At 51.1% G+C, this 115,343-nt stretch carries 105 protein-coding genes, 2 pseudogenes and 3 riboswitches (2 of these 110 only partly in view); of the genes and pseudogenes, 59 read left to right on the top strand and 48 right to left on the bottom strand.

All coding sequences use genetic code 11. The annotated features are described in order from the left end of the window. The 5 genes in view from urtA to urtE are tightly spaced (at most 43 nt apart) and all read left to right on the top strand, a layout consistent with a single transcriptional unit that may run on beyond the window. Positions 1 to 1,092 carry the 3' portion of an urea ABC transporter substrate-binding protein gene (gene urtA / locus HV229_RS12725; protein WP_016156478.1) on the top strand. 180 nt of this gene lie to the left of the window's left edge, so 1,092 of the gene's 1,272 nt are visible here — the last part of the coding sequence; the start codon falls outside the window, past its left edge; the stop codon is at positions 1,090 to 1,092. Between the two features lie 43 nt (positions 1,093 to 1,135). Next, positions 1,136 to 2,710: an urea ABC transporter permease subunit UrtB gene (gene urtB / locus HV229_RS12720; RefSeq protein WP_181545608.1), complete on the top strand. Its 1,575-nt coding sequence runs from the start codon at positions 1,136 to 1,138 to the stop codon at positions 2,708 to 2,710. After that, positions 2,710 to 3,783: an urea ABC transporter permease subunit UrtC gene (gene urtC / locus HV229_RS12715; protein ID WP_181545607.1), complete on the top strand. Its 1,074-nt coding sequence runs from the start codon at positions 2,710 to 2,712 to the stop codon at positions 3,781 to 3,783. The genes urtB and urtC overlap by 1 nt, the downstream gene beginning before the upstream one ends. Further along, positions 3,783 to 4,580, top strand: coding sequence for an urea ABC transporter ATP-binding protein UrtD (urtD, locus tag HV229_RS12710; protein ID WP_016153067.1), 798 nt, complete (start codon positions 3,783 to 3,785; stop codon positions 4,578 to 4,580). The genes urtC and urtD overlap by 1 nt, the downstream gene beginning before the upstream one ends. Before the next feature lie 9 nt (positions 4,581 to 4,589). Next, a complete protein-coding gene (urtE, locus tag HV229_RS12705; RefSeq protein ID WP_181545606.1) occupies positions 4,590 to 5,288 on the top strand; it encodes an urea ABC transporter ATP-binding subunit UrtE in 699 nt (232 codons plus the stop codon). Positions 5,289 to 5,328: 40 nt separating this feature from the next. On the opposite strand, the gene ydeE is transcribed toward urtE, so the two are convergent. Beyond that, positions 5,329 to 6,516: an efflux MFS transporter YdeE gene (ydeE, locus tag HV229_RS12700; protein WP_047359042.1), complete on the bottom strand. Its 1,188-nt coding sequence runs from the start codon at positions 6,514 to 6,516 to the stop codon at positions 5,329 to 5,331. A 198-nt stretch (positions 6,517 to 6,714) separates the two neighbouring features. Here ydeE and eamA point away from each other — a divergent pair, with 198 nt between their 5' ends. Next, on the top strand, positions 6,715 to 7,614 hold the full coding sequence (gene eamA / locus HV229_RS12695; protein WP_181545605.1) for an O-acetylserine/cysteine exporter: 900 nt from the start codon (positions 6,715 to 6,717) through the stop codon (positions 7,612 to 7,614). Positions 7,615 to 7,645: 31 nt separating this feature from the next. On the opposite strand, the gene marB is transcribed toward eamA, so the two are convergent. From marB to marR, 3 genes are read right to left on the bottom strand one after another with little or no spacing between them, the layout of a single operon-like run. Continuing rightward, on the bottom strand, positions 7,646 to 7,864 hold the full coding sequence (gene marB / locus HV229_RS12690) for a multiple antibiotic resistance protein MarB (RefSeq protein ID WP_016153071.1): 219 nt from the start codon (positions 7,862 to 7,864) through the stop codon (positions 7,646 to 7,648). A 30-nt stretch (positions 7,865 to 7,894) separates the two neighbouring features. Continuing rightward, positions 7,895 to 8,278, bottom strand: a complete 384-nt coding sequence (gene marA, locus HV229_RS12685; protein ID WP_003032424.1) for an MDR efflux pump AcrAB transcriptional activator MarA — start codon at positions 8,276 to 8,278, stop codon at positions 7,895 to 7,897. Positions 8,279 to 8,296: 18 nt separating this feature from the next. After that, on the bottom strand, positions 8,297 to 8,731 hold the full coding sequence (gene marR / locus HV229_RS12680) for a multiple antibiotic resistance transcriptional regulator MarR (protein ID WP_016156485.1): 435 nt from the start codon (positions 8,729 to 8,731) through the stop codon (positions 8,297 to 8,299). A 257-nt stretch (positions 8,732 to 8,988) separates the two neighbouring features. Here marR and HV229_RS12675 point away from each other — a divergent pair, with 257 nt between their 5' ends. Next, entirely contained in the window at positions 8,989 to 9,654 is a 666-nt protein-coding gene (locus tag HV229_RS12675; RefSeq protein ID WP_016153073.1) for a MarC family NAAT transporter, read from the top strand. 35 nt (positions 9,655 to 9,689) lie between these two features. Here HV229_RS12675 and HV229_RS12670 read toward each other — a convergent pair whose 3' ends face one another. Continuing rightward, positions 9,690 to 10,886, bottom strand: a complete 1,197-nt coding sequence (locus tag HV229_RS12670; RefSeq protein ID WP_019076778.1) for a sugar transporter — start codon at positions 10,884 to 10,886, stop codon at positions 9,690 to 9,692. A gap of 221 nt (positions 10,887 to 11,107) precedes the next feature. Next, positions 11,108 to 11,983, bottom strand: coding sequence for a LysR family transcriptional regulator (locus HV229_RS12665; RefSeq protein ID WP_016153075.1), 876 nt, complete (start codon positions 11,981 to 11,983; stop codon positions 11,108 to 11,110). A 102-nt stretch (positions 11,984 to 12,085) separates the two neighbouring features. Between HV229_RS12665 and sad the strand changes: the two genes are divergently transcribed. The 6 genes from sad to HV229_RS12635 all read left to right on the top strand — a co-directional run bounded on the left by sad (position 12,086) and on the right by HV229_RS12635 (position 18,225). Next, complete coding sequence (gene sad, locus HV229_RS12660; protein ID WP_181545604.1) at positions 12,086 to 13,474, top strand: succinate-semialdehyde dehydrogenase; 1,389 nt, start codon at positions 12,086 to 12,088, stop codon at positions 13,472 to 13,474. Between the two features lie 175 nt (positions 13,475 to 13,649). After that, complete coding sequence (gene glsB, locus HV229_RS12655; RefSeq protein ID WP_016153077.1) at positions 13,650 to 14,576, top strand: glutaminase B; 927 nt, start codon at positions 13,650 to 13,652, stop codon at positions 14,574 to 14,576. After that, positions 14,576 to 14,935, top strand: a complete 360-nt coding sequence (locus HV229_RS12650) for a DUF4186 domain-containing protein (protein ID WP_181545603.1) — start codon at positions 14,576 to 14,578, stop codon at positions 14,933 to 14,935. Before glsB ends, HV229_RS12650 begins: the two co-directional genes overlap by 1 nt. 81 nt (positions 14,936 to 15,016) lie before the next feature. Next, positions 15,017 to 15,544 (top strand): GNAT family N-acetyltransferase, encoded by a 528-nt coding sequence (locus HV229_RS12645; RefSeq protein WP_181545602.1) that lies wholly within the window; start codon positions 15,017 to 15,019, stop codon positions 15,542 to 15,544. Between the two features lie 106 nt (positions 15,545 to 15,650). Continuing rightward, a complete protein-coding gene (locus tag HV229_RS12640) occupies positions 15,651 to 17,102 on the top strand; it encodes a tagaturonate reductase (protein ID WP_181545601.1) in 1,452 nt (483 codons plus the stop codon). 208 nt (positions 17,103 to 17,310) lie between these two features. Further along, complete coding sequence (locus HV229_RS12635; protein ID WP_046276379.1) at positions 17,311 to 18,225, top strand: bestrophin family protein; 915 nt, start codon at positions 17,311 to 17,313, stop codon at positions 18,223 to 18,225. On the opposite strand, the gene HV229_RS12630 is transcribed toward HV229_RS12635, so the two are convergent. The 10 genes from HV229_RS12630 to HV229_RS12585 form a co-directional block, all read right to left on the bottom strand. Beyond that, on the bottom strand, positions 18,222 to 18,599 hold the full coding sequence (locus HV229_RS12630) for a GFA family protein (protein WP_115190592.1): 378 nt from the start codon (positions 18,597 to 18,599) through the stop codon (positions 18,222 to 18,224). The two genes, HV229_RS12635 and HV229_RS12630, sit on opposite strands and share 4 nt — an antisense overlap. A 131-nt stretch (positions 18,600 to 18,730) precedes the next feature. Beyond that, positions 18,731 to 19,489 (bottom strand): trans-aconitate 2-methyltransferase, encoded by a 759-nt coding sequence (gene tam / locus HV229_RS12625; RefSeq protein ID WP_016157955.1) that lies wholly within the window; start codon positions 19,487 to 19,489, stop codon positions 18,731 to 18,733. Positions 19,490 to 19,978: 489 nt separating this feature from the next. Next, the gene (locus HV229_RS12620) at positions 19,979 to 20,911 is read right to left on the bottom strand and encodes a hypothetical protein (protein WP_047359281.1); all 933 of its coding nucleotides are present in this window, start codon (positions 20,909 to 20,911) and stop codon (positions 19,979 to 19,981) included. A 782-nt stretch (positions 20,912 to 21,693) separates the two neighbouring features. Beyond that, positions 21,694 to 22,053 carry a hypothetical protein gene (locus HV229_RS12615; protein WP_045269654.1) on the bottom strand — a complete coding sequence of 120 codons (360 nt, stop codon included), beginning with the start codon at positions 22,051 to 22,053 and terminating at the stop codon, positions 21,694 to 21,696. Positions 22,054 to 22,069: 16 nt separating this feature from the next. Continuing rightward, positions 22,070 to 22,405, bottom strand: coding sequence for a hypothetical protein (locus tag HV229_RS12610; protein WP_071701183.1), 336 nt, complete (start codon positions 22,403 to 22,405; stop codon positions 22,070 to 22,072). After that, a complete protein-coding gene (locus HV229_RS12605; RefSeq protein WP_045269655.1) occupies positions 22,402 to 22,806 on the bottom strand; it encodes a hypothetical protein in 405 nt (134 codons plus the stop codon). Before HV229_RS12605 ends, HV229_RS12610 begins: the two co-directional genes overlap by 4 nt. Positions 22,807 to 23,140: 334 nt before the next feature. Further along, positions 23,141 to 24,073: a hypothetical protein gene (locus tag HV229_RS12600; protein WP_047359281.1), complete on the bottom strand. Its 933-nt coding sequence runs from the start codon at positions 24,071 to 24,073 to the stop codon at positions 23,141 to 23,143. A 782-nt stretch (positions 24,074 to 24,855) separates the two neighbouring features. After that, positions 24,856 to 25,215 carry a hypothetical protein gene (locus tag HV229_RS12595; protein ID WP_045269654.1) on the bottom strand — a complete coding sequence of 120 codons (360 nt, stop codon included), beginning with the start codon at positions 25,213 to 25,215 and terminating at the stop codon, positions 24,856 to 24,858. A 16-nt stretch (positions 25,216 to 25,231) separates the two neighbouring features. After that, the gene (locus tag HV229_RS12590) at positions 25,232 to 25,567 is read right to left on the bottom strand and encodes a hypothetical protein (protein WP_071701183.1); all 336 of its coding nucleotides are present in this window, start codon (positions 25,565 to 25,567) and stop codon (positions 25,232 to 25,234) included. Further along, a complete protein-coding gene (locus tag HV229_RS12585) occupies positions 25,564 to 25,968 on the bottom strand; it encodes a hypothetical protein (protein ID WP_045269655.1) in 405 nt (134 codons plus the stop codon). Before HV229_RS12585 ends, HV229_RS12590 begins: the two co-directional genes overlap by 4 nt. A 323-nt stretch (positions 25,969 to 26,291) precedes the next feature. Here HV229_RS12585 and HV229_RS12580 point away from each other — a divergent pair, with 323 nt between their 5' ends. The 7 genes and pseudogenes from HV229_RS12580 to HV229_RS12550 all read left to right on the top strand — a co-directional run. Continuing rightward, positions 26,292 to 27,692: a site-specific integrase gene (locus HV229_RS12580; RefSeq protein WP_023223900.1), complete on the top strand. Its 1,401-nt coding sequence runs from the start codon at positions 26,292 to 26,294 to the stop codon at positions 27,690 to 27,692. After that, positions 27,676 to 29,226 carry a site-specific integrase gene (locus HV229_RS12575; RefSeq protein WP_049186888.1) on the top strand — a complete coding sequence of 517 codons (1,551 nt, stop codon included), beginning with the start codon at positions 27,676 to 27,678 and terminating at the stop codon, positions 29,224 to 29,226. The genes HV229_RS12580 and HV229_RS12575 overlap by 17 nt, the downstream gene beginning before the upstream one ends. After that, the gene (locus tag HV229_RS12570; protein ID WP_023223901.1) at positions 29,223 to 31,586 is read left to right on the top strand and encodes a hypothetical protein; all 2,364 of its coding nucleotides are present in this window, start codon (positions 29,223 to 29,225) and stop codon (positions 31,584 to 31,586) included. Before HV229_RS12575 ends, HV229_RS12570 begins: the two co-directional genes overlap by 4 nt. After that, the gene (locus HV229_RS12565) at positions 31,586 to 32,020 is read left to right on the top strand and encodes a hypothetical protein (RefSeq protein ID WP_077259080.1); all 435 of its coding nucleotides are present in this window, start codon (positions 31,586 to 31,588) and stop codon (positions 32,018 to 32,020) included. The genes HV229_RS12570 and HV229_RS12565 overlap by 1 nt, the downstream gene beginning before the upstream one ends. A gap of 241 nt (positions 32,021 to 32,261) precedes the next feature. Continuing rightward, complete coding sequence (locus HV229_RS12560) at positions 32,262 to 33,989, top strand: ATP-binding protein (protein WP_049186886.1); 1,728 nt, start codon at positions 32,262 to 32,264, stop codon at positions 33,987 to 33,989. Further along, positions 33,986 to 35,401 (top strand): UvrD-helicase domain-containing protein, encoded by a 1,416-nt coding sequence (locus HV229_RS12555; protein ID WP_008786698.1) that lies wholly within the window; start codon positions 33,986 to 33,988, stop codon positions 35,399 to 35,401. Before HV229_RS12560 ends, HV229_RS12555 begins: the two co-directional genes overlap by 4 nt. A gap of 49 nt (positions 35,402 to 35,450) precedes the next feature. After that, positions 35,451 to 35,606, top strand: a pseudogene (locus HV229_RS12550) (IS3 family transposase); the annotation flags it as partial. A 1-nt stretch (position 35,607) separates the two neighbouring features. Here HV229_RS12550 and HV229_RS12545 read toward each other — a convergent pair. The 5 genes from HV229_RS12545 to HV229_RS12525 all read right to left on the bottom strand — a co-directional run bounded on the left by HV229_RS12545 (position 35,608) and on the right by HV229_RS12525 (position 40,402). Next, positions 35,608 to 36,015, bottom strand: a complete 408-nt coding sequence (locus HV229_RS12545) for a hypothetical protein (RefSeq protein ID WP_023223703.1) — start codon at positions 36,013 to 36,015, stop codon at positions 35,608 to 35,610. A 573-nt stretch (positions 36,016 to 36,588) separates the two neighbouring features. After that, on the bottom strand, positions 36,589 to 37,368 hold the full coding sequence (locus HV229_RS12540; RefSeq protein WP_023223702.1) for an HAD-IIB family hydrolase: 780 nt from the start codon (positions 37,366 to 37,368) through the stop codon (positions 36,589 to 36,591). Between the two features lie 337 nt (positions 37,369 to 37,705). Further along, a complete protein-coding gene (locus tag HV229_RS12535; RefSeq protein WP_023223701.1) occupies positions 37,706 to 38,095 on the bottom strand; it encodes a DUF190 domain-containing protein in 390 nt (129 codons plus the stop codon). Beyond that, entirely contained in the window at positions 38,092 to 39,465 is a 1,374-nt protein-coding gene (locus HV229_RS12530; protein ID WP_049186885.1) for a voltage-gated chloride channel family protein, read from the bottom strand. The genes HV229_RS12535 and HV229_RS12530 overlap by 4 nt, the downstream gene beginning before the upstream one ends. Before the next feature lie 76 nt (positions 39,466 to 39,541). Further along, positions 39,542 to 39,611: riboswitch (Fluoride riboswitch) on the bottom strand. 212 nt (positions 39,612 to 39,823) lie between these two features. Further along, the gene (locus HV229_RS12525; protein WP_023223699.1) at positions 39,824 to 40,402 is read right to left on the bottom strand and encodes a phosphatase PAP2 family protein; all 579 of its coding nucleotides are present in this window, start codon (positions 40,400 to 40,402) and stop codon (positions 39,824 to 39,826) included. A gap of 215 nt (positions 40,403 to 40,617) precedes the next feature. Continuing rightward, positions 40,618 to 40,694: riboswitch (Fluoride riboswitch) on the top strand. A 42-nt stretch (positions 40,695 to 40,736) separates the two neighbouring features. On the opposite strand from HV229_RS12525, the gene HV229_RS12520 reads away from it, so the two are divergent. The 3 genes from HV229_RS12520 to eno are packed head-to-tail and all read left to right on the top strand — an operon-like array spanning position 40,737 to position 43,433. Beyond that, entirely contained in the window at positions 40,737 to 41,699 is a 963-nt protein-coding gene (locus HV229_RS12520) for a DHHA2 domain-containing protein (protein ID WP_049186882.1), read from the top strand. 3 nt (positions 41,700 to 41,702) lie between these two features. Continuing rightward, a complete protein-coding gene (locus HV229_RS12515; RefSeq protein ID WP_023223697.1) occupies positions 41,703 to 42,131 on the top strand; it encodes a universal stress protein in 429 nt (142 codons plus the stop codon). 15 nt (positions 42,132 to 42,146) lie between these two features. Next, entirely contained in the window at positions 42,147 to 43,433 is a 1,287-nt protein-coding gene (gene eno, locus HV229_RS12510; protein WP_049186879.1) for a phosphopyruvate hydratase, read from the top strand. A gap of 75 nt (positions 43,434 to 43,508) precedes the next feature. Here eno and HV229_RS12505 read toward each other — a convergent pair whose 3' ends face one another. Continuing rightward, a complete protein-coding gene (locus HV229_RS12505) occupies positions 43,509 to 43,646 on the bottom strand; it encodes a hypothetical protein (RefSeq protein ID WP_155404063.1) in 138 nt (45 codons plus the stop codon). A 67-nt stretch (positions 43,647 to 43,713) separates the two neighbouring features. Between HV229_RS12505 and HV229_RS12500 the strand changes: the two genes are divergently transcribed. From HV229_RS12500 to HV229_RS12490, 3 genes are all read left to right on the top strand, one after another. After that, a complete protein-coding gene (locus HV229_RS12500) occupies positions 43,714 to 44,400 on the top strand; it encodes a 2,3-diphosphoglycerate-dependent phosphoglycerate mutase (RefSeq protein ID WP_023223732.1) in 687 nt (228 codons plus the stop codon). 34 nt (positions 44,401 to 44,434) lie between these two features. Then, positions 44,435 to 44,809 (top strand): fluoride efflux transporter CrcB, encoded by a 375-nt coding sequence (gene crcB / locus HV229_RS12495; RefSeq protein WP_020078849.1) that lies wholly within the window; start codon positions 44,435 to 44,437, stop codon positions 44,807 to 44,809. Positions 44,810 to 44,919: 110 nt separating this feature from the next. Beyond that, positions 44,920 to 47,256 (top strand): HAD-IC family P-type ATPase, encoded by a 2,337-nt coding sequence (locus tag HV229_RS12490; protein WP_049186877.1) that lies wholly within the window; start codon positions 44,920 to 44,922, stop codon positions 47,254 to 47,256. Between the two features lie 64 nt (positions 47,257 to 47,320). On the opposite strand, the gene HV229_RS12485 is transcribed toward HV229_RS12490, so the two are convergent. From HV229_RS12485 to HV229_RS12465, 5 genes are all read right to left on the bottom strand, one after another. Then, positions 47,321 to 48,841, bottom strand: coding sequence for a DNA mismatch repair protein MutS (locus HV229_RS12485; RefSeq protein WP_049186876.1), 1,521 nt, complete (start codon positions 48,839 to 48,841; stop codon positions 47,321 to 47,323). Continuing rightward, positions 48,838 to 50,460, bottom strand: a complete 1,623-nt coding sequence (locus tag HV229_RS12480) for a DNA mismatch repair protein MutS (protein ID WP_249417796.1) — start codon at positions 50,458 to 50,460, stop codon at positions 48,838 to 48,840. Before HV229_RS12480 ends, HV229_RS12485 begins: the two co-directional genes overlap by 4 nt. 152 nt (positions 50,461 to 50,612) lie before the next feature. Then, positions 50,613 to 51,032, bottom strand: a complete 420-nt coding sequence (locus HV229_RS12475; RefSeq protein ID WP_023223686.1) for a universal stress protein — start codon at positions 51,030 to 51,032, stop codon at positions 50,613 to 50,615. A gap of 51 nt (positions 51,033 to 51,083) precedes the next feature. Beyond that, a complete protein-coding gene (locus HV229_RS12470; RefSeq protein ID WP_049186873.1) occupies positions 51,084 to 52,283 on the bottom strand; it encodes a cation:proton antiporter in 1,200 nt (399 codons plus the stop codon). A gap of 124 nt (positions 52,284 to 52,407) precedes the next feature. After that, positions 52,408 to 52,468: riboswitch (Fluoride riboswitch) on the bottom strand. Between the two features lie 711 nt (positions 52,469 to 53,179). Continuing rightward, complete coding sequence (locus tag HV229_RS12465; protein ID WP_046276377.1) at positions 53,180 to 53,896, bottom strand: YebC/PmpR family DNA-binding transcriptional regulator; 717 nt, start codon at positions 53,894 to 53,896, stop codon at positions 53,180 to 53,182. 455 nt (positions 53,897 to 54,351) lie between these two features. Between HV229_RS12465 and HV229_RS12460 the strand changes: the two genes are divergently transcribed. After that, entirely contained in the window at positions 54,352 to 54,639 is a 288-nt protein-coding gene (locus tag HV229_RS12460) for a VF530 family protein (protein ID WP_016153085.1), read from the top strand. A gap of 12 nt (positions 54,640 to 54,651) precedes the next feature. Then, positions 54,652 to 56,019, top strand: coding sequence for a glycoside hydrolase family 10 protein (locus tag HV229_RS12455; RefSeq protein WP_181547679.1), 1,368 nt, complete (start codon positions 54,652 to 54,654; stop codon positions 56,017 to 56,019). A gap of 65 nt (positions 56,020 to 56,084) precedes the next feature. On the opposite strand, the gene HV229_RS12450 is transcribed toward HV229_RS12455, so the two are convergent. After that, entirely contained in the window at positions 56,085 to 58,028 is a 1,944-nt protein-coding gene (locus tag HV229_RS12450; RefSeq protein WP_016153087.1) for a methyl-accepting chemotaxis protein, read from the bottom strand. Positions 58,029 to 58,183: 155 nt separating this feature from the next. Next, positions 58,184 to 58,513, bottom strand: a complete 330-nt coding sequence (gene hdeB / locus HV229_RS12445) for an acid-activated periplasmic chaperone HdeB (protein WP_003019999.1) — start codon at positions 58,511 to 58,513, stop codon at positions 58,184 to 58,186. A 400-nt stretch (positions 58,514 to 58,913) separates the two neighbouring features. Here hdeB and HV229_RS12440 point away from each other — a divergent pair, with 400 nt between their 5' ends. The 7 genes from HV229_RS12440 to HV229_RS12410 are packed head-to-tail and all read left to right on the top strand — an operon-like array spanning position 58,914 to position 65,831. Continuing rightward, positions 58,914 to 59,780, top strand: coding sequence for a MurR/RpiR family transcriptional regulator (locus HV229_RS12440; RefSeq protein WP_047417453.1), 867 nt, complete (start codon positions 58,914 to 58,916; stop codon positions 59,778 to 59,780). A gap of 14 nt (positions 59,781 to 59,794) precedes the next feature. Then, positions 59,795 to 60,382, top strand: coding sequence for a D-alanyl-D-alanine dipeptidase (gene ddpX, locus HV229_RS12435; RefSeq protein WP_016156534.1), 588 nt, complete (start codon positions 59,795 to 59,797; stop codon positions 60,380 to 60,382). A gap of 15 nt (positions 60,383 to 60,397) precedes the next feature. Continuing rightward, entirely contained in the window at positions 60,398 to 61,960 is a 1,563-nt protein-coding gene (locus HV229_RS12430) for an ABC transporter substrate-binding protein (RefSeq protein ID WP_181547677.1), read from the top strand. A 44-nt stretch (positions 61,961 to 62,004) separates the two neighbouring features. Further along, on the top strand, positions 62,005 to 63,027 hold the full coding sequence (locus HV229_RS12425) for an ABC transporter permease (RefSeq protein WP_016153091.1): 1,023 nt from the start codon (positions 62,005 to 62,007) through the stop codon (positions 63,025 to 63,027). After that, the gene (ddpC, locus tag HV229_RS12420; protein WP_016156536.1) at positions 63,024 to 63,920 is read left to right on the top strand and encodes a D,D-dipeptide ABC transporter permease; all 897 of its coding nucleotides are present in this window, start codon (positions 63,024 to 63,026) and stop codon (positions 63,918 to 63,920) included. The genes HV229_RS12425 and ddpC overlap by 4 nt, the downstream gene beginning before the upstream one ends. Next, positions 63,917 to 64,903, top strand: a complete 987-nt coding sequence (locus HV229_RS12415; protein ID WP_075848212.1) for an ABC transporter ATP-binding protein — start codon at positions 63,917 to 63,919, stop codon at positions 64,901 to 64,903. The genes ddpC and HV229_RS12415 overlap by 4 nt, the downstream gene beginning before the upstream one ends. Next, on the top strand, positions 64,896 to 65,831 hold the full coding sequence (locus tag HV229_RS12410; RefSeq protein WP_047359106.1) for an ABC transporter ATP-binding protein: 936 nt from the start codon (positions 64,896 to 64,898) through the stop codon (positions 65,829 to 65,831). The genes HV229_RS12415 and HV229_RS12410 overlap by 8 nt, the downstream gene beginning before the upstream one ends. Before the next feature lie 28 nt (positions 65,832 to 65,859). Here the strand turns inward: HV229_RS12410 and HV229_RS12405 are convergent, their stop codons facing one another. Further along, positions 65,860 to 66,750, bottom strand: coding sequence for a LysR family transcriptional regulator (locus HV229_RS12405; protein WP_016153095.1), 891 nt, complete (start codon positions 66,748 to 66,750; stop codon positions 65,860 to 65,862). Positions 66,751 to 66,892: 142 nt separating this feature from the next. On the opposite strand from HV229_RS12405, the gene HV229_RS12400 reads away from it, so the two are divergent. The 6 genes from HV229_RS12400 to HV229_RS12375 are packed head-to-tail and all read left to right on the top strand — an operon-like array spanning position 66,893 to position 72,609. Next, entirely contained in the window at positions 66,893 to 67,600 is a 708-nt protein-coding gene (locus HV229_RS12400; protein WP_016153096.1) for a CoA transferase subunit A, read from the top strand. Between the two features lie 2 nt (positions 67,601 to 67,602). Next, on the top strand, positions 67,603 to 68,259 hold the full coding sequence (locus tag HV229_RS12395) for a CoA transferase subunit B (protein WP_080858776.1): 657 nt from the start codon (positions 67,603 to 67,605) through the stop codon (positions 68,257 to 68,259). Positions 68,260 to 68,269: 10 nt separating this feature from the next. Then, a complete protein-coding gene (locus HV229_RS12390; RefSeq protein WP_047417444.1) occupies positions 68,270 to 69,475 on the top strand; it encodes an acetyl-CoA C-acetyltransferase in 1,206 nt (401 codons plus the stop codon). Next, positions 69,465 to 70,388, top strand: coding sequence for a 3-hydroxyacyl-CoA dehydrogenase family protein (locus HV229_RS12385; protein ID WP_016153099.1), 924 nt, complete (start codon positions 69,465 to 69,467; stop codon positions 70,386 to 70,388). Before HV229_RS12390 ends, HV229_RS12385 begins: the two co-directional genes overlap by 11 nt. 44 nt (positions 70,389 to 70,432) lie before the next feature. Next, positions 70,433 to 71,827 (top strand): GntP family permease, encoded by a 1,395-nt coding sequence (locus tag HV229_RS12380; RefSeq protein ID WP_196615732.1) that lies wholly within the window; start codon positions 70,433 to 70,435, stop codon positions 71,825 to 71,827. 11 nt (positions 71,828 to 71,838) lie between these two features. Next, positions 71,839 to 72,609 (top strand): 3-hydroxybutyrate dehydrogenase, encoded by a 771-nt coding sequence (locus HV229_RS12375; RefSeq protein WP_049271553.1) that lies wholly within the window; start codon positions 71,839 to 71,841, stop codon positions 72,607 to 72,609. Positions 72,610 to 72,656: 47 nt separating this feature from the next. On the opposite strand, the gene HV229_RS12370 is transcribed toward HV229_RS12375, so the two are convergent. Beyond that, a complete protein-coding gene (locus HV229_RS12370) occupies positions 72,657 to 73,088 on the bottom strand; it encodes an OsmC family protein (protein WP_019076792.1) in 432 nt (143 codons plus the stop codon). Between the two features lie 227 nt (positions 73,089 to 73,315). Here HV229_RS12370 and sra point away from each other — a divergent pair, with 227 nt between their 5' ends. The 3 genes from sra (at position 73,316) to HV229_RS12355 (ending at position 77,358) form a co-directional block, all read left to right on the top strand. After that, positions 73,316 to 73,456 (top strand): stationary-phase-induced ribosome-associated protein, encoded by a 141-nt coding sequence (gene sra / locus HV229_RS12365; protein WP_006684530.1) that lies wholly within the window; start codon positions 73,316 to 73,318, stop codon positions 73,454 to 73,456. 179 nt (positions 73,457 to 73,635) lie between these two features. After that, complete coding sequence (gene maeA, locus HV229_RS12360; protein ID WP_016153104.1) at positions 73,636 to 75,333, top strand: malate dehydrogenase; 1,698 nt, start codon at positions 73,636 to 73,638, stop codon at positions 75,331 to 75,333. Between the two features lie 309 nt (positions 75,334 to 75,642). Beyond that, the gene (locus HV229_RS12355; protein ID WP_080858778.1) at positions 75,643 to 77,358 is read left to right on the top strand and encodes an ABC-F family ATP-binding cassette domain-containing protein; all 1,716 of its coding nucleotides are present in this window, start codon (positions 75,643 to 75,645) and stop codon (positions 77,356 to 77,358) included. Positions 77,359 to 77,429: 71 nt separating this feature from the next. On the opposite strand, the gene HV229_RS12350 is transcribed toward HV229_RS12355, so the two are convergent. The 4 genes from HV229_RS12350 to fdnG form a co-directional block, all read right to left on the bottom strand. Beyond that, positions 77,430 to 78,029 (bottom strand): inorganic diphosphatase, encoded by a 600-nt coding sequence (locus tag HV229_RS12350; protein ID WP_046276368.1) that lies wholly within the window; start codon positions 78,027 to 78,029, stop codon positions 77,430 to 77,432. 129 nt (positions 78,030 to 78,158) lie between these two features. Next, entirely contained in the window at positions 78,159 to 78,815 is a 657-nt protein-coding gene (gene fdnI, locus HV229_RS12345) for a formate dehydrogenase-N subunit gamma (protein ID WP_016153106.1), read from the bottom strand. Then, on the bottom strand, positions 78,808 to 79,692 hold the full coding sequence (gene fdnH / locus HV229_RS12340) for a formate dehydrogenase N subunit beta (protein ID WP_181547675.1): 885 nt from the start codon (positions 79,690 to 79,692) through the stop codon (positions 78,808 to 78,810). The genes fdnI and fdnH overlap by 8 nt, the downstream gene beginning before the upstream one ends. 13 nt (positions 79,693 to 79,705) lie before the next feature. After that, positions 79,706 to 82,753, bottom strand: a complete 3,048-nt coding sequence (gene fdnG / locus HV229_RS12335; RefSeq protein ID WP_094169740.1) for a formate dehydrogenase-N subunit alpha — start codon at positions 82,751 to 82,753, stop codon at positions 79,706 to 79,708. A gap of 287 nt (positions 82,754 to 83,040) precedes the next feature. On the opposite strand from fdnG, the gene yddG reads away from it, so the two are divergent. From yddG to HV229_RS12320, 3 genes are all read left to right on the top strand, one after another. After that, positions 83,041 to 83,922 (top strand): aromatic amino acid efflux DMT transporter YddG, encoded by an 882-nt coding sequence (gene yddG / locus HV229_RS12330; protein ID WP_016156546.1) that lies wholly within the window; start codon positions 83,041 to 83,043, stop codon positions 83,920 to 83,922. A 459-nt stretch (positions 83,923 to 84,381) separates the two neighbouring features. Beyond that, entirely contained in the window at positions 84,382 to 85,461 is a 1,080-nt protein-coding gene (gene ompD, locus HV229_RS12325; protein WP_046276367.1) for a porin OmpD, read from the top strand. Between the two features lie 143 nt (positions 85,462 to 85,604). Beyond that, on the top strand, positions 85,605 to 85,985 hold the full coding sequence (locus HV229_RS12320; RefSeq protein WP_087121860.1) for a GFA family protein: 381 nt from the start codon (positions 85,605 to 85,607) through the stop codon (positions 85,983 to 85,985). Here HV229_RS12320 and HV229_RS12315 read toward each other — a convergent pair whose 3' ends face one another. After that, positions 85,986 to 87,473 carry an MFS transporter gene (locus HV229_RS12315; RefSeq protein ID WP_181547673.1) on the bottom strand — a complete coding sequence of 496 codons (1,488 nt, stop codon included), beginning with the start codon at positions 87,471 to 87,473 and terminating at the stop codon, positions 85,986 to 85,988. Positions 87,474 to 87,590: 117 nt separating this feature from the next. Here HV229_RS12315 and HV229_RS12310 point away from each other — a divergent pair, with 117 nt between their 5' ends. From HV229_RS12310 to HV229_RS12280, 7 genes are all read left to right on the top strand, one after another. After that, complete coding sequence (locus tag HV229_RS12310) at positions 87,591 to 88,169, top strand: TetR family transcriptional regulator (protein ID WP_016153113.1); 579 nt, start codon at positions 87,591 to 87,593, stop codon at positions 88,167 to 88,169. 212 nt (positions 88,170 to 88,381) lie between these two features. Beyond that, positions 88,382 to 89,767: a NarK family nitrate/nitrite MFS transporter gene (locus HV229_RS12305; protein WP_047358146.1), complete on the top strand. Its 1,386-nt coding sequence runs from the start codon at positions 88,382 to 88,384 to the stop codon at positions 89,765 to 89,767. A gap of 113 nt (positions 89,768 to 89,880) precedes the next feature. Further along, positions 89,881 to 93,621: a nitrate reductase subunit alpha gene (locus HV229_RS12300; protein WP_181547671.1), complete on the top strand. Its 3,741-nt coding sequence runs from the start codon at positions 89,881 to 89,883 to the stop codon at positions 93,619 to 93,621. After that, positions 93,618 to 95,162 (top strand): nitrate reductase subunit beta, encoded by a 1,545-nt coding sequence (gene narH, locus HV229_RS12295; RefSeq protein ID WP_019076801.1) that lies wholly within the window; start codon positions 93,618 to 93,620, stop codon positions 95,160 to 95,162. Before HV229_RS12300 ends, narH begins: the two co-directional genes overlap by 4 nt. Then, positions 95,162 to 95,857 (top strand): nitrate reductase molybdenum cofactor assembly chaperone, encoded by a 696-nt coding sequence (gene narW, locus HV229_RS12290; protein ID WP_016153117.1) that lies wholly within the window; start codon positions 95,162 to 95,164, stop codon positions 95,855 to 95,857. The genes narH and narW overlap by 1 nt, the downstream gene beginning before the upstream one ends. Beyond that, a complete protein-coding gene (gene narI / locus HV229_RS12285; RefSeq protein ID WP_003833047.1) occupies positions 95,854 to 96,534 on the top strand; it encodes a respiratory nitrate reductase subunit gamma in 681 nt (226 codons plus the stop codon). Before narW ends, narI begins: the two co-directional genes overlap by 4 nt. A 135-nt stretch (positions 96,535 to 96,669) precedes the next feature. Next, positions 96,670 to 97,563, top strand: coding sequence for a PhzF family isomerase (locus HV229_RS12280; RefSeq protein WP_181547670.1), 894 nt, complete (start codon positions 96,670 to 96,672; stop codon positions 97,561 to 97,563). A gap of 57 nt (positions 97,564 to 97,620) precedes the next feature. On the opposite strand, the gene nhoA is transcribed toward HV229_RS12280, so the two are convergent. Continuing rightward, positions 97,621 to 98,466 (bottom strand): N-hydroxyarylamine O-acetyltransferase, encoded by an 846-nt coding sequence (nhoA, locus tag HV229_RS12275; RefSeq protein WP_016156552.1) that lies wholly within the window; start codon positions 98,464 to 98,466, stop codon positions 97,621 to 97,623. 157 nt (positions 98,467 to 98,623) lie between these two features. Here nhoA and HV229_RS12270 point away from each other — a divergent pair, with 157 nt between their 5' ends. Next, complete coding sequence (locus HV229_RS12270) at positions 98,624 to 99,196, top strand: flavin reductase family protein (protein WP_053389788.1); 573 nt, start codon at positions 98,624 to 98,626, stop codon at positions 99,194 to 99,196. Between the two features lie 39 nt (positions 99,197 to 99,235). On the opposite strand, the gene pptA is transcribed toward HV229_RS12270, so the two are convergent. Together pptA and HV229_RS12260 are read right to left on the bottom strand one after the other, a co-directional pair. Beyond that, positions 99,236 to 99,463: a tautomerase PptA gene (gene pptA / locus HV229_RS12265; protein WP_080858784.1), complete on the bottom strand. Its 228-nt coding sequence runs from the start codon at positions 99,461 to 99,463 to the stop codon at positions 99,236 to 99,238. Between the two features lie 34 nt (positions 99,464 to 99,497). After that, a complete protein-coding gene (locus tag HV229_RS12260; protein WP_181547668.1) occupies positions 99,498 to 100,502 on the bottom strand; it encodes a LacI family DNA-binding transcriptional regulator in 1,005 nt (334 codons plus the stop codon). Between the two features lie 319 nt (positions 100,503 to 100,821). On the opposite strand from HV229_RS12260, the gene HV229_RS12255 reads away from it, so the two are divergent. Both HV229_RS12255 and HV229_RS12250 read left to right on the top strand, forming a co-directional pair. After that, positions 100,822 to 102,018 (top strand): L-talarate/galactarate dehydratase, encoded by a 1,197-nt coding sequence (locus HV229_RS12255; RefSeq protein ID WP_181547666.1) that lies wholly within the window; start codon positions 100,822 to 100,824, stop codon positions 102,016 to 102,018. A 73-nt stretch (positions 102,019 to 102,091) separates the two neighbouring features. Continuing rightward, positions 102,092 to 103,402: an MFS transporter gene (locus HV229_RS12250; RefSeq protein WP_016156557.1), complete on the top strand. Its 1,311-nt coding sequence runs from the start codon at positions 102,092 to 102,094 to the stop codon at positions 103,400 to 103,402. 67 nt (positions 103,403 to 103,469) lie between these two features. On the opposite strand, the gene HV229_RS12245 is transcribed toward HV229_RS12250, so the two are convergent. From HV229_RS12245 to HV229_RS12210, 7 genes and pseudogenes are all read right to left on the bottom strand, one after another. Continuing rightward, positions 103,470 to 104,087 (bottom strand): glutathione S-transferase family protein, encoded by a 618-nt coding sequence (locus HV229_RS12245; RefSeq protein ID WP_016153128.1) that lies wholly within the window; start codon positions 104,085 to 104,087, stop codon positions 103,470 to 103,472. Between the two features lie 83 nt (positions 104,088 to 104,170). Continuing rightward, complete coding sequence (locus tag HV229_RS12240) at positions 104,171 to 104,944, bottom strand: amino acid ABC transporter ATP-binding protein (RefSeq protein ID WP_181547664.1); 774 nt, start codon at positions 104,942 to 104,944, stop codon at positions 104,171 to 104,173. Continuing rightward, complete coding sequence (locus tag HV229_RS12235; protein WP_181547662.1) at positions 104,928 to 105,854, bottom strand: amino acid ABC transporter permease; 927 nt, start codon at positions 105,852 to 105,854, stop codon at positions 104,928 to 104,930. Before HV229_RS12235 ends, HV229_RS12240 begins: the two co-directional genes overlap by 17 nt. Before the next feature lie 9 nt (positions 105,855 to 105,863). Further along, positions 105,864 to 106,373, bottom strand: a complete 510-nt coding sequence (locus tag HV229_RS12230) for a GNAT family N-acetyltransferase (protein ID WP_016153131.1) — start codon at positions 106,371 to 106,373, stop codon at positions 105,864 to 105,866. A 10-nt stretch (positions 106,374 to 106,383) separates the two neighbouring features. Further along, positions 106,384 to 108,642, bottom strand: a pseudogene (locus HV229_RS26300) (NtaA/DmoA family FMN-dependent monooxygenase). 25 nt (positions 108,643 to 108,667) lie between these two features. After that, on the bottom strand, positions 108,668 to 109,789 hold the full coding sequence (locus tag HV229_RS12215; protein ID WP_181547660.1) for an amidohydrolase: 1,122 nt from the start codon (positions 109,787 to 109,789) through the stop codon (positions 108,668 to 108,670). After that, positions 109,789 to 110,787 carry an MsnO8 family LLM class oxidoreductase gene (locus HV229_RS12210; protein ID WP_181547658.1) on the bottom strand — a complete coding sequence of 333 codons (999 nt, stop codon included), beginning with the start codon at positions 110,785 to 110,787 and terminating at the stop codon, positions 109,789 to 109,791. The genes HV229_RS12215 and HV229_RS12210 overlap by 1 nt, the downstream gene beginning before the upstream one ends. Before the next feature lie 516 nt (positions 110,788 to 111,303). Here HV229_RS12210 and HV229_RS12205 point away from each other — a divergent pair. Continuing rightward, positions 111,304 to 112,845, top strand: a complete 1,542-nt coding sequence (locus HV229_RS12205; RefSeq protein ID WP_181547656.1) for a PAS domain-containing methyl-accepting chemotaxis protein — start codon at positions 111,304 to 111,306, stop codon at positions 112,843 to 112,845. Between the two features lie 280 nt (positions 112,846 to 113,125). After that, complete coding sequence (gene ansP, locus HV229_RS12200; RefSeq protein ID WP_003833088.1) at positions 113,126 to 114,568, top strand: L-asparagine permease; 1,443 nt, start codon at positions 113,126 to 113,128, stop codon at positions 114,566 to 114,568. Between the two features lie 41 nt (positions 114,569 to 114,609). On the opposite strand, the gene HV229_RS12195 is transcribed toward ansP, so the two are convergent. Further along, positions 114,610 to 114,831 (bottom strand): YgdI/YgdR family lipoprotein, encoded by a 222-nt coding sequence (locus tag HV229_RS12195; protein WP_003020157.1) that lies wholly within the window; start codon positions 114,829 to 114,831, stop codon positions 114,610 to 114,612. Between the two features lie 136 nt (positions 114,832 to 114,967). Further along, positions 114,968 to 115,343, bottom strand: the 3' end of a protein-coding gene (locus tag HV229_RS12190) for a YncE family protein (RefSeq protein WP_181547653.1). Its footprint extends 686 nt past the window's final position; the window shows 376 of its 1,062 coding nt (coding positions 687-1,062); its start codon lies off the right edge, out of view; it ends in the stop codon at positions 114,968 to 114,970.

Here is a 115,343-nt window from a genome sequence, read left to right as displayed (position 1 = left end):
ATCAATGCGCAGGGCGGTGTATTGGGCAAAAAGCTGGAACCGGTGGTGGTTGACCCAGCCTCGAACTGGCCGTTATTTGCTGAAAAAGCACGTCAGTTACTGAGCCAGGACAAGGTAGCGGCGGTTTTCGGCTGCTGGACATCGGTTTCGCGTAAATCGGTTTTACCGGTATTTGAAGAATTGAACGGTCTGCTGTTTTACCCGGTGCAATATGAAGGTGAGGAGATGTCGCCTAACGTCTTCTATACCGGCGCTGCGCCTAATCAGCAGGCGATCCCGGCGGTTGAGTATCTGATGAGTGAGGACGGCGGCAGCGCTAAGCGCTTCTACCTGCTGGGTACGGACTATGTCTATCCGCGTACGACTAACAAAATTTTACGCGCCTTTTTGCATTCGAAAGGCGTGGCCGATAAAGACATCGAAGAGGTGTATACCCCATTCGGACACAGCGATTACCAGACCATTGTTGCCAGTATTAAAAAATTCGCCGCAGGGGGAAAAACGGCGGTGGTATCGACCATCAACGGGGATTCTAACGTTCCATTCTATAAAGAGTTAGCGAACCAGGGCCTGAAAGCCACGGATGTACCGGTGGTGGCATTCTCTGTGGGTGAGGAGGAGTTGCGCGGTATCGATACTAAACCGCTGGTGGGCAACCTGGCTGCGTGGAACTACTTTGAGTCCGTAGATAATGCGGCCAACAAGAAGTTCGTCGCGGATTACCGGGCGTATGCCAAAGCGCATAAGTTACCGAATGCTGATTCGGTGGTGACCAACGACCCTATGGAAGCCACTTATGTTGGCCTGCATATGTGGGCGCAGGCAGTAGAAAAAGCCGGAACTACCGATGTGGATAAAGTCCGGGCGGCTATGGCAGGACAATCATTCGCAGCACCATCAGGATTTACCCTGACCATGGATGCGACCAACCATCACCTGCATAAACCCGTCATGATTGGCGAGATTGAAGGCAACGGCCAGTTTAACGTGGTGTGGCAAACCGAAGCGCCGGTTCGCGCCCAGCCGTGGAGTCCGTATATCGCCGGTAATGATAAAAAATCTGAACAGCCCGTTAAAACCGCCAGCAACTGATCTTACGCCCTCCTGCGGGAGGGCAACGCTTTGGAGAATGCTCATGAAAGCCATGCGCTTTATTCGTGGTGTGTTGTTGCTGACGTGGCTTTTGCCGTGGATAGCGCAGGCCGCAGATGCCGATACCTTCACCGCCGCCAACCGGACTCAGCAGGCCGCCTTGCTAGAACAATGGTCGGTAAAACCCGATGTTCAACGCTTGCCGGTGCTCAAAGCGCTGGGTGATGAGAACCTGCTGACAGATAACGCGAAAAACGCGTTCATCATGAACGGCTCGCACGTACAACCGCTAGGAACGGCGGCAGGCCCTAACGGGGAGCTAAAAAAAATCCGCCTGACTAACCGCCTGCGTAATCTGGTTGCCGGAACCTTGGCCGTCCACCAGCTCTTAAGTGACAGTGTCACGCAAAGGGGCGGGGCAGCGCGTACATTACAGCGTGAGGCCCAGCCGGGGATGCTGCCGTTTTTGCAGCAACGACTGGCCCAGGAGCCCGATGCTGACGTGAAATCCTTACTGGCTATTGCACTGGCAAACCTGCAACTGACCAGCACCTCGTCTGAGATCAGACGTCAGGCAATCGAACTGCTAGGGGCGTCGAACGATCCTGAAACCCAGGCGCGCCTGCAGCCATTCACCCATGCTGAACATGAACCTGATGCCCGCGTTCGTGCTGCCGCTGACGAAAGCCTGAATGCCATCGCGCATCGCATGAAGGTTGGCGATCTTCTTGGACAGGCATTTATGGGATTGTCGCTGGGCTCCATTTTGCTGCTGGCGGCATTGGGTCTGGCGATAACCTACGGCTTACTTGGCGTGATTAATATGGCGCATGGTGAGATGTTAATGCTCGGCGCTTACGGTACCTGGATGGTGCAACAGCTGATGGGCCAGTTTTTCCCGCAATGGTTGGCCTGGTATCCGGTTATTGCACTTCCGGTCGCCTTTTTGCTTACCGCTGGGGTTGGAATGCTACTCGAGCGCGGAGTGATCCGCCATTTATACGGGCGTCCGCTCGAAACCCTGCTGGCAACGTGGGGGATCAGTCTGATGCTTATCCAGTTAGTGCGTATGTCCTTCGGCGCGCAAAACCTTGAAGTCGCTAATCCGGAATGGCTTTCCGGGGGCATTCAGGTTTATGCCAATCTGATTTTGCCGTGGAACCGAATTGTGGTGTTTGGCTTTGCCATTCTGGTGCTGTTCTTCACCTGGCTGTTGTTGAATAAAACCCGTCTCGGACTGCGCGTACGTGCGGTGACGCAAAATCGCAATATGGCGGCCTGCTGCGGCGTACCTACCGGACGTGTGGATATGCTGGCCTTTGGTCTTGGTTCAGGGATTGCCGGACTGGGGGGCGTCGCGCTCTCGCAGTTAGGCAACGTTGGACCGGAGCTGGGGCAAAGCTACATTATCGATTCGTTTCTGGTGGTGGTGCTGGGCGGCGTGGGACAACTCGCGGGGAGTGTAGCCGCTGCGTTTGGGCTTGGGATCTTCAACAAAATTCTTGAGCCTCAGGTGGGAGCGGTTCTCGGTAAGATTATGATTCTGGTGCTGATTATTTTGTTTATTCAGAAACGTCCTCAGGGGCTGTTCGCGTTGAAAGGGAGGGTTATTGACTGATGACGATGCCAATGACATTAACGCTGGCGCGTAAAGCGCCGCGCGCGACACGCATCCTGGGGCTGGGTTTACTGCTGACGCTGATTATTTTGCCGTTTCTGGCGCTGTTACCTGCGGATCATCCGCTGGCCATATCGGTGTGGACATTGACTCTGGCCGGGAAAATTCTCTGCTATGCCATTGTGGCTGTGGCGCTGGATCTGGTGTGGGGCTATGCGGGAATGCTCTCGCTGGGCCACGGTATTTTCTTTGCGCTGGGGGGATATGCGATGGGAATGTACCTGATGCGCCAGGCTTCCGGCGAAGGATTACCGGCCTTTATGTCGTTTCTGTCGTGGACCGAGCTGCCCTGGTTTTGGTGGGGAACGCAACATTTTATCTGGGCGATGTTGCTGGTTGTGCTGGTGCCGGGCCTGCTGGCGCTGGTATTTGGCTGGTTTGCCTTCCGTTCAAAAATCAAAGGGGTCTATTTCTCCATCATGACTCAGGCCCTGACTTTCGCCGGAATGTTACTGTTTTTCCGCAACGAAACCGGTTTTGGGGGAAATAACGGTTTTACCGGTTTTACCACCATTCTGGGATTTCCGGTGACCGCGACCTCAACCCGTATCGCACTGTTTCTGGCGACGGTCATGCTGCTGGTGCTGGCAATATGGCTGGGACTGGCGCTGGCCCGCAGTAAGTTTGGTCGAATTCTCACTGCCGTGCGCGACGCCGAGAACCGACTGATGTTCTGTGGTTACGATCCGAAAGGTTTCAAGCTGCTGGTGTGGACGCTTTCCGCCGTGCTGTGCGGCCTGGCGGGGGCGTTGTATGTTCCGCAGGTGGGAATCATTAACCCCAGCGAAATGTCGCCGACCAACTCGATAGAAGCGGCGATTTGGGTTGCCCTCGGCGGGCGTGGAACCCTGATTGGCCCGGTATTTGGCGCCGTACTGGTGAACGGCACTAAAAGCCTGTTTACCGTCATTATGCCGGAATACTGGCAGCTGTTTCTTGGCCTGATCTTTATTGGCGTTACGCTGTTTTTACCTCGTGGCGTGATGGGTCTGTTTCGCAAGGGAGACAAATAATGCAGCCAGATGAAGGGCTTTTTACTCGCCAGATGCCAGGCGATCGGTTTCGCAACCAAACGGACCCGGTGCTCCAGTTGGAAAAAATTAACGTTAACTTCGATGGTTTCCAGGCGTTAACGGATCTCACGCTCAATATTGGCGTTGGGGAGCTGCGTTGCATCATTGGTCCCAACGGTGCCGGAAAAACGACGCTAATGGATGTTATTACCGGCAAAACCAGGCCGCAAAGTGGTCGGGCGATATACGATCAGTCGACCGATTTAACAACGCTGGACCCCATCGCCATTGCACGTCAGGGTATTGGGCGGAAGTTTCAGAAACCCACGGTATTTGAAGCGTTAACGGTGGAGGAGAATCTGGAGCTGGCGCTGAAAAGCGATAAATCTGTCTGGGGCTCTTTACGGGCGCGCCTCACCGGCGAACAACGGGATCGTATAGATGAAATACTGGCGCTGTTGCGGCTGGGCAACGAGCGGGCCCGCCGCGCCGGGCTGCTTTCTCACGGGCAAAAACAGTTTCTCGAAATTGGCATGCTGTTAGTACAGGAGCCGCATTTACTGCTGCTGGATGAACCCGCGGCGGGCATGACGGATGCGGAGACGGAATACACTGCGGAACTGTTTCGTAAGCTTGCCGGGAAGCACTCGCTGATGGTTGTTGAGCACGATATGGGATTTGTCGAAACCATTGCCGATCGCGTCACGGTCTTACACCAGGGACGCGTTCTGGCTCAGGGAAGTCTGCGCGAAGTGCAGGCCAACGAGCAGGTTATTGAAGTTTATCTCGGGCGTTAAGGAGCACAGATGTTGCAGGTGAAAGAACTGAATCAATATTATGGTGGCAGCCATATTCTGCGAAGTGTGAACGTTGAGGCGCGTATCGGCGAGGTGACATGTCTGCTGGGGCGTAATGGCGTGGGTAAAACGACGCTTCTGAAGTGCCTGATGGGGCTTATTCCTGCCCGCAGTGGGAGTGTGTTCTGGCAGGAGAAAAATGTCACTCACTGGAAGCCGCATCAGCGGGTCAGGGCCGGTGTGTCGTATGTACCACAGGGTCGCGATATTTTCCCGCGTCTGACGGTAGAAGAGAACCTGCTGCTCGGCCTTTCCCGTTTTTCAGCACAGGAGGCCAGACGTGTGCCGGATGATATCTATGCGCTCTTTCCGGTTCTACAGGAGATGAAACATCGGCGGGGCGGAGATTTGTCCGGCGGGCAACAGCAGCAACTGGCGATTGGACGAGCGCTGGCCAGTCGCCCGCAGTTGTTGATCCTCGATGAGCCCACGGAGGGGATCCAGCCGTCAGTGATTAAAGAAATTGGGCAGGTGATTTCTCAACTGGCGCACCGGGGTGACATGGCCATTTTGCTGGTGGAGCAGTTCTATGATTTTGCGCAGCAACTGGCCGACAAATACTTACTCATGTCGCGAGGCAGCATTATTCAAAGCGGTGACGGTAAAAATATGGAATCCGAAGGCGTTCGAGGGCTGGTCGCCATTTGAGATTCGCGACAGAGCGGCTTTGGCTCTGTCGCGATCATCATTAGCAGACCGCCGTCTGGCCCCAGGGTTTGGCGCGCATACCTTTTATCATTAGCGCCCAGGCAAGAACGATCGCCACCATCAGCGCCACAAACAGCGACCACGGCGGCAATGTGGTTAAAATGACGCCGCTGACTAATGGGTTTACCGCTGCGCCCAACCAGCCTAACGACTGGGCGGAAAAATAGCTGGCTTTCATTCCTGCAGGCGCGATGTTGTCGATGAGCATGTATTCACCCGGTGCGTAAATGACTTCGCCGATAGTGAAAAAGGCTGCAGAAATGCCCCATAACACCAGGTTGTTGCCGGAGAAGGTAAAGCCAACCAGACCGACCACAAAGAACAGCGTGCCCACAGTCATTAGCGGGCGGATATTCGTGGCGGTGAGCCTGCGCCCGAGGGCATATTGCAGTGATACCACAATGGCGGCGTTAACAGGCAGGACGACTGCTACCACTTTCTCGGCAAAATCGCCGTCTGCAACCACCATAACGTATTGCGAAATACAGGACGCAAAGGCACCACCAACGAATGACGCCAAAAATGCTGACAGCGTAAACCAGAATAATGCTCTGTCGCGCAGCAGTACCGAGGGGGACCAAACTGCGGCGTTCAAACCTTCTGATGCTGCTGGTGAACGTTTTACCCAGGTCTGGATAAACACCAGAGGGAGTGCTGAACATGCAGCAGCGAGCCAGAACGGCAGGTTAATGCTTTGCATCACCAGTAGCGTGCCCAGCGGTGGGCCTACGGTCCAGCCGATGTTCAGCACGGTATAGTTAAGCGAGAAAATTTTAGTCTTGTTGGTCGCCGAGAGATTATCGGCAAACCAGGCTTTCAGCACCGTGGCGAAGACGGAGTAGGCGCAGTTGATCAGGGCAAAGAGCAAAACCACTACCACTACGTTATGCACCAGTGGAATAGCAATAAAGCCAGAGGCAAAGCCGCAGATAGCCAGCAGCATATAGCGTTTTTTATCAAACTTGTCGGCCAGAATACCAAAGCCAAGGCTGAACACGACGCCAATGGTCAGTGCGACCGTCATCGCATAACCGATCAGGTCGACGCTCAGATTGTACTGTCGGCTGAGGTAGATCGTCATAAAGGGCAGCGTGGCGCCACGCCCAATCGTTAATAACAATGATGACGCGAGTAACGCGAGAGTGGACCTTCTCAGAGAGATATTCATTTTCCTGCCCGACAATGCATGTTGTTATGTTTTTTTTAGATATTAGAAACAAATAGCATGCTAAAAGTGTGATGTACACTCAATAAGTTGTCCGAAAATGCCCTGTGTGGCCTACCTGAATTAATGATCTGTTACGGCACAACGATTTCCGTTACTTTAATTTGTTTACAAAAATTTAATATTCGCAGGGGCGGTGGTATGTCGCGTAAAGACGGGTTATTAGCGTTACTGGTCGTTGTGGTTTGGGGGCTGAACTTTGTCGTCATCAAAGTGGGGCTACACAATATGCCACCCTTAATGCTGGCTGGGTTGCGTTTTTTACTGGTGGCATTTCCGGCGATTTTCTTCGTTGCCCGGCCGAAAATTCCGCTTTCACTGCTGCTCGGCTATGGGCTGACCATCAGTTTTGGGCAGTTCGCGTTTCTCTTTAGCGCCATCAAATTCGGTATGCCTGCCGGGTTAGCTTCTCTGGTATTACAGGCTCAGGCGTTTTTCACCATCATTCTGGGGGCATTCGCCTTTGGTGAACGTCTGCAAGGTAAACAACGGGTAGGGATTGCGCTGGCCATATTTGGCGTGCTGGTGCTGATTGAGGCCAGTCTGAACGGACAGCATGTTGGCATGCTCGGTTTTATGCTGACGCTGGCGGCGGCGCTAAGCTGGGCCAGCGGTAATATCTTTAATAAAAAAATCATGCAGCATACGTCACGCCCGGCGGTGATGTCGTTGGTGGTATGGAGTGCGTTGATTCCTGTTGTCCCATTCTTCCTCGCCTCAATACTTCTCTATGGCCCAACGCAAATTATCCAAAGTCTGGTGACGATAGATATGACCACCATTCTGTCACTGGTTTATCTGGCGTTTGTGGCGACCATTGTGGGTTATGGCATCTGGGGATCTTTACTCGGCCGTTATGAAACCTGGCGTGTCGCGCCGTTGTCGCTGTTGGTGCCGGTTGTTGGGCTGGCGAGCGCGGCCGTGCTGCTGGATGAAACGCTTACCGGATTACAACTGCTCGGTGCGCTGCTGATCATGGCTGGATTGTACATCAATGTGTTTGGCTTTCGGTTGCGTAAGACTGCACAGGCGAGAGGGTAAAAAAAAGCCCCGCAGTGACGGGGCAAAAAAATTACAGGTTGCGCATATTGTAATAAGGCACACCTAATTCGTCGGATTTGTCGCTGCCTGCACCCATATGATTAAAATCGAACGGGGACCGATCGTGCGCAGGCGGCATAATCATCGCGTCACGACTGTTTTGTGTGGCAGGCTGCGCGGTCTGTTCCGCCATGCTCTGGCCCGAAACAACATACAGCAGGGCCAGCATCGCATAAGACAGAAGTTTCATGATTTCCTCGGTTACGTCGTTAACTGGCGATTAGCAATTACATTGATTGAGTGGCAGCAAATAGCGTGATTCGCCGTGCATATTCGTCATACGGTATTTATGCGGCGGAACATCAAAATAGTTTTTGAATGTCCGGGTCAGCGTTTGCTGGGACTCAAAACCGTAACGCTCCGCCAGATAAAGGATCGGCTCGTTACTCTCTTTTAATTTTTGCGCTATTTCAGTCATTTTACGGCTACGGATGTATTGACCCAATGAATGACCGGTTTCTTTTTTAAACATCCGTTGCAGGTGCCATTTTGAGTAACCTGAACGCTCTGACACCTTTTCCAGCGAGAGCGGCGATTCAAGGTTATTTTCGATCCAGTCCAAAATGCTATGAATAGTGATTGTGTCAGTATTGCGTCTGGACATCGTCATACCTCTTTCTGTTTACGGCAGGATTTTCTTAAGCAAATGCTCAAGCGTGGTCACTTCATCCGCCGTTAAGTTTTTTGTTAGTTCCTGGTGCAGGTCTTGCCCTACTAATTGATGACACTGCTCGCAAATTGCCGCGCCATGCTCGGTGAGTTTCACCAGCACGCCTCGCTTGTCATGTGGATTCGGAAGCCTTTCTATCCAGCCTTTACAGGCCAGCCTGTCCAGCATCCGCGTCAGGGCGCCGAGATCGACAGACAGCACTTTTTTCAATTCGACAGGGGTAATACACACCGCGCAACGGATGGAGCAGAGCACCTTGAACTGAGATGCCGTGATATCCAGCGGTGACAGATAGTCGTTTAGCAAACGATCTTTTTTCTGATTAACCATGTAGATCAAACGACCCAGTGGGATGATTTCGTTGAACAGATCACTGGTGCTTTTCACAATGGTTGCCCTGGCAAGTAGTTAGTCACGGCTGATATTATTGCTTAGGCAAATATAAGTCAAATGAATGGGTCAGCAAATGCCACGTTTTGCTAAATCATCAGACTCAATTTCTGGCGAGTGGAATTTTAACGGTTTGAAAATTATGGTTTATACGTGCGGATGAAAAATGAATCCTTACACCGCGAAAATGGCTTATCTCCCGGATTTCACCGTATACTTGCCGTTGACGATTAACGCACAGGAAAGATGACATTATGATGGACTTGTTTAAAGCAATAGGACTGGGGCTGGTAGTCCTGTTACCGTTGGCAAACCCGTTAACCACCGTGGCGTTGTTCCTCGGCCTTGCCGGCAACATGAACAGCGCAGAGCGTAACCGTCAGTCACTCATGGCGTCCGTTTACGTGTTTGCCATCATGATGGTGGCGTATTATGCCGGACAACTGGTGATGAATACCTTCGGGATTTCGATTCCCGGGTTACGTATCGCGGGTGGGTTAATCGTTGCGTTTATCGGCTTTCGAATGTTGTTTCCACAGCAGAAGGCACATGACTCTCCGGAAGCGAGAAGCAAATCAGAAGAACTGGAAGATGAACCGACTGCGAATATTGCATTTGTTCCGCTGGCCATGCCAAGCACCGCGGGTCCGGGTACGATTGCAATGATCATCAGCTCGGCGTCCACCGTGCGTCATGGGGCTGAGTTTCCGGACTGGGTGATAATGGTCGCACCGCCGATTATTTTTGCCGTGGTCGGGGTTATCCTGTGGGGCTGTTTGCGCAGTTCAGGCGGAATTATGCGCCTGGTCGGCAAAGGCGGTATTGAGGCGATCTCCCGTCTGATGGGCTTCCTGCTGGTATGTATGGGCGTGCAGTTTATTATTAACGGCGTGCTGGAAATCATTAAAACTTACGCTTAAAACAACGTGCCCGGTAGACAATACCGGGCACGCTTTTATGAATGCTGAGGCTGCTCTTCCAGTGATACTGGCCATTTACGGAAGATAATCACCGACCATATGAACGCCACAACCGCAGGTACTGCACCTACGTAACCAATCGTAGACATTGACCAGTGCAGACTCACCTGATTTCCCACCAGCGCGCCAGCGCCTATCCCAATATTAAAGATACCTGAGAAAAGGGCCATTGCGACGTCGGTGGCATCCGGGGCCAGCGCCAGCACTTTCACCTGCATACCCAGGCCTATCAACATAATGGCGATGCCCCAGAATATACTCAGGACGGCCAGATGCATTTCGCTGTCCGCTGCGGGCAGTAACAGCACCAGACACACCGTCAACAGGGCAATGGCGCTACTAATCAATACGGAAGCATGTTGGTTACCCAGCTTGCCAAAAATGACGCTACCGACAATCCCCGCGCCACCCAGAACCAGCAGCAGCACGGTGGCAAAGTTTGCGCTCAGCCCGGCGACGGTCTGTACAAACGGTTCGATATAGCTGTAGGCCGTGTAATGCGCGGTGACCACAATCACCGTCAGCAGATACAGGCTCATCAATGCCGGACGGCGGAATAAAACCGGCAGGCTTTTTAATGAACCGGAATGCTCACTGGGTAATTTTGGCAGGAGCTTAATCAAGCAAAGTAGGGTGACTAACGCCCCCATACCGATGGCGAAGAAGGTAGTACGCCAGCCAAAATACTGGCCAACGATGCGCCCGATAGGCAGGCCCAGCACCATCGCCAGCGCGGTGCCGGTCGCAATCAGGCTGAGAGCCTGCGCGCGTTTCCCGGCTGGAGCCAGGCGAATCGCCAGCGATGCGGTGATCGACCAGAAAATAGCGTGGGCAAAAGCAATACCGATACGACTGATCACCAGCACGGTAAAATTCCATGCCAGGAAAGAGAGAACGTGGCTGGCGATAAAAACGACAAACAGGCAGATCAGAAGTTTGCGGCGTTCTACCTGGCTGGTAAGCAGCATGAAAGGCAGCGACATCAGGGCGACAACCCAGGCGTAGATCGTCAGCATGATCCCGACCTGAGCGGTCTGCATATTAAAACTTTGTGCGATGTCGGACAACAAACCGACAGGGACAAACTCGGTGGTATTGAAAATAAAACCGGCAATGGCAAGCGTAACTACCCGAAGCCACGCGACCTTGCGGGAAACAGTGTCTGTTGTCATATCAATTAGGTGGATTAGCTGCGAAAAGGTAAGGCCACGATCTTAAAACTTTTGCTGGCTAAAATACAATCATTTCGTGATGCAGATCCCATTTCATTGACTGGGTGGCAAAATTGACTGCTGAACATTTCGCGTAATTTTAACTGTTTCATTATTAATGAAATTCCGGGCGTGAGAATTCACCCGGAACGCTATTTATGGCGTTGTTTGAGAATCGCGAATTATTCCGTGCTTTTCGACAACTGAGGGTTCAATACCTCAATAAACGCTTCCAGTTGCCTCGTCATTGCCCCTCTGCGCCAGACCAGCCACGTATTCAGCCAACGCCAGTTTTCGCTTAGCGGCCAGGCGTGGACCTGATGGTGTCCTGGCATGCTCTCCAGCATCGAACGCGGGATCAGCGCGATACCCGCACCGGCAATGACGCAAGCCAGCATGCCGTGATACGACTCCATTTCATGAATGGTGCCGGGCATTGCGCGATCGGCATGAAACCAGCTTTCAAAATGGCGACGATAGGAACAGTTGGCGCGAAAGGCGTAAATGCTGCAACCGTTAACGTCGCTGGCCCGCTGGATAGGGGGATGACCGTGCGGAGTGACTATCATCATCTCTTCACGGTAGACCGGCATTCCTTCAAGACCTGGATGAGTAATTGGGCCGTCGACAAAGGCGGCGTTCAGCGTCCCGTCGAGCACGCCGTCCAGCATCGTGCCTGAAGGACCTGTCGCCAGCGCAAACTGAATTTTGGGGTAACGCTGATTATATTCAGCCAGCGTGGCGGGGATCCGCACAGCGGCAGTACTTTCGAGCGAGCCAAGAGAGAACAACCCCTGCGGTTCATCGCCGGCGACGACCATTCTCGCCTCGTCAACCAGGGCGAGGATCCGCTGGCTGTAGCGTAAAAAATTGTGCCCGGACGGGGAAAGCCGCAAACGCTGATTTTCACGAATAAACAGATCGACGCCAAGGTCGGCTTCAAGCTGGCGAATACGAGTGGTGAGATTGGATGGCACGCGATGCACCTTCGCGGCGGCCTGCGTAATACTGCCTGTCTCCGCGACGGCGTTGAACATTTCCAGTTGCGTCAGATCCATAATATTCTCTGTTCGTGAATGGTGTGGTTAATATTATTCATTTTTCAGAAAGAGTAAATATGCGCATGATATGACCATACCCTGCGATAAAGAGAGGCACTTATGACTATCACAGCAGCAACACATGCGATTTCCGTTAACCCTACCAACGGTGAAAGGTTGGCGGCAATGCCGTGGGCCAGTACTGAAGAGATTGCACATGCGCTGAGCCTTGCCGCAAATGGCTACAGTGAATGGAAACACACTGCCGTTGAGCACCGTGCGCAAACGCTGCGTCATATCGGGCAGGCTCTGCGTCATCGCGCCGAAGAGATGGCGCAGTGTATCTCACGTGAAATGGGGAAACCCATCAAGCAGGCGCGTGGTGAAGTTGCCAAATCAGCCGCATTGTGTGACTGGTACGCCGAACATGGACCGGCGATGCTCAACCCGGAACCTACGCTGGTGGAGAACAACCAGGCGGTGATTGAGTATCGCCCCGTTGGAACTATTCTGGCGATCATGCCGTGGAACTTCCCGCTCTGGCAGGTACTTCGCGGCGCCATTCCAATTCTGCTGGCCGGAAATGGCTATCTGTTAAAGCATGCGCCAAACGTAACCGGCTGTGCTGCGATTATCGCGCAGGTTTTTGCTGATGCGGGCGTTCCCGCGGGTGTTTATGGTTGGGTGAATGCCGATAACGCCGGGGTAAGTCAGATGATCAATGACCCGCGTATCGCGGCGGTAACGGTGACGGGCAGCGTTCGAGCCGGTGCGGCGATTGGTGCTCAGGCGGGTGCGGCGCTGAAAAAATGCGTGCTTGAACTGGGGGGTTCCGATCCGTTTATTGTCCTTAATGATGCTGACCTCGATCTGGCCGTTAAAGCGGCGGTCGCCGGTCGTTATCAGAATACCGGGCAGGTTTGTGCGGCAGCAAAGCGCTTTATTATCGAAGAAGGAATTGCGGCAGAATTTACGGCTCGTTTTGTGACGGCCGCGAGCGCGCTCAAAATGGGCGACCCGCTGAACGAAGAAAACGATCTGGGTCCGATGGCAAGATTTGATCTGCGCGATGAGCTGCATCAGCAGGTCGAAGCCTCCCTTGCCGAAGGCGCGCGGTTACTTCTCGGCGGGGAAAAAATCGCGGGTCAGGGCAATTACTATGCCGTGACGGTTCTGGGTGATGTCACCCCGGAGATGACGGCTTTTCGTCAGGAGCTGTTTGGCCCGGTTGCAGCGATTACCGTTGCAAAGAATGCGGAACATGCCTTAGCGCTGGCTAATGACAGTGATTTCGGCTTATCAGCCACGGTGTTCACCGCGGATGAAGCTCTGGCGCAGAAGATGGCGTCACGCCTGGAGTGTGGGGGCGTATTTATCAATGGTTACAGCGCCAGCGATGCCCGCGTTGCTTTTGGCGGCGTGAAGAAAAGTGGTTTTGGCCGCGAGCTTTCACACTTTGGTCTGCATGAGTTTTGTAATGTACAGACCGTCTGGAAAAACCGCCTCTGATGGTGTGGGTGCCTCCGACGGGGGCACCGGCCTTAATTCTGCAATGTTTCTGTCTACGGCATGAATCTCACCCGCTCATGCAGACCGTGGCCAGATTCCGCCTTCCGGCCTGACGCTGCGTATTCAGCTCTGTTATACTCGCAGGCCTTTCATACCTGCGAGCAAGGAGCATGTTGTGGCCAGGGCCATGGACAATTCAATTTTAGAGACCATTGTGCAGCAGGTTCGTCCGCTGATTGGTCAGGGTAAAGTCGCTGATTACATTCCTGCCTTAGCTTCTGTCGACGGTTCAAAACTGGGTATTGCTATTTGCACCGTCGATGGACAGCACTATCAGGCGGGGGATGCGCAAGAGCGCTTTTCAATTCAGTCAATTTCAAAGGTGCTCAGTCTGGTCGTGGCGATGCGTCACTATCAGGAAGATGAGATCTGGCAACGCGTCGGCAAGGATCCTTCCGGTCATCCTTTTAACTCCCTGGTGCAGCTGGAAATGGAGCAAGGGATCCCACGCAATCCCTTTATCAACGCCGGGGCGCTGGTGGTTTGCGATATGCTGCAAGGACGTCTGAGCGCACCGCGTCAACGGATGCTGGAAGTGGTACGGGCGCTAAGCGGCGTTTCGGATATCGCCTATGATGCGACGGTGGCGCGTTCTGAGTTTGAGCACTCGGCGCGTAACGCGGCTATTGCCTGGCTAATGAAGTCCTTTGGCAATTTTCACCATGACGTGACCACCGTTTTGCAAAATTACTTTCACTACTGCGCACTGAAAATGAGCTGTGTGGAGCTGGCGCGCACGTTCGTCTTTCTGGCAAATCAGGGACATGCTTTTCATCTTGCTGAGCCCGTGGTTACGCCCATGCAGGCCCGGCAGATCAACGCGCTGATGGCGACCAGTGGCATGTATCAGAACGCAGGGGAATTTGCCTGGCGAGTGGGCTTACCGGCGAAATCTGGTGTGGGGGGCGGTATCGTGGCTATCGTGCCTCACGAGATGGCGATTGCCGTCTGGAGCCCGGAACTGGATGCGGCGGGAAATTCGCTGGCGGGTATCGCCGTGCTGGAGCAATTAACGCAACAACTGGGGCGCTCGGTTTACTGATGAACACGCTCGATCCTCTTTTTGCCCGGCTGGCGAAATCAACGTTTCGCTCGCGGTTTCGCCTTGGTCAGAAAGAAAGGCAGTATTGTCTGGATAAAGGCGCGCCGGTTATCGAACAACACGCCACGGATTTTATTGCCAAACGGCTGGCGCCCGCGTTTCCTGCCAATGACGGTAAGCAGACGCCCATGCGCGGGCATCCGGTATTTATCGCTCAACATTCCACGGCGACCTGTTGTCGGGGATGTCTGGCGAAATGGCATGATATCCCTCAGGGTGTGGCGTTAAACGATGAACAGCAGCGTTACGTTGTCACGGTTATCTATCACTGGCTAGTGATCCAGATGAACAAGCCATAGATAACATAATCCTATGATATGACTCCTTGTGTTGTGCAATTGTTAAAAGCAGTATGAAGGGGTCATTCTAAGGAGAAAAAAATGGCTTCCTGTAAACCCTGCTTTGTGCTGAGCGCGGCCCAGATTCTGTCGAGAATCGATGATTTCAGCGACATCCTTGAAACATGCGTCAATGATGGCGCCTCTGTCAGCTTTATGCTCCCTTTTAGTGGTGATAAATCACGGCCTTTCTGGATAAGTGTCGCGCAAAGCGTTGACCGTGGAGAAAGGATTGTTCTGGGTACGCAGAACGCACAGGGGGTGCTGGTCGGTACCGTCCAGCTCATTATCGCTCAACCCGAAAACCAACCTCATCGTGCTGATGTCGCCAAGCTGCTGGTTCACCCCTCAGCGCGGCGCGGTGGTGTTGCCCGGACGTTGATGAACGAACTCGAAAACTGCGCGCGTCAGGAAGGGAAAACGCTACTGGTGCTTGATACAGCGACGGGCAGTAACGCTGAGTTGTTCTACCACAATTGTGGATGGCAACAAGTAGGGGTGATACCGGACTATGCAAAAATGCCTGACGGGAAGCTGACCGCGACCACACTTTTCTACAAAACTCTCTAATTTGTCGCCGGGGATTGATCAAAACAGGGTTTCAATGTATTAAAGTTTGCTAACCTATTGGACCAATTCAATCAGGTTGTATGACTAATTAAAAAGGGAACCCATTGTGCAAACACTAAATCGTCGCGATTTCCCCGGTGCTCAGTATCCTGAACGCATTATTCAGTTTGGTGAAGGAAACTTCCTGCGCGCCTTTGTTGACTGGCAGGTCGATTTGCTGAACGAACATACCGATCTGAACGCGGGTGTAGTCATTGTTCGTCCTATCGAAAGTACCTTCCCGCCATCGCTGAGTACGCAGGATGGTCTCTATACCACCATCATTCGTGGTTTGAATGAGAAGGGCGAGGCCGTAAGCGATGCCCGTTTGATCCGTTCGGTTAACCGCGAAATCAGCGTCTATAGCGAATACGATGAGTTCCTGAGGTTAGCGCATAATCCAGATATGCGTTTTGTGTTCTCCAACACGACTGAAGCGGGCATCAGCTACCACGCGGGCGATAAGTTTGAGGATGCACCGGCGGTGAGTTATCCGGCTAAACTGACCCGACTGTTGTTCGAACGCTTCAGCCATTTTAACGGCGCGTCGGATAAAGGCTGGATTATCATTCCTTGCGAACTGATTGATTACAATGGTGATGCGCTGCGTGAACTGGTCCTGCGCTATGCTCAGGAGTGGGCGCTGCCGGAGGCATTTATTCAGTGGCTGGATCAGGCCAACGCATTTTGCTCCACACTGGTGGACCGCATTGTTACCGGTTATCCGCGTGACGAAGTGGAGAAACTGGAAGCTGAGTTGGGCTATCACGATGCCTTCCTCGACACTGCAGAACACTTCTATCTGTTCGTTATTCAGGGACCGAAGTCATTAGCTGCAGAACTGCGTCTGGATAAATATCCGCTCAATGTCCTGATTGTTGATGACATCAAACCGTACAAAGAACGGAAAGTGGCGATTCTCAACGGCGCACACACCGCACTGGTTCCCGTTGCCTGGCAGGCAGGGCTGGACACCGTGGGTGAGGCGATGAATGACGCAGAGATTTGCGCCTTCGTTGAAAAAGCGATTTATGAAGAGATCATTCCGGTACTGGATTTACCCCGCGATGAGCTGGCGTCTTTCGCCAGCGCGGTGACCGGTCGATTCTGCAATCCGTACATCAAGCATCAGTTGCTGTCGATTGCCCTGAACGGCATGACTAAATTCCGTACCCGTATTTTGCCGCAGCTGCTGGCAGGGCAACAGGCCAGCGGTAAACTGCCGGCGCGCCTGACGTTTGCGCTTGCCGCGCTGATTGCTTTCTATCGTGGAGAGCGTAACGGTGAGGCTTATCCGGTCCAGGATGATGCGCACTGGGTGGCACGTTTTCAACAGCTGTGGTCCCAGTATCATGACCGCCAGATAAGCACCGAAGAGTTAGTCAAATCGGTACTGGGCGTTAAAGAACACTGGGAACAGGATCTGACTCAGGTTTCCGGACTCGTGGAGCAGGTTTCTGCCGATCTGGATACCATTCTGGCCAAAGGCATGCGTGAAGCCGTTAAGCCATTGTGCTAAGAATACAACCCGGCTCAGGCCGGGTTTTTTATAGAACATTCTTTAGTTACAACATACAATTGTTTATTAATAACTACACCGTTCTGTAACTCCGGTGCGCGGTGGTTCTGGCAGAGCAAAAGTTGTTTAGTTAATGTTGCGATTAACTTGCAACATTGATCATGATCGCGTCTAATGTGATGGATTTCACATTTTCCCGAAGAAAACCATGATCGTTCGCCCCCAACAACACTGGCTACGCCTGATATTCGTCTGGCATGGGTCAGTATTATCCAAAATCTTTTCACGACTGCTGCTGAACTTCCTGCTCTCCATCGCCGTTATTATCATGCTTCCGTGGTATACGATGCTGGGAATCAAATTCACCCTGGCGCCATTCAGCATTCTCGGCGTGGCGATTGCAATCTTTTTAGGTTTTCGCAATAACGCCTGTTATTCCCGTTACGTTGAGGCCCGACACCTGTGGGGGCAGTTGATGATTGCTTCCCGATCGCTACTGCGTGAGGTAAAAACCACCTTACCGGACGACGCCGAATTAGGGGAGTTTGTTCGTCTGCAAATCGCGTTTGCCCACTGTTTACGCATGACTTTACGTCGAAAGCCGCAGGCAGAGCCGTTGGCGAAGTACCTCAGCGAGAAAGATCTGCAGACGGTATTTGCCTCACAATCTCCAGCAAACCGCATTTTGTTGTTGATGGGAGAGTGGTTGGCCGTGCGCAGGCGTAATGGTCAACTGTCAGACATATTATTTCATAGTTTAAACAATAGGTTAAACGATATGTCTGCGGTACTGGCTGGTTGTGAGCGGATTGCGAATACCCCGGTCCCGTTTGCTTATACTTTGATCCTTCATCGCACGGTATACCTGTTTTGTATCATGCTGCCATTCGCGTTAGTGGTGGATCTGCACTACATGACACCGTTTATCTCGGTGCTTATTTCCTATACTTTTATCTCGCTCGACACGCTTGCAGAAGAGCTTGAAGATCCGTTTGGCACAGAGAACAATGACCTGCCGCTGGATGCGATTTGCAATGCGATCGAAATCGATTTGCTGCAGATGAACGATGAAACAAATGTGCCAGCAAAACACATGCCTGATAAGCATTACCAACTAACTTAGTTACGTTCGTTTTGCCACCAGTCTGGCTGCATATCGGAAAACGAATGAAACTCTGGCGCCAGGTCTTCATCGTTAGGATCATCAAAAGCCCCGGCTAAAAGTGCAATTACCGGGGCGTCATCAATAGCGCCCACGGAACTGCCGCATTGAGGGCAAAAGGCTCGACAACTCGTTTCTGACGAGCGCCAGGTTGTCGGTTTTCCGGCTTTTCCCGTCCATTCTACATTTTCTGCATCAAACTCAATCCAGACGACGGTCGGTGCGCCCGTATGTTTCCGGCATATATCGCAGGAGCAGGTATGGGAATTATTAGGACTGCTGGCCGTGAAGCGGATCGAACCACAAAGACACCCACCAATATAGACTTTAGACATAACAACTCCCGTCAGAAACACGTGGCAAGACACTAGCAGATGCCTCGCATTGTCACTAGATCCTTATGTTAAAAAGGCGAGGGCGCTCATAGGCGATCCTCTATTCCTGTGATCTATCTGATGATAAATGCTTAATTATTGCGGCGCGCAACAATAAACAATCGGGGAAATGCCAGTAAAATTTTGCCATTTTCCTGCAGTGGATATTGCTCCTGAAGTAGTTCGTGGTAGCGCGCCAGATACTGACGTTGCTCGCTTTCTCTCAAATCCTGTAACCAGGGGCGCAGGCCTGTAGAACTTACCCAGTCGATAATTGCTTGATGAGAATCCATAATGTGATAATACGTGGTGCGCCAGATATCCACCTCACAGCCAGTTTCGGTCAAAATATCATAGTAGGCATGTACGCCAGGCAGTGGCGCACGGCCCCGGTCCGGGAAACCCTGTTCATAAGCCACTTCGCGCATCAGAACATGCGTGGGTTCCAGCCAGTTATCCGGCATTTGTACGGCCAGAACGCCGTTGCGACCCAGCAGCGATACCAGGTTCGGCAATAGTTCATAGTGATCGGGTACCCATTGTAAAGACGCATTTGCGTAAAGCAGATCCACAGGATGCTCGGGCTGGAACTGACTGATATCCGCTTCAATAAAATGGCATTGCGGTAATGCGTTGCGCGCTTCATTCAGCATGGCGGGTGAGGAATCAACCCCGGTTATTACAGCCGAAGGCCAGCGCTGATGCAGTAATGCCGTGCTGTTTCCCGGACCACAGCCAAGATCAACAACTGAACGAACACTCTCTAACGCCACTCTGTTGAGTAATTCCGCTGCGGGTCTTGAACGTTCAGTTTCATATTGCAGATAAAGCGAAGGGTTCCAGTCAGCCATGAATGAATCTCCAGTATGAGAGAAAAAGGCAGAAAGGGCCGCATAAGTCCTTGCCGGTGAGCCATTTCATTTAGAAGATTATATGATAATGAAGGATAAGGGCAGAAATATGCCAGGAAGACAGATTGGCATGTCTGTGGTTTGCCTGCGTGAAATACAGTTATCGATTTTGATGTTCAGTGAGTGATGCGGCACAGGTCGAAAATGGTTAGCGCTGGTAACGGCATTTGAAAAGATGTTTGGCCATCATTATTGAGCAGAACAAGGATTACCATAAAGCTTCAGATTCTACCTTACTCAACATCAGTGCGCATAATGTATTGAACATGTTAAATGGCTGCATGAAGTGCAGACATTTAGCCTTCAGCGATGAACTTTCAGACAGTTAATATCGTCTCTGATGCAGCAACATCACTGAAACTCAGATTTTACAGATTGCCCTGATGTTTATTTGTTAAGTATATAGTGCAGCTATTTATAGCATTATCATCATTTTACAGCAATGCAGTTAATGAAGGGATTCCTGATTTCCCACTGAAGCCTGAGCCAGTTCAGGTAGGATACATAAATCTGTGTATCACCCTCCGTCATGTAACTGTTTCGCTGAATCTTTCTGGTCAGGGGATAGAATGCCACCGTACCATAGGGTGTTTCTGAGATAATGATTTTAGTATTCCCGTTATATGCAATTTCATAAACAATATTGTTTTTCTTAAGTTCATCCTCCGTATCCATAACTATTTCATTTCGTATTTTATTCACTTCGTGATAATGCTGGCTCAGTATCTTCATTGCTGAGCGTCGTAATGCTGCTTCCTTTGCATTCTCCATTGTACTGATGAAAGAAACTGTGTCCGGGGAATAGAAACGACGATGTGAAAAATCTTTATCCAACTCATATTCTCCGGGGTTATTTTTCCAGCGGGCATAGCCATTAAGTTTTGGAAGGTCATCGCAGAAATGCTGGAAGTTATGCCATCTTTCGCAAACCGTCACTCCCTTATATCCTTTAAAATATTGTTTCCCTTTAACTGTCATGTAGCACCTTGCCAACATATTATGCCAGAGAATGAACGCTCTTGTTCTCTGATGGCTTCGGGTGTTTTCAATTGTGGAATGCTTTCCATTTCCAATATATCCCACATCATAATAACGGGGCTTCATCAACAGTGTTATTCGTTCATCTTCTGAGGACGGGAACGCGTCATCTGAGACTGCACCTGATTTAATATGCGTACCGTAGGCCTCTTTGATTATGCCGCTGTCTTTAAATTGCACAACATAATATCCGCGTCTTGATTTATCTTCGGAGCGACCAAGAACAGAGCATTCACCATTATGCTTCGTGGTAAATACAGCACCGGGAAATAACGTGTTATGGTTGTAGTTCTGGTGGTATCTCTTGTTTCGAAAAAGCGTCATTTAATATTTCCTGAGTAAAGAATTGGAGGGAGAAAAAGAATCGGGTCGGGTCCTGTTTTTCCCCTTTAACTTCTGTCAGGCCAGCACTCCGGGTGGAGGTCAGGAATTAAATTTAAGAATCCATTCAAAAAAATAAAATTTAAAATAATACAGACAATGCAATGTGACAGGTATCGTGTCGTTCTGTCAGCAGTAATCTGAGGTTGTCACAAAGCAGGCTCAGCACCCTGCCTTATCATGCACTGGTGCGCTCAGAATGCGCTACAGGCACTGTAAATACGGGTCAGGGCAGGGTGTGCAGAGTCTGTCTGATGGCAGGATTCCGGCATATGCACCACTGTTCATTTATACAGTTAAATGAAATTAGTGCAGATTGTGACCGGAGGTTGCACTGGCGTGATTGTGGGCTGTTTCAGGGCTGAAGTATGGCTTTGCACCGACTGCATTCCCCTGATGGCCTGTAGCGCGTTATATGCTTCTGGTTATGCTGATGTGCTGTGCCGGAATCACCCGATAGGGTGGTAAAATAAAAATAAATATAATCAATTTACAGATTCAAATATCCATGCTACCATCGCCAAATCGCCAACCGGGGTTAAACCCTTATTATGATATATTTATTCTTAATCGGTTTTCTGTACTTACTCTGAACCTCTCAATATTATCCCAATATTAAGCCCTCCGCAGGAGAGCCATACGGCTTGAGTTAACAAAGAATCAGAATAAAAAAATAAGAATCTCCACCAAAATGAAGACCCTTACATGTCAGCATCAGAGAAATATCAGCAATCTACTTTATCAAAGTCTATCCTGAAATCATCTTTCATGGCATCGGCATTATTCATTTGCTTTCCATTTCTTAATAACTGAAGCTCTTTGAGTATTTCCTTCTGAATGTCCGCCTGAGTAAACAGAACTGTTTTTAGCTCATAGGATGTAATGCTTTTGATTATCCATGCAGCACAGACAACGGTGATAATGATTTTTGCCGTATCAAAGCTGATGAAAGCATACCCCTGAAGTATCGAATACCATGACGGGTTGTCAGTTCCAATAAAATAGAGCCAAATCAGTATGGTTATTGTAAGATTGATAGCGAGCGTTAATTTTGAAAGATGTTTTGTCAAAAATGAACTGTTCATTTTTTTGTATTCCTTTTTAGTTTTGTTTTCCAGTGTTGCATCCGGCGCGATATGCCTGAGTAACTTCAATATGCTCGGCTCGTTCCATTCCTCGTAAGTTTTCCGTCTGTTTATTAAATTTCTTTATTTTCTTCTCACAGGCGGAATTGCGATGCTGTATTGCGTCCCTGGCTCCGGTTATACATGCGCCATAAATAACATCCGGGTTGGCAATTCTGGAAAAATTTGCGTAAGAATCACATGTAGCAGTCACTCTCATCTGCATCTGTGATTGCGTAATCGCCAGTGACTGATTTGCAAATAACAAACCGGCGATTGATATCAATAAGGGAAGGGTGGTTGAATTTTTCATTCAGCACCTCCCTGTAAAATACAATCAATTCCCATTGCATCAGTACCCCAAAGCTTGATATCCGGTTCACCACCTGATGCACCCTGAGTGCTCATATCCAGAGCAAGGATATAGAAACTGTTTTCATCAACATCAAACTCGTAGTTAACAAGTGGAGCGCCACTGGTCTGATACACCGATTGCTGAATATCCTGAATACGTTTTTGTGAGATGAGCTTGCCGTGATGCAGTAACTTTATGACGCCAGCGTCTTTCATGTAGCTCATGAATCCACTACTGGCACTACCGGTAACGTGTCGCTCAATGCTCCAGCCATCATGACAAACAATATTGTCTGCCATTGCAGTAACCGGAATGGTCATACTGGCGGCAAAGGTAAGGATTGGTATCAATCGTTTCATTCGAATCAGGTCCTAAGAAAATTATCAGGACGCCCGGTAATCTCAGTGAAGGCCGCAAGACATTTCAATCGTTATGCGCAGCAGAGAGCACATACAACACAGCAGACCAAGGATGACCATAAAGCTTCAGATTCTACCTTACTCAACATCAGTGCGCATAATGTATTGAACATGTTAAATGGCTGCATGAAGTGCAGACATTTAGCCTTCAGCGATGAACTTTCAGACAGTTAATATCGTCTCTGATGCAGCAACATCACTGAAACTCAGATTTTACAGATTGCCCTGATGTTTATTTGTTAAGTATATAGTGCAGCTATTTATAGCATTATCATCATTTTACAGCAATGCAGTTAATGAAGGGATTCCTGATTTCCCACTGAAGCCTGAGCCAGTTCAGGTAGGATACATAAATCTGTGTATCACCCTCCGTCATGTAACTGTTTCGCTGAATCTTTCTGGTCAGGGGATAGAATGCCACCGTACCATAGGGTGTTTCTGAGATAATGATTTTAGTATTCCCGTTATATGCAATTTCATAAACAATATTGTTTTTCTTAAGTTCATCCTCCGTATCCATAACTATTTCATTTCGTATTTTATTCACTTCGTGATAATGCTGGCTCAGTATCTTCATTGCTGAGCGTCGTAATGCTGCTTCCTTTGCATTCTCCATTGTACTGATGAAAGAAACTGTGTCCGGGGAATAGAAACGACGATGTGAAAAATCTTTATCCAACTCATATTCTCCGGGGTTATTTTTCCAGCGGGCATAGCCATTAAGTTTTGGAAGGTCATCGCAGAAATGCTGGAAGTTATGCCATCTTTCGCAAACCGTCACTCCCTTATATCCTTTAAAATATTGTTTCCCTTTAACTGTCATGTAGCACCTTGCCAACATATTATGCCAGAGAATGAACGCTCTTGTTCTCTGATGGCTTCGGGTGTTTTCAATTGTGGAATGCTTTCCATTTCCAATATATCCCACATCATAATAACGGGGCTTCATCAACAGTGTTATTCGTTCATCTTCTGAGGACGGGAACGCGTCATCTGAGACTGCACCTGATTTAATATGCGTACCGTAGGCCTCTTTGATTATGCCGCTGTCTTTAAATTGCACAACATAATATCCGCGTCTTGATTTATCTTCGGAGCGACCAAGAACAGAGCATTCACCATTATGCTTCGTGGTAAATACAGCACCGGGAAATAACGTGTTATGGTTGTAGTTCTGGTGGTATCTCTTGTTTCGAAAAAGCGTCATTTAATATTTCCTGAGTAAAGAATTGGAGGGAGAAAAAGAATCGGGTCGGGTCCTGTTTTTCCCCTTTAACTTCTGTCAGGCCAGCACTCCGGGTGGAGGTCAGGAATTAAATTTAAGAATCCATTCAAAAAAATAAAATTTAAAATAATACAGACAATGCAATGTGACAGGTATCGTGTCGTTCTGTCAGCAGTAATCTGAGGTTGTCACAAAGCAGGCTCAGCACCCTGCCTTATCATGCACTGGTGCGCTCAGAATGCGCTACAGGCACTGTAAATACGGGTCAGGGCAGGGTGTGCAGAGTCTGTCTGATGGCAGGATTCCGGCATATGCACCACTGTTCATTTATACAGTTAAATGAAATTAGTGCAGATTGTGACCGGAGGTTGCACTGGCGTGATTGTGGGCTGTTTCAGGGCTGAAGTATGGCTTTGCACCGACTGCATTCCCCTGATGGCCTGTAGCGCGTTATATGCTTCTGGTTATGCTGATGTGCTGTGCCGGAATCACCCGATAGGGTGGTAAAATAAAAATAAATATAATCAATTTACAGATTCAAATATCCATGCTACCATCGCCAAATCGCCAACCGGGGTTAAACCCTTATTATGATATATTTATTCTTAATCGGTTTTCTGTACTTACTCTGAACCTCTCAATATTATCCCAATATTAAGCCCTCCGCAGGAGAGCCATACGGCTTGAGTTAACAAAGAATCAGAATAAAAAAATAAGAATCTCCACCAAAATGAAGACCCTTACATGTCAGCATCAGAGAAATATCAGCAATCTACTTTATCAAAGTCTATCCTGAAATCATCTTTCATGGCATCGGCATTATTCATTTGCTTTCCATTTCTTAATAACTGAAGCTCTTTGAGTATTTCCTTCTGAATGTCCGCCTGAGTAAACAGAACTGTTTTTAGCTCATAGGATGTAATGCTTTTGATTATCCATGCAGCACAGACAACGGTGATAATGATTTTTGCCGTATCAAAGCTGATGAAAGCATACCCCTGAAGTATCGAATACCATGACGGGTTGTCAGTTCCAATAAAATAGAGCCAAATCAGTATGGTTATTGTAAGATTGATAGCGAGCGTTAATTTTGAAAGATGTTTTGTCAAAAATGAACTGTTCATTTTTTTGTATTCCTTTTTAGTTTTGTTTTCCAGTGTTGCATCCGGCGCGATATGCCTGAGTAACTTCAATATGCTCGGCTCGTTCCATTCCTCGTAAGTTTTCCGTCTGTTTATTAAATTTCTTTATTTTCTTCTCACAGGCGGAATTGCGATGCTGTATTGCGTCCCTGGCTCCGGTTATACATGCGCCATAAATAACATCCGGGTTGGCAATTCTGGAAAAATTTGCGTAAGAATCACATGTAGCAGTCACTCTCATCTGCATCTGTGATTGCGTAATCGCCAGTGACTGATTTGCAAATAACAAACCGGCGATTGATATCAATAAGGGAAGGGTGGTTGAATTTTTCATTCAGCACCTCCCTGTAAAATACAATCAATTCCCATTGCATCAGTACCCCAAAGCTTGATATCCGGTTCACCACCTGATGCACCCTGAGTGCTCATATCCAGAGCAAGGATATAGAAACTGTTTTCATCAACATCAAACTCGTAGTTAACAAGTGGAGCGCCACTGGTCTGATACACCGATTGCTGAATATCCTGAATACGTTTTTGTGAGATGAGCTTGCCGTGATGCAGTAACTTTATGACGCCAGCGTCTTTCATGTAGCTCATGAATCCACTACTGGCACTACCGGTAACGTGTCGCTCAATGCTCCAGCCATCATGACAAACAATATTGTCTGCCATTGCAGTAACCGGAATGGTCATACTGGCGGCAAAGGTAAGGATTGGTATCAATCGTTTCATTCGAATCAGGTCCTAAGAAAATTATCAGGACGCCCGGTAATCTCAGTGAAGGCCGCAAGACATTTCAATCGTTATGCGCAGCAGAGAGCACATACAACACAGCAGACCAAGGATGACCATAAAGCTTCAGATTCTACCTTACTCAACATCAGTGCGCATAATGTATATTATGTTAAATTTAGTCCGTCGTTCATTTAGTTCATAACCACCCGCAGACCACGATCAATCATACACTTACCTGTCCCTCCATCTTCTTCTTGCAGGACGTTATGTGTGTTGGTTACTTTGTTCATACACATACTGTTTATGAGGATAAGTGCCGCGTGTTCACACTCACACAACTCAATCTCAACCAACGGCAGCGTTTGTGGGCACTGATGGATACTCACACGCGCCAGCCGCTGTTATATCCATTAGTGTATCTTATAGACCATCTTGCTTTTCGTTCATCAGCCACGCAATCCGCTTCACTTCAAGCGCTCAAGTTTTTCTATGATTTCTGGCACCAGAAACATGGCGTGACGTTTTGCTTCAGTTTCTACTCCTCGAACCACAATCCAATGATCGCCATTGATGAACTGACAGCCTTTTTTCATTTTCTGGAAAATGGACATTCAGTTGTAACAGTGTTAACCATCAGGTCTACTACGCAGGCCACGCCCCAACGTCGTACAAACATCAGGCATGTACATGCGGTTATTCGATTTATCAGATATTTGATTAACACGTATATCTCGCCGAGATATATAGATGGCTCTCCTAAAGAGCTCACACGACTTGCCACGCAGTTAACAGGACGGTTATCGATACATAAAGCAGAATTCCGCACTCTTACCCATTCTCGTCAGATGAACAATGGCATGACCCATAAACGCTTTCGAAGTCTGACTGCCGAGATGATCATGGCTTTTTACCAAATCATTACACCCGGTTCAATTTCAAAGAAAAACCCATTTAATCCCTTCCCCGCTGGTGAAATCCAGCTACGTAATTTTCTGATTTGTCGATTGCTTTTAAATTATGGATTGCGTGTCAGTGAATTACTGCTTTTGGAGTGTCATTCGATTAAACCCAATCTCCGAGGGGATCGGTTCAGCCTGATTGTGACCACAGTAGATGACGACGTACCAGATCAGCGAAAAAGATTGCCTTCATTAAAGAATGTCTATGCAAACCGGGTGCTGGCATTAGATAAACTGGACTATCATTTTCTGAATCTATATATCCATAAAATCCGCCATCGCGCCTCACATAGTTTTCTGTTCACTTCCACCCAGAAACAACATCCTCCACTGTCATACCATGCAGTTTATGACATCTTTACCCGGATTGATGGCATTATGAGTGTGCAGTACCCTGAATATAAATCAGATGGATATTTTGATGCCATTGAAAGCATTTCGCCTCATATAACGCGGCATACCTGGGCTTATTTGACACTTCAACGCATTTATCGTGAAAAACTTAAAAAAATTAAGGCCGACTCACACCTTACGGCCATGGATTTTTCTATCGTTGGATTGATGGATGAAGCCAAGGATGAATTACGACTGCTTGGCGGCTGGAGTCACAATAGCCATATGCCTGATGTTTATGCCAAAAGATTTCTATCACAGCAGGCTAATACGGCCAATCTTCACCGAATCGCGATGGATAACGAGGCTCTGAGAGCAACCTTTTCTCATGTATGCGACGAATGGAGTGCATATGAGTCGAATCAATAAACAGTTAAATGAGTCGAACAGTACCATTTACACATCTGTATTTGTTGAAAGTATTTCAAAAGTTAATATACCAGCTGGTATTTATCTCAAGTCAGCAGATTATTTCGATGATAAGTATATTAATTCAACAAATGACAGTTGGGTATTCGATTATTCAGGCAGTCGATGCTATGCCCACTTTCGTCAGGATAAAATCAGCAACCAATTAATCAAATATATTTGCTTCCGTTATGCATCTGCCAAGTGTCCAGCCCAGGTTCCTGGTGTACTCCATGCCTGGTCTTTGGCAACTGATCATTGCATAACCCAATCTGCTTTCTCGTTTACGGTGTTGAAAGATTACCTTGAAACTCAGGAAATTGAACCTCGATATTTCTACTACATCATTTTCGGCCTAAAAATCCTCTGTGCCGAAGCATTCCCCGGTTTCACCCTAGACGATTACGAAGACCTCGAATTTATCCCTCGCCCGCATTCCCACGACTGGGACATCTATCAGGAAATCGACCAGGTTCTGGATCCGCTCGAAAAAAACATGATCAGTAAAGGCTTGTTTGAAATGGCTACGTCGATTCGGCATGGCAAAAACTACAGTCTGGACACCATGAGAGATGCAGCAATTCTGGGACTGACTTATGTCACCGGGGCCCGCCCGGCACAACTGGCCAAGCTGGCGGCAAAAGATTTGCGCATTGATACCCGAAACTCCGAAACCGGGTTAATACGCTATAGCTTACTTCTACCCTACGCCAAACAGCGGCGCGTAACGACTGAACGTCTTTTTTTGGCGATTCCAGCGGAAATTGGTGCGTTAATTAGGCACTATATCGAGCAAGCGCAACTAAAACCTGATGGTAAGCTATTTGAATTTAGTCACTCTGCACCGTTTTATGTATCCAGGGCGATTAACAAGGCCATTCTCAGTTTCAGTCCGCCAGATTATCAGGCTGCCGTAGCGCGTGGCGAAGCGGCTCTTCCAACCATTACGCCAACCGACTTGCGCCACAACGTGGGCCATTCATTGGCTATGCAAGGGTGCAGCGCCGAGGAAATTGCGCATATTCTGGGGCATACTTCACTTACTGTTGCCAAGCATTACATTCTTGCGACGCCTGCGCTGGCATTGATTCGAGCCAAAGCATTGGGTACCAATCCGGTATGGCAAAACATGGTCGCTATGATGTTGACTGGAGAGCTGGTACCTTCAAAAGAATGGCAAGGTCGACGCGTGGTTGGCATGGTTGGTGATCGACTTCACTACGAGATTGGTGGTTGTGCAAGAGCCGATGAAGAATGCCCTTTCTGTGAAGTCCGTTGCTGTTATGGTTGTTTATATTACCGCCCTTTCCTCGATGGCCACCACCAGGACGTATTAGATAGCATCTCTAAAGAAGTCGATGAGCTGATAGCTGTTTCTGATAGCATCGGTAATGCTCACAATCCACTGATTTCTATCCACGAAACAACGCAGATCGAAGTCAAGTCAGTTATAGCCCGTTGTCATTTGCATCACGTCAGAGGTTGCGAGCAATGATAAAAAATATCGAGAACTTTGACACTTTTATTACGGAACAAAAAGCCTGGTTTGAAGATAATCTCGCAGCAGATTTTGCTGAGTCATGGGATAGTCGTGTCTGGGTATGCGGGAGAAAAGGTTCCGGCTGGTTACGTGGCAATGGTGCTAGTGTATTGCGTTTTGATGAAATTAATCGCCTCAAAGGGATCGACGAGCACCATACTTTATCCGAGCCTTATCAGCTGTTCATGAAAGCCATGCTGATACTCATCTATCAAGGCCGAAATCGTAGCATTTCCCCTGCGGTTGCTGTTGCAACGCTGGTTATTTTGAAACGCTGGTACTGCGCCCTCTTCAAGTTAACCGGGCAAACGCATCCCATCTATCTGACTACAGATGTCGTACGTAGCGCAATGGATACTCTGAGTGCTGCATCCCGGCCAGGTGATCCCAACGTTGCCAACTACAAGGGGCGTTGCGTTAAGATTCAAAAATTAGTAAACCATCACGCCTTCACATTAGTGACACTGCAATATGTATCCGATGATCGTTATACCAATCAGACTAATTTGACCCGGAAAGCCCGGGAAACAATCACTCTAAAACAAAAAGATAAGCTGGATGATACGGCCACTGATGGTGAGGATGCTCTGATTACAATTAGAGGATTCCTCAATATCGTGTCATTAATCCAGCGAGTCGAAAGCAGTACTGAAAAAATTGCTCTAAATTGCCTTCTGTTACTGATCGTCACTGGATTTCGTTCTGTTGAAGCGTTCAATCTCAGGCAGGATTCGTTGGTCAAACGGCGAATAGATAATTCTGGCATCAGCAAACGTCTGCGAGATAATGGATTGCCGGATTATTTTCTTGGCATACGCTATGTTGGTGTAAAGGGAGCTGGCGAACGAACTCATTGGGTCGAGCCTTTAGCCGTACCTCTGGTTGAAAATATATTCAAGTCGGTTAAGTTGCTAACAACTGACTTTCGCAAACATCTCGCATTTTTACGGTCTAAAGAATTTTCTGATTATTTACCAAAGGCAATCAGTGATATTGCCGGCGAACACGTTGAACTTGATTCTATTGTAGAACACATAGCCCAGTCCTCATCAGAGCTTCGGGGGCGTGCAGGATTACGAGATAAAGCATCGAAAGCGTTAGAAAAACGTGGCTGTATACCGGTAAAAGTCATTCTTAGATCAGGTAATGGAAAAGAAAAATATTATTCAAAGTCGGACCTTAGTAATTATCTTAGAAATGAATTCGGTGATAACAGTGCAAACACCCCCTGTACTCATGCATGGGTAGAAAATGGCAGGAGATACGAGATTAAGTATGAAGATCTATTGTTTCTTTTTCCCAAGGGATCACTGACTTTAAAGAGAACGTTGGAACTAAAAGCCACGCCATTACCCCTGAATAATAATGGACTAAACAAGTTCCTTGGTAATTATGAGGGTTACACGTCCGTTTTCAGCAAATACAGGCTGCTTGAAGATGACGGCCGCCCTACTCAGCTACGCACACATATCCCTCGACACAACATTAATACTTTTCTCGCTATTGCTGAGATTTCAGACCACTTACAAGCGATGCTGATGGGGCGTGTTGATATCACTCAAAATCAGCATTATCAGCACCTGGCTCTCAAGGAACGGCGAAAAGCAGCTTCTCTAACCCCTTTAGTTCCAACCGTACCGGAGCAGTCAGCATCTAGTGCTGTTGACGTTGATTCACCTCTCGATGCGGTAAAGCAAAGTGGTTTAATGACGTTTAATCGCGTCCAGAGCCTGGAAACAAATATAAAGGCAAACCTACATACCTTCGATGACCGTAACGATGTTGCAGGCTTCATTGAAGCGTCGTTAGGCGATGGACTATTCGAAGACATTGCCGCTGCGTTTGAAGAAATCAGTAAAAACGAAGGGCCATCGCAAGCATCTGAAATGGTGCAAAGGCACGCTGTACTGCATCCATTGAAATTGGGTTCTTGCATGAGAGACGTTAACTTGTGGGGATGCCCTTATCGAATGAAGTGTCAGGCATTGAAGCCCTGTGAGCATTTCACGTTGACCGGGCGTGTTGATGAATACTCCGCTGTTGTAGTCAAAGGTAGGGCATTAAACGAGGCCAAACTTGCTTTTGAACAGTATACCGCAACCCTTTCTGACAACCAGCTAGTGCAAGGCAATATTGACGATAGTCTTGCACAGCTAGATGCACTAAGTGAGCAATTACGCAGACGCTCAAACTCGTTGGAAGCAATTACCTCTCAGGCACTTCTGTCAGGAGAAATAAAGGTGGAAGGTGAAATTCGTACTCTGGCTCAATTATTTGCTATCGAGTACCAAAAAATCAAACAAGGAGAAGACTGATGCGTGGTAAAGAACTGGATACTCAGATCGAGCATGAACTCCAACTGATGCTGATTGAAGGGTTTGATAAATCGCCTATTTCGGCTAAAAGCTTGCATGCCAGACTTAAATCAAAAGGCATCATCAATGGCGGCTTAAGTACATTAAGTAACATTGAACGAAAACGTCTTATTGCAGCCTATGTCGATCAACAATTATCCCCTCTAAATCTTCGTCCCAAAGAAAAGCAGCAGTATGTGAATCGTAAGACGCGCCAGGCTTTACTTGGTCGTAATCAGCAGTTGCAGGAGGAAAATAAAGAGCTACGTGAACAACTTGCACAAAACACCCTGTCATTGATTGAAATTGTCAAAGCAGTAAAAATCAATACTGTGATACCAGTCGAAAGTCTGCTGGCGCCTCACGTTCTTAGGGAGTTGATAAAAAAAAATTGATTTCACGTGGTCAGTGCCACGTATGGCTATGGTGTGTCTTATTGCTTAAAAATTTTCGTATACGAAAACATGAAGCCGAGAATTATAGTGGGCACTAACCCTCGACTCCCCCGATCTTTCATGATCTTTCTTCAGCCAAATCAGGAGCAGCTTTGCATCACAGCTAAATCAGAAAATGTGTGTAATAATTCCTTCCAATTCAATGCAGATACAACATTTTTGGTTTATGAGGGAACGATAAATGGCTGTTATCCGCCACATCAGCATCCAAAACTTTCGGGCAGTGCGACAAGCAGAATGGTGCCCTGGCCCAAGCCTCAATTGTCTGATAGGCCCAGGGGATTCAGGAAAATCGACCATCATTGACGCGATTGACCTGGTGCTTGGCGCAAGAAGATCGTTTACGTTCAGTGATGCAGATTTTCATTTGATGAACACAGCCACGCCAATCTGCATCAGCATAACGCTTGGGCAGCTCGATGACGGATTGCTGAATCTCGAAGCTTACGGACGCTATTTTCGTGGGTTCAACATTGAAACAAAAGAAATCCATGATGAACCGCAGGCGGGTGATGAGACTGTACTCACGCTGAGAATGGTCGTCGAAGATGATCTTGAACCAGACTGGCTCTTATTTTCTGAACGAACAACTGCGGAAGGCCTGGAGAAAAGACTGCAATGGAAGCACCGTGAGCAATTAAGCCCGACGCGCCTTGGGGCTGCATCCCACCACCACCTGGCATGGGGAAATCGCTCAGTATTAAACAAACTTTCAGATGAGGATTTCAATGTCAGCGCAACGCTGGCCGAGCTTTCCCGTCAAACCCGGCAAAGCTTTGCTGCCCGGGAACTTCCGCAGCTTGATGCCATTCTGACCGAAGTCAGAACTATCGCGAATTCACTTGGGGTACCGGTCGGTGAACTGAAAGCGCTTCTGGATGTTAATGGCGTTTCACTCTCTAACAGCGCAATCAGTCTGCATAACAATGATAATACGCCGCTGAGGATGCTTGGCACGGGATCGACCCGTTTACTGGTAAGCGGGTTACAGAAAGCTGTCGGGCGTCCAGGGACCATACTTATTGATGAAGCGGAATATGGGCTGGAGCCCTACAGAATAAGCCAGCTGTTGCATCAACTGGGCTCCCGCGATCCTGAGCCCACTTCGCAGGTATTCATCACCACTCATTCCCCATATGTTCTCCGGGAACTCCAAGCAACCAAACTATGTGTGCTGCGAAAAGTAAATCAACCGGCCCCAGAGCCTTCACACCTTTTCCTGACACTTAGCGGAGAAGATCAGGAACAGGCAACCTTACGGGCCTGCGCTGAAGCCTTCTTTAGCAAAGCCGTGATTGTGGGTGAAGGTGGGACTGAGGTTGGTTTTATCAGAGGACTGGATTTATACAGGCAAAGCAGAGGAAGAACGGGTTTTCAGGATCAAGGTGCCTTTGCTACCGATGGCGCCGGTGGGGAAAAATATTTCAAACGCGCCGAGGTTTTTGCACGACTGGGGTATCGTACTGCATTACTAAAAGACTCAGATATTATCTCGCAAGCACACAGACTAAAGACAGAACATTGCCGGGCCAGTGGCGTGACCATTTTTGAATGGGGTAATGGTTTTTCAACAGAGGGAGCCCTGCTAGCCTGGTGCCCTGTTGAGACTATCCGTGACATTGTTCTCCTCGCTGCGGCTCTGAACAGCCAACAACAGGTGGATCAGCATATTCAGAACTGCTCCCAGGGAGCTTATAACTTTGAAGCATGCACTGAGGAACCAACGATAGAAATGAGAGAGCCCGTGGCGCGTGCGGCAGGTGAATATGGTTGGTTTAAAACGATAGGCAAGGCTGAAGACCTGGCGGAAAATATTGTGGGCCCGGCTATCAATGATTTTTCACGGCCGTTCAAGGCGATAATCAGAGATTTGCTGGGGTGGGCTGCAGATGACGGTGATCAACAATGAGTGTGGATGCCGTTTTAAATGCCACTAAAGGCCTGATTGTAGCGCCTGCCGGATGCGGCAAAACCCACCTGATTACTGACGCTCTGAGTGTTGCACAAAGTAAGCCGTATCTCGTGCTGACGCATACAACTGCAGGTGTAACGGCACTCAAAAAGCGATTGAGTCGTTTTGCAATTCCTCCGCGAAACTATATTGTGACAACAATCGATGGATGGGCGCTGAAGATAGCAGGCTGTTTCCCGGGATTGTGCCCGCTTGACGTTGGTCCTGAAAATCCAACCCTTTTCTACCCTTCTCTTCGCCGTGCCGTACTGAACCTGATTGTTAACGGTAATATTAGCGAAATCATCACAGCTACTTACTCGCGTTTGCTGGTCGATGAATACCAGGACTGCAATAGTGAACAGCATGAACTGACTTGTGCGCTTTCACGTTTGCTACCAACGGTCGTCTTTGGTGACCCGATGCAATGTATCTTCAGCTTCAGCGGCCCTATGCCTGACTGGACCCGAACCGTTGAGACTTTTTTCCCTACTCTGGCAACCTTGCAGACGCCCTGGCGCTGGAACAATGCCCAAACCCCAGATTTGGGCCAATGGATCCTTGAGCAAAGACATCGTTTACTTCGCCGGGAGCGCATTGACTTAAAGTCTTGTCCTGAATATGTCCGTTTTCATCCTCTTTCACGAAATCACAATGACAATATCCAGCGCCAGCAGCGCGAATATTACTCGCTGCTGCGACATTTCCCCAACGACTCGATTTTGGTTATGGGTGATTCACGAAGAGCTTCATCCCGGCATCAATTTGCACAACGTATTAATGGTATTGATGTTGTTGAACCCGTTGATCTGACTGATGTGATGAGAATGGCCACTTCCCTTGACGAGGCTAATACCGCTAACGTGATGCCAAATATATTACAGGCAGCAGCTGAGCTGATGACAAATGTGGGCGTTAGCGCAACCCTACGCAGAATTGGTTCTATTCAAGCCGGTCGAAACATAACGCCCCCTTCTTCACTTGAAATTGCATTAGTAGAGCTTGCACTGGCACCCACCCGACAAAACATGCGAACAACGCTTCTCTTGCTTGAAGAGAAGTATGAAACTCGCGTATTCAGGGCCGGAGCGCTGCAAGTGCTAAAAGATGCAATAAATCTGTCCATCAGTTCACCCGAAAAAAGCATTCATGAATCAGCATCTGTCATTCGTGAACAACGCAGATACCAGGGAGAAGGACGTGTATCGCATCGCTCAATAGGCTCAACACTTCTTCTGAAAGGACTGGAATGCGATCACGCATTAATACTGGATGCAGGAAATATGGGAGCAAGTGATTTGTATGTTGCACTCTCCAGGGGGGCTAAATCTGTTACGGTCTTCTCAGTCCGTGATGAATTCACACCCTGATAGTCCACCAATCAGCGTTTTACGCATGAATCTCTACAAATCGCCTAGCAAGAAAAAGATCTACGGAACGCGGGAAGAATCCCGCAGCGATATTTTTGATTACATCGAAATGTTTTATAACAGTAAGCGTCGGCATGGCTCGAGTGATCAGATGTCACCGGCAGAATATGAAAACCAGTATTATCAACGGCTCGGAAGTGTCTAAATTATCCGTGGCGATTCATAAGGCTGTCTTCCTGGGCCAGGAAGTGTAAAGCGATAGCTCGGTACACATGTTTTTGCTCAGGATTCTCAGACCCAACTAAATGATCAAACACATGGTGGAATTCCTCAATCAGGCGGCCTTCATCTTTGGCCTGAACCATCTCCTGATAATTTGATTCATACTTGTCTTCTACAATCGCCAGGGGCTGCACTAACTCGATTAGGTTCACACACTGAACATAAAGATTATCCGGCACCCGGAAATGTGCTTTCGCTGCATGGTGATTGATAAATGCAGACAGGCGGTCAGCCATAGCCTTACGGCGATCAATAACCTGGTTCCAGGACAAACCTTCATCGACGACAAGGGCAAGTGCCGGTATATCATTGAGCTTTTCGACGCCCAGCATGGCAGTCAACAAATCCGTTTCACCCGACTGTTGCCCTTGGACATGGTACGCATCATGGTAACCTTGCCGAAATGTGTTGATATCGGCTACAGAGTCAAATTTTTTGAGACTTGATTTAATGCGGCCGATGGCCGTGCGAGCAAGTTAACGGTCGAATTTCTGCGACGCGAATGACGATGGTGAGTTCATGGTTTTTCCTCAAGTAGACAAAGTCCTGACACATAAAAAGTGCCATGTATTGGACCCGGAGTCGTCTGACCCCCTTGAGGTTGGGTAGTAGCCTAACCCTTTTACCGCATCGCGCTTGCCCTGTGATGTCAATACACCTTACCCCAATGACGCAATAACGCTTTTTACAACCTTTTATTAGTTTGGAAAAGGTCCATGAACTGAAGCAGAGTAAGCTGTCAGAATATATTTAAAAGAGGCGCATTTCCTGTTAGTTCATGAAGTTCTCTTAAAGTGATTTCAACTTTCTGTTAAAAAAATCTTTTATAGCAGAGAAGCACACGCATTAAAAAACCCGGCCACTGTCACTGTGACTGGATAAGCCGACGGGACCTGCGTTTCTCATTATCTGGCGGCAATTACCGCATCTGCAATTTCCACAAAACTAGCACCTCCCGGGCCACGGGTGATCCACTGTGGAGGTTTCGGGATTTGATCAAGGAAATCTGATACCGTGCTTACTCCCACCGTATGTTCAAAGAATGAAAACATCGGCGCATCATTCGTCGAGTCGCCGCTATACAATACGGCAGAACGCTCGGCATCAATGTCGAGATCGTAATAATCCCTGAGCACTCGTCGGGCCATAGATAACTTGTCATACTCTCCAGACCAACCAAGAATCCAGAGATTGTTTACGGTGGTTGTCGCACCTGCTTGCGTCAATGCGTTAAGTATTAATGAACACTGATAGGCTTCTGGCGGTTTAGCAAAGGCAATGGACGTCATCCTGAAAGGTTGATCGTCGGCAAAATGAGCGGCAGGAATTTCCCTTTTTATCTGCTCTCCAATTTGCATCAGGCGCTCAGCGACGTCAGGATATTTTTCTGTGCCGTGCCAGAAGAAACGTTCAATACCATGGCCGTCATTACGCCTTCTGAAAAACACCCCCCCATTTTCACCAATGACACCATCAACTGGCCACATCCTTGCCATCTGGTCGCACCAGCCGGCTGGCGCGGCTGTGACCGGTATCACTTTGACTCCCGCGTTCTGCAACCGTTCCAACGCCATATAGGTTTCAGCCGCAAGACGCCCCTTGTAAGTGAGCGTTTCATCCATGTCTGTGAGAACAAAACGCACATGTTTAAATGTTGACGAATCTGCGGAACAGATCTCTTTCATAAGCACGCTCGAAGACTTGTAGAGATAATAATGGTTTATAATTAAACGACTTATGGAATTATTAAAGTCAAAATCGTACTAAGTTATAATTTTTATTGCGTTATTTACACCTCAGAGTCGCGTTTGGGCGGTGAAGGTGTGCTGGGTTCGGTTCAGATGCAGCATGTTCATACCCACACAACTTAACATCTCCCAACGGCTATCGTCGGGTCATGGCGTTCTGAATGAAATCGGAGAAATCTTGCGATGACTAGTCGAAAAATTAAACTGTTATTTTATTACAACATGATATCCGGGGTTCTCTCCCCGGATATTTTATCAGAATACTTTCCTGTATTCAGGCAAACTCAGGTGCATGAAGGGAAATATGGTGAGCATGAGGCTCTTCACATTTTAATAGTACGGCATAGACCTTTTTTAACTCTTCCATATTTTCATGAAGAAAAGCTCTCAGATTTTCTTCCGAGTCCAGTAGCTCGAGACACTGGGGATGTGTCATATTGGTTAACTCAGGATGATGGTGAGATAATCGTTTTCCGGGAAGATAACCGGAGGTGACATGATGTAATGTCGCTGCTTTAATGTCTGATTTCTTCGCCACGGAAAGAAGATGCTGCGCCAGTTGGGGAGCAAGTAATTTGTGCCAGAAACGTCTGGCACTGGCTTTAGATGCGACTGGAAAATATAATCTTAAAGCGGCTAAAGTCTGGACTGCATCTGCACTCATTTAGAACTCTCCATTGTGACTTCTTTGTCTTTTTTCGGTTGGATTTTTATTTCATTTTCTTCACGTGATAACGCGAAAGGTTTCTTCCTGCGAACAGCAGAAATTTCAGAAATGCGTAGCTCAGACGGAACAAGTGTACGGTATCGGCGGCTTTTGGCATGACCGACTCGCTGGGCATGATAAATCCCGGTATGTCCTGAAAAAAGATATGCCGTAAAGCAGCCGACGGCAGAAAATACCGCCATTTCGGTACCGAACAGTTCCATCGCCATAAAGGTTGTCGCAAGCGGGGTATTTGCCGCACCGGCAAACACAGCTACAAAACCGATCCCGGCCATAAAAGCAAATGGCATGTGCAGAAGAGGAGCGAGAGCATTCCCCAGAGTGGCACCTATGTAAAACAGAGGTGTGACCTCACCACCTTTAAATCCTGTCGCCAGGGAAACGATGGTAAAGCTCATTTTTCCCATAAAATCCATCGGATATAGCGGTTCTTTAAAGGCTCGGACAATTTCCGGAATACCGAGACCAATATAACGATCAGTACCGACAAACCAGACGGCAGCAGCAATCAGTATCCCTCCGAAAAAAGGACGCAAAGGAGCATACTTAATATAACGTTTAACGATCCCACTGACCTTTCCGGTCGCGACAGAGAATACCATTCCTGCCAGCCCGAATACGGCACCCGCTATCACAACGGACAGGAAACTCCATATTGTAAATGCCGGGATGAAATCGATGCGGTAATGTGTGTGATGTACCCCCCATGCCAGACAGACCTGATCGGCAAGCACTGCGGCAACCAGACAGGGGAACAGCGCATCATAACGAATTCGCCCTATTGCCAGTACTTCCATCCCAAAGATAGCACCGGCCATCGGGGTGCCGAATACTGACGAAAACCCCGCGCTCATCCCAGCCATCAGCAGGATCCGACGAGTGTCTTTCTTCACTTTAAATATATGCGTCAGCTGATCGGCCAGGGCTCCCCCCATCTGAACCGCCGTTCCTTCGCGCCCGACCGAAGCGCCAAACAGATGCGATATGAGAGTACCGCCCAGAACCAGTGGCACCATCCTTATCGGAACCACCTTTCTCGGATCGTGTATCTCATCGATAATCAGGTTATTGCCAGCGTTGACGGGCTCGCCATACCAGTTGTAAACCAGTCCGACCAGGAGACCTGCCAGTGGGAGCAACCATATCATCCAGGAATGGGATTCCCGCCATGCCGTGGCATTATCGAGTGAGAGAAGAAATAACGCGGATGCAGTACCTGCCAGTAATGCGATAAGACTCGCAGTAACTAGCCATGTCCCTATATAGGAAAATAATTCAATTTGATCGTGGTGTTTTAGTCGTTTCATTGGTCCTGGCTCGTGAGTTTCAGGGCTGACCAATGGGGGCGTGCAGAAAATAGCCTACAGTACCGACAAAGGTCAGTGTTCTGTAGGCGTCATTAACTGTCAGTAAAACAGTGGTTATAAGGAGGAACGCCATCTCCGCCGGGCACTATACCTGTTCTGCCCAACTTTGACCATGATTTTTCCAGCTTCGCCTGCGGAATCGGCCTCCTATCATCCTCAAAACCATAACAGATCACCGGATAATGGAGTGTTCCGCAGATTGTCTGCCAGTGAAATATTATTCAGGATAGACAGATCAGGATACAGGAAATGAAGATGACAGTTTTTAAATATTGCCACTGCCATCTCCCACCCATCATTAAATTTTGAATAACTTTAAGCTGATTGTTTTAAAAAAAGAGAATACATATTCACCTTTATATTTCCATAACCGGCAGAAAAGAGCATTAGACACCATCCCCGTGATGACACCTCCTATCATATCGAGAGGAAAATGTACGCCAAGATAAATACGTGACCAGGCGACCAGAATACTAATGCCCAACACCACCAGGCCGGTACGTACTGCCTTTGCGCTGATCAGCGCAAGCGCAAAACACACAAAAATGGTCATATGATCACTCGGGAATGAGTAATCTGCAGTATGCGAAAACCAGACATAGCCCAGCGGAACCATAAATGGTCTTGGATGCGGCCAGAGGGTTCCAATAATCAGGCTCAACACGACACCAATGACCATTGTTAACGTTGAGCGAAGCGCCAGTATCTTTCCTTTTTCTTTACCGGCAAACCATAAAAAAATAATAATAAATGGTATGGCATAAATAAGGGTATTCGCAAAAAAATTCGCAATAACCAGAGCTGAATCAGGCGTTCCAGGCTTAGCGTTCATAGCAAGGAAAATTTTTCTGTTAAGAGTTTCAATTTCATTCAGCATAAATGTTAATTACCCAGAAAAAAGAAACATAATACTGCCTGATCCTTAATGTTAACTTAAGAAAAATCCATGATGGCTGGCAGATCCCCCCAGATTCTCACCGTTCATTCTCGCAGAAGCCCTGGAGGGATAGGATGACACCGCGCGTAAGGAATAACCTACACAACAGAGAACAATAATTGATATTGATTTATTGCAACGGCCCATATAAGATTGATCTACAAGGTGATGGTGCTCCACCTTTCCCAACCGCCGGTTTCTTTAAAAACCGGATGATGACGCCTGATATACAGTTGAATTAGTCCTTTTATAGGCATGTATGTCAGGTATCGCTATGAAAAATCAAACCACATTACCGCTTACCTCAGAATCTATCTCTTTTCAAAGAGATAATCCAATTTATGTCTTCGGTCATCGAAATCCTGACAGCGATGCTATCTGCAGCGCGCTGGTTGTGGCTGACTGGCTTAATTATACTGGTCGTCCCGCAACGCCCTGGCGCCTGGGGGATATCACCCCGGAAACCCGTTACATCCTCAATGTCGCGGGTGTTTCACAACCTGATTTACTCACCGCCGACCTGACTGATAAAACCGTATGGCTGGTTGATTTTACGGATGCGGAGCAGGGACCATCCTCGTTGATGGACAGCAACGTCATCGGCATCATTGACCATCATCGTATTGGCACCCTCATTACCCGCAATCCACCGGATGTCTGGGTGCGGGCGGTAGGATGCTGCGGAACTGTAATTCTCTCAATTCTGATGCATGACATTCCGATGCCGATTACGGCATCTCAGGCAGTGTTGCTGATGGGGGCGATCCTCAGTGATACCGTTGCGCTGACCGGCCCCACCACCACCACTCATGATCAGGAAGCCATGGCAGTTTTGCGTGAAATCGCCGGTATCGATTATGACCAGTTTGTGACAGGGCTACTGCGTGCCAAAACAGATATAACCGGGCAATCCACATCGGTATTACTCAATCGTGACGCCAAAAATTACCGGATCCATGATGTGCCCCTGTTGTTGTCACAAATTGAGGTACGCGACATGGCTGATATTACTCCCCTGTTGCCCGCTCTGCTGCAGGAAATGGATAAAACCTGTAAAGACAGTTCGCTGGACATGGTTATTTTGATGGTGACAGACATCACCAACCGGAACTCCGTTTTACTTTTTTCAGATAGCAGCCTGACAGGCTCTCTCCAGGTGTCGCTGCCCGGTATGACAAGCCGGAAGAAAGAAATCCTGCCCTGGCTGACCGACCGCTTCGCTTCTTATAAGAGGTGATTTATGCAAATTTACCGGCATGCCTTGTTACTTGTACAAAATGAAACCGATGGTCTGCTGTTGCTTGAGCAGGCAGAACGTCTGGCAAAAGAGATGGGCACCCGTATTACTGTCGGCCATCTCAGCGCTGACTACCGGGAACTGGACTATACCAGTGATTCATTAACCAAAGATCGTCAGTCCCGCGAAGTTATTGATGCAAAGGCAATGCTGAGCCGTCTGGTGGAGTCCAGCAGTATTGATATTAAAGTCCGGTCCATTGTCAGCATTCATCGTTTCCGGGACGTCGAAGCCGTTGTTCAACACGAAGATATCGATCTGGTCATGCTGGGGCATAAAAACCGCCTGTTCGGGGTTTATTCTTCCTTTTCTTTCGAATTCATCAATCACCTTTCTGTTGATGTTTTGATTAAACACATTCCAACCCCATAAAAGAAGGTCAAACTTATGAGCTTTGAAATTGAAAGTATTATTGCAAGAGAAATTCTGGATTCCCGTGGTAACCCGACCGTAGAGGTTGAAGTGACTTCTAAGGATGGCAGTATGGCTCGTGCCTCCGTTCCTTCCGGCGCCAGCACCGGCTCCCGCGAAGCCATTGAACATCGCGATGGCGACAAAACCCGTTTTGGCGGTAAAGGCGTACAGGATGCGGTCCGCAGCATCAATACCGAAATTAACGATGCCCTGCAGGGCTACGATGTACGCAGTCAGAAGGAAATCGACAACTGCCTGATTACCCTTGATGGCACAGAAAACAAAGGTCGCCTGGGCGCCAATGCGATCCTTGGCGTGTCCCTGGCAGTATCCCGCCTGGCAGCACAACTCTCCTCTACCCCGCTCTACCGCTATCTGGGGGGCGTCGGCGCGAATCTGCTGCCGGTTCCCTGTATGAATATCATTAACGGCGGGGTTCATGCCCGCTGGCAGGGCGCTGATTTTCAGGAGTTTATGATTGCACCATGGGGAGCTTCTTCCGTACGTGAAGCTATTCGCTGGGGTAGCGAAGTCTACCAGGCCCTGCGTCAGGTCCTGCTGGAAAAAGGTTTATCCACCGGCGTGGGTGATGAAGGTGGTTTTGCGCCGGCCGTTTCCTCAAACCGCCAGCCGCTGGAACTGATCGTGGAGGCCATCAATAAGGCGGGATACCGCCCGGGTGAGGATATTGTTATTTGTATGGATCCGGCATCCAGTGAGTTTTATGCAGATGGCAAATATACCCTGCGTACTGAAAATGCTCAGCTCAGTGCTGAAGAAATGACGCGTTATTATGAACAGCTGGTGAATGACTTCCCGATTGTGCTGATTGAAGATGGCCTGGCGGAGGACGACTGGGCCGGTTGGCAAATTCTGCATGCTGCCCTGGGCGGTAAAGTCGAACTGGTCGGTGATGATATTTTTGTGACCAACGTGAAATATATCCAGCGAGGCATCGATGAAAACCTGGCCAATGCCGCATTGATTAAACTGAACCAGATAGGCACCCTGAGTGAAACGATTGAAGCCATCCAGTTGTGTCAGGATAACAACTGGGGAACCTTTATTTCACACCGGAGCGGGGAAACCGTGGACAGCTTCATTGCGGATATGACCGTAGGCCTACGAGCCGGTCATCTGAAAACCGGCGCCCCCAGCCGCGGGGAGCGCATTGAGAAATATAATCAACTGATGCGTATTGAAGATGAATTAGGTGATGCCGCCATCTTTGCCGGCAAAACCGCCTTCAAAAAACGCTGATTCCTTCACCCTTCCCGTATGCTTAGCTACGGGAAGGGGTAAGGTGGTCCTGTGAACGGAAAAATACTCATACTGTCAACAGCAACAGGGATCCTGGCAACCTGTCTGGTATTCCTGATTGCTGATGTCTTTTTTAACGTACTGCCAGATGATACCAGCGCTGTTGTAATCGCGCTGTTCATCGGTAGCTGCGCCCATCTTCTGATGCGTCACCTCCTTGACCGGAGACCAGGTAAATTCAGGTAATCAGTCTCTGTGGGTGACAGACAGGTGGTTGCTTATGGGAAAAATTATTTTACTCCGTCATGGAGAAAGTGAGTGGAATCAGCAAAATCGTTTTACCGGATGGGAAGATGTTCCGCTGACGCAGAAAGGAGTGGAAGAAGCCCGGCACGCAGCAAACCTGATAAAACGCTCCGGGATCATCATTGATAGTGCCTGCACATCCGTTCTTAATCGGGCAATTCATTCACTCTGGCTGATAATGGAAACGTTGAATCAATTGTGGTTACCGGTGGCCAAATCATGGCGGTTAAATGAACGCCATTATGGTGTGCTTCAGGGAATGGATAAGGATAAAGCCGCTCAACAGATTGGCCAGAAAATCGTTTATCACTGGCGGAGGAGCTATCGTGGTATCCCGCCTCCGTTACTGGATGCGCCTGCTTTACTTCATCGTGAGGCACGTTATCGCCATGTGTCCCTGACGGATCTACCGGCGGGTGAAAGTCTGGAAATGACGCAGCGAAGGCTGCTGCCTTACTGGCACCACGTCATTGTCCCGCGAGTTGTCAGTGGTGAAACCATGCTGCTGGTCAGTCATGCTAATGCATTGCGTGCGCTGACCATGTTTATTGAGCAGATTGACGAAAACAAAATTCCCGATCTGCATGTCCTGACGGGTGTCCCCGTACTATATGAAATGAATGAAAATCGGGCCATCACCGCACGTTATTCCCTTGAATGACGGTCTGATTGTGCCCTGATTTCTGCGAGGTGATATGTACAAATCATTATTCGCGGTAGTGACAGGCGGCTCGATCGGCTGTGTGATCCGCTGGATACTGTCCATGCGTCTCAATGCACTTTTCCCCAATCTTCCACCTGGCACCCTGGTGGTTAATCTGGTTGGCGGATTTATCATCGGTATGGCACTGGCCTTCTTTGTCCGGCAGCCTCACCTCGATCCCGCCTGGAAGTTTTTTATTACCACCGGCTTATGTGGCGGTATGACCACCTTTTCCACCTTTTCTGCTGAGGTAGTGGTGTTACTGCAGAATGGCAATTATGCATGGGCTGTCATTTCCGTACTAACGCACGTAACTGGCTCGCTTCTGATGACTGCCGCCGGTTTTTTTGTGATGACACTGTTGTAAATGCATATGCGCCATACGCTTAACCGGCGCTATGTCTCCGTCAGACTTTCATTTTATCGGCATAGCAACACGCCTGACCCGTCGGGTCAGGTTTTTCCGGAGAAGGATGTATGGAGATGCCCCCTGAGAATAACGTGAAGGGACTTTCCGAAGCCGAGGTGCGGGCCAGGCTGGCGCAATATGGCTACAACGAAGTGCGTGAACAGCCTCCGGGCCAGTTGCGTGCGATCCTCAAACGTCTGTGGGGCCCCATACCCTGGATGCTCGAAATTGCGCTGGTACTCGAAGTGGCTCTGGGGAAGACGATCGAACCCGCCATCATTGCAGGGTGGCTCGCTTTCAGTGCGATCCTTGGCGGCATTCAGGAACGGCGGGCACAGTCAGCACTTGACCTGCTGCGTACCCGGCTGAAAGTCAATGCCAGTGTATGTCGTGATGGCACCTGGCGACTGATACCGGCACGGGAGCTTGTCCCCGGTGATAGTATCGCCTTAACAGCGGGGGACCTGGTCCCTGCCGATTGTATGATTGATGAGGGAACTGTGGATGTTGACCAGGCGGCCCTGACCGGGGAGTCAACCCCGGAGTCACGCAACGAGGGGGATACTCTCTATTCAGGATCGACGATTGCGCGCGGAAAGGTGACAGGAACCGTCACCGCCACAGGTACCCGAAGCTACTTTGGACGTACGGCAGAGCTGGTACGAACGGCCAGCTCTGCCAGCCATCTTGAACAGCTTCTGTTCGCTGTTGTGCGCTATCTTGTGACCATTGATGCCATGCTTGCGGTCATTCTGGCCATTGTTGCACTCTGGCGCGGTGAAGATTTGTTGCCCCTTGTCCCCTTCTTCCTTGTTCTCATTATTGCGACCGTCCCGGTGACAATGCCAGCAGCCTTTACGGTCGCCAATGCCGTGGAAGCCCGGCGGCTGGCGAATCAGGGGGTACTTGTCACCGGCCTGTCGGCGGTACAGGAAGCGGCAACCATGGATGTGCTCTGTATCGACAAAACCGGTACATTGACCAGAAACCAGCAGTCAGTTGCCGGCATAACGGCGCTTCCGGGAGAGAATGAGGACGAGATACTGGCCTGGGCTGCCGCGGCCTGCGACGAAACGATGCAGGGGCAACTTGAGATGGCGATTCTGGGTGCGTTACGACGCCGGGGGGGAATGTCGCCCATCCGTGAGCAGTTCATCCCGTTCGATCCTGCTACGAAATGTTCCGAAGCCCGTGTGTGTTCAGATAATGACGGATCGTCCGTTCACGTCATTTTGGGTTCACCGATGGTCGTTGCATCACTCGCCGAATCTCCTCCTGAGTTCACCACGATCCAGCAGGCCATGGCGGCGTCTGGCGCCAGGATCCTGGCAGTCGCAACCGGCACCGACGGCCATCTCCGTATCCGCGGGTTGCTGGCACTAGCCGATGTACTACGCGATGACGCCGCAACCCTCGTCAGGGATATCCGGGCACTGGGTATCAGGATAATCATGGTCACCGGCGATACAGTTGATACCGCCAGAGTTATCAGCCGCCAGGCAGGGCTCGGTGACCGCTTCGGCGATGCAGTCAGGGATCTGCAGACACCTCTCCACTTTGATGGTTTTGCTAACTTCTATCCGGAAGAAAAATTCCGTCTGGTGCAGTCCTTGCAACAGATGGGCTGTATAGTCGGCATGACGGGTGATGGTGTGAATGATGCGCCGGCACTGAAACAAGCCGGAGTGGGCATTGCTGTACAGACAGCGTCTGACGTGGCAAAAGCAGCTGCTCAGGTGGTGTTGACCCACCCCGGGTTAGACGGTGTTGCCGCTGTTGTATCAGGGGGCCGCCGTGTGTTTCGCCGTATGCTGACCTGGACAATAACGAAAATAGCCCGTACCGTTGAGCTGGCGGCCCTGCTGACCATCGGCTATATCGCGACAGGATTCTTCGTCACACCGCTGGTTCTGATTGCCGTGATTGTGGTTCTCAATGATGTGGTGACCATCACGCTGGCGACAGACCGGTCATGGATTTCTTCATCACCGGAAAGATGGAACGTTGGTGAAATTGCCTGGCTGGGAGGTGTCCTGGCCGCAGGCTGGCTGATTCTGGCATTCATGATCCTGTGGTTCGTTCTTACCCGATTGCAGCTTCCCGTCCCGCAAATCCAGGCCCTGATGTTCGCCTATCTGATGTATACGGCCCAGATGACGATTTATCTTTCACGAACGCCAGGCCGCTGCTGGTCACTCCGGCCAGGCCGGTTTGTTGTGTTGGCCACGGTGGGCAATATCATCATTGCCACCGTACTGGCTGCCGGTGGTTTTCTTATGACGCCGGTGTCACTGACACTGCTGGTCATCATGTTTGCTCTGGTTTTACTGGCCACCCTTCTGCTCGATCAGATCAAAATATGGCTCTTCGCCAGAAGACCTGTTGAGGGCTCACCGAAAAGCTGAACACAGATTATAACCGTTTGCCATAGCCCGAGCGGTTATTGTCTGTCGGGCTATGAGGGGGCATTCAGCAACGTTCAGCGGGTTGTGCCGGAGGCGTGAAGACCTCCCGGTAGAGGTCTTCACCATAACTGGTATCCAGTGGCGCCCCTTCCGTCATGCGGAACGTTCTTTCGCCATCTGCACGCCTCTCCGCGCACAGATAAACCGTATCCTGGTGATACTCCTGATAAAATGCACAGGCAAATTCCGACGTGTGTGTAACGAAAAACAGCTTCACATGACGTTCTGCCAGCGCGGTCACTATCCCCCTGATAATGCCTGCCCCTTCCCGGCTGTTGGTGGCGGAAAACGATTCATTAAACAGCACCAGATCATCCGGCTTCAGATCGCTGACGATATCCCGCATGCGTCTGAGCTCTTCATCCAGCTTTCCGCTGACCATATGGCTGTCTTCTTCACATTTATAATGGGTGAAAATCTGCGGGCAGATATCGGTACTGAAACATTCTGCTGACACAAACATTCCCGTCTGCATCATGAGCTGGGCCAGACCGATGCTACGCAAGAATGTCGATTTTCCTCCCTGGTTAGCCCCGGTAATAATAAAGGTGTTTTTATTATCCGTTTTCAGGCTATTGCTGATGATGGTATCCGGAGAAGTCAGCACCAGACAGGTATCAAATAATGAATCAAAGACCAGATAACGTTCCCTTTTGTAGATCGGAACCGGAAAACACTGTGGCACATTCCGGTGATTCAGCATCTCAGCAAGATTCAGGCAGGCGATATAGAACCCCAGCTCAGCACGCAACGCACGAAAGAAATTGAGCAGATGTGCTGTAGACTGGGCCATTGCGCTGGCAACCAGCACCAGTCCCTCATCCTGCAGGTTACTGAGTGCCCGGAACCCATTTTCATCCCGTGGAGCAATCTGTACGGTATAATGTTCCGGTTTGGGGGAAAACAGACGCCGGAACCAGTTTCTGCTCTCCGCGGCAGGCTGGCGAAGCACGTAACCCTCCCCCCGGTTTCCCGCCCCCAGTCTGGCACTCAGCAATACCCCTTTTTTAAATGTCATCTGCCTGAGGTGTTCCTCGATCACCTCAAGGTATTCATCATTCAGCTCCTGCATAATCATGACAAACAGGCGTTCCATACCGGATGAGGCGACATGAAGTAGGTTTTTCTCCGCTATCCCCCTGACCTTACGTAAATTGTCCAGCAGAAAACGGGTGAACGAAATGGACTGATGAAGAATGGCGGAAGGGTATCGCCCGAAAATACCGTAATGGAGTTTTTCCTTTTCCATTAACAGGCAATCCACCACAATTTTATAAAACTCCCTGAAAATTTCAGGATTGTAGAGACAATCGCGCAGTATAGCCTGCCGGTATTCAATATCCTGAACCTCTGTCAATGGCTGTGAACATGCTTTTCTTACCACCGAATACAGAAAATCATCCCCACCGGAAAGCGCCTGAAAGAGGACATCCAGCTCAAGGTCTTTAGCCAGAAGGGTAAAGTGGGCAGGAAATGATTCATCCACGATAAAATCATCACGTTTATACATCAGGTATGCTTTCATCCGTTTAACCCCGCTTTTATTTTTTCGTAGGTCAGCCCATATTTCTGTACCAGGGTGACCGACCATGCCACGCCATCAGCAGGTTTCCTGATAATTATATAGGTCCGGGAGGCCTCATTATCCTCTTCCACCGTACTCATCATGCTGACGACTGACGTATCCAGTGCCGTCAGTTCATCGATAAATGTTACACAGACACAAAGGGCATCCAGTTCAATCACCTTTTCAATGACCCGGGTACCCAGAAAAATCGCATCGTGTGAGGTTGTGGAGGTGAATATCTCATTCATAATGATGAGACTGCGGGTAGTAGCTTTATCCAGTATGGCTTTAATCCTCACCAGATCGTCATACAGTTTTCCACGTAAATTATGAATATTTTCACTTTTTTCAAAGTGGGTAAAAATATTATCAACCAGATACAGCGTTGCCTGTTGCGCGGGAACGTATAACCCCAGCAAGGCAAAATAGTGTAACTGTCCGATCATTCTGGCAAACGTGGTTTTCCCGCCCTGGTTAGGACCGGAAATCACTAAAATACGTTCTCTCCCGTGGAGATAAAAATCATTACAGACAACCGGTACCTGTTTATTAAGCAGACTGTCAGCAAGCGCCAGATCAAAAGCTGACGTGACCGTAATATCTTTTCTTTCACTATTAATCTCTGGAATACAAAATGTTAATCCTGCAGCCTGAAACTGGCGGATATAATGGATACTGGCAAGATAAAACTGAACCTCTCTTTCAAAGACCTTCAACGTATGTTCCTGATAATCAGAGTGAGCCACAATGAAGGCATCAAGCTCTGCGAAAAAAGCGGGAAAAAGTTTCGCCACACAGTCCAGAATTCTGGCTTCAAGATTATTCATGATGCCATCATGGCTCCTGAAATCGACATCAACCTGGACATCATGCTGTTTAAATCTGGAGAAAACGCGCAGGACTTCATGACTGTAATTTATCTCATCCGCATAATGTTCCACGCTGATGGTGTCGCCTTTGATCCTCAGACTGTAGCGGATATCGTCGAGTTGCCTTCTGATGGTCTGAGCAACGGTAGATAAATCAGTAAAACCGTCACTGTTCATATATTCAGACAGATAATTTCTGAAATTCGTCATCCCGCAGGACGTAAATGGCAGGTTTTCCATCTGTTCATGTAACGCGGTCACGGCGCGACAGTACAGCAAAATACACTCCAGATCCCATCGCCGTTGCTGGTAGTGGTAGTAGCGATTTTCCTTCCGCACACCAATTTCCCTTATTTTCTGCATTGCAGCTGAAAATTCTACCAGGGCATTGTAGATATTGTCCTTAGCCATATCCTGAATAACCCCCTGTCGGTAGTAGATATCCTCAGGATATTCCAGAGGAGTATAAAAAAAATGAGAAATATCATACTCTTCCCGTCCTTTGACAACCGCCGTCACAACCTTATCAAGATTCAAATCAACAAAGTGCTCAGGCTGCCGGGTGTTTATTTTATGTTTTCGGTTTTCATCAAGCGTCGCGAACAATATGCTGATAAATTTCATAATCCCTCCGGAATGACTTTCCTGAGAATTCAGTTTAAAAACAGAGCCTCGCGTATATACCCCGGGGCGTCCTGCTATACTCATTTCATGCAATGAATGGAGGTCATCATGGATTATGTCTTAATCGTATTCGTTATCATGATTCTGGCCCTTATATGTGTATTCGCTTTCGCATTATGGTCACAACAGCGTGTGGCGCGAAAAAAACATAAAAAGTAATTAATTTCGTCAGAACATTATTTTCTGACCACAGTGACCGGACACAGGGCGTGGTCAACGACCTGGCGGGCAACGGATCCCAGCAGCCAGCGAGAAAACAACGTTTTGCCACGGTGGCCGACCACGATATGATCGATACTGTGTGTATCAGCATAACGAAGTATTTGTTCTGCAGGATGGCCCATTGCCACATGGAATTTGGTGTCTTTTTTCAGCTCAGGATACTGTTTTTTCAGATTCCGCATCATCTGGTTAAAGTAGGATTGTGTCCGGCTGACAAAATCCTGCATCTCCACCTCGCCACCAAACTCCGGCAGCTGGCATACGGCAATAACGTACAATTCACTGTTATAATGACGGGCAAGTTCTGACGCAAAACTCATCGCCTCTTTTGCGGGATCAGAGCCATCATAGGCAACCAGTATTCGGTTCATCATGATTATTTCCTCTTCAACGTAACGGACACTGAACATCGACAGTCGCGAACATTATTCCCCTTTATTCACCCCTTCATTCGTCACTCGCCGGGTATTGTCGTTTTCCGGAAGTAAGTGGCGTGGTAAGAAAAATGCATTCGCGATCAGCGTCGGAAGCACGGCACTGCCGATCACCGCAGCGACCAGCGATGAGTACTGCGCCTCATTTATCAGGTGATGCGACAGGCCAAACAGTGCCGAAATCGTGCCGAAGGTCAGCCCGGTGGACATCAACAATGTGGTGTACATACTTTCCTGATGGGGAGAACCATACCAGCGGCACACCGGATAAACCCCGGCAAGTTTGGTGAGCATTTTTACCAGCAGCAGGATCAAAAAAGCGCCAGGTGCGCCGGCCAGTGCCGGAAGAGAAACCAGCGAGCCCGCCCGGATAAAATAGAACGGAGTCAGCAGGCCGAACGTCATCGTCCTGAGGCGACGTATCAGCAAATGGTCCTTACCGACAGTTCCCGCCAGCACCATCCCGATAAGATACGCCGGCAGTACCGCCTCACTGTCTGCCCAGGTGGCCAAGCCACCGAGGGCAAACAGACATAACATTAAAAACTTGGCTTCCAGTTCGGAAGGCCTATCGCCAAATCGTTTGAAGAAACGGGGGGTAAGCCAGGGAAGGAGAAAAGCCGCCACCACCATGGCGCCGGTAAATGCGACGGTTCTGAGAGTAAAGGGGGCGAAAATTAGCCCCAGAGCAATAACGGTCGCCAGATCGGTGACAAAGCACGCGGCAAGAACCGTTTTCCCGTATCCGGAGGTATTGATACCAAGCTCCAGCATCACGGCATAAACAACTGCGACTGATGTCGTAGACATGGCGATCCCGGCAAGCCAGCTGGCTTCGGGCATCCAGCCCAGACACCATCTGGCCAGCGCCGCACAGAGGAAAAACGGCAGGAAAAAGCTGATCAGACCGATAATCAGCGCCTGTTTCCATTGTTTTCTGAAGACGCCCGGGTCGAGCTCCGCTCCGGCAAGAAAAGTCAGCAGTATTGCGCCTGCACCGGATAAAAACTGCACCCAACTGGCATCTCCAGCGAGTATGCTGGCACCTAACAGGGCACCAATAATGAGCTGCGCAATGGTGCCCACCACAATTTCGGAGAGCGCTGTCGCGATACGTAGGTATATGGACAGGATAGTAGCGATTAATGCAAGACCCAGCCACAGTGCAGCCTGGAACCAGATTTCAGTCATATAAACTCCCGATGGTAACCGGTGGTTTGCAGAACTGACAGGCAATGAAAGGGGCCAGAAAAGGTAAGCGACATATTGGCTCCTACACAATGCAACTTCTCACCCGCAACGGGGTGAACAGTCAGAATGTGTAGGCATCATCAGCCGGAAGGCGGTTAGAGGAGAATGCCATCTCCTGTAAAAACCCTAGCAAGAAATACTACTGTTTGCCAGCAGTTAAAGACAGGGTTTGAATAATGTTTGTCAGATATGCCTCTGCTGACTGTGACAAACACCCTCACCTCCTGCTAAAGAGGATGCAACAGGTACAAAAATCAAAATAGCCCTAAAAGCGGCTATTTGGTGCTAGTTCATGAAGTATATTTCTAGTAAAACGGTTTTTAATGATAAAAACGGTGAAAGAACAATAATTACCAGCACTATCATCCGTGAACCAGGTTTGTGCTTAACATAAGTTAAATGCAATTTGGTATTTGATGAATGCTTAGTTCATACCCCTTAGCTGACGCCGTTCCATCAAATCCTTACCCTTCCCTTATCTGCTACGGTAAAAAGTTTTCGTCAGATGACCCCGAATGCAGATTCCTCTTTAGCCATTCTCAGTTTAGCGGTTCCGGTTGGTACACAGTGATGAAAAACGATAAGGTCAGAGCTGTTGTCGCCTTCGAGTCAGGAAGCCAGGAAGCGTTTTTTTTCATTCATGGAAAAGCTCCCCCTGCCAATCCTGACTGAAAACTGCTGGACATGACTGTCTGCCTTGAGCAAAAGCAGACAGTCACTTTGATTTTCTACCGTAAATTTTTTCTTTTTTTATAATCAATGTATCGGGCTAGATATTTTTGTAACAACTTTATAAGTTAAAGATCTGCCGCAATAACAGATTCCTTTATTTATAATTAGAGGTTTGCAACGTTGTGATAGACTTTTTGAACATCATCGTCATCTTCAAGGGCATCAACGAGTCCTGCAAAGATTTCTAAATCTTCTGGTGAAAGTTCAACTTCTGATTGAGCAATCATTTCTAATTCTGTTGTTGAGAATTCATTAATCCCTGCGGCTTTCAGGGCTGCAATTCCTTTATGAAGGTCTGTAGATTCAGTATAAATAACGATGTTTCCCTCTTCTTCGGTTACATCGCGAACATCTACATCAGCATTAAGCAAAATTTCAAAAATATGGTCAGGATCTGTTCCTGCAAATACAATCACCCCGGTATTGTCAAACATATAGCTGACAGCACCTGCCGCTCCGATATTCCCGCCTTTTTTATTGAAAATTGAGCGGACATTAGCAATCGTACGGTTAACATTTGACGTCAATGTTTCAGCGATAATCAGTGAACCACTTGGACCAAAGCCTTCATAACGCCCTTGCACGAACGTTTCATCGCTGCCGCCTTTGGCTTTATCAATTGCTTTATCAATAACGTGTTTAGGAACCTGTGCTTGTTTCGCACGTTCAATAACGAATTTTAAAGCTGAGTTTGATTCTGGGTCTGGTTCACCTTGTTTGGCAGCAGCATAGATTTCTACACCGAATTTTGCATATATATTAGACGTTGCACCGTCTTTAGCAGTTTTTTTAGCAACAATATTTGCCCATTTACGTCCCACTGGAATAGTCTCCTCAGAAATTCATTTACATTACACGCAGATTAATAACCTGCAAATTTTTCCGCAATATTATATCATGATATGTAAACTCTCGTCCATGAAAAACAAAATATCCATGTTTTACTAAATGTTACTTTAATTTTATCAATAGTTAACATTATGGATATGTTATTTTCGTTTTTTTTAGATCTTTTGTTTTTTTTATTTTAATAGTCGAATGACAGCGATAATACATAAATAAAGAGAAGCTGGAGTAACAATCCAGGTATAAATACCCACTTAAGATTAATGAACGCATCTAATCCAGATCTTTTCTTCAGCAATGTCTGGCTGATGTTTACTTCTTAATCATGAAAGCCTGAGGAACAGATGCCATTGCTGGTCGCCCCGCTTTCTTGTAACCTTCTTCCCGTTGCACTACTGACACAATCTGGAACCACTGAACTGGACTTCATATGAATGCTCATATTTCTAAAGACCCTTTACATGGCGTAACGCTTGAAATGCAGGTCAATGCACTGGTTGATCGTTATGGTTGGGCTGAGCTGGCGCAACGCATTAATATCAACTGCTTTAAAAATGAGCCGAGCGTTAAATCCAGTTTGAAGTTTCTGCGCCGCACGCCGTGGGCGCGGGCAGAAGTTGAAGCGCTGTACCTGGATTCACTGCATGACCTTGCCTCAAATAACACCACCGAACCGGCGTTCGATCCCTGGGCTAACAGCCGCAACAAGAAGAATTAAGAGCAAAATCTGATGTCAGCATCCGGTTTTATTTCAGCAAATTATCAGAAAAAACTGGCGAATATTCTCGTCCGTTCCCGAGCCAGGCTGCCGCGAACCAACATGAAATGGTTCGCGCTGCTCGTAGGCAGTATGTTGCTACTTGGCAGTTGTTCTTCACAGCCGCCCGGTTCAAAAATCACCCCACTGCCCCCGGTGGGCAAACCACAGCAGACTAAGGAGCCGGTGCGCGGTATCTGGCTGGCAACGGTTTCGCGTCTTGACTGGCCGCCGATTTCATCCGTCAACATCAGCTCGCCTGCTGTTCGTATCAGCCAGCAGCAAAAGGCGCTGACTGACAAGCTGGATAACCTGAAACGTCTTGGTATTAACACCGTTTTTTTCCAGGTGAAGCCCGATGCCACTGCGTTGTGGCATTCTACAATCTTGCCGTGGTCAGATACCCTGACCGGTAAGATTGGTCAGGATCCGGGTTACGATCCGTTACGGTTTATGCTCGATGAAGCGCATAAACGCGGAATGAAAGTCCATGCCTGGTTTAACCCCTACCGCGTGTCCGTGAACACTAAACCGGCAACGGTTACCGAATTAAACAACACGCTGTCACAGACGCCTTCCAGCGTTTATGTCCTGCATCGGGACTGGATCCGTACCTCGGGCGAGCGTTTTGTGTTAGATCCCGGTATTCCCGAAGTGCGTGACTGGATAACCAGTATCGTGGCTGAAGTCGTTGAGAATTACCCGGTTGACGGCGTGCAATTCGATGATTACTTCTATACCGAGTCTCCCGGCTCTGCGCTCAACGACAGCCAGACCTTCAGAAGATACGGCCAGGGATTCGTCTCCAAAGCTGACTGGCGGCGCGATAACACGCAACGCCTGATCGCTCAGGTTTCACGAACCATTAAGAAACTCAAACCTGAAGTTGAATTTGGCGTCAGCCCTGCGGGCGTGTGGCGCAACCGTTCGCACGATCCGGCGGGCTCCGACACGCGCGGCGCGGCAGCCTATGATGAATCGTATGCGGACACCCGCCGCTGGGTGCAACAAGGCTTGCTGGACTACATCGCCCCGCAGTTGTATTGGCCTTTTGCCCGCGACGCGGCGCGTTACGATGTGTTGGCAAAATGGTGGGCAGATGTCGTCAAATCAACCAACACCCGCCTGTATATTGGGGTGGCGTTGTACAAAGTCGGTGAGCCGTCGCGAAAAGAACCTGACTGGACGGTCAAAGGCGGTGTGCCGGAGCTGAAAAAACAGCTCGATCTGAACGAGTCTGAACCGCACATTAACGGCACAATTTTGTTTCGCGAAGATTACCTTAATCAGCCGCAAACGCAGGAAGCCGTGACCTATATTCGCAGTCGTTGGGGGCGTTAATGGTCGTCCGTATTGGATTTATAACGCAAGAGCGTCCGGTTATACGGACGCTCTTAACCGATTCATCAGGCAACTGAAGGCTCAGGCAATCTGAATGATGAGACCAGCATCGCCAGCTGTTCCGCCTCCTCTTTCAGCGCCTGCGTTCGCGCGGCGGCATCATCTATTAACGAGGCGTTTTGCTGAACGGTGCTGTCCATTTCGGTAACAGCCAGCGTAACTTCGGAAACGCCCTTGCGTTGTTCTTCACCCGCAACGCGTATTTCCCCCATTAACTGACGTACCTGACGTACATTACTGACCAGTTCTCCCAGACGTTCGCCCGCATTGTGAATTTGCTGGCTTCCGCTACCTACATGAGAAACGGATTCATCGATCAATGCTTTTATTTCCTGCGCGGCGGTGGCGCTGCGCTGGGCCAGCGTACGCACTTCGGAGGCCACAACGGCAAACCCTCTCCCGGCATCACCTGCTCTGGCGGCTTCAACCGCGGCATTCAGGGCGAGAATATTGGTCTGGAACGCGATGCTGTCGATAACCGCGACAATTTCCACCATTCTGCCGGATGAGGCACTGACGTTATCCATTGTAGAGATAACACCCTGCATAACATCGCCGCAGCGGTTGGCCGTTTGCGCGGTGCTATCAGAGAGCTCATCCGCCAGTTGTGTATTACTGGCATTTTGATGAACGGTCGCATTTAACTGTTCCATCGCCGCCGAACTCTCTTCCAGCGCAGCGGCCTGTTGCGTCACGCGAGATGAAAGTTCCATATTACTGTCTGCCAGGCTGACAGCGTTATTCGCCACCACTACGCTACTGCTTCTGACGGTGATCAGGATGGCTGAGATTTTATCGACGAACAGGTTAAACGCTTCGGCGATAGCGGAAATCTCATCTTTGCCACGCACATCCAGGCGACGGGTAAGATCGCCTTCTCCCTGCGCAATGTCATCGAGAGCCTGACGGGTATCATCGAGACGTGAAATCAGTCGGCGAACCACCAGCCAGGATCCCACCAGCAACAGGGTCATGATCGGGATCAACACTTCCAGCACGTCCTGCATCATCACTTTGGCAAGGCCGACGATACGCGATTCAGGCGTCGCAAGACCAACAACCCAACCGGTATCCGCCATCGGGAACAGCATCACTCGTGAAGCCGAATTCAGGACGTTATCATTTGCAAGCGTAATCGTTTTCACCCCGTCCGCTGGGCGCAGAGATTTCAGACCATTTTCCACCGGGATAAGCCATTGCGCGCTTTGCGCCAGATCGTTAATGGTTTTATATTTCGCCAGATCGGCCTGCGGGAAATAGAGGATTTGTCCCTGCTTGTCCACCACAAACGCGTAACCACCGGTGCTGTTTCCCTGCTGCTGCATGAAAGTGGCGACGTTATCCAGGCGAATATCGGTGGTGGCGACACCGGCAAACTTGCCCGCCAGTTGATAAGGTACGCTGCACGTCACCATGTTGACGCCTGAACTGGCGTCCTGGTAGACATCAGACCATAAGCAACTGTTTTGTGAATGTCCTTTAGCATGCTGATACCAGTTTTCATTGTGGTATCCGCTTGACCCTTCGACGTTATAGTCGTTGGAATACACCAGTTTACCTTCAGCATTACGCGCCCAGAAAAAGCTTCTTTTCTCCACACCTGCGGTGAAAGCGTCTGGTTCTGGCCAGATGCCGCCGCCGGTAATAATCGAATCTTTATCTTCACCAATCAGATGCGGAACAACACTTTGATAAAGAGATTCATCATTTGGCAGCACCTCAGCCAGTCGTGACAAGCTAACGGTCTCACCTTCAATTCGGGACAATACGGTACTCAACTGGCGGGTTAAACCTTGCCCTGTTTCTTCGATCAGGGCGGTGTTGATTTCAACGACGCGCGGTTGGCCACGCCAGAGCATAATCACCACAATAACAAGGGTCGTGACTGCAAGCAGCAGAATGCCGCCGATGGTTAAACGCGTTGAAATACGAGTAGGATACCAGGCCATACAAACTCCTTCTGCAAAAGGCTAACTTTTATCCAGTATCGGCACAGGCGTTTATATCTTTATAAAGTTTTCTTAAGTATCACAAAATAAATAGGTGACATTGTCACAAATAGCAAAACCCAGCACTTTGGCTGGGTTTTAATAATGACTTAATCTTATTTGGATAATTCTTTTTTGATTTCGTCTTTTATTTTGCTTAATTCGCTCTGCGGATGTTTTTTACAAAGTTCAACGGTCAGAGGAACCGCAGTCGTCACGGTTTCGTTATAGTCTACGTAATCGCCACCCTTGAAATCTTCGTCTTCATTGAGCACCCAGAAAGCCACCGGGGCCATAGTTTGCGGGTTCAAATCAATAAACTCCTGGCAATTCATGCCTTTTGGAGTCACTTCAGTTTTAGCGTTATCAGTTGCTGCATTGACGCTGACACTGGTTAACAGCGCTGCGACCAGAATACCTGCTGTAGAAAGGGAGAATTTATTCATTGTAGTACTCCATTTATAATATAAATAATATCTACACTTGCGCTTCAAACCGTTAATGTAGTTCGCAAAAAATAATACCCCTAACGTCATAAGAATAAAGATTGCCACCATTGATATGGCTGAAATTTATATTTCACATTACTGATTCTGATGTCTGGGCGTAAAACGTGGCCACAATGTGATCGTTCCGACGAAATCAGCAGATTCATACCCCTCTTCCCCTGTCGCTGCACCAAAACTGAACTACGCTGCACAAATGTTGATCATTGGTTAACGGATATGGGCTGATTTTTAACAAAAATGGTCAGCGTGCCGCTGTTACCAACATGGCACGCGTCCTGCATTGTTAATTTGCTAACAGTGAACCGTACTCTGACAAACAATTAACAGCGAGAAGGTAATGACAGCGAAACCGGAGTTATTTACCCGCATAGAGCAGACCTTTAGCCAACTGACGCCCAGCGAAAAGCGCGTGGCCGGGTGGCTGTTAGCCCATGCTGTGCAGATCCCTTTTGAAACCGCGGATGGTATTGCTAAAGCGACTGGTACCAGCGGCATTACCGTTGGACGCTATCTGCGTAAACTGGGCTTTCGCAATCTGGAAGATGCAAAAGCCAGCCTGCGGGAGCTACCCGTCGTCACCTATCAACCCTGGGGGATGAACGAGCGGCTGGACTCCTGGCACCAACAACAAAGCCTGCCAGATCGCGTGCAGCAGTCGCTGTTGCTGGAAATCGACGCCATTACCTATGTCTATCAACTCGCGCAAGGCGAAACGTTTTTACGCATAGCGCAGCGGCTGGCGCATGCGGAAGCCGTGTATATCCTTGGGATCCAGTCCACCCGCGGGATCGCTAACGCCTTTTTCAGTCACCTGGAATACCTGCGGCCTAAAGTCAGCTACTCCGAAGGTCTTTCCGGCAGTTGGGTCGAGTCGCTGAATTCAGGATTCACCCAGCCTTACGTGGTGATCACCGATATGCGCGCCTATTCCGCTATCTCGCGACAATATTGCCGCGTTGCCACAGAACGCTGCATTCCGCTGGCGTTAATCACCGATGTGTGGTGCCCGTGGGCCAGAGACTATTCCATTGACTTACTTCAGGTGAAAACTGACACCGGACATTTCTGGGACTCACTGGCTCCGGTGAGCTGTCTGTTCAACTTATTACTCTCTGCGGTGGTGGCACAACTGGGTGACTCCCTCGCAGAACGCCTGCAAACCAATCGCCAGTTACAACAACAATTTGGTCAATTCGAACAATAAACAGGAAACGTGCTATGTCAGAAACCCCAGAACTGGTCGATCTGTCGGTGATATTCCCGTCGCTACATATCGATCTTAAATACGCTACGGCAGACAACATTACCGGTGCCCCTATCTACCGGGAAGCTCGTTGCCTGTTGCACACCGAGGCGGTCACTGCGCTGGCGAAAAGCATCAGTATTGCGCAACTGGCGGGCCTGAAACTTGTGGTATACGACGCGTATCGCCCGCAGCAGGCGCAGGCGGTGCTGTGGAATGCGTGTCCGGATCCTCAGTATGTTGTCGATGTGGCGATAGGATCCAATCACAGCCGCGGGACGGCCATTGACGTTACGCTAATGGACGATCGTGGCAATCTTCTCGATATGGGCGCCGGCTTTGATGAGATGCACGACCGTTCCCATGCCTGGCACCCTTCTGTTCCTCCGGCCGCGCAGCGCAACCGCCTGCTGCTCAATGCCATTATGTTCGGCGGCGGTTTTGTCGGTATCACCAGCGAGTGGTGGCATTTTGAATTACCTGATGCCGCCCGCTATCCGCTGCTTGACGATCAGATAGATTGTTACACTGTCACACCCATAACAACACAACATTCCCTTTAATTCTGGAGCCTGGTTATGAAGACTACACTTGCGTTAAACGCGTTTTTTCGCCCCGCTCTGATAGCCGTTGCGCTGGCGTTTGCCCTGCCCGCTGCGCAGGCCGCCGTTCCCAAAGATATGCTGGTGATCGGCAAAGCTGCCGATCCGCAGACGCTCGATCCCGCCGTGACCATCGATAACAACGACTGGACGGTCACCTATCCCTCTTATCAGCGGCTGGTTCAGTACAAAACGGATGGCGGTAAAGGCTCCACGGAAGTTGAAGGCGATTTGGCCAGCGGCTGGAAGGCCTCTGACGACCAGAAAGAGTGGACGTTTATCCTGAAAAACGATGCCAAATTCGCCGACGGAACGCCGGTGACGGCTGATGCGGTAAAGCAATCTTTTGAACGCCTGCTCAAAATCGGCCAGGGGCCTGCAGAAGCGTTCCCAAAAGATCTGAAGGTCGAGGCTATCGATAGCAATACGGTGAAGTTTACCCTCAGCCAGCCATTTGCGCCGTTCCTGTATACGCTGGCCAATGACGGGGCTTCAATTATTAACCCGGCCGTCTTAAAAGATCATGCCGCAGACGATGCCCGCGGATTCCTAGCGCAGAACACGGCAGGCTCCGGTCCCTTCATGCTCAAAAGCTGGCAAAAGGGACAGCAGTTGGTGCTGGTTCCTAACCCATATTATGCCGGTGCAAAACCGGCGTTTAAGCGGGTTTCGGTAAAAATCATCGGTGAAAGCGCCTCTCGCCGTCTGCAATTGTCGCGGGGTGATATCGACATTGCCGATGCGCTTCCGGTTGACCAGCTTGCCGCCTTAAAACAGGAAGGCAAAGTTAACGTGGCGGATTATCCCTCGTTGCGCGTGACCTATCTGTATCTGAATAACAGTAAAGCGCCGCTCAATCAGGTGGATTTACGCCGCGCCATCTCGTGGGCCACCGATTATAAAGGCATGGTAAACGGGATCCTGAGCGGCAACGGTAAGCAAATGCGGGGTCCGATCCCTGAAGGCATGTGGGGTTTTGACGACAAGGCCATGCAGTACAGTTTCGATGAAGCCAAAGCGAAAGCGGCGTGGGACAACGTTGCCACCAAACCTGACAGCCTGAGCTTCCTGTACTCGGATAATGACCCTAACTGGGAACCTATCGCGCTCGCGACCCAGGCAAGCCTTGGCAAACTGGGCATTAAGGTCAAGCTGGAAAAACTGGCGAACGCCACCATGCGTGACCGCGTGGGCAAAGGAGATTACGACATTGCCATTGGCAACTGGAGCCCAGATTTCGCCGATCCGTACATGTTTATGAACTACTGGTTTGAGTCAGATAAGAAAGGCTTGCCGGGTAACCGTTCGTTCTATGAAAACGGTGAGGTCGATAAGCTGCTGCGTAGCGCGCTGGCCACGACCGATCAGGTTGCCAGAACCAATGACTACCAGCAGGCGCAAACTATCGTGATTGATGAAGCCGCCTACGTCTATTTATTCCAGAAAAACTATCAGTTGGCGATGAACAAAGACGTCAAAGGATTTGTATTCAACCCCATGCTGGAACAGGTCTTCAATATCTCCACCATGAGTAAATAAGCCACGTTAATGCGGAGCCGCTCTGGCTCCGCAAGGGGAAGCTAATGACGTTCTGGAGCATTTTACGCCAGCGATGCTGGGGACTTATTCTGGTGGTTATCGGTGTTTGCGTAATCACTTTTATTATTTCGCACCTGATACCTGGCGACCCCGCGCGGCTATTGGCGGGCGATCGCGCCAGTGATGAAATTGTCGAAAATATTCGCCAACAGTTGGGGCTGAACCAGCCGCTGTATGTCCAGTTTTTTCGCTATGTCAGCGACATTTTTCACGGCGATTTAGGCACCTCTATTCGCACCGGACGTCCGGTGCTGGATGAGCTGCGCATCTTCTTCCCCGCCACCCTTGAGCTGGCTTTCTGCTCCTTGTTGCTGGCGCTGGTTATCGGTATTCCTTTGGGCATTTTATCTGCGGTCTGGCGCAACCGCTGGCTTGATCACCTCGTTCGCCTGATGGCGATCACCGGTATCTCCACGCCAGCATTCTGGCTGGGGCTGGGGGTGATTGTGCTGTTTTATGGTCATCTGCAAATTTTACCCGGCGGTGGACGTTTAGATGACTGGCTGGATCCGCCAACTCACGTCACCGGGTTCTATCTGATTGATGCACTGCTGGAAGGCAATGGCGAAGTCTTTTTCAATGCGCTTCAGCACCTGATCCTGCCATCACTGACGCTGGCCTTTGTGCACCTGGGGATCGTTGCCCGCCAGATTCGCTCCGCCATGCTGGAGCAACTGAGTGAAGATTACATTCGCACCGCTCGTGCCAGCGGGTTGCCGGGCTGGTACATCGTGTTGTGTTACGCGTTGCCAAATGCGCTTATCCCCTCGATAACCGTTCTCGGCCTGGCATTGGGCGATCTGCTCTACGGTGCGGTGCTGACTGAAACGGTCTTCGCCTGGCCGGGAATGGGTGCCTGGGTGGTGACGTCGATTCAGGCGCTCGACTTCCCGGCGGTAATGGGATTTGCCGTGGTGGTCTCTTTCGCCTATGTGCTGGTTAACCTGGTGGTGGATTTACTCTACTTGTGGATCGATCCACGAATTGGACGCGGAGACGCACAATGATGCTCACACAAGAAACGCCAGCCGCGCCTCAGACAACACGCCGTCGCACGGACTGGGCTAAACTGTTCTGGATGATGAAAAGCAGCCCGCTGACGCTGGTTGGCGGGGTCATCATTGTGTTGATACTGCTGCTGATGGTGCTGTCGCCGTGGATAACCCCTCACGACCCTAATGCCATCAATTTGAGTGCGCGCCTGCTGCCCCCGTCAGCCGCTCACTGGTTTGGTACCGATGAAGTCGGCCGCGATCTGTTCAGCCGCGTTCTGGTGGGTAGCCAACAATCGGTCGTTGCGGGGCTGGTCGTGGTGGGTATCGCCGGGGGATTGGGTTCGCTGCTGGGCTGTTTGTCTGGCGTCATGGGCGGACGCGCCGATGCAATTATTATGCGAATAATGGACATTATGCTGTCCATTCCCTCGCTGGTGCTGACGATGGCGCTGGCCGCCGCGTTGGGTCCAAGCCTGTTTAACGCCATGCTGGCGATTGCTATCGTACGTATTCCGTTTTATGTGCGCCTCGCACGCGGTCAAACGTTAGTAGTGCGCCAGTTTACCTATGTGCAGGCGGCGCGGACCTACGGCGCATCACGCTGGCATCTGATTAGCTGGCACATTTTACGTAACTCTCTGCCCCCGCTAATTGTGCAAGCGTCGCTGGATATCGGCAGTGCGATCCTGATGGCCGCCACGCTCGGATTTATCGGTCTGGGCGCACAGCAGCCCAGCGCTGAATGGGGAGCGATGGTCGCAATAGGCCGTAACTATGTGCTTGATCAGTGGTGGTATTGCGCTTTCCCCGGCGCCGCCATTCTGATTACCGCCGTGGGCTTTAATCTCTTTGGCGATGGTATTCGCGATCTGCTTGACCCGAAAGCCGGAGGAAAACAGTCATGACACAACCCGTGCTGGAAATCGAAGATTTGCATTTGAGTTTTCCCGGCTATAAAGCTGACGTGCATGCGCTTAACCATGTATCGCTGCATATTAACCGCGGAGAAATCGTTGGGGTGGTTGGTGAGTCCGGTTCCGGTAAGTCCGTGACGGCCATGCTCACCATGCGTCTGCTGCCGGAAGGCAGTTATCATATCCACCAGGGACGCGTTTCGCTGCTGGGGGAAGATGTGCTCAATGCCAGCGAGAAGCAAATGCGCCAATGGCGCGGCGCACGCGTAGCGATGATCTTTCAGGAACCCATGACGGCGCTGAATCCGACCCGACGCATCGGTCAGCAAATGGTGGAGGTTATCCGCCATCATCAGGCGTTAAGCCGCACGGATGCCCGTCAGAAAGCCATCGCTTTACTCCAGGAGATGCAAATCCCGGATGCGGCGGAAGTCATGAAGCGTTTCCCGTTTGAGCTTTCCGGCGGGATGCGCCAGCGCGTAATGATAGCGCTGGCCTTTTCATGTGAACCGGAGCTTATTATTGCCGATGAACCGACCACCGCTCTGGACGTCACGGTGCAACTGCAGGTGCTGCGTTTGCTGAAGTTAAAAGCGCGAGCCAGCGGGACAGCCGTGTTATTTATCAGCCATGATATGGCGGTGGTTTCACAGTTATGCGACCGGTTGTACGTCATGTATGCCGGAAGCGTGATTGAGAGTGGCCCAACGCAAACCGTTATTCAACGCCCGATGCATCCCTATTCCATTGGTCTGCTGAAATGCGCGCCGGAACACGGCGAGCCGCGCGCATTGCTGCCCGCCATTCCCGGCACCGTGCCGAACTTAACCTGCTTACCGACGGGATGCGCGTTTCGCGAGCGCTGCTTTGCCGCTGGCCCCCGTTGTGAAGAAACACCTGCGTTACGCAGTCAGGGAGGCGGGGATCAACAATCTGCCTGCTGGTATCCGCAACTGGAGACAACACATGTCTGATTTTTTACTGGCGCTGCAGAATGTTCATGTCAACTTCCCTGCGCGTAAAAACTGGCTCGGCAAGGTAACGGAACGGGTGCATGCGCTCAATGGTCTGGATTTAGAGATCCGTCAGGGGGAAACGCTGGGGATTGTTGGCGAGTCCGGCTGTGGAAAAAGTACGCTGGCGCAACTGCTGATGGGGATGCTGAAACCCAGTCAGGGCAACTATGCACGCCGTGGTGACAAGCAGCATACCGGTATGCAAATGGTCTTTCAGGATCCCCTTTCATCGCTGGATCCGCGCTTACCGGTATGGCGGATTATCACCGAACCGGTGTGGATCCAAAAACGTCCTGCAGAACGTGAGCGCCGTATGCTTGCTGAAGATTTGGCGCGACAAGTGGGAATTCGTCCTGAATATCTCGACCGCCTGCCGCATGCGTTTTCCGGTGGACAGCGCCAGCGTATTGCCATCGCCCGGGCGTTGTCATCAGAGCCGGACGTGATTGTGCTTGATGAACCTACTTCGGCGCTGGATATCTCCGTGCAAGCACAAATTCTCAATCTGCTGGTGTCATTGCAGGCGCGCAGAAACCTGACCTACGTGCTGATCTCGCACAACGTGTCGGTGGTCCGCCATATGAGCGACCGCGTGGCGGTGATGTACCTCGGGCAAATTGTTGAGCTGGGCGATGCGCAGCAGGTACTCACGCAGCCCGCCCATCCCTACACGCGGTTATTGCTGGATTCGGTCCCTAAAACGGGAGCACCGCTGGCGGAGGATTTGGTGTTACGGAAAACCGAACTACCGGGGAACCGAACGCTGCCCCAGGGTTGTTTTTTCCGTGACAGATGCCCACTGGCGACCAGCGGCTGTGAGAAGAAACAGGCATTGCTGAAAAGTGATAGCGGTGGTGAAGTTCGCTGCTGGCGGGCGGTTGCATGAGCTGAGCGGTTGGCGTATTGCGTGAGAGTCAGGTGCAATACGCCTTTTTCAGTGAATCCACCAGCACTTCAGAAGCGGTAGATAACTTATGATGCGCCGAACGCAAAACGCCGATCCGACGCTGGATCACCGGCGTATCCAGATCGATACAGGTTGCGCCCAGCTCTGTCATTTGCGTACGGCACAATGCGGGCACGGCGCTGCCGCCCAGTCCGCTCGCCACCAGGCGACCAACCGTCACCAGTTGATGGCTCTCCAGCGCCACTTCCAGCGTATGCCCACTTTGCACCAGCTGTTCTTCCAGCATCAGGCGCACGGCGGAAGGACGTTGCAGAGTGATAAAATCCAGCGTCAGTAATTCGCGCCACGCAATACGATCCCGGCCCGCCAGTTTGCATGTCGGCGGAACAATCGCGATAAAACGATCCACGCCGAGCGGGGTGAAATGCAGATGCCCTGAAGAGTCCGGCTCAAAGGCAATGCCCATCTCCACCCGCCCTTCACTGACCATCTCAATCACTTGTTCGTTAATCACGTCATGTACCGTTACGTTGATCCCGGAGTAGGAATCACGAAACGTTTTCAGTACCGATGGAAGGACGTTAGCGGCGAATGAGGGCATGGCGGCAATAGAAATTTTCCCGCGCTGCAGCGTAAAGCGCTGACGCATTGCCTCTTCCGTATTCTCCCAGTCCGCCAGCAGCTGTCGCCCCATGTTGAGCAGCGTTTCTCCCTCCTGCGTCAGGGTCACTTTGCGGGTGGTTCTCAACAGTAACGCCCCGCCCAGTGAATCCTCCAGTCCTTTAATCGCCAGGCTTAAAGCGGGTTGCGACATATTCAGTCTTTCACTGGCATGAGCAAAATTCAGAGTGTGAGCTACCGCTAAAAACGCGCGTAACTGTTTGATGCTCATTCCCATTTCGCATTCCTTTAACTTGTTGAATACCTTTAATTAACATTAAATTGATAAAAAAACCCAATTAGTGAGTCACAAATTTAAAATTAACAAATCATTTTTCACCCCCAATGATGTCGGCAAGGACAACAGGAGGGGCAAGTGTATGGCTGGACTGGATAAACGGGTTGCCACCTATCAAGAGGCGCTGGAAGGACTGACCGATAACATGACGCTGCTGGCGGGCGGTTTTGGCTTATGCGGGATCCCTGAGAACCTGATTGCCGAAGTACGCCGTCGGGAGGTTCAGGGGCTTACGGTTGTGTCAAACAACTGCGGCGTGGATGGTTTTGGCCTTGGCGTTCTGCTGGAAACGCGCCAGGTACGCAAAGTGGTCGCATCTTATGTAGGTGAAAACGCCCTGTTTGAGCAGCAGGTTCTCAGCGGTGAACTGGAAGCTATCCTGACGCCGCAAGGCACGCTGGCTGAGCAACTGCGCGCGGGCGGCGCTGGGATCCCGGCATTCTTTACCGCGACCGGATACGGAACCCCGGTCGCGCAAGGGAAAGAGGTTCGCGAGTTTGCCGGACGCCCTTACATCTTAGAGCAGGCGATAACCGGTGATTTTGCGTTGGTTAAAGGCTGGAAAGCCGACTGGTACGGCAACGTTATTTATCGCCACACCGCACAGAATTTTAATCCGCTGATGGCTGCCGCTGGGCGTATTACCGTCGTGGAAGTTGAAGAAATTGTCCCTCCCGGAGAGCTGGACCCCGCCGCAATTCACACCCCCGGAATTTACGTTAACCGCATTATCCAGGGGCAGTTTGAAAAACGTATTGAACAACGCACCCTGCGCCAGAAAGGAGCCTGACCATGTTAACGCGTGAACAAATGGCGATGCGTGTCGCCCGCGAACTGCGAGACGGTTATTACGTCAACCTCGGGATTGGTATTCCTACTCTGGTGGCGAACTACATTCCTGAAGGCATGGACGTAATGCTGCAATCGGAAAACGGCTTGCTGGGTATGGGCCCGTTTCCCACTGAAGATGAAATTGATGCTGACATGATCAACGCCGGGAAACAGACCGTGACGGCGCGCAAAGGCGCGGCAATCTTCGACTCGGCGCAATCCTTCGCCATGATCCGCGGCGGTCACGTCGACCTGACGGTGCTCGGCGCGTTTGAAGTGGATGTTAACGGCAATATCGCCTCATGGATGATCCCCGGAAAAATGGTGAAAGGCATGGGCGGCGCGATGGATTTGGTTGCCGGAGCCGACAACATCATCGTGGTGATGACGCATGCCTCTAAAAGCGGCGAGTCGAAACTGCTTCCCGCCTGCACCCTGCCGCTGACCGGCGTGGCCTGTATTAAACGTGTGCTTACCGATCTGGCGCTGCTGGAGATTTCCGACGGGGCGTTCATTCTGCGCGAGCGAGCGCCGGGCATCAGCGTGGATGAGATAGTCGCCAGAACCGCCGGCAAGCTGATCGTTCCCGAAAATGTCCCCGAAATGCACTTTAGCTGAGGAGCTGACCATGCAGGATGTTGTTATTGTCGCGGCAACGCGCACCCCAATTGGCAGTTTTCATGGCGCGCTGGCGCCGCTTTCCGCGGTTGAACTAGGTTCAGTGGTGATCCGTTCGCTGCTGGAAAAAACCGCCGTGGCACCTGAGCAAATTGATGAAGTGATCTTCGGCCAGGTTCTGACGGCAGGCTGCGGCCAGAACCCTGCCAGGCAAACGGCGTTACGCGCAGGACTGCCGGTCACCACGCCCGCGTTAACCCTCAATCTGGTGTGCGGCTCGGGCATGAAGGCGGTGCATCAGGCGGTCCAGGCGATTCGCTGCGGCGATGCGCAAATTGTGATTGCCGGTGGGCAGGAGAGCATGAGCAATGCGCCCTATTTCCTCGACGGCGCCCGGGCGGGACTGCGGCTCGGTCATGCCAGCATGAAAGACAGCGTGGTGCATGACGGTCTGTGGGATGCGTTTAACGACTATCACATGGGGATTACCGCGGAAAATCTGGCGGATAAGTTCGTGATCGGTCGCGAGCAGCAGGACGCCTTTGCCCTGCGCTCACAGCAAAAAGCGGCCGCCGCCATTGAAGCCGGTCGTTTTAGCGCGGAAATCACGCCAGTCAGCGTCCCGCAGGGCAAAAAACCGCCGCGTGTCGTGGATCGTGACGAACAGCCTCGTCCGGATACGCAGGCCGAAAAGCTGGCGCAGCTCAAACCAGCATTTCGCCCAGGTAACGGCACGGTGACCGCCGGGAATGCCTCTTCAATCAACGATGGCGCCGCCGCGGTGATGTTGATGAGCGCCGCCAAAGCAGCAGAACTCAATCTGCCGGTTCTTGCCAGAGTGGCAGGTTACGCCGTCTCCGGCGTCGACCCTGCGATTATGGGCATTGGGCCGGTAGAGGCATCACTTCAGTGCCTGAAGCGAGCTGGCTGGACGTTGAATGATGTCGATCTCATTGAAGCCAACGAAGCCTTTGCCGCGCAAGCGCTGGCGGTTGGCGAATCCCTGAACTGGGACAGCAATCGGGTGAACGTAAACGGCGGCGCGATTGCGCTGGGCCATCCCATTGGGGCGTCAGGTTGCCGAATTCTGGTGACTTTGCTGCACGAAATGGCCCGCCGTAACGCCGCCAAAGGGCTGGCTACGCTGTGCGTAGGCGGCGGTCAGGGGGTGGCGCTGGCGGTTGAGCGCCCGCAGGAGGTATCTCATGAAAAGTAAGCATATCTGCGTACTGGGCGCGGGGTTAATGGGTGTCGGTATTGCCACCCACTTCGTCCGTTATGGTCACGATGTCTGGCTGTACGACACCGATAGCAACCGTATTGCAGACATTGGCGCAGTTGCCAGCGGTATTCTGGATGAACTGATTGCCACCGAACAGTTTCCTAAAAACGACAAAGAACAGGCTGTGAGTCGTCTGCATGGCACTACCTCGCTGCACGATATTGCCGCGTGCGGGTTACTGATCGAAGCCATCCCAGAGCGACTCGAACTCAAGCACGCGTTGTATGCACAACTGGAAGCACTGATCGCGCCTGAGGCCGTCATTGCCAGTAACACCAGCGGCCTGCCGCCGGATGCGCTGGCAGAAAAGCTCGCCCATCCTGAGCGGTTGTTAATCGCCCATTTCTGGCACCCGCCGCATTTTATTCCACTGGTTGAGATTGTACCCGGCACGGCCACGAAGCCGGAATATCTGCAGGAGCTGCAACAACTGCTGCTTTCGATGCAGCTGGAAGCCGTTGTGCTCGACCGCGCCGCGCCGGGGTTTGTCGGTAATCGCCTGCAGTTTGCTCTGCTGCGTGAAGCGTTGCATATCGTAAAAAGCGGGATCGCCAGCGCAGAGGTGGTGGATCAGGTAATGCGCGCCTCGCTCGGTCGTCGCTATGCGATGGTCGGTCCGCTGGAGGCGGCGGATATGACCGGACTTTCTACGGTACAGGACATTTGTCGGCATCTGCTACCGGAGCTGGCAACCGGGAGCGACATGATGTCTCTGGTCGCTGACAAGGTGGCTAACGGTGATACCGGTTTGCGCAGCGGCCAGGGATTTTATCGCTGGGATGATTCGCGCAAGGAATATATCCAGCAACGCAGAGAGCATCAACTGCGCTTTGCCCTGAAACCGTAACTTCTCTTTCTGTACCCCCACTATAACAATGATATTGAGGAGTCATGATGAGTGTATTAATCGCCCTGGCAGCGTTGGGCCTGCTGATGCTGGCAGCCTATCGCGGATATAGCGTCATCCTGTTTGCCCCCATCGCGGCATTAGGTGCTGTATTGCTCACCGAACCCAGCGCCGTCGGCCCTGCCTTCACCGGCCTGTTTATGGAAAAAATGGTCGGTTTTGTGAAGCTTTACTTCCCGGTGTTCTTACTGGGCGCTGTGTTTGGCAAGTTAATCGAGTTATCGGGTTTTTCTCGCTCCATCGTTGCCGCCGCCATCAACATTCTCGGGCGTCGTCACGCCATCCCTGTGATTGTGCTGGTGTGTGCACTGTTGACCTACGGCGGCGTATCGTTGTTCGTGGTGGCATTTGCGGTGTATCCGTTTGCGGCGGAGCTGTTCCGTCAGAGTAATATTCCGAAGCGCCTGATCCCAGCCACCGTTGCGCTGGGCGCGTTTTCCTTCACCATGGACGCTCTGCCAGGCACGCCGCAGATCCAGAACATTATTCCGACCAGCTTCTTTGGAACTAATGCCTGGGCCGCGCCCTGGCTGGGTTTGATCGGCTCTCTGTTTATCATCGTTGTCGGTCTGGTTTATCTCGAGCGCCAGCGTCGTAAAGCGCAGGCAAAGAATGAAGGGTACGGCACTGAACTGTTAAACGAGCCGGAAACGCCGGATAACATTAACCTGCCGAACCCGATAATTGCTATCTCTCCGCTGATCCTGGTTGGCGTTTTTAACCTACTATTTACCCACTGGATCCCGCAATGGTATGGCGCTACGCATCAACTGGAACTTCCGGGCCTTGCCAAACCGATTACCACCGAAGTCGGTAAAATCACCGCTATCTGGGCGGTAGAAGCGGCGCTGATTTCTGGGATCCTGCTGGTGGTGCTCTTCGGCTATCGCAACATTAAAGGTCGCCTGGCGGAAGGAAGCCGAACGGCGGTTGGCGGTGCGATCCTCGCGGCCATGAACACCGCATCAGAATACGGTTTTGGCGCAGTGATCGCCGCCCTGCCAGGTTTCCTCGTGCTGTCAAAAGCGCTGGCGGCCATTCCCGACCCGCTGCTCAATGAGGCTATCAGTATCACTACGCTTGCCGGGATCACCGGTTCAGCGTCTGGCGGGATGAGTATTGCCCTCGCCGCCATGTCTGACACTTTTATTGCCGCCGCCCATGCCGCCAATATTCCCCTCGAGGTCTTCCACCGCGTGGCGTCAATGGCCAGTGGTGGTATGGATACCCTGCCACATAACGGTGCGGTCATTACCCTGCTGGCCATAACCGGTCTTAGCCATCGTCAGGCGTACGGCGGGATATTCGCCATTACCGTAATTAAAAGTCTGGCCGTGCTGTTTGTTATCGGCGTCTTCTACACCACCGGAATTGTTTAAGGAGAATCATCATGAACTTAACGGGAAAAACCGCTCTGGTTACCGGCTCTACCAGCGGCATTGGATTAGGCATCGCACAGGTGCTGGCGCAAGCGGGCGCTACCCTGATCCTTAACGGATTTGGTGATGTGGAAGCCGCCAAAGATGCCATTGCGCAGTATGGCAAAACGCCAGGCTATCATGGCGCGGACCTGAGCGATGAAGCGCAAATTGCCGACATGATGCGCTATGCCGATAGCGAATTTGGCGGGGTGGATATTCTGGTCAACAATGCCGGGATCCAGCATGTTTCACCGGTGGAGACCTTCCCGGTTGATAAATGGAACGCGATTATCGCCATTAACCTCTCTTCTGTCTTTCATACCACGCGCCTGGCGCTTCCCGGCATGCGTGCGCGTAACTGGGGACGCATCATCAATATCGCTTCTGTTCATGGCCTGGTGGCTTCAAAAGAGAAATCCGCCTATGTGGCGGCGAAGCACGGCGTGGTGGGATTAACCAAAACCATTGCGCTGGAGACCGCGCAGACGGGTATCACCTGCAATGCGCTGTGCCCCGGTTGGGTGCTTACGCCGTTGGTCCAGCAGCAAATCGATAAACGTATTGCCGAAGGCGCTGAGCCTGACGCCGCGCGTGACGCCCTGCTGGCGGAAAAACAGCCGTCGCGCGAATTCGTCACGCCGCAACAGTTGGGTGAGCTTGCGCTATTTTTGTGCTCAGACGGGGCGTCGCAGGTGCGTGGTGTGGCGTGGAATATGGATGGCGGCTGGGTGGCACAATAAAGATATCTGGTGCCGGATAAGACCCCGTCGCATCCGGCACACCTTCTTTACGATTTTAACTGATAATCCAGCGTAATTTCCGCGTTCAGTACCTGTGATACCGGGCAGCCGGCTTTTGCTTTCTGGATGATGCCGTCAAACGTGGCGGCATCTATCCCCGGGACGCTCACCTGACTGTGTAGCGCGACTTTGGTGATGGCAAATCCGGCATCCACTTTATCCAGAGAAACATCGGCAGTGGTATCAATGGCATCTGGGGTAAAACCCGCTTCGCCCAGCATGAGCGAAAGCGCCATTGAGAAGCAGGCTGCATGCGCCGCGCCAATCAACTCTTCAGGATTGGTGCCTTTCGCCCCTTCAAATCGGGTATTAAACCCATACGGTTGCTGATTCAACACCCCACTTTCGGTCGACACGGTACCTTTACCGCGCTTAATGTCGCCTTCCCAGTGTGCCTGACCTTTCTTATGGATAGTCATTACCGCTCTCCTGTGTTGTCGTTGGAGTTACAAGTATAGGACGGCTGAGAAAAAGCATGGCACATACTGGATAGTTCTCATTTGCCGCTTAAGCATTGACCTTTCAGCTGAAATGACCGACCATCCAGAAAGCCGCTATTTTCAACATCGGCTTTCTATCAGGTTGTATTTCGTCCGTTCTCATACGGACTCGCCCTTGAAACCAGTAACAGGATTAAGGAGTTAGAATGAAATCGAACCGTCAGGCCCGTCATATTCTCGGACTGGACCACAAAATCTCAAATCAACGCAAAGTCGTGACCGAAGGTGACAAAACCAACGTGGTCAATAATCCTACCGGAAGAAAGCGCCGCGCTGACGGCAAATAGCCTTTCGCACGTCTGACTGAATAACGAGATAAACACCATTGCAACCGCAGTGGTGTTTTTGCTTATAAAACCCCTTAACCCATTCACAATGCTTTATACTTCGGCCGTTTCCCTGGCTGACAGGCCACATACGATCATAAAGAGTGCCAGGGACGGTTATTCAAAAAAGAGTGAGTGACATGGAAAACGAAACTAAAAAACTGCGTTCCCTTTACATCCCCTACGCTGGCCCGGTTCTGCTGGAATTCCCTTTACTGAATAAAGGGAGTGCTTTCAGTGCGGAAGAACGCCGTAACTTCAACCTGCTGGGGTTACTGCCGGAAGTGGTCGAGACGATTGAAGAACAGGCTGAACGCGCCTGGATCCAATATCAGGGATTCAAAACCGAAATCGATAAACATATTTACCTGCGCAACATCCAGGACACCAACGAAACCCTGTTTTACCGGCTAGTGCATAATCACCTTGATGAGATGATGCCAGTTATCTATACCCCAACGGTCGGCGCGGCCTGTGAGCGTTTCTCCGAGATTTATCGTCGCGCGCGCGGCGTGTTTATCTCTTATCAGAACCGCCACAATATGGACGATATCCTGCAAAACGTTCCTAACCACAATATCAAGGTCATCGTTGTCACCGATGGGGAACGTATTTTGGGGCTTGGCGATCAGGGGATCGGCGGGATGGGTATTCCAATCGGTAAACTGTCGCTGTATACCGCGTGTGGTGGGATCAGCCCGGCCTACACCCTGCCGGTGGTACTGGACGTCGGAACCAACAACCAGCAACTGCTCAACGATCCGCTGTATATGGGCTGGCGTAATCCGCGTATCACCGATGATGAATACTACGAATTTGTCGATGAATTCATCCAGGCTGTGAAGCATCGCTGGCCGGACGTGCTGTTGCAGTTTGAAGATTTCGCACAGAAAAACGCCATGCCGCTGTTGACCCGCTATCGCGATGAAATTTGCTCGTTTAACGACGATATTCAGGGTACCGCTGCGGTAACCGTTGGCACGCTGATTGCGGCCAGCCGTGCGGCCGGTAGCCAGTTAAGCGAACAGAACATTGTCTTCCTCGGGGCAGGTTCCGCCGGTTGCGGAATTGCCGAGCAGATCATCGCGCAAATCCAGCGTGAAGGTTTAAGCGAAGAAGCGGCGCGTCAACGCGTGTTTATGGTCGATCGCTTCGGCCTGTTAACCGATAAGATGCCGAACCTGCTCTCTTTCCAGACCAAACTGGTGCAAAAACGCGAAAATCTGCAGCACTGGGATACGCAAGAAGATGTGCTGTCGTTACTCGATGTGGTACGCAACGTTAAGCCGGACATCCTGATTGGTGTTTCCGGACAGACCGGCCTGTTTACCGAAGAGATCATTCGCGAAATGCATAAGCATTGCCCGCGTCCGATCGTCATGCCGCTGTCTAACCCGACTTCCCGCGTAGAAGCCACGCCACAGGATATTATCGCCTGGACCGAGGGTAACGCGCTGGTTGCGACCGGTAGCCCGTTCGCACCGGTACTGTGGAAAGAGAAAATCTATCCCATTGCCCAATGTAACAACGCCTATATCTTCCCGGGTATTGGTCTGGGGGTAATTGCTTCTGGCGCATCCCGTATCACCGATGAAATGCTGATGTCAGCCAGTGAAACGCTGGCGCAGTATTCACCGCTGGTGCTCAACGGCGAAGGACTGGTGTTACCTGAGCTGAAAGATATTCAGACCGTTTCCCGCGCCATCGCGTTTGCCGTCGGTAAAATGGCCCAGCAGCAAGGCGTGGCGGTGAAAACCTCCGCCGAAGCGCTGCAACAGGCGATTGACGATAACTTCTGGCAGGCAGAATACCGCGACTACCGTCGTACCTCTATCTGACGGTTTGCCCGGCGGCACTCTGCTGCCGGGCGCTCAGAACTTGCGCGACTGCGTGACTTACGATTACACTTTCGCTACCGATTAACATTCTGAAAAACAAAAGGAGGATACTTATGCTGTACTGTGAACGTTTTATCGTTTCACATGCTTTTGGCGATCGCCAGTGCTCAAGCGTTATCGGTATCGTGCTGCGATAACTTCGGCTTGAGCGAAGCTAACTTCTAAATCCCCTTCTCTCGGGCTTACCGGGTTATCGTCAGCGATGTTTGACGAGGCATTTTTACGCCTGTAACTCTTGAGTAAGCAACAATGAGCACATTACTAACCGCACAATCCTTACACGTTGATACGGCATTCGGCACGCTATTCGACGATCTTTCCTTTACCCTGAAAAAAGGCGACCGCATCGGGCTTATCGGCTACAACGGCTGCGGCAAAAGCACGCTGTTAAAACTGCTCGACGGCACAATTTCGCCGACCAGTGGGGTTATCGCGCAGGCAAATCACTGCCATCTCGCCCGTGTAGAACAACATCTGCCTGACGAAATACTGCCGCTCACGCTGCAGGAAGCCGTTCTGGCTCAACTGCCCGAGCATGAACGCGCAGGTCAGCAGTGGCGAGTTGAAGCACTGCTCGCCGAAATGGGGTTCACGCCGGAGAATTTATCTCTGACAGCACACACGCTGAGCGGCGGCCAACACACGCGTCTGTTATTGGCGCGGGCGCTGATGCGAAACCCTGACCTGCTGCTGCTGGATGAGCCGGGTAACCACCTGGATCTGCCAACCTTACTGTGGCTGGAACAGTTCTTACAAAACTGGTCTGGCAGTTTTGTGGTGGTATCCCACGACCCGCAGCTGTTAGACGCGGTGACTCACGGAACCTGGATCCTGCGCGATCGAACACTCCATGCCTTCGATCTGCCCTGTAGCGCAGCGCGTCAGGCTCTGGCAGAAAGAGACATCAGCGATGCTCTGCGCCATAAGGCTGAGCAAAAAGAGATAGACCGGGTGACCGCCAGCGCCAAACGGCTGGCTACCTGGGGGCGGGTCTACGACAACGAAGATCTTTCCCGCAAGGCCAAGCAGATGGAAAAGCAGGTACAGCGCCTGAAAGAGGTACAGACTGAAGTGACGTCAGGAAGTCAGTGGACACTAACATTGCAGGGAGATGCCCTGCGTGCGGATCGTTTGCTGGAGATGACTAATCTGTCCGTAGCCCCTGCTCCCGACGCCGATACGCTGTTTTCCATTGCCGGTCTCCGGTTAAAAAGCGGCGATCGCGTGGCGATTGTCGGGCGCAACGGTTGCGGGAAATCATCGTTGTTAAGGCTTATCTGGCAACAGTTTCACTCACAACTGGCATCACCTTCACTGGTGTTGCACCCGCGCGTTACGTTGGGGTATTACGACCAGACGCTGCACCAACTCGCAGATAACGATTCGTTATTTGACGCGCTGGAGCCGTTTGCTCCGCAGCCTGATATCCGCAAAATGGCGCTGATTAGCGCGGGTTTTCCGTGGGTTCGTCACGCGCAGCGGATCAGTTCCCTAAGCGGCGGTGAGCGCTCCCGGCTGCTGTTTGTTGGGCTAACGCTTGCGCGCTACAGCCTGCTGATGCTCGATGAACCGACCAACCATCTGGATCTGGAAGGTAAAGAGGCGTTAGCAGAAACGCTGCAAAGCTATAACGGCGGCGTGTTGTTGGTCAGTCACGACCGTCAGCTTATTAGCCAAAGCTGTAACCGGTTTTGGTTGATCGACAAGGGCGAACTCAGTGAATGGCACGATCTGGACGCGGTCAATGCGCGTATTCGGGAAACATCCTCGGAGATAACCGTTCCAAAAACGGTGGTCGATGCAAGAGCCGAAATAAGCGGTGACAGCGATGGATTGCTGGAACAACTTCTTGAGCTGGAGCAGCGTCTGGCTGACGATCTTGCCCGCAAGCCGAAACATCAAAAGCCGTTGTTACAGGCGCAATGGCGTGAGGAGATTGAGCGCCTGAACTCACAACTGGAGTAAACCGTATTGCCGGATGGCAGGCCTACATCAGCAAAATGCGCGTGTAGGCCCGTCATCCGGCTTATCTTTTGTTATTGCGGTTTTTTCTCTTTCCAGGCATCCCAGGCCTGCTTGATCTCTTGCTTTGCCGTAGCGGCGTCATTGAAACCGTTTAATTCGACCTTCTTGCGCCCTTCCGGCAGATCTTTGTATACGCGGAAGAAAGATTCCAGACGTTGAACTTCAATCTTGGGCAGGTCGCTTAACTCTTTGATGTTGTCATAAGTGGGGTCAATTTTGCTGGCCGGAACGGCGACAATTTTATCGTCCTTTTCACCGCCGTCGATCATCTTCAGTACGCCTATAGCCCGCAGCTTAATCAACGTTCCCGGGGCCAGCGGCGCACGGGTATAAAAGATAACATCCAGCGGATCGCCGTCACCGGCTAAAGACTGGGTTAGTGAACCGTAGTTGGCGGGATAGGCAACCGGCATTGACTGGAAGCGATCGGCCACGATAAAACCGGTTTTGGCGTCGGTTTCATATTTAATCATTCCACCTGCCGGGATTTCGGTTACGGCATAAAACTCTTCCGGGTTATTTTCCGGCTGAGGAAATTCGAGGATGTTCTGCGCCTGAGCGGACGCACAAAGAAACACGCTGACTGCGAGTAATTTTTTCACCAGATGCATTGTCTTTTAACTCTTCTATTATTGGAAAGACAATACCTTACGTTCAGCAGATGACAAAAACATGACATTTTTTTGGCAAAAAAATGGCGCTACTGGTGTAGCGCCATTACGATCAGGGCACGTCAGGAGTTAGTTAACCCCTTCCTCGCTCTCTTTTTTCGCTTCTTGTCGTTCAACTTCGCGATACCAGCGTGGGTGATGTTTCTTCGCCCAGCGGCGGCTCACTTTCCCTTCGACCATGCCTTTAATCGATCCTTTCACCCAGAATGCCATATACATGTGGATGAGGATGGCGTGCATCAGGATAATCCCCGCAGCCGCATGGATAAGCAGGCTATAGCGCACGACCTGCATCGGGAAGAACTGCGCAAAGTACGGACGCCAGATAATGATGCCGGTGATCAGCAGCACGAAAATCATGCTCATGATCGACCAGAACATCATTTTCTGCCCGGCATTGTACTTACCCACGTCCGCCACTTTGTGTTCATTGCCTTTCAGCACTTCCACAATGTTTTTCAGCCACGGGATATCTTTTTTATCCGGGATGTTGTGGTGAACAAAGCGTACAAACATGAACATCAGCGCCACGAAGATCAGCAGTCCGAAGAACGGGTGCAAAATGCGCCCCATCTGCGGCGTACCGAAGGTCTGCGTCAGCCATTGCAGAGTCGGGAAGAAAAACGAAATCCCCGACAACGCCACCAGGAAGAAGCAGATCACCACCGTCCAGTGACAGGCGCGGTCGATAAACTTCGTGCGCACAATCATTTTCGACTTACTCATGATGATCCTCCTCGTCGTCGTCCACTTCCTTATTCGGACCGATACCAATGTAGTGGTAAATCAGTCCGGCGAAGGTGGCGATAAATCCGGCAGCGGCCAGCGGTTTTAGCGCCCCTTTCCACAGATTGATAGAGGTATCGATCTGCGGTTCTTTCGGCAGGCCGTGATACAGCTCCGGCTGGTTGGCATGATGCAGAACGTACATCACGTGCGTACCACCCACACCTTCCGGGTTGTAGACACCGGCATGTTCATAACCGCGTGCTTTCAGTTTTGCCACACGTTGTTCGCCCATTTCCAGCATTTCCTGCTTGGTACCGAAATGGATTGCCCCGGTCGGACAGGTCTTCACGCAGGCAGGTTCCTGCCCGACGCTGACGCGGTCCACACACAGCGTACATTTATACACGCGGTTATCCTCTTTATTGAGGCGCGGAATATTAAATGGACACCCGGCAATACAATAGCCGCAGCCAATGCAGTGCTCTGACTGAAAATCAACAATCCCGTTGGCATACTGGATGATAGCCCCGGCAGACGGGCATGCCTTCAGGCAGCCCGGATCTTCACAGTGCATACAGCCGTCTTTACGAATCAACCACTCGAGCTTGCCGTTCTGTTGGGTTTCGGTAAACCGCATCACCGTCCAGGACTTGGCGCTAAGATCGGCAGGGTTGTCATACACCCCGACGCAGTGGCCGACTTCATCGCGGATATCATTCCACTCTGAACATGCCACCTGACAGGCCTTACAGCCTATACAGGTGGAAACATCGATCAGCTTTGCGACCTCAGCTTTGTAATCACGGGCCTGAGGCGGCGGCGTGATGGCGTTTGTTGCGGACCGTTTGATGATGTCCTGCGTTTCCATAGACATATGTTCGCCTCCCTTACGCCTTCTCGATGTTAACTAAAAACGCTTTGTATTCCGGCGTTTGCGAGTTTGCATCACCGACATTCGGCGTCAGGGTGTTGGCGATATAGCCTTTACGCGCGACTCCTTCAAAGCCCCAGTGGATCGGGATCCCAACCGTTTCAACCTGCTGACCGTTGACGTGCAGAGTGCGCAGACGACGGGTAACCACGGCAACTGCGCGAATAAATCCACGCTTGCTGCTGACTTTGACGTGATCGCCGTTGGAGATCCCCTTCGCTGCCGCCAGCGTTTCGCTGATTTCCACAAACTGCTCTGGCTGGGCAATCGCATTCAGCAATGCGTGCTTGGTCCAGGTATGGAAATGTTCGGTCAGACGATAGGTCGTCCCGACGTACGGGAAGTCCTGTTTCGTGCCCATGCGTAACTTATCCGCTTCGTACAGACGCGCTGCCGGGTTGGAGATCACGTTCGGATGCAGCGGGTTCGTACCCAGCGGCGTTTCCATCGGCTCGTAGTGTTCCGGGAACGGACCTTCCGCCATCTTATCGATAGCGAACAGACGACCCAGCCCTTCCGGCTGCATAATAAACGGATTGGTGCCACTGCCCGGTGCTGCGGTGTTGAAGTCCGGGATATCGTTCCCCGTCCACTTCGTGCCGTTCCACTGGATCAGCATGCGTTTTGGATCCCATGGCTTACCTTGCGGGTCCGCCGAAGCGCGGTTATACAACACGCGACGGTTTAACGGCCATGCCCAGGCCCAGCCCAGCGTATTACCAAGACCTGACGGGTCGGCGTTATCGCGATTGGCCATCTGGTTGCCCTGCTCGGTCCAGCTACCGGTATAAATCCAGCAGGACGATGACGTAGATCCATCATCGCGCAGAAGCGCAAAGCTGCTGAGTAACTGGCCTTTCTTCGCAACCAGCACACCGTTGGCATCATAGAGGTCTTCCAGCGCATAGCCGTTGTTCTCTTTTGCCACTTCCTCGGAGTGCGGTTCGTCCGGCTGCTTATAGTTCCAGCTCATTTTCAGCACGGGTTCTACGGCTTTACCGCCTTCAGTGCGATACATGTCGCGCAGACGGTGATAAATACCGGCCAGAATTTCGCCGTCGTTGCGGGCTTCACCCGGGGCATCCTGACCTTTCCAGTGCCACTGCAGCCAGCGACCGGAGTTGGCGATGGAGCCGTCCTCTTCCGCAAAGCAGGTGGATGGCAAACGGAAGACTTCGGTCTGAATAGAAGCCGGATCAACGTCGTTTGATTCACCGTGGTTCTGCCAGAACGTAGAGGTTTCAGTCACCAGCGGATCGATAATCACCAGATACTTCAGTTTGCTCAGGCACTGCACCACTTTGTTTTTGTCCGGGAAGGACGCGACCGGGTTAAAGCCCTGACAGATGTAGCCGGTCACTTTCCCGCTATCCATCATGTTGAAGTATTTGATGACGTCGTAGGACTGATCCCACTTCGGCAGCCACTCAAAGCCCCAGTCGTTTTCTTTCTGCGCCGCATTGCCGTAGAAAGATTTCATCAGGCTGACGAAGAATTTCGGGTAGTTGCCCCAGTAGTTCACCTGATCGGCCAACGTCGCTTTTGGCGTGTTAGCGGCCAGATAGGTTTGCAGATCGGCCTGTTTCTCTGACGGCAGCGTCAGGTAGCCTGGCAGACTGGTAGAGAGCAGCCCTAAGTCGGTTAAACCCTGAATGTTGGAGTGACCGCGTAAAGCGTTGACCCCGCCACCTGCCATCCCCATGTTGCCGAGCAGCAACTGGATCATCGCCATGGTACGGATGTTCTGCGCCCCGACGGTATGCTGTGTCCAGCCCAGCGCATACAGGAATGTGGTGGTGCGATCCGCTGCGCTGGTGGAAGCCAGCACTTCGCAGACTTTCAGGAAGTCTTCTTTTGGCGTACCGCAGATGTTTTCCACCACATCCGGCGTGTAGCGGGAAACGTGCTGTTTTAGCAGATTCCAGACACAGCGGGGATGGCTTAACGTTTCATCGCGTTTCGCGTAGCCGTTTTCATCGAACTGGTAGTTCCAGGACGATTTATCGTATTGGCGTTTTTTCGCGTCGTAACCGCTGAACAGACCGTCTTCAAAAGCAAAATCGTCCCGCACCAGCAGGCTGGCGTTGGTGTAATGCTTAACGTATTCAGCGTTGATTTTGTTGTTTTCAATCAGATACAGCAAGACGCCGGACAGGAACGTAATGTCCGTGCCGGAACGAATTGGCGCGTAAATATCCGCTACCGAGGCTGTACGTGTAAAACGGGGGTCAACAACAATTAGCGTGGCATCATTGTTGTTTTTAGCTTCCATCGCCCAGCGGAATCCCACCGGATGTGCTTCAGCGGCGTTACCGCCCATCACCATCACGACGTTGGCGTTTTTAATATCAACCCAGTGGTTGGTCATCGCACCGCGACCAAATGTTGGAGCAAGACTTGCTACCGTTGGTCCATGTCAGACGCGCGCCTGGTTGTCTACTGCCAGCATGCCGAGTGAGCGCACAAATTTTTGCGTCAGCATGCCGGTTTCATTACTTGCCGCAGATGCGCACAGCATCCCGGTAGAAAGCCAGCGGTTTACCGTTACGCCCTGCTCATTCTTCTCAATAAAGTTGGCGTCGCGGTCAGTTTTCATCAGCTTCGCGATACGGGTGAAAGCCTCATCCCAGCTGATACGCTGCCATTTGTCGGAGCCTGGAGCGCGATATTCCGGGTAACGCAGACGGTTTTCACTGTGCACGTAATCCAGTAATCCTGCGCCCTTAGGGCATAATGCCCCACGGCTCACCGGATGATCCGGATCCCCTTCAATATGGTAAATCGACTCTTTGGCGTTTTTTGCTCCATCTCCCAGGCTATACATTAATAGCCCGCAACCTACGGAACAGTATGTGCAGGTGTTTCGGATCTCTTTGGCGCGCAACAGCTTATAGTTTCGCGCCTGAGCCAGTGCCATTTTGGGTGCAAAACCCAGAGCGGCTACTGTTGTTCCCGCCATACCGCCCGCGCAGATTTTAAAAAATTGTCTGCGGCTGACGTCCATTGCTTTCCTCTTTTTTGCAGGGATTCGTACAGGAAATCTCTCAAATTGCGCCAGCACGGCATGATTGAAAGATGACATGTACAACTTCGCGACGAAACTATCAGCTATATCCATATTTTTTTTGCGTCAAATCAATAACGAAACGGTTCCGCTACTAAATAGTGCACTTCGCTTAACCTTTGTACCCATAAGGGAGTAGACAAAAGGGAATTAATTAGCGCGCTACGGTGTAAAGGTGCTATACATTTCAGCTTAATTTTTGCCAGTACCATGGACAGACAACCAGCATGACAAAACAAAAAGCAACGTTAATTGGGCTTATTGCCATCGTGCTCTGGAGCACGATGGTCGGGCTTATTCGTGGGGTAAGCGAAGGACTGGGGCCGGCAGGCGGCGCGGCGATGATTTTTACATTAAGCGGCCTGTTGCTGATATTTACCGTCGGATTCCCAAATATCAGAAAAATTCCTGTGCGATATTTAATCGCCGGTAGCGTGCTTTTTGTTAGCTATGAAATATGCTTAGCGCTGGCCCTCGGCTATGCCGCTACTCGTCACCAGGCTATTGAAGTGGGTATGGTCAATTATCTCTGGCCAAGTCTGACAATATTATTCGCCATCTTATTTAATGGCCAAAAAACAACCTGGTTGGTGATTCCCGGATTAATCATCGCATTGACCGGGGTTTGTTGGGTGTTGGGGGGCGAAAACGGCCTCAATCCTGGAGAAATTATCAGTAATGTTGCCAGCAGCCCGCTTAGCTATTTCCTCGCCTTTCTCGGCGCTTTTATCTGGGCAACGTATTGCACGGTGACCAATAAATATGCAAAAGGTTTTAACGGCATCACCGTGTTCGTTTTACTAACGGCGGCAAGTTTGTGGGTTTACTATTTTATTACGCCTCAACCGGAAATGGTTTTCAGCACTTCGGTGACGATTAAAATGTTCACTGCAGCATTAACGTTAGGATTTGCCTATGCCGCGTGGAATATTGGCATTTTGCATGGCAACGTGACCGTTATGGCCGTCGGGTCTTATTTTACTCCAGTGCTCTCCTCTGCGCTGGCGGCGGTGTTGCTCAGCGCCCCGCTGTCACTATCCTTCTGGCAAGGAGCGCTGATGGTCTGCGCGGGGTCTCTGCTTTGCTGGCTGGCAACGCGGCGTGCCTGAAAAAAAGTCGGGTTTTATCACAAACAAATAAAATCCGGCTATACTTTAGACAATTTAATGAATAATAATTGTTCATTCCACTGCGGTTTATGTTTATATTTTTTTAATTAAATGTTAAATACATGGAAATTAATTAACGCCCGAAAGTATTACTCGGTCATCTATATCTCTTCACATGTATATATTACACCTGCGAAACTAACGCCATTTAAATCATAGCCTGCACAATAGTTCCCCATGTAAATATACCCATTCCGATCTGTCACATATTAAGATTAATACAATCAGCTATATTATGTAGATCTAGATCACACAACTTCAAATATTTCGCAATATTATGAAACTTATTATTGAACTTATACCACTGCGTCATTTAAAAATGGTTTGCCATTGACGAACCCCTTCGTTTAGCAATGGTTTAGGAAACACACCAAGAAATAATTATAAGGATTATTTAGAATGAAACTTAAATTAGTTGCAGTGGCAGTGACTAGCCTGTTGGCGGCAGGTGCGGTAAACGCAGCTGAGGTATATAACAAAGACGGTAACAAACTGGACCTGTACGGTAAAGTTCACGCTCAGCACTACTTCTCTAACGATACCAGCAGCGATGGCGACAAAACTTACGCGCGTCTGGGCTTCAAAGGCGAAACTCAGATCAACGACCAACTGGTTGGTTTTGGTCAGTGGGAATATGAATTTAAAGGCAACCGTTCTGAAAATCAGGGTTCCGACAAAGATAAAACCCGTCTGGCATTCGCTGGTCTGAAATTCGCTGAATACGGTTCTTTTGACTACGGTCGTAACTACGGCGTAGCTTACGACATCGGCGCATGGACCGACGTTCTGCCAGAGTTCGGTGGCGATACCTGGACCCAGACTGACGTCTTCATGACTGGCCGTACTACTGGCGTTGCAACCTACCGTAACACCGACTTCTTCGGTCTGGTTGAAGGTCTGAACTTTGCTGCTCAGTACCAGGGCAAAAACGACCGTAACGACGTTCAGGAAGCTAACGGCGACGGCTTTGGTCTGTCTACTACCTATGAGTACGAAGGCTTCGGCGTAGGTGCAACCTATGCGAAATCTGACCGTACCGACGAGCAGAACAACCATAACAGCATCTTCAAAGCTAACGGCGCAAACGCTGAAGTATGGGCTGCTGGCCTGAAATACGATGCGAACAACATCTACCTGGCAACCACCTACTCCGAAACTCGCAACATGACCACCTATGGCTCTAAAGTTGCTGGTATCGCTGAGAAAGCACAGAACTTTGAAGCTGTTGCTCAGTACCAGTTCGACTTCGGTCTGCGTCCGTCCGTTGCTTACCTGAAATCCAAAGGTAAAGACATTGCAGTCTTCGGCGACCAGGATCTGGTTGAATACGTAGACCTGGGCGCGACCTACTACTTCAACAAAAACATGTCCACCTTCGTTGATTACAAAATCAACCTGCTGGATGCCAACAACTTCACAAGAGCTGCCGGTGTAAGCACTGACAACATCGTTGCTGTTGGTCTGAACTACCAGTTCTAATTTTGTTGTAGTCTGAATACAAAGCCAGTCCTTCCAGGGCTGGCTTTTTCTCTTAATGTAGACTCGGTCATAAGGAGTATGCCGTGCAGACATTCACTGGTCGTTGTCTTTGCGGGCAGAGTCATTTTACCGTCGACGTCGAAATGCTGGATGTCTATGCCTGTCATTGTACGCTGTGCCAGAAGTGGTCAGGTGGCATCGCTATGTATCTGGAAGCCAGCGCTCAGCCGCTGATGTCGCCAGATTCAGCAGAACCTTCGCACTTCCCTTCTTCAAATCGTGGTGAACGTTTCTTCTGTTCCGGTTGCGGGTGCCCGCTGTGGTTTACCCTAACGGGTAGCGATCGTTATTTTGTGCCGTGGACGCTGCTGGAGCTGAATGAGGTGGATCGCCGCCGCCTGGTTTTAGCGGCAGAGATCTATACGGAAACACAGCCTGCGTTCTGGAGGCTGACGGGGCAATACGCTCGACTGAGTGGGAAAGAAGTCGAAGAGATGGATTACCCCTGTCATTTAGCCCATTAGTTATTGACGCTGTACCTTTGCCAGACTGAACCACATTCCTACCGCTAATACGATAAGCATGCTGCCGGCGCTGCTTAAGGCCACGCTGTGCGACCAGGTAAAGGCTTCTTTAGCAGCCGACAGCAACGCCTCACTCAGCGACGACGGGAGCGAGTGCGCCAGTTGCACCGCCTCACCCATTGACGATGAGGCTCGTTCTATCTCCTGTGGATTAAGTCCGACAGGCGGCAGAATCGAGGCTGAAAAGCTGCGGCTCAACAACAAACCAAAGATAGCGATCCCAAGCCCGGCCCCCAGTTCATAAGCCATTGTCTCAATGGCGCCCGCGGCTGCGGCTTTTTCTGCCGGGGCTGCCGCCATGATAGCCGCCGTTGAGGCCAGCAGCGCACTGGCGGCGCTGAAACCGAGCAAAGCCATTAATATCCAGGCTTGAATCTGCTGAGTACTGAAATCTGTCATCGCCAGGCCGTAAAAACTGACGGCGCTAAGCGCCATACCCGCCGTTGCCACACAACGTAATCCCAGGCGTGACACCAGTATACCGGCAATGGGGCCGCTGAAGCCGCTTGCCAGCATCACCGGCAGCATAAACAGTCCCGCCTGATACGGTGTTAAACCATGAACAAACTGTAGCTCCTGAGCCATCAGTAACTCGAAACCCACCAGAGTTATCATGGCGGTCATCGCCATCACAACGCCGCTTAAGATGACGCGATGCGTGAACAGCCGCATATCTATCATCGGGCGGGAAGCGGCAAGCTGGATGCGGACAAACTGCCACAACAGTAACGCGCCGGTTAACAGCGTCAACGCAATGGCAGCGGTCGCCGTATGCCCTTTCAGCGCGGTTTTAGCGCTGTAAACCAGCAGCAGAATGGCGACAATCAGCATTATCGCATGACCGAAATTTAACGACTGATCGCGACGTCCGGCCTGGCGCGGCACTAAACGTGCGGTTAAGGCCATCACCACCAGGACAATCGGTACATTAATTAAGAATACGGATCCCCAGTAGAAGTGCTCCAGCAGCATTCCACCAACCAGTGGGCCAAATGCCGCACCGCCGGAACCCACGGCAGCCCAGACACCGAGCGCCATATTGCGATGCCGTTGCTCAGCGAATGTGGCGCGAATGCCCGCAAGCGTTGCCGGAACAATCATCGCCGCCCCAATCGCCAATACGGCCCGGGTGGCAATTAGCCAACCCGCGCTGTGGGCAAAGGCAGCGGCCAGCGATGCGAGACCAAATAATCCGCCCCCTAACAGCAGCAGACGTTTAAAGCCAATACGATCGCCCAGCGCGCCCATTGGCAATACCATTCCGGCCATTACCAGAGAATAAATATCAATGATCCACAGCAGCTCGTTACCACTGGCACCCAGCGTCATACTCAGCGTGGGCGCGGCAACGTGCAGCACCGTTGCATCAATCGCAACAGGGATGTAGACCAGTACAATAATGACTAACGTTAACCACTGACGAAACATAAAACTCCCTAACGAAACTGAAACTGGACACGTGTCCAGCTTTAGCGATCCTACGGAAATTTGAACGCATGTCCAACTTTTTGTTAGACTGCGTGCTATACGGGTACAGGAGGAAAGATGAGCTATCTGAATCGGGACGAACGTCGGGAAGTTATTCTGCAAGCGGCCATGCGTGTCGCGCTTGAGGAAGGATTTACTGCTATGACGGTGCGGCGTATTGCCACGGAAGCTCAGGTGTCCACCGGGCAGGTACACCATCACTTTACCTCTGCGGGTGAGTTAAAATCCCTCGCGTTTGTGCAACTGATACGGACCCTTCTGGATGCCGAACAGGTCAGTGATAACGCCAGCTTCCGCGAACGACTGCATGCTATGTTGGGCAGCGAAGATGGCGGGTTCGAACCCTACATTAAACTGTGGCGCGAAGCGCAGGTCCTAGCGGATAAAGATCCGGAAATCAAAAGCGCCTACCTGCTAACCATGCGGATGTGGCATGAAGAAACCGCCGCTATCATCACTCAAGGACAGAGTGCAGGTGAATTCTCAGCAATACCGGATGCGGCCGAGGTGGCCTGGCGCTTAATCGCATTGGTTTGCGGCCTGGATGGCATCTATGTCTTAGGCATTGAGGAAATGGCCGACCCTGCATTCGAACGCCATTTGGATCGTATGATTACGTTAGAGTTAGTTAATTGATGTTATAGATGAATTAATAATACATCTTTTAATTTTACAATTGGTAACACTTAAGCAACATGTAATTCCCTCATCACGCCGCGTTATTGCGCTTTTTTATCTATTCTTTCAGTCAATATTCCCAAAACTTTTCAATAGTTTCTAAAAAGAACTCGCGCGGCGCTGTGTGCGTTTATTTCTTTTTCATGAACGGCATGGGCATGGAGAATAATATGTCAGCATCAAATGAGAAAAATAATCGTTATCTTTTAACTGACTGGAAACCGGAGAACCCCGCCTTTTGGGAAAACAAAGGTAAGCATATTGCACGCAGAAACCTCTGGATATCAGTAAGTTGTCTGTTGCTGGCGTTCTGCGTCTGGATGTTGTTCAGCGCCGTGGCAGTCAATCTGAATAAAATTGGGTTTAATTTCACCACTGACCAACTGTTTTTATTAACGGCATTGCCTTCTCTTTCTGGCGCAATATTACGCGTTCCCTACTCCTTTATGGTACCTATATTTGGTGGGCGCCGGTGGACCATTTTTAGCACGATTATTCTGGTTATTCCCTGCGTCTGGCTCGGTTTTGCCGTGCAAAATAACGCTACTCCGTTTGGCGTATTTATTATCATTGCGCTGATGTGTGGTTTTGCTGGCGCAAACTTTGCCTCCAGCATGGGTAATATCAGCTTTTTCTTCCCCAAAGCGAAACAAGGCAGCGCATTAGGCGTTAACGGTGGTCTCGGCAACCTTGGCGTCAGCGTGATGCAGTTGATCGCGCCGCTGGTGATCTTTCTGCCTATCTTTACCTTTTTGGGCGTACAGGGCGTACCGCAAGCCGACGGCTCGTTATTGTCGCTGGCCAATGCCGCATGGATTTGGGTTCCGTTACTGCTGATAGCCACCTTAGCAGCAGGCATGGGAATGAACGATATTGCCAGTTCGAAGGCCTCAATTGCTTCCCAGTTGCCGGTCCTCAAACGTTTTCATCTGTGGTTATTAAGCCTGCTGTATCTCGCCACCTTCGGTTCATTTATCGGCTTTTCGGCAGGCTTTGCCATGCTGGCGAAAACTCAGTTCCCGGACGTGAATATCCTGCAACTGGCGTTCTTCGGCCCCTTCATCGGCGCTCTTGCGCGATCGGCAGGCGGCGTGATCTCTGACAAATTCGGCGGTGTGCGCGTCACGTTAATTAACTTCATCTTTATGGCGCTGTTTAGCGCCCTGCTGTTCCTCACCCTGCCAGGGTCAGGCGAAGGAAACTTTGTCGCCTTCTACCTGGTGTTTATGGGCTTGTTCCTGACTGCGGGTCTGGGAAGCGGCTCAACCTTCCAGATGATCGCGGTGATCTTTCGCAAAATCACCATATACCGGGTCAAGCTGCACGGTGGTACTGAAGAACAGGCCCAACGTGAGGCGGTAACCGATACCGCTGCCGCCCTGGGATTCATCTCTGCTATTGGCGCTGTGGGGGGCTTTTTCATCCCCAAAGCGTTTGGTTCATCGCTGGCGCTGACCGGCTCTCCGGTGGGCGCAATGAAAATATTCCTCGTGTTTTACATCGTCTGCGTGCTGGTGACCTGGCTGGTCTATGGCCGTAAATCACAAAAAAAATAACAAAATGGATACCGCAGGATCGGACAGTTCGATAGGCCGGATAAGGCGTTAACCGCCATCCGGCCTACCGTTCGATTCACCGTCGGCAATATTCTCAAAGCAGGAGTTATGTCATGAGTAAACTGTTCGATCGCTTTCGCTACTTTAAACAAAAGGGCGATACGTTTGCCGATGGGCACGGGCAAGTGATGCACACCAACCGGGACTGGGAAGACAGCTATCGTCAGCGCTGGCAGTTCGACAAAATTGTGCGTTCTACCCACGGCGTTAACTGTACCGGCTCATGCAGTTGGAAAATCTACGTCAAAAACGGACTGGTGACCTGGGAAACGCAGCAAACCGACTACCCGCGTACCCGCCCTGACCTGCCAAATCATGAACCCCGTGGCTGCCCGCGCGGTGCCAGCTACTCCTGGTATCTTTACAGCGCCAACCGTCTGAAATATCCCCTGGTGCGTAAACGTCTGATCGAACTGTGGCGCGACGCCCTGTCCCGCCAGCCCGATCCGGTGCTGGCCTGGGAATCCATTATGAACGACCCGCAAAAATGCCAGAGCTACAAACAGGTACGCGGGCGCGGTGGTTTTATCCGTTCCAACTGGAAAGAGCTTAATCAGCTCATTGCTGCCGCCAACGTCTGGACGGTGAATACCTATGGCCCGGATCGCGTGGCCGGGTTCTCCCCGATCCCTGCTATGTCGATGGTCTCCTATGCCGCAGGCACACGTTATCTTTCGCTACTGGGCGGAACCTGCCTGAGCTTCTATGACTGGTACTGCGATTTACCGCCTGCATCACCGATGACCTGGGGCGAACAGACCGATGTTCCAGAATCCGCCGACTGGTATAACTCCAGCTACATCATCGCCTGGGGGTCAAACGTGCCGCAGACCCGTACCCCGGATGCGCACTTTTTTACTGAAGTACGCTACAAAGGCACCAAGACGATTGCCATTACGCCGGATTACTCGGAAGTCGCCAAACTGTGCGACCAGTGGCTGGCCCCCAAGCAAGGGACAGACAGCGCGTTGGCGATGGCGATGGGCCACGTGATTCTGAAAGAATTCCACCTCGACAATCCAAGCGATTACTTCATCAATTACTGTCGTCGCTATACCGATATGCCGATGCTGGTTTTGCTGGATGCCCGGGAAGATGGCAGCTACGTGCCAGGGCGCATGATGCGCGCCTCAGACCTTGTCGATGGTCTGGGCGAAAGTAACAATCCGGAGTGGAAAACCGTGGCCTTTAACACTGCTGGCGAACTGGTGGTCCCGAACGGGTCTATCGGTTTTCGCTGGGGCGAGAAAGGTAAATGGAACCTGGAGCCACTGGCGGCTGGCGCTGAAACAGAACTTTCCCTCTCGCTGCTCGGTCAGCATGATGAAGTGACCGGCGTGGCATTCCCCTACTTCGGCGGCAACGAAAACCCGCATTTTCGCAGCGTGAAACAGGAACCCGTGCTGATTCGTCAACTGCCGGTAAAACATCTTACCCTCGCCGATGGCAGCCGTTGCCCGGTGGTAAGCGTCTATGATCTGGTGCTGGCGAATTACGGCCTCGACCGTGGTCTGGATGACGCTCATAGCGCGCAAGATTACGGCGAAGTAAAAGCCTACACCCCGGCCTGGGGAGAGCAAATTACCGGTGTACCTCGTCGTCATATCGAACAAATCGCCCGTGAGTTTGCCGATACGGCACACAAAACGCATGGCCGTTCGATGATTATCCTCGGGGCTGGCGTCAACCACTGGTATCACATGGATATGAACTACCGTGGAATGATTAACATCCTCGTGTTCTGCGGTTGTGTGGGACAAAGCGGCGGCGGCTGGGCGCACTATGTGGGTCAGGAGAAACTGCGTCCGCAAACTGGTTGGTTGCCGCTGGCCTTTGCGCTGGACTGGAACCGCCCACCGCGTCAGATGAACAGCACCTCGTTTTTCTACAATCACTCCAGCCAGTGGCGTTATGAAAAACTCACCGCTCAGGAACTCCTCTCTCCGCTAGCCGACGCGTCGAAGTTTAGCGGACATTTGATCGACTTTAACGTGCGTGCAGAAAGAATGGGCTGGCTGCCGTCCGCGCCGCAGCTCAACCTCAACCCTCTGACCGTCAAAGCAAAGGCAGAACAAGCGGGAGTGTCGCCTGCGCAATACACTGCACAGGCGCTGAAATCGGGTGAAATTCGTTTTGCCTGCGAGCAGCCGGATAGTGGTAACAACCATCCGCGTAATCTCTTCGTCTGGCGCTCTAACCTGCTCGGCTCCTCCGGTAAAGGGCATGAATACATGCTCAAGTATCTGCTGGGTACCGAAAGCGGGATCCAGGGGGAAGCGCTCGGTTCAAGCGAAGGTATTAAACCTGAAGAGGTGGAATGGCAGTCCGCGGCGATAGAGGGCAAGCTTGATCTGCTGGTAACGCTCGATTTCCGTATGTCGAGTACCTGCCTGTTCTCCGATGTCGTTTTGCCGACCGCCACCTGGTATGAAAAAGACGATATGAACACCTCGGATATGCATCCGTTTATTCACCCGCTGTCGGCGGCGGTCGATCCTGCGTGGGAATCGAAGAGCGACTGGGAAATTTATAAAGGCATCGCCAAAGTCTTCTCTGAGGTTTGCGTCGGGCACCTTGGGCAAGAAACGGATGTGGTATTACAACCACTGCAACACGACTCCCCGGCAGAGCTGGCGCAGCCGTTTGACATTCAGGACTGGCGTAAAGGCGAATGCGATCTGCTCCCGGGGAAAACGGCGCCCAATATTGCCGTCGTGGAACGTGACTATCCCGCCACCTACGAACGCTTCACTTCGCTCGGTCCGCTAATGGACAAGCTCGGTAACGGCGGGAAAGGTATTACGTGGAATACCCAAGCGGAGGTCGATTTCCTCGGCAAGCTGAACTACACCAAACGCGAAGGTCCGGCGAAAGGCCGACCACTGATAGACACCGCGCTGGATGCGTCTGAGGTGATCCTCGCCCTGGCACCGGAAACGAACGGTCAGGTGGCGGTGAAAGCCTGGGAAGCGCTGGGAGCGATGACCGGACGCGACCATACGCATCTGGCGTTGAACAAAGAAGACGAGAAAATCCGTTTTCGCGATATTCAGGCGCAGCCGCGCAAAATCATCTCCAGCCCCACCTGGTCCGGGCTGGAAAGTGAACATGTCTCCTATAACGCAGGCTATACCAACGTCCACGAGCTGATCCCGTGGCGCACCCTGTCCGGTCGCCAACAGTTGTACCAGGATCACGCGTGGATGCGAGCCTTTGGTGAAAGTCTGGTGGCATATCGTCCGCCTATCGATACCCGAAGCGTCAGCAATATGCGCGAAGTTCCGCCTAACGGCTTCCCGGAAAAAGCGCTCAACTTCCTGACTCCGCATCAGAAATGGGGGATCCATTCTACCTACAGCGAAAACCTGCTGATGCTGACGCTGTCGCGCGGCGGCCCCATTGTCTGGATCAGTGAGACCGATGCTAAAGAGCTGGGCATTGAGGATAACGACTGGATTGAAGCCTTTAACGCCAACGGCGCGCTCACCGCGCGGGCTGTGGTGAGTCAGCGCGTGCCGCCGGGAATGACCATGATGTATCACGCTCAGGAGCGAATCATGAATATCCCTGGCTCGGAAGTCACCGGTATGCGCGGCGGGATCCATAACTCAGTCACCCGCGTCTGCCCGAAACCCACGCACATGATCGGCGGCTATGCGCAACTGGCATACAGCTTCAACTATTACGGCACGGTCGGCTCTAACCGCGATGAGTTCATCATGATTAGAAAAATGAAAAATATTAACTGGCTGGATGATGAAGGTTGCGATCAGGTACAGGAGGCGAAAAAATGAAAATACGCTCACAGGTAGGCATGGTTCTTAATCTGGATAAGTGCATCGGCTGCCACACCTGCTCCGTCACCTGTAAAAACGTCTGGACCGGACGTGAAGGGATGGAATATGCGTGGTTTAACAACGTTGAGACCAAGCCAGGCATTGGCTATCCGAAAAACTGGGAAGATCAGGAAGAGTGGCAAGGCGGCTGGATTCGCGATGTTAACGGGAAGATAAGGCCGCGCCTGGGCGGCAAGATGGGCGTTATCACCAAAATTTTTGCTAACCCGGTGATCCCGCAAATCGATGATTATTACGAACCTTTTACCTACGATTATCAGCATCTGCATAGCGCGCCGGAAAGCAAGAATCAGCCCACCGCACGTCCGCGCTCGCTGATAGATGGCAAACGGATGGACAAGATTATCTGGGGTCCTAACTGGGAAGAGTTGCTCGGCGGTGAGTTCTCAAAACGTGCCCGCGACCGTAACTTTGAGAAAATGCAAAAGGAGATGTACGGGCAATTCGAAAACACCTTCATGATGTATTTACCGCGCTTGTGCGAACACTGCCTGAACCCAAGCTGTGTCGCCACCTGCCCGAGCGGTGCCATCTATAAGCGTGAAGAAGACGGTATCGTGTTGATCGACCAGGATAAATGTCGCGGCTGGCGCTTGTGCATCAGCGGTTGTCCGTACAAAAAAATCTACTTTAACTGGAAGAGCGGTAAATCAGAGAAGTGCATTTTCTGCTACCCGCGTATTGAATCCGGCCAGCCGACGGTATGTTCGGAAACCTGCGTGGGACGCATCCGCTATCTTGGCGTATTGCTGTATGACGCCGACCGCATCGAAGAAGCAGCCAGCACCGAGCATGAGACCGATCTCTACGAGCGTCAGTGCGATGTGTTCCTCAATCCACACGACCCGGCGGTCATTGAAGAGGCGTTAAAACAAGGTATTCCACACAACGTCATCGAAGCGGCCCAACGTTCGCCCGTTTACAAGATGGCGATGGACTGGAAGCTGGCGCTGCCGCTGCACCCGGAATACCGCACTCTGCCGATGGTCTGGTATGTACCGCCGTTGTCGCCGATTCAGTCGGTCGCTGACGCGGGGGGACTGCCGCACAATGGCAACATTCTGCCAGCGGTTGAATCACTGCGAATTCCGGTTCAGTACCTTGCCAACATGCTTAGCGCGGGCGATACCGGTCCGGTGCTGCGCGCGCTAAAACGAATGATGGCCATGCGCCATTATATGCGTTCGCAAACCGTAGAAGGCGTTACGGACACCCGCGCGATTGAAGAAGTGGGTCTGACCGTTGAGCAGGTTGAAGAGATGTATCGCTATCTGGCCATCGCCAACTATGAAGACCGCTTCGTGATCCCGACCAGCCACCGTGAAATGGCGCGTGATGCGTTCCCGGAGAAAAACGGTTGCGGATTTACCTTTGGCGACGGCTGCCATGGTTCAGATACCAAATTCAACCTGTTTAACAGCAGTCGTATTGACGCCATCGACATCACCGAAGTGCGCGATAAAGCGGAGGGTGAATAATGCAAATCCTGAAGGTTATCGGCCTGCTGATGGAATATCCCGACGAGTTGCTGTGGGAGTGTAAAGACGAGGCACTGGCGCTTGTGGCCAGCGATGCCCCAATGCTTACCGAATTTAGCCAGGGGCTGCTCAATGCGCCATTACTGGATAAACAAGCCGAATGGTGTGAGATATTTGACCGGGGCCGGGCCACCTCTCTGCTGCTGTTTGAGCACGTGCACGCCGAGTCTCGCGATCGGGGCCAGGCGATGGTTGATCTGTTGGCGCAGTACGAAAAGGTCGGACTGCAGCTCGACTGCCGCGAACTGCCGGATCATCTGCCACTGTATCTGGAGTACTTAAGCGTGTTGCCGGAAGCGGAGGCCAAAGAAGGATTGCAGAACGTCGCACCGATTCTGGCGCTGCTGGGGGGGCGTTTGAAACAGCGTGATACGCCGTGGTATCAACTGTTTGACGCCCTGCTATTGCTTGCCGGAAGCCCTCTTTCAAGTGACAGTGTCACTAAACAGGTTGGCACGGAAACCCGCGACGATACCCGACAGGCGCTGGATGCCGTCTGGGAAGAGGAACAGGTGAAGTTTATCGAGGATAACGCCACCGCTTGTGACAGTTCACCGTTACAAAACTATCAACGACGCTTTAGCCAGGACGTGGCACCTCAGTATGTCGACGTCAGCGCGGGAGGCCCGAAATGATACAGTACCTGAACGTCTTTTTTTACGATATCTACCCGTACCTCTGTGGCACGGTGTTTATCCTCGGCAGTTGGCTACGCTATGACTACGGGCAATACACCTGGCGAGCCTCTTCCAGCCAGATGCTGGACAAACGCGGCATGGTGTTATGGTCAAACCTGTTCCACATCGGCATTCTGGGGATCTTTTTCGGGCACCTGTTTGGCATGTTAACCCCGCACTGGATGTATGCCTGGTTCCTGCCGATTGCGGTGAAGCAGCAGATGGCGATGATCGCCGGTGGGCTCTGTGGCGTGCTGACGCTGGTCGGTGGCGCTGGCTTGCTGGTACGTCGTTTGACCAATCCGCGCATTCGTGCAACCTCCTCCACTGCCGATATCCTGATCCTCTGCGTTCTGCTGATTCAGTGTATCCTCGGCTTAACCACCATCCCATTCTCTGCGCAGCATCCCGACGGCAGTGAAATGCTGAAACTGGTAGGTTGGGCGCAGTCGGTGGTGACCTTCCAGGGCGGCGCGTCTGCGCATCTGGATGGCGTGGCGTTGATTTTCCGTGTGCATCTGGTTCTGGGGATGACTATCTTCCTGCTGTTCCCGTTCACACGCCTGGTTCACGTGTGGAGTGCGCCGTTTGAGTACTTTACCCGCCGCTATCAAATAGTGCGTTCACGCCGATAAATCCGCATTGAAATGTCGGGTGACGACACGCCTTATCCGGCCTACAACCAGGCACCGTAGGCCGGATAAGATAGCGATCATCGCCATCCGGCATTTTGCACGTTATGATGCTTCTCCATTCCAGGGAGAACGTTAATGAAACCACAGGTTTACCACGTCGATGCCTTTACCTCGGTACCCTTTCGCGGCAATTCAGCAGGCGTAGTTTTGCATGCTGACGGACTGAGCGAAGCGCAGATGCAACTCATTGCTCGCGAGCTGCGTCATTCGGAAACCGCTTTCCTGCTGACCAGTGACGACAGCGATGTTCGCATCCGCTATTTCACGCCGACGGTCGAAGTTCCTATCTGTGGGCATGCTACCGTCGCTGCACATTATGTGCGGGCAAACGTGCTTGGCTTGGGCAACAGTACAGTCTGGCAAACCTCGCTGGCTGGTCGTCATCGGGTGGATATCGAAGCTACCGGGAATGACTATCGTATTAGCCTTGAACAAGGCGTACCCAGATTTGAACCTCCACTGGAAGGGGCTATTCGTGGTGCGATTATCGATGCCCTACACCTGAGCGAAGACGATATGCTGGCAGGCTTGCCGATTCAGGTTGCTACCACCGGGCATTCGAAAGTGATGATTCCGCTTAAGCCCGAGGTGGACCTCGACGCCCTTTCCCCTGATTTGCAGGCTCTGACAGCCATCAGCCAACAAATTGGCTGTAACGGCTTCTTTCCTTTTCAAATCCGCCCGGGCGAAAACGCCACCGATGGCCGCATGTTTTCGCCTGCAATTGGGATTGTGGAAGACCCGGTTACCGGCAATGCCAACGGTCCAATGGGCGCGTGGTTGGTTCACCATGGGCTGATGGCGCATGATGGGAAAACGTTACGTGTTCAGGGACATCAGGGCCGTGCGCTCGGGCGCGACGGTATTGTTGATGTGACGGTGACTATCCGTGATAACCAGCCAGAAAAAGTCACCATTACCGGTTCGGCGGTGATCCTGTTTCACGCAGAATGGGCGATAGATTTTTAATTGTTCCCGTAGGCCGGATAAGGCGATTACGCCAATCCGGCACTAATCCCGATGCCCCTATTTCCCCGCGTCCGGATGCGTATCAAACGCCGCCATTACCGTCGCCAGCTCATCCTGGGTAAACCCATGCTTCACGTCATCCACGCCCAGGCCAAACCGCTCCTGCAACAAGGCATACAGACTGGGAACGTCAGGCAGATTAATCTGTTCTACCGCGTGTCCATCCTGATAATGGGTGAAATGAAAATTGGTTAACGTTAATTTCCCGCCGTCGGGCAGATGACGACACATCAGCAAATGATGGCGAAAATGTGATTGCGGCCAGTGAGCGGACCAGAAGTTGCCTATCAGATAATCGCTCTGATGCTGTACGACCAGGTCGAAACGGTACATTGATTGCCAGTGTTCGTGATGACAGAACTGTAGGATCCAGTCTTCACCTTCCTGAATCAGCCGATACTCGCCGTGTGGTGTCTTCTGCTCAATGTTCGCCTGCAGACGAATCGGCGCCGTCAGCGTCTGCCCGCCGAAACCAACGTCGGCGATCCACTGCTCTCCCTGCAACTCAACCAGCAACAGACGATGCGTGCGTGGTGGCAGGCTTGACGGGTTCGCCAGTACCACACGTCCGAGCAGACTGCGTACGGTAAAACCGATTTCGCGTAGCGCCCGCTCAAATACTCCGTTCTGTTCAAAACAATAGCCGCCGCGACGCGCCGTCACCAGCTTCTCCTCCAAAGACAAATCGTCAAGCTGCATCTCTCTTGGAAGCAATACATCCAGGTTTTCAAAAGGTATGGCGGCGTTGTGCAGTAAATGCAGCGCCCGTAAGGTTTCAATGTTGACCCTGGCCAAATCTGACCAGCCAATACGGGCAAAATAAGCGGTTAAAAAAGGCGTCATACGGAGTTCCTGTTCAATTAATGCAGTACTTATAACGCATTTTTAATTTTGCGCCGTCGATTTTGTGCGTTGTTCCTCCAGACGAGGCGACAAAATCGCTAATACCGTTAATATCTATGTTTATTGTGGTGTGTTATCTCTCAGCCAAGGAGCATCCATGAGCCATTTTCGTCCGATCGAATTAAAACATGCCAGTCGGTTGCTAAATCACGGCCCAACGATATTAATCACCAGCCGGGATGAGCATACCGAGCGGCGAAATGTGATGGCTGCCGCGTGGTCAATGCCCGTGGAGTTTGAACCACCGCGGATCGCGATTGTTGTCGACAAGACCGCCTGGTCACGTGAGCTCATTGAACGTAGCGGCAAATTCGGCATCGTTATTCCGGGCGTTGCCGCCGCCAACTGGACCTGGGCCGTAGGCAGCGTTTCCGGTCGTGTGGAAGATAAATTCAACTGCTACGGCATTCCCGTGGTGCAGGGACCGGTACTGGGTTTACCGCTGATTGAAGCAAAATGTCTGGCCTGGATGGAGTGCCGCCTGTTGCCTGCCACTGCGGCACAGGAAAAATATGACACGCTGTTTGGTGAAGTGGTCTCGGCTGCCGCTGATGAGCGAGCCTTCGTGGAAGGACGCTGGCAGTTTGATGATGGCAAGCTCAATACCCTGCATCACCTTGGGGCCGGAACGTTTGTCACCAGTGGAAAACTCATAACAGCAGCTGAATAATGGCACGACAAAACGGGCGGATTTTCCGCCCGTTTTTTCTTACATGCTGTAGCCGGGTTTTTTAATCAACCTTGCCATCTGCGGCGCAATCTCCGCATCCCACACGCCCTGCCACGCCGCGGGCTCAATTTCATTAAGCGCCACGCTCACTGAACTGTCTTTGCTTTGCAAATGACGAATAATGACGTCGGTAATATCCGCCGCCAGCGCGGATTTTTGTTCGTCGTTCAGGTCGCGAGGAAAACATTTGATATCGACGTGCGGCATAGCAGATTCCTTATTGTTTTGGGATGCAGTTAACTTATGCGGATTCTCGTTCCACCAGGTGAAATCCAACATCAATAATATCGTCTTCACGCGGAATTTGTTCGATACGATCGGCAAGCAGAGAGGCGGCGCGTTGTCCAATAGCCCGTCTGTCGACGCTGACGGTGGTGATGGCAGGTCGGTTACTGGCGGCAAAGTCGAGATCGCCAAAACCGATTACCGCTAATTCCTGCGGCACGCGTAGACCACGGCTTTCAGCTTCCATGATCGCCCCCTGGGCTAACGTATCTGAGCTACAGACGATGACATCAAACGCGCGTTCAGCCAATAGCTGTGCCAACCCGCTACGCCCCAATGCCAGAGAGGCAGGAAGCGGGACATCCACCTGTACACCAGCCGCAATACCATGACGGCTCAGCGCATCGCACAGTCCTTGTTTACGCTGGCCTGCCCGGCGATCGGCGGTCCATAGTAAACCAGGACGGCGATACCCTTTGTCCAGCAAATAGTCTGCTACCGCCTGCCCGACTTTTTCATGCGAAAACCCCACCAGCATATCGATGGGCGTTGGCGTTAAATCCCATATTTCCACGACCGGGATGGCCGCATTAAGAATCACCTTTTTCAGCTCGGCGGTATGATGGATACCGGTGAGCACTACACCATCCGGGCGACGAGAAAGCAGCGTCGCCACCAGCTCAGCCTCTGTTTGCGGCGTATAACCCGACACGCAGAGCAAGATGTGGTATCCGCGTTCAGCCAGTTCATCGCTTAATGACTGGATGGTATCGACAAACATATTGTTGTTAATTTGTGGGACAACCACAGCGATAAGCTTACTGCGACGCGACGCCAGCCCCCCGGCCAGCGCGTTGGGAATATATCCGGTGGCGCGTACCGCCTGCATCACTTTTTCTACTGTTCTCGGGCGCACCAGTTGCGGGGTATTCAACGCCCTGCTCACCGTCATGGGCGACAATCCCGCGGTACGGGCAACATCTTCCAGCGTGGGTGCGCGCGGAGGTCTGGGATTTTTCACTGTCGATGCCCTTGTCAAAAATCGCTGATTTATCCTGGCATTATTCATCATGATTTCGGCTATTGCCAGCGCCCCTCTACGATAACGCTGAGAAAACAGCAGCTTAGTTAATTAGCGCCATCTGAAATGATAGCGCCATCATAATGACTTGTGCATTTACCCATAAAGTATTGGAATGTGATGCTGTTTACAAGTTACTGCCCTTTTGTCTCAGTATTTGTGAGCGATTGTTCAAAACGCATTCAATTCGCTGGCGCAATGATTGCGCTAACACTAAAAATGTTAGCGCAATCATTTGTTATCACCAGGAGAGATTAAAATGTCATTAAGTGCGAATTCCGATGCCGTAACGTATGCCAAATCAGCCAATGCAAAAACCGCGGCTGAAACCGGCGACCGTATCGAGTGGGTTAAGCTGTCCCTGGCTTTCCTTCCTCTGGCAACACCCGTGAGCGATGCCAAAGTGCTGACCGGTCGCCAGAAACCCCTAACCGAAGTCGCCATTATTATCGCGGAGATCCGCAGTCGCGACGGGTTTGAAGGCGTTGGATTTAGTTACTCCAAACGGGCTGGCGGCCAGGGAATCTATGCTCATGCCAAAGAAATTGCCGATAACCTGTTAGGCGAAGATCCAAACGATATCGACAAGATCTACACCAAGCTACTGTGGGCTGGAGCTTCCGTAGGGCGCAGCGGCATGGCGGTTCAGGCTATCTCCCCTATCGATATCGCCTTGTGGGATATGAAGGCCAAGCGTGCAGGGTTGCCGCTGGCAAAACTATTGGGTGCACACCGGGACTCCGTGCAGTGTTACAACACCTCCGGCGGATTCCTGCATACGCCGCTGGATCAGGTGCTCAAAAACGTCGTTATTTCCCGTGAAAACGGCATTGGCGGCATCAAACTCAAGGTTGGTCAGCCAAACTGCGCCGAGGATATTCGCCGCTTAACCGCGGTGCGTGAAGCGCTGGGCGATAACTTCCCGCTGATGGTCGATGCCAATCAGCAGTGGGATCGAGAAACCGCCATTCGTATGGGACGAAAAATGGAGCAGTTCAATCTGATCTGGATTGAAGAGCCGCTGGATGCCTACGATGTGGAAGGTCACGCCCAACTGGCCGCCGCGCTTGATACCCCGATTGCTACCGGTGAAATGCTGACCAGTTTCCGCGAACATGAACAGCTGATCCTCGGTAATGCCAGTGATTTTGTGCAGCCCGATGCACCGCGTGTGGGGGGAATTTCACCGTTTCTGAAAATTATGGACCTGGCGGCGAAACACGGTCGCAAACTGGCTCCGCACTTTGCCATGGAAGTTCACCTGCATCTGTCCGCCGCTTACCCGCTTGAGCCATGGTTGGAACATTTCGAATGGCTGAACCCGTTATTTAATGAACAGCTTGAGCTGCGCGATGGGCGGATGTGGGTTTCCGACCGTCACGGCCTGGGGTTCAGCATCAGCGAGCAGACGCGCCGCTGGACGCAATTAACCTGCGAGTTTGGTAAACGTCCTTAATTTATTTGGCGGGTAAGTAATACCCGCCCTCTTCCCTACAGAAACGCTCTCAACCTTATGAAAGGAGTGGGTGATGAACACAATAATAAAGCGCACAAAAGTGCGTTACGGTATTTTGATATTTCTGTTTCTTGCCACCGTATTTAATTACGCCGATCGCGCGACGTTATCCGTCGTGGCTCCGATTATGAGCAAAGAATTAGGTTTTGATCCCGAAGCAATGGGGCTGGCCTTTTCTGCCTTCGGTATTTCTTATGTCATTATGCAATTGCCTGGCGGCTGGCTACTTGATCGCTACGGTTCTCGTCTGGTATACGGCTGCGCCCTGATTGGCTGGTCGCTGGTGACCATGTTTCAGGGCACCATTTATCTGTATGCCAGTCCACTTGTGGTATTGATAATCTTACGTTTACTGATGGGTGCCATTGAGGCTCCGGCCTTTCCTGCCAACAGCCGATTAAGCGTACAGTGGTTTCCTAATAATGAACGAGGCTTTGTCACCTCAGTTTACCAGGCCGCGCAATATATCTCGTTAGGGGTAATTACACCGTTAATGACGATTATTTTGCATAATCTCAGCTGGCACTTTGTTTTTTATTACATCGGGGCGATTGGCGTTATTCTTGGCATCTTCTGGCTGGTAAAAGTCAGAGATCCTATGCATCATCCGAAGGTAAACCAGCAGGAAATTGACTATATCCGGGAAGGCGGTGGCGAACCGTCGCTGGGAAATAAAAAAGAGCCACAGAAGATTACCTTTGCGCAAATAAAAAGCGTCTGCGTCAACCGCATGATGATTGGCGTTTATATCGGGCAGTTCTGCGTGACGTCAATCACCTGGTTCTTCCTGACCTGGTTTCCTACCTATCTGTATCAGGCTAAAGGAATGTCGATCCTTAAAGTGGGGTTTGTCGCCAGTATTCCTGCTATTGCCGGTTTTATCGGTGGATTGTTAGGGGGCGTTTTTTCAGACTGGCTATTAAAGCGCGGCTACAGCCTGACGGTTGCTCGTAAGCTACCCGTTATCTGCGGAATGTTACTTTCCTGTGTCATCGTTATCGCTAACTACACCTCGTCAGAATTTGTGGTTATCGCGGCGATGAGTCTGGCATTTTTCGCCAAAGGCTTTGGCAATCTGGGATGGTGCGTACTTAGCGATACTTCACCAAAAGAAGTGCTCGGCATTGCTGGCGGCGTATTCAATATGTGCGGCAATATGGCGAGTATTATCACGCCGTTGGTGATCGGCGTCATTCTGGCGAATACCCAGTCCTTCGATTACGCCATTCTGTACGTCGGTTCGATGGGGCTGATTGGCCTGATTTCTTATCTGTTTATCGTGGGGCCACTGGATCGTATTACGCTGAGCCCGTCCGTCGCGTAATGTAAGCTTATGGCGATAGTTCGCCCGCTGTTCCGGGATTTGCACTCCTGCGGAACAGCGTTTTTTTTCAAATAATCTTATTATTTTTCAGTACAGTACGCAGTCGCGGGTGCTGGCAAACCGCGTCAGCGATGGCGCTGATATTGGGCGTGTTGTCCTGAAACCAGTCATGCCCCGGCCCCCAGGTGCGCATAACGGCAATATAAACGTCCAGCAGTGTTAGCTGATCGCCAAACGCGTACGGCTCAGCGCTTAGCTGGTCGTTCAGCCACATATAAAGCGATTTGCGGTACTCAATACAGTTCTTTTTCAACTGCGCCGCGGCGTCTGGTACCCAGCGTTGTGGATAATCGGCATAGGTAAACGTTGGATAGACATTTGCCACCAGCCATATCAACAGACGCTGAAACTGCTGGCGCTCAGCGTGCCCAACGGGTGGCGCAAGTTCAGGACAACGATCGAGGATCATCAGGGCGATCGCCGCCGTTTCCGTCATCACGTTACCATTTTCCAGTATCAGTGTGGGCACCTGGCACAACGGATTCATTTTTTTAAGCAACTCCCGCGAAGGCCCGTCGCGGTCAAAACCATCCACATCAATAAAGCTGTAAGGGATCTCCGCCAGTGTGAGCATCACTTCACTGATGGCCGATCCCCAGCCCGGCACCCCATAGACCTTAATCATGCTGCACCCCCCCAAAGTTAAAACCCTAAGTGTAGAGCAGCATTCGTCAGTCTATGCAGACCTACCTATCTTTCCCTGCAAGTTCACAGCACTTTCGACAAGAACTGCTGGGTGCGCGTGTGGCGTGGATGATTCAGCACCTGCTCGCTGCTGCCCTGTTCGACAATTTTGCCATCGACCATAAACACCACCTGATCCGCCACTTCCCGGGCGAACCCAATCTCGTGCGTCACCACAACCAGCGTGGTTCCCGACTGCGCCAGTGCTTTGATGACATCCAGAACTTCGCCTACCAGTTCAGGATCCAGCGCTGAAGTGGGTTCATCAAACAGCATAACGAGTGGATTTAGCGCCAGCGCACGGGCAATAGCGATACGCTGCTGCTGACCGCCGGAGAGATGACGCGACCAGGCATCGGCTTTATTACGCAAGCCAACGGCATCAAGCAGAGTTAATGCCCGCTCGGTGGCGGCTTTACGCGATGCCAGACCGTGCGCAATGGGCGCTTCAATCAAGTTCTCCAGCACCGTTAAGTGCGGAAACAGATTAAAATTCTGGAACACATAGCCGACGTTAACGCGCTGGCGCAAAATTTCCGCCTCTTTCAGCTCATACAGCCTGTCTCCCTGCCGACGATAACCAATGTAATCGCCATCGATTTGAATAAACCCTTCATCGACGCGCTCCAGATGGTTGATCGTCCGCAAGAGTGTGGATTTCCCTGAACCGGACGGGCCAAGAATAACCGTTACCGTTCCGGGAGGGATCTCCAGCGACACATTATCCAGCGCTTTGTGGCGACCGAAGTATTTGCTGACGCCGGTAATGGAAATATGGCCTTCAGGCGAGTGGGACATGGACGGCCTCCTGCTGTGGACGTTGACGGTTGCGTTTTTCTGCACGGCTCACCCGGGCGGTATTGATTGCTGAACGTCGCTCGCTGCGGGCCAGCGCGCGTTCGACCAGGTGCTGAATTAACGACAGGACGCTGGTGATCACCAGATACCACACCGCACCCACTATCAGCAGCGGGATCACTTCCTGCGTGCGGTTGTAGATCATCTGGATGGTGTAGAACAGCTCAGGCATTGCCAGCACGTATACCATCGCCGTCCCTTTCGCCAGACTGATGATTTCATTGAAGCCAGCAGGCAAAATGGTGCGCAGCGCCTGCGGCAGAATAATCCGCAGCGTACGTCGCCATGCGGGTAAGCCCAGCGCTGCCGCTGCCTCGTACTGGCCGTGGTCAACCCCTAAAAATCCACCACGAATAATTTCAGCGGTATAGGCGCTTTGCACCAGCGTCAGGCCAACCACCGCGGTGGAAAACTGGCCGAGCACATTGATGGTCTCAAAACTGCCCCATTGAATGGGAGTAAACGGAATACCAATCGCCAGCGTGTCGTACAAATAGGAGAAGTTGTACAAAACGATGAGCACCACAATCAGCGGTAACGAACGAAACAGCCAGATGTATCCCCATGCCAGACCGTTCAGCAACCAGGAAGATGAAAGTCGTGCCAGCGCCAGCAGACCACCGATGATAATACTCAACAGCGTACCGATAAGCGTCAGTAGCAGAGTTTGCCCAAGGCCGGACAAGATAACCGGATCAAAGAACCAACGGGCAAACACGCCCCATTCCCAGCGCGGATTAAACGCCACGGACTGGATAATCACCGCCAGGACAAACAAGGCAATGACTGCTCCTGCGGTGCGCATCGGATAGCGCGCCGGTACGACTTTAATACTCTCCGTCGTTTTCATCTTCTCTCCTCAGGCTATTCTGGCCTGACCGGCGATGGTCAACAGTTTGGTAAAGCGCAGCCGGCCATCAAACGGTGGCAGGCTGTACTCTTCGGGATCGCGCGCTGTATCAAATTGCGGATCGTAGCCCTGGCTTAAATAAAGTCGCACGGCCTCCGGCTGGCGAAATCCCGTGGTCAGATAAATCCGGCTGTAGCCCGCCAGCAGCGCCCTGCGTTCCAGCTCCTGCACCACGCGCGCCGCCAGCCCCTGCTGACGCAGGCTGCTTTTCGTCCAGATGCGCTTAATCTCGGCGGTGTCTTTGTCGTAAGGTTTGTAGGCCCCGGTGGCGATAATCTCGCCGCTGCGCTCCAGTACCACGAAAAGTCCCTGCGGTGCCAGATACCATTCGGTCAGCTCCACTTCAGCGTCGCGAGAAAAATAATCGCCATAGCGGGCGGCATATTCACCGAACAGACCGTTCAAAATTGGCTGCAGCTCGCTGGCTTCAGGTGAGACCACGCGAAATTGATCGCTCACGATGACCTCCTTAGTCGCCTAAACCGGCCGGGTTGATTTCAGATTGCGGAATACGTTCCACCCCTTCTCCCCAGCGGTTCAGCACCTTGTCATAGTCGCCGTTGCCAATTACGCCGTTGAGGGCGGTTTGTACCGGCAGAACCAGACCGCTGTCCTTTTTCAGCGTCACAGCGATGTGTGCCGCTTTTGGCCAACCGCCATCAACGCTGCCCACCCGTTGCGTTTTACCGTTGAGTGCAGCTTTCCACGCGCCGATAACGTTAGGACCGAAGTAAGCATCGGCGCGGCCTGACTGCAGAGCCAGGGTTTGCGCGGCATCATCTTTGGTATACACCGGCGTAAACGGCTGCAACCCTTTCTTCACGTTCTCATCGTTCCAGGCGAGCAGGATGGCTTCCTGATTTGTCCCCGAACCGACGATGATGCGCAGACCGGCGATATCTTCTGCCTGCTCGATTTTCTTCAGCTTACTGCCGGTTTTGACATAGAAGCCAAGGGAGTCCCTACGATACGTCGCGAAATCGAATTTCTCTTTGCGGGCTTTGGTGACGGTAATATTGCTGATCGCGGCATCATATTTGCCGGACGTGACGCCCAGCGGCCAGTCTTCCCATGACGTGGGTACGACGTTGAGTTCCAGCCCCAGACTGTCAGCCACCAGACGAGCGATGTCCGCCTCGCTGCCGATCAGTGTCTTATTGTCATCGGCAAAGACGGTCAGCGGCGGCTGGCTTAACCCGGCAATCGCCACGGTGAATTTACCCGGTACGGCCAGGTGCAGGTTCGCAGGCAACTGCGCAATCGCCTGCGGATTTTTTGCCGTATTGATTGGCGTTTTATTGGCTTCCAGGCTTACGCCCGTACCGTTAATAGTCACATCATTTGCCCAGACGTTAGCGCTGAAAGCCAGTGACAGCGCGAGGAAGACTGATTTTTTCTGCATAGCGTTTTTCTCTTATTGTGTGAATTGGTTTGCAGGTGTCGCGAGTCCCAGGCTTGCGCGCAGGGTCGTACCGGGATATTCATGGCGGAACAGGCCACGCGCCTGAAGCACGGGGACAACCTGTTCGACAAAACGCGGGAAGGTATCTGGCGTTCCCCCCTGGATGATAAAACCGTCTGCGGCTTTTTCGTCGAACCACTGCTGAAGACCATCGGCAACCTGTTGCGGCGTACCGCTGAAACGTGGGCGTGGACTGGCCGCTTCCAGAGCAACCTGGCGTAGCGTTAAGCCACGCTCACGCGCGTTGCGTTTGATCTCATCAGTCGTACTGCGAAAGCTGTTTTGTCCAAGGGAACCCAAATCCGGGAACGGTGCGTCCAGTGGATATTGGGCGAAATCATGATGTTCAAAATAGCGGCCCAGGTAGTTCAGCGCGTCGGTAATAGAGACCAGCGCAGCGGTAGTCTGATACTGCTGCTCAACATCCTCTGCGCTGTCGCCAACAATCACGCTGACGCCCTGGAATATATGCAGTTGTTCGGGATGTCGCCCGGCGTAGGCCAACTGGCTTTTTACATCCTGATAGAACTCTTTGGCCTCCGCCAGCGACTCCTGATGGGTAAAAATAGCATCGGCATGCTGCGCCGCTAATTTCTTACCATCCTGTGAAGCACCCGCCTGGAATATAATCGGACGGCCTTGTGGCGTGCGCCCAATATTTAACGGCCCTGCGACCTGAAAATAATCTCCATGATGGTTAAGCGTATGCAGTTTTTGCGGATTAAAAAATTCTCCGCTTGCCTTATTACGGGTAAAAGCATCATCTTCCCAGGAATCCCACAGTCCTTTCACCACCTGTAAATATTCATCGGCGATACGATAACGCAGGGCATGTTCTGGATGCTGGGCACGTGAATAGTTCTTTGCCGAACCCTCCAGAGGTGACGTGACCACGTTCCATCCGGCTCGCCCCTGGCTGAGATGATCAAGGCTGGCGAACTGCCGTGCGGTAGTAAACGGCTCGCTGTATGACGTGGATACCGTGCCAACCAATCCCAGATTTTGGGTAATGCTGGCCAAAGCAGATAATACCGTCAGCGGCTCAAAGCGATTTAAAAAGTGTGGGATTGATTTTTCATTAATATACAGACCATCGGCGACAAAAATAAAATCCAGCTTCCCTTTTTCCGCAATAAGCGCCGTCTCTTTGACAAAATCAAAATTAATACTGGCATCGGCCTGCGCCGCCGGATGACGCCATGCGGACATATTTCCCGCTGCGCCATGCAGAATAGTGCCGAGCCGTAGTTGCCGATTTTCAGCCATAATAACCCCTACCCAACAGGTAAACTTAAAGATGTGCGAATGCCGTTTTTGCTAGCTGTGCAAAGTAATGCGCGGCAGGTTCAATTAAACGTTCGTCCGGATTAAAGCCCGGGTGATGTAATCCGTATTCACTGGCGCTGCCAATACTGACAAATGCGCCAGGCGTATTTTGCAGATAGACGGCAAAATCCTCGCCGCCCATATGCAGGTCGGCATGATGGGTGGTGTAGCCTGATTGTTTCGCCACGGCGGTGGCGATATCGGCCCAACGTGCATCGTTTACCAACGCGGTCGGCCCCGCATGCCAGATAACGTCGATTTGTGCGCCAAAGGCGTGGGCAAAACCGGCGGCGATGTCATTAACCCGTGCTTTAACCTGCTGTTGCACCGAAGTCCGGTGCGTTCTGAGCGTCCCTTCCAGCTCAACGGATTCTGGCAACACGTTCCATGTATTTCCTCCCTGAATACGGGTCACGCTAAGCACCACTGAATCCAGTGTGTTAACGTCGCGACTGGCAACGCTTTGCAACACCGTGACCAGTTGGCTGGCGAGCAGGATGGCATCTCTGCCTTCATGCGGACGCGCCGCATGTGCGCCCTTGCCATTAATACGCAGCACGAAGCGATCGACGTTGGCATAGAACGCGCCGCCGCGTGTGGCAAATTCCCCCACTGGTAAACCTGGCTCATTGTGCATGCCAAAAATAGCCGCAACGTTGTGCAGCGCACCGGCGCGGATCAGCGTTTTTGCGCCACCGAAACTCTCTTCAGCGGGCTGAAACAAAATACGTACGCGACCCGATAAGTGTGTTTCCTGTTGTTTAAGCAGCAGCGCGGCGCCCAGCATGACGCTGGTGTGAACGTCATGTCCGCAGGCATGCATCACTCCCGGTGTGAGGGAGCGAAACGGCACATCGGCGCTTTCTTCTATCGGTAGCGCATCGATATCCGCTCGCAGCGCGATGACATCTTCTCCCTGCCCGATTTCCGCGACCAGACCGGTTTTCAGGTCGAACGGTAAAATCTCGACGTCCGCTGCGTGCAGCCAGGCGTGAATGCGCGCCGTCGTTGCCACCTCTTGCAGGGAAAGTTCCGGGTGCTGGTGTAATTCACGACGCCAGTTGATAAGCGTTGAGGCCAGAGTCATCAGAGCACCTCCACGGCGTTATGGGCTTGCGCCAACAACCGCAGCGATGTCAGACGCGCGTGACCTTCCGCCACTGGCGTGTCGATAATGAACTCCTCAATGCCAAATTGCGTATGCAGGGCATTCAGCTTCGCCATCACCTCCTGAGCCGTGCCGTGTAACAACGCCTGCTCACGACGCGCGATTTTGCGTGGCGGACTGCCGGCCTGCGCGGCGAATGCCAGCGCCTGCTCTTCGCTGGCTACCGTGACACGTTGACCATTCTCCAACTCCACGCCCCAGATTTGCACGTTTTCCGCAAGCTGCGCGGCGGTATCGCTACTGTCAGCCACAATCACCTGGACGGCAACTATCGTCGGACGTGCGCTGTGGGTCTGCCAGAAGGACAAAACGTCACGCAATAACGCGCGGTCACCGTTGAGGTGTGCCGCGAAGATAAAATGCCAATTAAATTGCGCTGCTAACTGTGCGCTTTGCACACTGGCTCCCAGGACAAATCCTTCCGGCGGTAACGGTGGGATTGGCGTCGGAAATACCGTTTCCCCGCTTTCCGTGCCGCTCAGCGTCAGCCAGTCGTTAAGCTGGGAAAGTTGGTCGGCAAAACTGCCTTTTTCATCCTGATGCACTCCTTGCTGTAGTGCCTGAGTCGACAGTGGTAAGCCGCCAGGGGCTTTCCCTACGCCGAGATCGACACGCCCGGGTGCCAGCGAGGCCAGAAGATTGAAGTTTTCCGCCACTTTGTACGGGCTGTAATGTTGCAGCATCACGCCACCGGAGCCTACGCGAATACGCTGGGTTTGCCCGAGGATCCAGGCAATCACCAGCTCCGGTGATGGGCTGGCCAGCTGTGGCGTATTATGGTGTTCCGCGATCCAGAAACGATGGTATCCCCACTCTTCTGCCCGCTGCGCCAGATGCAACGTCCGGGCAAGCGCCATCGCGGCGGTTTCACCTTCCCCGAGGGGGCTTTTATCCAGAATACTCAGGCGATATGACATGTTACGGGCCTATGCTTGTTAACATGTCATTATTATTAAATTATCAGATAACCATGCAGAAACATTTAATTCACATTTGCTCAGCTAAAAAGTAGATAACCAGCCCTGACGCTGTCAGGGATAAAATTCGGATCGCCTTGTACTGGTCGGAACACGAAACTGAAAACACGCGGAATGTATGGCCTACAAAATATAATAGGGTCGTTGGTCTCACGGGAATAACATCCAAATCATTTCATGCCAGTTTTCTTTTTGCGAAAACGTTTTTTAACGCGATTTACTTTAAGTCAGGTTAAATGACTTAAAACGTTATGCGGTTGTATAAAATGTTTCAGTTTTATGACTCTGAATGAATATTCCACAGAGATTTTTTAATTTAAATACTTCCACAGAAATGATGATTAGTAGAGAATGCAGCGTTTCTTATTAAAACGGTTTAAAACGGCTTTTTAATATTCCTCCCGATTTTATTGCGGGAATTTTTGTATGGATTATACATATCATTATGGGGCCTCTATGAAAAGTAACATGCCCGTTACACAAATTGAGCACGCACTTAACGACAAAGCGACGCTGCTTTCAACGACGGATAAAGAAAGTCATATTACCTACGCTAACTCTGCTTTTATCGATGCCAGCGGATTTAACGAAGATCAATTAATGGGCGAAGCGCATAATATTATTCGCCATCCTGATATGCCTCCCGCTGCATTCGCTGATATGTGGTACACGCTACAGCAGGGAGACAGTTGGACGGGTATGGTGAAAAACCGCCGCCAAAATGGTGACCATTACTGGGTTCGCGCCAACGTTACGCCGGTCTGGCACAATGAAAAACTCACCGGTTACATCTCGGTGCGTACCGTTCCTTCGCGTGATGAAATAACTCACAGCGAAAGTTTATACCAAAAAATGAATAGTCAGCAGTTTAAAGGCTTTCGACTTTTTAAAGGGATTATCATTCGTCGCGGCTTATTGGCATGGACTTCCATGTTTAAATGGCTGAATATCAGCCAGCGCGTCAATTATTCTTTAGGGGTGACGGCCCTGCTCGCTTTGCTATTTATCTTCGCCCCGTTTAATCCATTTATTCAGTCGGGTTGCTTGCTGGTGTTAATTCTGGCGTTAGCTATTTACCTTAAGTATCAAATTTGTCAGCCAGTTAATACGCTTCTGACGCAAATGAAGAAAGTGGTGTCCGGACGTAAACCTGATAACTGTCATTTAAATCGGGTGGATGAGATCGGAATGCTAATGCGACTGGTTAATCAGTCCGGGCTTAATCTGAATTCTCTGGTCGATGACGTCAGTACGCAAATTTCCGGTATTCGCGCTATCAGTCAGCGGGTGTCAAAAGAAGGTACGGCGCTGCATCAGCGTTCAGAAGAAACCTCTGCCGACCTGCAACAAACCGCTGCGGCCATTGAAGAAATTGGTAGCGCGGTACAACAAACCGCTGAGACGGCAGCACATACCATGACCATGGCCGATAAAACCAGCGCCAACGCTGCAGAAGGCGGCGATATCATGAAACAAACTATCGCCATGATGCAGGCGATATCGCGTGACAACGGGCAGATCGTTGACATCATTGGCGTGATCGACAGCATCGCCTTTCAGACCAATATTCTGGCGCTCAATGCCGCGGTTGAAGCCGCGCGAGCCGGGGAATCCGGGCGTGGCTTCGCCGTTGTCGCGGCAGAAGTCCGCAATCTGGCCCAACACTCGGCGTCTGCGGCAAAAGAGATCAAACAGCTTATTGAGAAGAACGTCGCCAATGTTAATAGCGGCGTCAAAATGGTGGAGCAAACAGAAACGCATCTCACCGGGATGATTGGGGATGTACTGCAGATGTCGATGATGATCAAAGACATTAGTCTGGCCACGCGTGAGCAAACCCAGGCTTTGGATCTGATTAACGATTCAATTTCACGCGTTGGTACCATGACACACAATAATGCCGAGATGGTGGAGCGCGTCACCGACGCCACCGCCGATCTGACCCAGCGTTCATCACGCTTACAGCAGGCCGTTCAGGTCTTTGGCGTATCGGCATAACGTTACGGCGCTTATTGGGTGAATGTCTCGATAAGCGCACTCCTCTACAGGTATAAATGCCCTTCTCCTTTATTGGCTGAATCGAGGCCACACCGCGCCAGTACCGGCTGCATAAAAATGCTGAATTCTTGTTACCGGGGCTTTGCGGAACCAATCAATTGAATGTAGGATGCTCGGCCGGCAGTTTTCCCCCGTAACACAATGAAGGGTAAGGCTGTTTTCGCCGCAGCAGGTGCGGCAAAAAGGATGTTGTATTTTTGTCAGGTCAACAGGAATCGTAATGAACACAAACAACACGCAAGCCGCGGAACAACATGCGGCGAAACGACGCTGGTTGAATGCTCACGAAGAGGGGTATCACAAAGCGATGGGCAATCGACAGGTACAAATGATCGCCATTGGCGGCGCAATTGGTACCGGGTTGTTTTTAGGGGCAGGCGCACGCCTGCAGATGGCCGGCCCGGCTTTGGCGCTGGTCTATCTGGTATGCGGTATTTTTTCGTTTTTTATACTGCGCGCGCTCGGCGAACTGGTTTTACATCGCCCTTCCAGCGGTAGCTTCGTTTCCTACGCCCGTGAATTTTTAGGTGAGAAAGCCGCCTATGTGGCTGGCTGGATGTACTTCATCAACTGGGCGATGACCGGCATTGTCGATATCACCGCGGTGGCGTTGTATATGCACTACTGGGGCGCGTTTGGCGACGTGCCGCAGTGGGTATTCGCCCTCGGCGCGCTGGCTATTGTCGGTACCATGAACATGATCGGCGTGAAGTGGTTCGCGGAGATGGAGTTTTGGTTTGCGCTGGTTAAGGTACTGGCAATTGTGATCTTCCTGGTGGTGGGTACCGTTTTTTTAGGTACCGGAAAGCCGCTGGATGGTAACGCCACGGGTTTTCACCTGATTACCGACAACGGCGGCTTCTTCCCGCATGGCCTGTTGCCTGCGCTGGTACTGGTACAGGGTGTGGTTTTCGCCTTTGCCTCTATTGAACTGGTGGGTACCGCCGCCGGTGAGTGCAAAGATCCGCAAACGATGGTGCCGAAAGCAATCAATAGCGTTATCTGGCGTATTGGTCTGTTCTATGTGGGTTCTGTCGTGCTGCTGGTTCTGCTACTGCCCTGGAACGCCTATCAGGCGGGGCAAAGCCCGTTTGTTACCTTCTTTTCCAAACTGGGCGTGCCGTACATTGGCAGTATCATGAATATTGTGGTGCTCACCGCGGCGCTTTCCAGCCTTAACTCAGGGTTGTACTGCACCGGGCGTATTTTACGCTCCATGTCGATGGGCGGTTCGGCACCGAAATTCATGGCTAAAATGAGCCGTCAACAGGTGCCATGGGCCGGGATCCTCGCCACGCTGGTCGTGTATGTCGTCGGGGTATTCCTGAACTATCTGGTGCCGTCACAGGTGTTTGAGATCGTGTTGAACTTCGCGTCACTGGGCATTATTGCGTCGTGGGGATTTATCATGGTCTGTCAGATGCGTCTGCGCCGGGCCATAAAAGAAGGTAAAACGGCAGACGTCAGCTTTAAACTGCCGGGCGCACCGTTTACCTCGTGGTTAACGCTGCTGTTCCTGCTGAGCGTACTGGTATTGATGGCGTTTGACTATCCAAACGGCACCTATACCATCGCGTCATTACCGCTGATTGCCATCCTGCTGGTCGCGGGCTGGTTCGGCGTGCGTAAACGTGTTGCAGAGATCCACCGCACCGCGCCATAACGGCAGAAGGCCTGACAGGTTAATCCTTCAGGCCTTCTTTTTTAGTTCGCTTCAATCAACTGCGCTACGTCGTTGCTGTTAATTTCCCGCGCATTCCCATCCTGATCGGTATAGCTGGTCATTCCCGTGTCTTTATCCAGTTTTGGCTTACCCTGGGTGGTGATGGTTTGTCCGCTTTTGGTCGTCATGACGTAATCGGTGGTGCATCCTGCCAATGTAAACAGCATTACGCCTGCACAAAGACAGATAAATGGCTTTTTCATGGTATTCCCGTGTTATTCAGTTAGCCGTTGAGGGCGTAGTGTAAGTCCCTGAAGTGGGTCAGGCTACTGGCGGGGTGTAACGAGGCGTATCGGGGGATTTAGAGAAGTGACAGGAGGGGTTTCCCCCTCCGGTTAATTACAGCGCAATACGAATAACATCGTCCGGCTGGGTGGCTTCCTGCTCGCGGGTGGACTTCTGTTTCACGCTCACGTACAGGGTTTTACCGTCGGCGGAGAGCGCCAGGCTATTCGGGAATGTTGGGGTCTCGAACGTTTTAACGACTTTATAGCTTTTCGCGTCGATCACGCTCACTTTGCCGGCCTGACGATGGGTCACGTAGGCCTCGTTACGCGCCGGGTTAAACAGCACGGCCAGGGATTCCGGCGCGGCGACTTTTGCCAGGACGTTGCCATTACGGGTGTCGATTACCAGCACTTCCGCCGCTTTAGAGTCGGTAACAAAGGCGCGGTTGCCCGCCGTGTCCAGGCTCAGGTTGATGAAGAAATGCTCT

Source organism: Citrobacter sp. RHBSTW-00524, assembly GCF_013747755.1.
Classification (GTDB): domain Bacteria; phylum Pseudomonadota; class Gammaproteobacteria; order Enterobacterales; family Enterobacteriaceae; genus Citrobacter; species Citrobacter braakii.
This window is presented reverse-complemented; position numbering and strand designations above follow the sequence as displayed.

What these genes read in the sequence shown, in the direction of transcription:
- HV229_RS12615 (WP_045269654.1), bottom strand. Translation starts at nt 22,053, where the DNA reads ATGAACAGTTCATTTTTGACAAAACATCTTTCAAAATTAACGCTCGCT.
- HV229_RS12630 (WP_115190592.1), bottom strand. Translation starts at nt 18,599, where the DNA reads ATGTCTAAAGTCTATATTGGTGGGTGTCTTTGTGGTTCGATCCGCTTC.
- urtE (WP_181545606.1), top strand. Translation starts at nt 4,590, where the DNA reads ATGTTGCAGGTGAAAGAACTGAATCAATATTATGGTGGCAGCCATATT.
- nhoA (WP_016156552.1), bottom strand. Translation starts at nt 98,466, where the DNA reads ATGACGCCTTTTTTAACCGCTTATTTTGCCCGTATTGGCTGGTCAGAT.
- HV229_RS12245 (WP_016153128.1), bottom strand. Translation starts at nt 104,087, where the DNA reads ATGATTAAGGTCTATGGGGTGCCGGGCTGGGGATCGGCCATCAGTGAA.
- HV229_RS12645 (WP_181545602.1), top strand. Translation starts at nt 15,017, where the DNA reads ATGGCTTCCTGTAAACCCTGCTTTGTGCTGAGCGCGGCCCAGATTCTG.
- HV229_RS12455 (WP_181547679.1), top strand. Translation starts at nt 54,652, where the DNA reads ATGTCAGCATCCGGTTTTATTTCAGCAAATTATCAGAAAAAACTGGCG.
- urtC (WP_181545607.1), top strand. Translation starts at nt 2,710, where the DNA reads ATGACGATGCCAATGACATTAACGCTGGCGCGTAAAGCGCCGCGCGCG.
- sra (WP_006684530.1), top strand. Translation starts at nt 73,316, where the DNA reads ATGAAATCGAACCGTCAGGCCCGTCATATTCTCGGACTGGACCACAAA.
- ddpX (WP_016156534.1), top strand. Translation starts at nt 59,795, where the DNA reads ATGTCAGAAACCCCAGAACTGGTCGATCTGTCGGTGATATTCCCGTCG.
- HV229_RS12350 (WP_046276368.1), bottom strand. Translation starts at nt 78,029, where the DNA reads ATGCATCTGGTGAAAAAATTACTCGCAGTCAGCGTGTTTCTTTGTGCG.
- HV229_RS12235 (WP_181547662.1), bottom strand. Translation starts at nt 105,854, where the DNA reads ATGAAAACGACGGAGAGTATTAAAGTCGTACCGGCGCGCTATCCGATG.
- HV229_RS12650 (WP_181545603.1), top strand. Translation starts at nt 14,576, where the DNA reads ATGAACACGCTCGATCCTCTTTTTGCCCGGCTGGCGAAATCAACGTTT.
- HV229_RS12570 (WP_023223901.1), top strand. Translation starts at nt 29,223, where the DNA reads ATGATAAAAAATATCGAGAACTTTGACACTTTTATTACGGAACAAAAA.
- HV229_RS12490 (WP_049186877.1), top strand. Translation starts at nt 44,920, where the DNA reads ATGGAGATGCCCCCTGAGAATAACGTGAAGGGACTTTCCGAAGCCGAG.
- HV229_RS12530 (WP_049186885.1), bottom strand. Translation starts at nt 39,465, where the DNA reads ATGAAACGACTAAAACACCACGATCAAATTGAATTATTTTCCTATATA.
- marB (WP_016153071.1), bottom strand. Translation starts at nt 7,864, where the DNA reads ATGAAACTTCTGTCTTATGCGATGCTGGCCCTGCTGTATGTTGTTTCG.
- HV229_RS12240 (WP_181547664.1), bottom strand. Translation starts at nt 104,944, where the DNA reads ATGTCCCACTCGCCTGAAGGCCATATTTCCATTACCGGCGTCAGCAAA.
- HV229_RS12470 (WP_049186873.1), bottom strand. Translation starts at nt 52,283, where the DNA reads ATGACTGAAATCTGGTTCCAGGCTGCACTGTGGCTGGGTCTTGCATTA.
- HV229_RS12305 (WP_047358146.1), top strand. Translation starts at nt 88,382, where the DNA reads ATGTCAGCATCAAATGAGAAAAATAATCGTTATCTTTTAACTGACTGG.
- narH (WP_019076801.1), top strand. Translation starts at nt 93,618, where the DNA reads ATGAAAATACGCTCACAGGTAGGCATGGTTCTTAATCTGGATAAGTGC.
- sad (WP_181545604.1), top strand. Translation starts at nt 12,086, where the DNA reads ATGACTATCACAGCAGCAACACATGCGATTTCCGTTAACCCTACCAAC.
- HV229_RS12430 (WP_181547677.1), top strand. Translation starts at nt 60,398, where the DNA reads ATGAAGACTACACTTGCGTTAAACGCGTTTTTTCGCCCCGCTCTGATA.
- yddG (WP_016156546.1), top strand. Translation starts at nt 83,041, where the DNA reads ATGACAAAACAAAAAGCAACGTTAATTGGGCTTATTGCCATCGTGCTC.
- HV229_RS12370 (WP_019076792.1), bottom strand. Translation starts at nt 73,088, where the DNA reads ATGACTATCCATAAGAAAGGTCAGGCACACTGGGAAGGCGACATTAAG.
- narW (WP_016153117.1), top strand. Translation starts at nt 95,162, where the DNA reads ATGCAAATCCTGAAGGTTATCGGCCTGCTGATGGAATATCCCGACGAG.
- maeA (WP_016153104.1), top strand. Translation starts at nt 73,636, where the DNA reads ATGGAAAACGAAACTAAAAAACTGCGTTCCCTTTACATCCCCTACGCT.
- crcB (WP_020078849.1), top strand. Translation starts at nt 44,435, where the DNA reads ATGTACAAATCATTATTCGCGGTAGTGACAGGCGGCTCGATCGGCTGT.
- narI (WP_003833047.1), top strand. Translation starts at nt 95,854, where the DNA reads ATGATACAGTACCTGAACGTCTTTTTTTACGATATCTACCCGTACCTC.
- HV229_RS12460 (WP_016153085.1), top strand. Translation starts at nt 54,352, where the DNA reads ATGAATGCTCATATTTCTAAAGACCCTTTACATGGCGTAACGCTTGAA.
- marA (WP_003032424.1), bottom strand. Translation starts at nt 8,278, where the DNA reads ATGTCCAGACGCAATACTGACACAATCACTATTCATAGCATTTTGGAC.
- urtB (WP_181545608.1), top strand. Translation starts at nt 1,136, where the DNA reads ATGAAAGCCATGCGCTTTATTCGTGGTGTGTTGTTGCTGACGTGGCTT.
- HV229_RS12250 (WP_016156557.1), top strand. Translation starts at nt 102,092, where the DNA reads ATGAACACAATAATAAAGCGCACAAAAGTGCGTTACGGTATTTTGATA.
- HV229_RS12355 (WP_080858778.1), top strand. Translation starts at nt 75,643, where the DNA reads ATGAGCACATTACTAACCGCACAATCCTTACACGTTGATACGGCATTC.
- HV229_RS12590 (WP_071701183.1), bottom strand. Translation starts at nt 25,567, where the DNA reads ATGAAAAATTCAACCACCCTTCCCTTATTGATATCAATCGCCGGTTTG.
- HV229_RS12500 (WP_023223732.1), top strand. Translation starts at nt 43,714, where the DNA reads ATGGGAAAAATTATTTTACTCCGTCATGGAGAAAGTGAGTGGAATCAG.
- HV229_RS12405 (WP_016153095.1), bottom strand. Translation starts at nt 66,750, where the DNA reads ATGGGAATGAGCATCAAACAGTTACGCGCGTTTTTAGCGGTAGCTCAC.
- HV229_RS12515 (WP_023223697.1), top strand. Translation starts at nt 41,703, where the DNA reads ATGCAAATTTACCGGCATGCCTTGTTACTTGTACAAAATGAAACCGAT.
- HV229_RS12410 (WP_047359106.1), top strand. Translation starts at nt 64,896, where the DNA reads ATGTCTGATTTTTTACTGGCGCTGCAGAATGTTCATGTCAACTTCCCT.
- HV229_RS12280 (WP_181547670.1), top strand. Translation starts at nt 96,670, where the DNA reads ATGAAACCACAGGTTTACCACGTCGATGCCTTTACCTCGGTACCCTTT.
- HV229_RS12670 (WP_019076778.1), bottom strand. Translation starts at nt 10,886, where the DNA reads ATGACAACAGACACTGTTTCCCGCAAGGTCGCGTGGCTTCGGGTAGTT.
- HV229_RS12395 (WP_080858776.1), top strand. Translation starts at nt 67,603, where the DNA reads ATGTTAACGCGTGAACAAATGGCGATGCGTGTCGCCCGCGAACTGCGA.
- HV229_RS12675 (WP_016153073.1), top strand. Translation starts at nt 8,989, where the DNA reads ATGATGGACTTGTTTAAAGCAATAGGACTGGGGCTGGTAGTCCTGTTA.
- hdeB (WP_003019999.1), bottom strand. Translation starts at nt 58,513, where the DNA reads ATGAATAAATTCTCCCTTTCTACAGCAGGTATTCTGGTCGCAGCGCTG.
- HV229_RS12595 (WP_045269654.1), bottom strand. Translation starts at nt 25,215, where the DNA reads ATGAACAGTTCATTTTTGACAAAACATCTTTCAAAATTAACGCTCGCT.
- HV229_RS12380 (WP_196615732.1), top strand. Translation starts at nt 70,433, where the DNA reads ATGATGAGTGTATTAATCGCCCTGGCAGCGTTGGGCCTGCTGATGCTG.
- HV229_RS12400 (WP_016153096.1), top strand. Translation starts at nt 66,893, where the DNA reads ATGGCTGGACTGGATAAACGGGTTGCCACCTATCAAGAGGCGCTGGAA.
- HV229_RS12300 (WP_181547671.1), top strand. Translation starts at nt 89,881, where the DNA reads ATGAGTAAACTGTTCGATCGCTTTCGCTACTTTAAACAAAAGGGCGAT.
- ydeE (WP_047359042.1), bottom strand. Translation starts at nt 6,516, where the DNA reads ATGAATATCTCTCTGAGAAGGTCCACTCTCGCGTTACTCGCGTCATCA.
- HV229_RS12535 (WP_023223701.1), bottom strand. Translation starts at nt 38,095, where the DNA reads ATGAGTGCAGATGCAGTCCAGACTTTAGCCGCTTTAAGATTATATTTT.
- HV229_RS12450 (WP_016153087.1), bottom strand. Translation starts at nt 58,028, where the DNA reads ATGGCCTGGTATCCTACTCGTATTTCAACGCGTTTAACCATCGGCGGC.
- eamA (WP_181545605.1), top strand. Translation starts at nt 6,715, where the DNA reads ATGTCGCGTAAAGACGGGTTATTAGCGTTACTGGTCGTTGTGGTTTGG.
- HV229_RS12375 (WP_049271553.1), top strand. Translation starts at nt 71,839, where the DNA reads ATGAACTTAACGGGAAAAACCGCTCTGGTTACCGGCTCTACCAGCGGC.
- HV229_RS12255 (WP_181547666.1), top strand. Translation starts at nt 100,822, where the DNA reads ATGTCATTAAGTGCGAATTCCGATGCCGTAACGTATGCCAAATCAGCC.
- HV229_RS12520 (WP_049186882.1), top strand. Translation starts at nt 40,737, where the DNA reads ATGAAAAATCAAACCACATTACCGCTTACCTCAGAATCTATCTCTTTT.
- HV229_RS12310 (WP_016153113.1), top strand. Translation starts at nt 87,591, where the DNA reads ATGAGCTATCTGAATCGGGACGAACGTCGGGAAGTTATTCTGCAAGCG.
- ddpC (WP_016156536.1), top strand. Translation starts at nt 63,024, where the DNA reads ATGATGCTCACACAAGAAACGCCAGCCGCGCCTCAGACAACACGCCGT.
- HV229_RS12195 (WP_003020157.1), bottom strand. Translation starts at nt 114,831, where the DNA reads ATGAAAAAGCCATTTATCTGTCTTTGTGCAGGCGTAATGCTGTTTACA.
- HV229_RS12485 (WP_049186876.1), bottom strand. Translation starts at nt 48,841, where the DNA reads ATGAAAGCATACCTGATGTATAAACGTGATGATTTTATCGTGGATGAA.
- HV229_RS12210 (WP_181547658.1), bottom strand. Translation starts at nt 110,787, where the DNA reads ATGTCATATCGCCTGAGTATTCTGGATAAAAGCCCCCTCGGGGAAGGT.
- HV229_RS12555 (WP_008786698.1), top strand. Translation starts at nt 33,986, where the DNA reads ATGAGTGTGGATGCCGTTTTAAATGCCACTAAAGGCCTGATTGTAGCG.
- HV229_RS12205 (WP_181547656.1), top strand. Translation starts at nt 111,304, where the DNA reads ATGAAAAGTAACATGCCCGTTACACAAATTGAGCACGCACTTAACGAC.
- ompD (WP_046276367.1), top strand. Translation starts at nt 84,382, where the DNA reads ATGAAACTTAAATTAGTTGCAGTGGCAGTGACTAGCCTGTTGGCGGCA.
- HV229_RS12320 (WP_087121860.1), top strand. Translation starts at nt 85,605, where the DNA reads ATGCTGGATGTCTATGCCTGTCATTGTACGCTGTGCCAGAAGTGGTCA.
- HV229_RS12415 (WP_075848212.1), top strand. Translation starts at nt 63,917, where the DNA reads ATGACACAACCCGTGCTGGAAATCGAAGATTTGCATTTGAGTTTTCCC.
- HV229_RS12610 (WP_071701183.1), bottom strand. Translation starts at nt 22,405, where the DNA reads ATGAAAAATTCAACCACCCTTCCCTTATTGATATCAATCGCCGGTTTG.
- tam (WP_016157955.1), bottom strand. Translation starts at nt 19,489, where the DNA reads ATGGCTGACTGGAACCCTTCGCTTTATCTGCAATATGAAACTGAACGT.
- HV229_RS12525 (WP_023223699.1), bottom strand. Translation starts at nt 40,402, where the DNA reads ATGCTGAATGAAATTGAAACTCTTAACAGAAAAATTTTCCTTGCTATG.
- urtD (WP_016153067.1), top strand. Translation starts at nt 3,783, where the DNA reads ATGCAGCCAGATGAAGGGCTTTTTACTCGCCAGATGCCAGGCGATCGG.
- HV229_RS12390 (WP_047417444.1), top strand. Translation starts at nt 68,270, where the DNA reads ATGCAGGATGTTGTTATTGTCGCGGCAACGCGCACCCCAATTGGCAGT.
- HV229_RS12575 (WP_049186888.1), top strand. Translation starts at nt 27,676, where the DNA reads ATGAGTCGAATCAATAAACAGTTAAATGAGTCGAACAGTACCATTTAC.
- HV229_RS12540 (WP_023223702.1), bottom strand. Translation starts at nt 37,368, where the DNA reads ATGAAAGAGATCTGTTCCGCAGATTCGTCAACATTTAAACATGTGCGT.
- HV229_RS12480 (WP_249417796.1), bottom strand. Translation starts at nt 50,460, where the DNA reads ATGAGTATAGCAGGACGCCCCGGGGTATATACGCGAGGCTCTGTTTTT.
- HV229_RS12475 (WP_023223686.1), bottom strand. Translation starts at nt 51,032, where the DNA reads ATGATGAACCGAATACTGGTTGCCTATGATGGCTCTGATCCCGCAAAA.
- ansP (WP_003833088.1), top strand. Translation starts at nt 113,126, where the DNA reads ATGAACACAAACAACACGCAAGCCGCGGAACAACATGCGGCGAAACGA.
- HV229_RS12565 (WP_077259080.1), top strand. Translation starts at nt 31,586, where the DNA reads ATGCGTGGTAAAGAACTGGATACTCAGATCGAGCATGAACTCCAACTG.
- eno (WP_049186879.1), top strand. Translation starts at nt 42,147, where the DNA reads ATGAGCTTTGAAATTGAAAGTATTATTGCAAGAGAAATTCTGGATTCC.
- HV229_RS12425 (WP_016153091.1), top strand. Translation starts at nt 62,005, where the DNA reads ATGACGTTCTGGAGCATTTTACGCCAGCGATGCTGGGGACTTATTCTG.
- HV229_RS12600 (WP_047359281.1), bottom strand. Translation starts at nt 24,073, where the DNA reads ATGACGCTTTTTCGAAACAAGAGATACCACCAGAACTACAACCATAAC.
- HV229_RS12635 (WP_046276379.1), top strand. Translation starts at nt 17,311, where the DNA reads ATGATCGTTCGCCCCCAACAACACTGGCTACGCCTGATATTCGTCTGG.
- HV229_RS12585 (WP_045269655.1), bottom strand. Translation starts at nt 25,968, where the DNA reads ATGAAACGATTGATACCAATCCTTACCTTTGCCGCCAGTATGACCATT.
- HV229_RS12270 (WP_053389788.1), top strand. Translation starts at nt 98,624, where the DNA reads ATGAGCCATTTTCGTCCGATCGAATTAAAACATGCCAGTCGGTTGCTA.
- HV229_RS12665 (WP_016153075.1), bottom strand. Translation starts at nt 11,983, where the DNA reads ATGGATCTGACGCAACTGGAAATGTTCAACGCCGTCGCGGAGACAGGC.
- fdnH (WP_181547675.1), bottom strand. Translation starts at nt 79,692, where the DNA reads ATGTCTATGGAAACGCAGGACATCATCAAACGGTCCGCAACAAACGCC.
- HV229_RS12385 (WP_016153099.1), top strand. Translation starts at nt 69,465, where the DNA reads ATGAAAAGTAAGCATATCTGCGTACTGGGCGCGGGGTTAATGGGTGTC.
- HV229_RS12605 (WP_045269655.1), bottom strand. Translation starts at nt 22,806, where the DNA reads ATGAAACGATTGATACCAATCCTTACCTTTGCCGCCAGTATGACCATT.
- pptA (WP_080858784.1), bottom strand. Translation starts at nt 99,463, where the DNA reads ATGCCGCACGTCGATATCAAATGTTTTCCTCGCGACCTGAACGACGAA.
- HV229_RS12315 (WP_181547673.1), bottom strand. Translation starts at nt 87,473, where the DNA reads ATGTTTCGTCAGTGGTTAACGTTAGTCATTATTGTACTGGTCTACATC.
- HV229_RS12440 (WP_047417453.1), top strand. Translation starts at nt 58,914, where the DNA reads ATGACAGCGAAACCGGAGTTATTTACCCGCATAGAGCAGACCTTTAGC.
- fdnI (WP_016153106.1), bottom strand. Translation starts at nt 78,815, where the DNA reads ATGAGTAAGTCGAAAATGATTGTGCGCACGAAGTTTATCGACCGCGCC.
- HV229_RS12545 (WP_023223703.1), bottom strand. Translation starts at nt 36,015, where the DNA reads ATGCTGGGCGTCGAAAAGCTCAATGATATACCGGCACTTGCCCTTGTC.
- HV229_RS12215 (WP_181547660.1), bottom strand. Translation starts at nt 109,789, where the DNA reads ATGACTCTGGCCTCAACGCTTATCAACTGGCGTCGTGAATTACACCAG.
- HV229_RS12560 (WP_049186886.1), top strand. Translation starts at nt 32,262, where the DNA reads ATGGCTGTTATCCGCCACATCAGCATCCAAAACTTTCGGGCAGTGCGA.
- HV229_RS12620 (WP_047359281.1), bottom strand. Translation starts at nt 20,911, where the DNA reads ATGACGCTTTTTCGAAACAAGAGATACCACCAGAACTACAACCATAAC.